Source organism: Enterobacter sp. 22466 (assembly GCF_052044775.1).
Taxonomy (GTDB): Bacteria; Pseudomonadota; Gammaproteobacteria; order Enterobacterales; family Enterobacteriaceae; genus Enterobacter; species Enterobacter dissolvens.
Genome location: NZ_JBQENX010000007.1, coordinates 1 through 115,343 on the forward strand (window position 1 = coordinate 1; position 115,343 = coordinate 115,343).

General features: G+C 54.5%; 98 protein-coding genes, 3 tRNA genes and 2 pseudogenes (1 of these 103 running past the window's edge). 60 read left to right on the forward strand and 43 right to left on the reverse strand.

The genetic code is table 11. From position 1 onward, the window contains the following. Positions 1–151: 151 nt before the first annotated feature. A pseudogene (locus ACTJJI_RS17485) lies at positions 152–421 on the forward strand (type IV secretion protein Rhs); the annotation flags it as partial. 2 nt (positions 422–423) lie between these two features. Further along, positions 424–780 (forward strand): putative T6SS immunity periplasmic lipoprotein, encoded by a 357-nt coding sequence (locus ACTJJI_RS17490; RefSeq protein WP_014833167.1) that lies wholly within the window; start codon positions 424–426, stop codon positions 778–780. A 785-nt stretch (positions 781–1,565) separates the two neighbouring features. Here ACTJJI_RS17490 and ACTJJI_RS17495 read toward each other — a convergent pair. Continuing rightward, positions 1,566–2,378, reverse strand: coding sequence for a LecA/PA-IL family lectin (locus ACTJJI_RS17495; protein ID WP_248062909.1), 813 nt, complete (start codon positions 2,376–2,378; stop codon positions 1,566–1,568). Positions 2,379–2,855: 477 nt separating this feature from the next. Between ACTJJI_RS17495 and ACTJJI_RS17500 the strand changes: the two genes are divergently transcribed. Together ACTJJI_RS17500 and ACTJJI_RS17505 are read left to right on the forward strand one after the other, a co-directional pair. Further along, entirely contained in the window at positions 2,856–3,485 is a 630-nt protein-coding gene (locus tag ACTJJI_RS17500; protein ID WP_014833165.1) for a helix-turn-helix domain-containing protein, read from the forward strand. Between the two features lie 93 nt (positions 3,486–3,578). Next, complete coding sequence (locus ACTJJI_RS17505) at positions 3,579–4,193, forward strand: outer membrane beta-barrel protein (RefSeq protein WP_014833164.1); 615 nt, start codon at positions 3,579–3,581, stop codon at positions 4,191–4,193. A 58-nt stretch (positions 4,194–4,251) separates the two neighbouring features. Here ACTJJI_RS17505 and ACTJJI_RS17510 read toward each other — a convergent pair whose 3' ends face one another. The 6 genes from ACTJJI_RS17510 to ACTJJI_RS17535 all read right to left on the reverse strand — a co-directional run bounded on the left by ACTJJI_RS17510 (position 4,252) and on the right by ACTJJI_RS17535 (position 11,316). Next, positions 4,252–4,650, reverse strand: coding sequence for a hypothetical protein (locus tag ACTJJI_RS17510; protein WP_047361369.1), 399 nt, complete (start codon positions 4,648–4,650; stop codon positions 4,252–4,254). 173 nt (positions 4,651–4,823) lie between these two features. Next, positions 4,824–5,894, reverse strand: coding sequence for an ABC transporter ATP-binding protein (locus ACTJJI_RS17515; protein WP_014833162.1), 1,071 nt, complete (start codon positions 5,892–5,894; stop codon positions 4,824–4,826). After that, positions 5,887–7,656 carry an ABC transporter permease gene (locus ACTJJI_RS17520; RefSeq protein WP_014833161.1) on the reverse strand — a complete coding sequence of 590 codons (1,770 nt, stop codon included), beginning with the start codon at positions 7,654–7,656 and terminating at the stop codon, positions 5,887–5,889. Before ACTJJI_RS17520 ends, ACTJJI_RS17515 begins: the two co-directional genes overlap by 8 nt. A gap of 83 nt (positions 7,657–7,739) precedes the next feature. Next, positions 7,740–8,828, reverse strand: coding sequence for an ABC transporter substrate-binding protein (locus ACTJJI_RS17525; protein ID WP_063426857.1), 1,089 nt, complete (start codon positions 8,826–8,828; stop codon positions 7,740–7,742). 168 nt (positions 8,829–8,996) lie between these two features. Then, positions 8,997–9,692: a response regulator gene (locus ACTJJI_RS17530; protein WP_440654998.1), complete on the reverse strand. Its 696-nt coding sequence runs from the start codon at positions 9,690–9,692 to the stop codon at positions 8,997–8,999. After that, the gene (locus ACTJJI_RS17535) at positions 9,676–11,316 is read right to left on the reverse strand and encodes an ATP-binding protein (RefSeq protein ID WP_440655000.1); all 1,641 of its coding nucleotides are present in this window, start codon (positions 11,314–11,316) and stop codon (positions 9,676–9,678) included. The genes ACTJJI_RS17530 and ACTJJI_RS17535 overlap by 17 nt, the downstream gene beginning before the upstream one ends. A 178-nt stretch (positions 11,317–11,494) precedes the next feature. Here ACTJJI_RS17535 and yjdI point away from each other — a divergent pair, with 178 nt between their 5' ends. After that, the gene (gene yjdI / locus ACTJJI_RS17540; protein ID WP_014833157.1) at positions 11,495–11,725 is read left to right on the forward strand and encodes a 4Fe-4S mono-cluster protein YjdI; all 231 of its coding nucleotides are present in this window, start codon (positions 11,495–11,497) and stop codon (positions 11,723–11,725) included. A 10-nt stretch (positions 11,726–11,735) separates the two neighbouring features. Further along, the gene (locus ACTJJI_RS17545; RefSeq protein ID WP_013098585.1) at positions 11,736–12,008 is read left to right on the forward strand and encodes a GNAT family N-acetyltransferase; all 273 of its coding nucleotides are present in this window, start codon (positions 11,736–11,738) and stop codon (positions 12,006–12,008) included. Positions 12,009–12,036: 28 nt separating this feature from the next. Here ACTJJI_RS17545 and ACTJJI_RS17550 read toward each other — a convergent pair whose 3' ends face one another. Beyond that, positions 12,037–12,648 carry a LysE family translocator gene (locus ACTJJI_RS17550; RefSeq protein ID WP_020687110.1) on the reverse strand — a complete coding sequence of 204 codons (612 nt, stop codon included), beginning with the start codon at positions 12,646–12,648 and terminating at the stop codon, positions 12,037–12,039. Positions 12,649–12,762: 114 nt separating this feature from the next. Here ACTJJI_RS17550 and ACTJJI_RS17555 point away from each other — a divergent pair, with 114 nt between their 5' ends. Further along, positions 12,763–13,215, forward strand: coding sequence for an Lrp/AsnC family transcriptional regulator (locus tag ACTJJI_RS17555; protein WP_013098583.1), 453 nt, complete (start codon positions 12,763–12,765; stop codon positions 13,213–13,215). 39 nt (positions 13,216–13,254) lie between these two features. Here ACTJJI_RS17555 and ACTJJI_RS17560 read toward each other — a convergent pair whose 3' ends face one another. Then, positions 13,255–14,484, reverse strand: coding sequence for an amino acid permease (locus ACTJJI_RS17560; RefSeq protein ID WP_014833155.1), 1,230 nt, complete (start codon positions 14,482–14,484; stop codon positions 13,255–13,257). A gap of 119 nt (positions 14,485–14,603) precedes the next feature. Beyond that, positions 14,604–15,065: a multidrug/biocide efflux PACE transporter gene (locus ACTJJI_RS17565; protein ID WP_014833154.1), complete on the reverse strand. Its 462-nt coding sequence runs from the start codon at positions 15,063–15,065 to the stop codon at positions 14,604–14,606. Between the two features lie 105 nt (positions 15,066–15,170). Between ACTJJI_RS17565 and ACTJJI_RS17570 the strand changes: the two genes are divergently transcribed. From ACTJJI_RS17570 to ACTJJI_RS17580, 3 genes are all read left to right on the forward strand, one after another. Then, positions 15,171–16,037, forward strand: a complete 867-nt coding sequence (locus tag ACTJJI_RS17570; RefSeq protein ID WP_014833153.1) for a LysR family transcriptional regulator — start codon at positions 15,171–15,173, stop codon at positions 16,035–16,037. A gap of 93 nt (positions 16,038–16,130) precedes the next feature. Continuing rightward, positions 16,131–17,309: an acetyl-CoA C-acetyltransferase gene (locus tag ACTJJI_RS17575; protein ID WP_440655005.1), complete on the forward strand. Its 1,179-nt coding sequence runs from the start codon at positions 16,131–16,133 to the stop codon at positions 17,307–17,309. Between the two features lie 241 nt (positions 17,310–17,550). After that, entirely contained in the window at positions 17,551–18,234 is a 684-nt protein-coding gene (locus ACTJJI_RS17580; RefSeq protein ID WP_440655007.1) for a porin, read from the forward strand. 107 nt (positions 18,235–18,341) lie between these two features. On the opposite strand, the gene ACTJJI_RS17585 is transcribed toward ACTJJI_RS17580, so the two are convergent. Next, positions 18,342–19,517 carry an oligogalacturonate lyase family protein gene (locus tag ACTJJI_RS17585; protein WP_440655009.1) on the reverse strand — a complete coding sequence of 392 codons (1,176 nt, stop codon included), beginning with the start codon at positions 19,515–19,517 and terminating at the stop codon, positions 18,342–18,344. A 297-nt stretch (positions 19,518–19,814) separates the two neighbouring features. Between ACTJJI_RS17585 and kduI the strand changes: the two genes are divergently transcribed. From kduI to araE, 3 genes are all read left to right on the forward strand, one after another. Continuing rightward, positions 19,815–20,651 (forward strand): 5-dehydro-4-deoxy-D-glucuronate isomerase, encoded by an 837-nt coding sequence (gene kduI / locus ACTJJI_RS17590; protein WP_014833149.1) that lies wholly within the window; start codon positions 19,815–19,817, stop codon positions 20,649–20,651. A 63-nt stretch (positions 20,652–20,714) separates the two neighbouring features. Further along, entirely contained in the window at positions 20,715–21,476 is a 762-nt protein-coding gene (gene kduD / locus ACTJJI_RS17595) for a 2-dehydro-3-deoxy-D-gluconate 5-dehydrogenase KduD (protein ID WP_163280809.1), read from the forward strand. Positions 21,477–21,770: 294 nt separating this feature from the next. Then, the gene (araE, locus tag ACTJJI_RS17600; protein WP_286012102.1) at positions 21,771–23,204 is read left to right on the forward strand and encodes an arabinose-proton symporter AraE; all 1,434 of its coding nucleotides are present in this window, start codon (positions 21,771–21,773) and stop codon (positions 23,202–23,204) included. Between the two features lie 72 nt (positions 23,205–23,276). Here araE and ACTJJI_RS17605 read toward each other — a convergent pair whose 3' ends face one another. The 4 genes from ACTJJI_RS17605 to ACTJJI_RS17620 are packed head-to-tail and all read right to left on the reverse strand — an operon-like array spanning position 23,277 to position 27,502. Further along, on the reverse strand, positions 23,277–24,563 hold the full coding sequence (locus ACTJJI_RS17605; RefSeq protein ID WP_014833147.1) for an ABC transporter substrate-binding protein: 1,287 nt from the start codon (positions 24,561–24,563) through the stop codon (positions 23,277–23,279). A gap of 13 nt (positions 24,564–24,576) precedes the next feature. Next, a complete protein-coding gene (locus ACTJJI_RS17610) occupies positions 24,577–25,704 on the reverse strand; it encodes an ABC transporter ATP-binding protein (protein WP_440655012.1) in 1,128 nt (375 codons plus the stop codon). 12 nt (positions 25,705–25,716) lie between these two features. Then, complete coding sequence (locus tag ACTJJI_RS17615) at positions 25,717–26,619, reverse strand: carbohydrate ABC transporter permease (protein ID WP_046889800.1); 903 nt, start codon at positions 26,617–26,619, stop codon at positions 25,717–25,719. Then, positions 26,612–27,502 carry a carbohydrate ABC transporter permease gene (locus ACTJJI_RS17620; RefSeq protein ID WP_014833144.1) on the reverse strand — a complete coding sequence of 297 codons (891 nt, stop codon included), beginning with the start codon at positions 27,500–27,502 and terminating at the stop codon, positions 26,612–26,614. The genes ACTJJI_RS17615 and ACTJJI_RS17620 overlap by 8 nt, the downstream gene beginning before the upstream one ends. Before the next feature lie 409 nt (positions 27,503–27,911). Here ACTJJI_RS17620 and wzz(fepE) point away from each other — a divergent pair, with 409 nt between their 5' ends. Then, positions 27,912–29,036 (forward strand): LPS O-antigen length regulator Wzz(fepE), encoded by a 1,125-nt coding sequence (gene wzz(fepE), locus ACTJJI_RS17625; RefSeq protein WP_440655015.1) that lies wholly within the window; start codon positions 27,912–27,914, stop codon positions 29,034–29,036. A gap of 40 nt (positions 29,037–29,076) precedes the next feature. Here the strand turns inward: wzz(fepE) and ACTJJI_RS17630 are convergent, their stop codons facing one another. Beyond that, a complete protein-coding gene (locus ACTJJI_RS17630) occupies positions 29,077–29,400 on the reverse strand; it encodes a cupin domain-containing protein (RefSeq protein WP_046889798.1) in 324 nt (107 codons plus the stop codon). A gap of 135 nt (positions 29,401–29,535) precedes the next feature. On the opposite strand from ACTJJI_RS17630, the gene ACTJJI_RS17635 reads away from it, so the two are divergent. Further along, positions 29,536–30,228: an aspartate/glutamate racemase gene (locus ACTJJI_RS17635; protein WP_194515847.1), complete on the forward strand. Its 693-nt coding sequence runs from the start codon at positions 29,536–29,538 to the stop codon at positions 30,226–30,228. A gap of 36 nt (positions 30,229–30,264) precedes the next feature. Here the strand turns inward: ACTJJI_RS17635 and ACTJJI_RS17640 are convergent, their stop codons facing one another. The 5 genes from ACTJJI_RS17640 to ACTJJI_RS17660 form a co-directional block, all read right to left on the reverse strand. After that, positions 30,265–31,386, reverse strand: a complete 1,122-nt coding sequence (locus ACTJJI_RS17640; RefSeq protein WP_080019577.1) for a CfaE/CblD family pilus tip adhesin — start codon at positions 31,384–31,386, stop codon at positions 30,265–30,267. Next, positions 31,383–34,070: a TcfC E-set like domain-containing protein gene (locus tag ACTJJI_RS17645; RefSeq protein ID WP_440655190.1), complete on the reverse strand. Its 2,688-nt coding sequence runs from the start codon at positions 34,068–34,070 to the stop codon at positions 31,383–31,385. The genes ACTJJI_RS17640 and ACTJJI_RS17645 overlap by 4 nt, the downstream gene beginning before the upstream one ends. Positions 34,071–34,146: 76 nt before the next feature. Then, positions 34,147–34,641, reverse strand: coding sequence for a CS1 type fimbrial major subunit (locus tag ACTJJI_RS17650; protein ID WP_014833137.1), 495 nt, complete (start codon positions 34,639–34,641; stop codon positions 34,147–34,149). A 27-nt stretch (positions 34,642–34,668) separates the two neighbouring features. Further along, positions 34,669–35,376, reverse strand: coding sequence for a fimbria/pilus periplasmic chaperone (locus tag ACTJJI_RS17655; protein WP_014833136.1), 708 nt, complete (start codon positions 35,374–35,376; stop codon positions 34,669–34,671). Between the two features lie 203 nt (positions 35,377–35,579). Beyond that, positions 35,580–36,506 (reverse strand): LysR family transcriptional regulator, encoded by a 927-nt coding sequence (locus ACTJJI_RS17660; RefSeq protein WP_047361385.1) that lies wholly within the window; start codon positions 36,504–36,506, stop codon positions 35,580–35,582. A gap of 122 nt (positions 36,507–36,628) precedes the next feature. Between ACTJJI_RS17660 and lysA the strand changes: the two genes are divergently transcribed. Further along, positions 36,629–37,891, forward strand: a complete 1,263-nt coding sequence (lysA, locus tag ACTJJI_RS17665) for a diaminopimelate decarboxylase (protein WP_014833134.1) — start codon at positions 36,629–36,631, stop codon at positions 37,889–37,891. Here lysA and ACTJJI_RS17670 read toward each other — a convergent pair. Further along, the gene (locus ACTJJI_RS17670; protein WP_050860325.1) at positions 37,861–38,898 is read right to left on the reverse strand and encodes a LacI family DNA-binding transcriptional regulator; all 1,038 of its coding nucleotides are present in this window, start codon (positions 38,896–38,898) and stop codon (positions 37,861–37,863) included. The genes lysA and ACTJJI_RS17670 overlap by 31 nt on opposite strands. A 300-nt stretch (positions 38,899–39,198) precedes the next feature. Here ACTJJI_RS17670 and ACTJJI_RS17675 point away from each other — a divergent pair, with 300 nt between their 5' ends. The 4 genes from ACTJJI_RS17675 (at position 39,199) to ACTJJI_RS17690 (ending at position 43,296) form a co-directional block, all read left to right on the forward strand. Further along, the gene (locus tag ACTJJI_RS17675) at positions 39,199–40,524 is read left to right on the forward strand and encodes a PTS sugar transporter subunit IIC (protein ID WP_440655019.1); all 1,326 of its coding nucleotides are present in this window, start codon (positions 39,199–39,201) and stop codon (positions 40,522–40,524) included. Positions 40,525–40,531: 7 nt separating this feature from the next. After that, positions 40,532–41,959, forward strand: a complete 1,428-nt coding sequence (locus ACTJJI_RS17680) for a glycoside hydrolase family 1 protein (protein WP_440655021.1) — start codon at positions 40,532–40,534, stop codon at positions 41,957–41,959. Positions 41,960–42,049: 90 nt separating this feature from the next. After that, positions 42,050–42,823, forward strand: a complete 774-nt coding sequence (locus ACTJJI_RS17685) for a GntR family transcriptional regulator (RefSeq protein ID WP_013098561.1) — start codon at positions 42,050–42,052, stop codon at positions 42,821–42,823. Beyond that, positions 42,820–43,296 carry a GNAT family N-acetyltransferase gene (locus ACTJJI_RS17690; protein WP_395999721.1) on the forward strand — a complete coding sequence of 159 codons (477 nt, stop codon included), beginning with the start codon at positions 42,820–42,822 and terminating at the stop codon, positions 43,294–43,296. The genes ACTJJI_RS17685 and ACTJJI_RS17690 overlap by 4 nt, the downstream gene beginning before the upstream one ends. Here ACTJJI_RS17690 and galR read toward each other — a convergent pair. Then, positions 43,257–44,273, reverse strand: coding sequence for an HTH-type transcriptional regulator GalR (galR, locus tag ACTJJI_RS17695; protein WP_014833128.1), 1,017 nt, complete (start codon positions 44,271–44,273; stop codon positions 43,257–43,259). The genes ACTJJI_RS17690 and galR overlap by 40 nt on opposite strands. 422 nt (positions 44,274–44,695) lie before the next feature. Here galR and aas point away from each other — a divergent pair, with 422 nt between their 5' ends. Then, on the forward strand, positions 44,696–46,855 hold the full coding sequence (gene aas, locus ACTJJI_RS17700; RefSeq protein WP_262761787.1) for a bifunctional acyl-ACP--phospholipid O-acyltransferase/long-chain-fatty-acid--ACP ligase: 2,160 nt from the start codon (positions 44,696–44,698) through the stop codon (positions 46,853–46,855). Next, on the forward strand, positions 46,848–48,041 hold the full coding sequence (gene lplT / locus ACTJJI_RS17705; RefSeq protein ID WP_038983856.1) for a lysophospholipid transporter LplT: 1,194 nt from the start codon (positions 46,848–46,850) through the stop codon (positions 48,039–48,041). The genes aas and lplT overlap by 8 nt, the downstream gene beginning before the upstream one ends. Positions 48,042–48,131: 90 nt before the next feature. Here the strand turns inward: lplT and ACTJJI_RS17710 are convergent, their stop codons facing one another. From ACTJJI_RS17710 to ACTJJI_RS17725, 4 genes and pseudogenes are all read right to left on the reverse strand, one after another. Continuing rightward, entirely contained in the window at positions 48,132–49,172 is a 1,041-nt protein-coding gene (locus ACTJJI_RS17710) for an NADP(H)-dependent aldo-keto reductase (RefSeq protein WP_046889789.1), read from the reverse strand. A 132-nt stretch (positions 49,173–49,304) separates the two neighbouring features. After that, positions 49,305–49,523 carry a YgdI/YgdR family lipoprotein gene (locus ACTJJI_RS17715; protein WP_013098555.1) on the reverse strand — a complete coding sequence of 73 codons (219 nt, stop codon included), beginning with the start codon at positions 49,521–49,523 and terminating at the stop codon, positions 49,305–49,307. A 128-nt stretch (positions 49,524–49,651) separates the two neighbouring features. Continuing rightward, positions 49,652–50,344, reverse strand: coding sequence for a DNA mismatch repair endonuclease MutH (gene mutH, locus ACTJJI_RS17720; RefSeq protein ID WP_014833124.1), 693 nt, complete (start codon positions 50,342–50,344; stop codon positions 49,652–49,654). A gap of 154 nt (positions 50,345–50,498) precedes the next feature. After that, a pseudogene (locus ACTJJI_RS17725) lies at positions 50,499–50,585 on the reverse strand (hypothetical protein); the annotation flags it as partial. A gap of 442 nt (positions 50,586–51,027) precedes the next feature. Between ACTJJI_RS17725 and rppH the strand changes: the two are divergent. From rppH to thyA, 4 genes are all read left to right on the forward strand, one after another. Next, a complete protein-coding gene (rppH, locus tag ACTJJI_RS17730; protein ID WP_013098553.1) occupies positions 51,028–51,558 on the forward strand; it encodes an RNA pyrophosphohydrolase in 531 nt (176 codons plus the stop codon). A gap of 12 nt (positions 51,559–51,570) precedes the next feature. Then, a complete protein-coding gene (gene ptsP / locus ACTJJI_RS17735) occupies positions 51,571–53,817 on the forward strand; it encodes a phosphoenolpyruvate--protein phosphotransferase (protein ID WP_046889788.1) in 2,247 nt (748 codons plus the stop codon). Between the two features lie 245 nt (positions 53,818–54,062). Further along, positions 54,063–54,938, forward strand: coding sequence for a prolipoprotein diacylglyceryl transferase (gene lgt, locus ACTJJI_RS17740; protein WP_014833123.1), 876 nt, complete (start codon positions 54,063–54,065; stop codon positions 54,936–54,938). A 6-nt stretch (positions 54,939–54,944) separates the two neighbouring features. Next, positions 54,945–55,739 (forward strand): thymidylate synthase, encoded by a 795-nt coding sequence (gene thyA / locus ACTJJI_RS17745; protein ID WP_014171447.1) that lies wholly within the window; start codon positions 54,945–54,947, stop codon positions 55,737–55,739. Between the two features lie 12 nt (positions 55,740–55,751). Here thyA and ACTJJI_RS17750 read toward each other — a convergent pair whose 3' ends face one another. Continuing rightward, on the reverse strand, positions 55,752–55,985 hold the full coding sequence (locus ACTJJI_RS17750) for a hypothetical protein (RefSeq protein ID WP_185948846.1): 234 nt from the start codon (positions 55,983–55,985) through the stop codon (positions 55,752–55,754). On the opposite strand from ACTJJI_RS17750, the gene ACTJJI_RS17755 reads away from it, so the two are divergent. From ACTJJI_RS17755 to recD, 8 genes are all read left to right on the forward strand, one after another. After that, positions 55,924–56,388, forward strand: coding sequence for a prepilin peptidase-dependent protein (locus tag ACTJJI_RS17755; protein WP_440655027.1), 465 nt, complete (start codon positions 55,924–55,926; stop codon positions 56,386–56,388). The two genes, ACTJJI_RS17750 and ACTJJI_RS17755, sit on opposite strands and share 62 nt — an antisense overlap. Then, entirely contained in the window at positions 56,379–56,939 is a 561-nt protein-coding gene (locus ACTJJI_RS17760; RefSeq protein ID WP_232943078.1) for a prepilin peptidase-dependent protein, read from the forward strand. The genes ACTJJI_RS17755 and ACTJJI_RS17760 overlap by 10 nt, the downstream gene beginning before the upstream one ends. Further along, complete coding sequence (locus ACTJJI_RS17765; protein ID WP_046889786.1) at positions 56,936–57,337, forward strand: DUF2509 family protein; 402 nt, start codon at positions 56,936–56,938, stop codon at positions 57,335–57,337. Before ACTJJI_RS17760 ends, ACTJJI_RS17765 begins: the two co-directional genes overlap by 4 nt. Next, entirely contained in the window at positions 57,322–57,645 is a 324-nt protein-coding gene (locus ACTJJI_RS17770; RefSeq protein ID WP_046889785.1) for a prepilin-type N-terminal cleavage/methylation domain-containing protein, read from the forward strand. The genes ACTJJI_RS17765 and ACTJJI_RS17770 overlap by 16 nt, the downstream gene beginning before the upstream one ends. 12 nt (positions 57,646–57,657) lie before the next feature. Further along, positions 57,658–61,032 (forward strand): exodeoxyribonuclease V subunit gamma, encoded by a 3,375-nt coding sequence (gene recC, locus ACTJJI_RS17775; protein ID WP_440655030.1) that lies wholly within the window; start codon positions 57,658–57,660, stop codon positions 61,030–61,032. 140 nt (positions 61,033–61,172) lie between these two features. Continuing rightward, entirely contained in the window at positions 61,173–64,055 is a 2,883-nt protein-coding gene (gene ptrA, locus ACTJJI_RS17780) for a pitrilysin (protein WP_014833117.1), read from the forward strand. Next, a complete protein-coding gene (gene recB, locus ACTJJI_RS17785) occupies positions 64,052–67,594 on the forward strand; it encodes an exodeoxyribonuclease V subunit beta (RefSeq protein ID WP_440655032.1) in 3,543 nt (1,180 codons plus the stop codon). The genes ptrA and recB overlap by 4 nt, the downstream gene beginning before the upstream one ends. Next, the gene (gene recD / locus ACTJJI_RS17790) at positions 67,591–69,411 is read left to right on the forward strand and encodes an exodeoxyribonuclease V subunit alpha (protein WP_014833115.1); all 1,821 of its coding nucleotides are present in this window, start codon (positions 67,591–67,593) and stop codon (positions 69,409–69,411) included. The genes recB and recD overlap by 4 nt, the downstream gene beginning before the upstream one ends. A 54-nt stretch (positions 69,412–69,465) precedes the next feature. Here the strand turns inward: recD and argA are convergent, their stop codons facing one another. Then, positions 69,466–70,797 (reverse strand): amino-acid N-acetyltransferase, encoded by a 1,332-nt coding sequence (argA, locus tag ACTJJI_RS17795; RefSeq protein ID WP_014833114.1) that lies wholly within the window; start codon positions 70,795–70,797, stop codon positions 69,466–69,468. A gap of 227 nt (positions 70,798–71,024) precedes the next feature. Here argA and amiC point away from each other — a divergent pair, with 227 nt between their 5' ends. Further along, entirely contained in the window at positions 71,025–72,278 is a 1,254-nt protein-coding gene (amiC, locus tag ACTJJI_RS17800; protein WP_014833113.1) for an N-acetylmuramoyl-L-alanine amidase AmiC, read from the forward strand. A gap of 88 nt (positions 72,279–72,366) precedes the next feature. Here the strand turns inward: amiC and ACTJJI_RS17805 are convergent. From ACTJJI_RS17805 to ACTJJI_RS17815, 3 genes are all read right to left on the reverse strand, one after another. Beyond that, a tRNA-Met gene (locus tag ACTJJI_RS17805) sits at positions 72,367–72,443 on the reverse strand. Between the two features lie 44 nt (positions 72,444–72,487). Beyond that, a tRNA-Met gene (locus ACTJJI_RS17810) sits at positions 72,488–72,564 on the reverse strand. Positions 72,565–72,608: 44 nt separating this feature from the next. Continuing rightward, positions 72,609–72,685, reverse strand: a tRNA-Met gene (locus ACTJJI_RS17815). 209 nt (positions 72,686–72,894) lie between these two features. Between ACTJJI_RS17815 and mltA the strand changes: the two genes are divergently transcribed. Together mltA and tcdA are read left to right on the forward strand one after the other, a co-directional pair. Then, positions 72,895–73,992: a murein transglycosylase A gene (mltA, locus tag ACTJJI_RS17820; protein ID WP_014833112.1), complete on the forward strand. Its 1,098-nt coding sequence runs from the start codon at positions 72,895–72,897 to the stop codon at positions 73,990–73,992. Between the two features lie 76 nt (positions 73,993–74,068). After that, complete coding sequence (gene tcdA, locus ACTJJI_RS17825) at positions 74,069–74,875, forward strand: tRNA cyclic N6-threonylcarbamoyladenosine(37) synthase TcdA (RefSeq protein WP_046889018.1); 807 nt, start codon at positions 74,069–74,071, stop codon at positions 74,873–74,875. Here tcdA and csdE read toward each other — a convergent pair. Then, on the reverse strand, positions 74,866–75,312 hold the full coding sequence (gene csdE / locus ACTJJI_RS17830; RefSeq protein ID WP_232943083.1) for a cysteine desulfurase sulfur acceptor subunit CsdE: 447 nt from the start codon (positions 75,310–75,312) through the stop codon (positions 74,866–74,868). The genes tcdA and csdE overlap by 10 nt on opposite strands. Beyond that, a complete protein-coding gene (gene csdA / locus ACTJJI_RS17835; protein ID WP_196372753.1) occupies positions 75,312–76,517 on the reverse strand; it encodes a cysteine desulfurase CsdA in 1,206 nt (401 codons plus the stop codon). The genes csdE and csdA overlap by 1 nt, the downstream gene beginning before the upstream one ends. 192 nt (positions 76,518–76,709) lie before the next feature. Between csdA and ACTJJI_RS17840 the strand changes: the two genes are divergently transcribed. The 4 genes from ACTJJI_RS17840 to rlmM all read left to right on the forward strand — a co-directional run bounded on the left by ACTJJI_RS17840 (position 76,710) and on the right by rlmM (position 79,732). After that, positions 76,710–76,937: a YgdI/YgdR family lipoprotein gene (locus ACTJJI_RS17840; protein WP_008499648.1), complete on the forward strand. Its 228-nt coding sequence runs from the start codon at positions 76,710–76,712 to the stop codon at positions 76,935–76,937. A gap of 349 nt (positions 76,938–77,286) precedes the next feature. After that, a complete protein-coding gene (gcvA, locus tag ACTJJI_RS17845) occupies positions 77,287–78,204 on the forward strand; it encodes a glycine cleavage system transcriptional regulator GcvA (RefSeq protein ID WP_014833108.1) in 918 nt (305 codons plus the stop codon). Between the two features lie 39 nt (positions 78,205–78,243). After that, positions 78,244–78,639, forward strand: a complete 396-nt coding sequence (locus ACTJJI_RS17850) for a DUF423 domain-containing protein (protein WP_003862756.1) — start codon at positions 78,244–78,246, stop codon at positions 78,637–78,639. Continuing rightward, entirely contained in the window at positions 78,632–79,732 is a 1,101-nt protein-coding gene (gene rlmM, locus ACTJJI_RS17855; protein WP_047361407.1) for a 23S rRNA (cytidine(2498)-2'-O)-methyltransferase RlmM, read from the forward strand. Before ACTJJI_RS17850 ends, rlmM begins: the two co-directional genes overlap by 8 nt. 42 nt (positions 79,733–79,774) lie before the next feature. Here rlmM and xni read toward each other — a convergent pair whose 3' ends face one another. From xni to queF, 5 genes are all read right to left on the reverse strand, one after another. Continuing rightward, positions 79,775–80,530, reverse strand: a complete 756-nt coding sequence (gene xni / locus ACTJJI_RS17860) for a flap endonuclease Xni (RefSeq protein WP_014833106.1) — start codon at positions 80,528–80,530, stop codon at positions 79,775–79,777. A gap of 112 nt (positions 80,531–80,642) precedes the next feature. After that, complete coding sequence (sdaB, locus tag ACTJJI_RS17865) at positions 80,643–82,010, reverse strand: L-serine ammonia-lyase II (RefSeq protein WP_014833105.1); 1,368 nt, start codon at positions 82,008–82,010, stop codon at positions 80,643–80,645. 63 nt (positions 82,011–82,073) lie between these two features. Next, complete coding sequence (locus ACTJJI_RS17870) at positions 82,074–83,363, reverse strand: HAAAP family serine/threonine permease (protein WP_014833104.1); 1,290 nt, start codon at positions 83,361–83,363, stop codon at positions 82,074–82,076. A 510-nt stretch (positions 83,364–83,873) separates the two neighbouring features. Further along, positions 83,874–85,238 (reverse strand): nucleotide 5'-monophosphate nucleosidase PpnN, encoded by a 1,365-nt coding sequence (ppnN, locus tag ACTJJI_RS17875; protein WP_008499641.1) that lies wholly within the window; start codon positions 85,236–85,238, stop codon positions 83,874–83,876. Between the two features lie 116 nt (positions 85,239–85,354). Then, positions 85,355–86,197 (reverse strand): NADPH-dependent 7-cyano-7-deazaguanine reductase QueF, encoded by an 843-nt coding sequence (queF, locus tag ACTJJI_RS17880; RefSeq protein ID WP_047361409.1) that lies wholly within the window; start codon positions 86,195–86,197, stop codon positions 85,355–85,357. A gap of 69 nt (positions 86,198–86,266) precedes the next feature. On the opposite strand from queF, the gene syd reads away from it, so the two are divergent. The 8 genes from syd (at position 86,267) to ACTJJI_RS17920 (ending at position 94,630) form a co-directional block, all read left to right on the forward strand. Next, positions 86,267–86,812, forward strand: a complete 546-nt coding sequence (gene syd, locus ACTJJI_RS17885; RefSeq protein WP_014833102.1) for a SecY-interacting protein — start codon at positions 86,267–86,269, stop codon at positions 86,810–86,812. Positions 86,813–87,443: 631 nt separating this feature from the next. Further along, positions 87,444–87,773 carry a YqcC family protein gene (locus tag ACTJJI_RS17890; RefSeq protein ID WP_046889057.1) on the forward strand — a complete coding sequence of 110 codons (330 nt, stop codon included), beginning with the start codon at positions 87,444–87,446 and terminating at the stop codon, positions 87,771–87,773. Further along, positions 87,770–88,555, forward strand: a complete 786-nt coding sequence (gene truC / locus ACTJJI_RS17895; protein ID WP_047361410.1) for a tRNA pseudouridine(65) synthase TruC — start codon at positions 87,770–87,772, stop codon at positions 88,553–88,555. Before ACTJJI_RS17890 ends, truC begins: the two co-directional genes overlap by 4 nt. Before the next feature lie 15 nt (positions 88,556–88,570). After that, positions 88,571–89,020, forward strand: a complete 450-nt coding sequence (locus tag ACTJJI_RS17900) for a flavodoxin (protein ID WP_440655042.1) — start codon at positions 88,571–88,573, stop codon at positions 89,018–89,020. Positions 89,021–89,354: 334 nt separating this feature from the next. Next, positions 89,355–90,710, forward strand: coding sequence for a galactarate/glucarate/glycerate transporter GudP (gene gudP / locus ACTJJI_RS17905; protein WP_014833099.1), 1,356 nt, complete (start codon positions 89,355–89,357; stop codon positions 90,708–90,710). After that, the gene (locus tag ACTJJI_RS17910) at positions 90,710–92,050 is read left to right on the forward strand and encodes an enolase C-terminal domain-like protein (protein WP_063426812.1); all 1,341 of its coding nucleotides are present in this window, start codon (positions 90,710–90,712) and stop codon (positions 92,048–92,050) included. Before gudP ends, ACTJJI_RS17910 begins: the two co-directional genes overlap by 1 nt. Before the next feature lie 15 nt (positions 92,051–92,065). Further along, positions 92,066–93,403, forward strand: coding sequence for a glucarate dehydratase (gene gudD / locus ACTJJI_RS17915; protein ID WP_440655045.1), 1,338 nt, complete (start codon positions 92,066–92,068; stop codon positions 93,401–93,403). A gap of 87 nt (positions 93,404–93,490) precedes the next feature. Then, positions 93,491–94,630, forward strand: a complete 1,140-nt coding sequence (locus ACTJJI_RS17920; protein ID WP_050860310.1) for a glycerate kinase — start codon at positions 93,491–93,493, stop codon at positions 94,628–94,630. 75 nt (positions 94,631–94,705) lie between these two features. Here the strand turns inward: ACTJJI_RS17920 and barA are convergent, their stop codons facing one another. Further along, entirely contained in the window at positions 94,706–97,465 is a 2,760-nt protein-coding gene (barA, locus tag ACTJJI_RS17925; RefSeq protein ID WP_047361414.1) for a two-component sensor histidine kinase BarA, read from the reverse strand. 57 nt (positions 97,466–97,522) lie between these two features. On the opposite strand from barA, the gene rlmD reads away from it, so the two are divergent. The 5 genes from rlmD to eno all read left to right on the forward strand — a co-directional run bounded on the left by rlmD (position 97,523) and on the right by eno (position 105,203). Further along, positions 97,523–98,821: a 23S rRNA (uracil(1939)-C(5))-methyltransferase RlmD gene (gene rlmD, locus ACTJJI_RS17930; RefSeq protein ID WP_050860309.1), complete on the forward strand. Its 1,299-nt coding sequence runs from the start codon at positions 97,523–97,525 to the stop codon at positions 98,819–98,821. Positions 98,822–98,872: 51 nt separating this feature from the next. Beyond that, on the forward strand, positions 98,873–101,104 hold the full coding sequence (gene relA, locus ACTJJI_RS17935; RefSeq protein ID WP_013098518.1) for a GTP diphosphokinase: 2,232 nt from the start codon (positions 98,873–98,875) through the stop codon (positions 101,102–101,104). Positions 101,105–101,170: 66 nt separating this feature from the next. Beyond that, on the forward strand, positions 101,171–101,962 hold the full coding sequence (gene mazG / locus ACTJJI_RS17940) for a nucleoside triphosphate pyrophosphohydrolase (RefSeq protein ID WP_440655049.1): 792 nt from the start codon (positions 101,171–101,173) through the stop codon (positions 101,960–101,962). 223 nt (positions 101,963–102,185) lie between these two features. Continuing rightward, on the forward strand, positions 102,186–103,823 hold the full coding sequence (pyrG, locus tag ACTJJI_RS17945; protein WP_013098516.1) for a glutamine hydrolyzing CTP synthase: 1,638 nt from the start codon (positions 102,186–102,188) through the stop codon (positions 103,821–103,823). An 81-nt stretch (positions 103,824–103,904) separates the two neighbouring features. Next, positions 103,905–105,203: a phosphopyruvate hydratase gene (gene eno / locus ACTJJI_RS17950; protein WP_013098515.1), complete on the forward strand. Its 1,299-nt coding sequence runs from the start codon at positions 103,905–103,907 to the stop codon at positions 105,201–105,203. Positions 105,204–105,256: 53 nt separating this feature from the next. On the opposite strand, the gene ACTJJI_RS17955 is transcribed toward eno, so the two are convergent. Together ACTJJI_RS17955 and ACTJJI_RS17960 are read right to left on the reverse strand one after the other, a co-directional pair. Next, complete coding sequence (locus ACTJJI_RS17955; RefSeq protein ID WP_043951689.1) at positions 105,257–106,366, reverse strand: SDR family oxidoreductase; 1,110 nt, start codon at positions 106,364–106,366, stop codon at positions 105,257–105,259. A 347-nt stretch (positions 106,367–106,713) separates the two neighbouring features. Continuing rightward, on the reverse strand, positions 106,714–107,538 hold the full coding sequence (locus tag ACTJJI_RS17960) for a MurR/RpiR family transcriptional regulator (protein ID WP_046889028.1): 825 nt from the start codon (positions 107,536–107,538) through the stop codon (positions 106,714–106,716). A gap of 166 nt (positions 107,539–107,704) precedes the next feature. Here ACTJJI_RS17960 and ACTJJI_RS17965 point away from each other — a divergent pair, with 166 nt between their 5' ends. The 3 genes from ACTJJI_RS17965 to queE are packed head-to-tail and all read left to right on the forward strand — an operon-like array spanning position 107,705 to position 110,697. Beyond that, positions 107,705–109,264 (forward strand): maltose/glucose-specific PTS transporter subunit IIC, encoded by a 1,560-nt coding sequence (locus ACTJJI_RS17965; protein WP_014833090.1) that lies wholly within the window; start codon positions 107,705–107,707, stop codon positions 109,262–109,264. Then, positions 109,264–109,971: an N-acetylmannosamine-6-phosphate 2-epimerase gene (locus ACTJJI_RS17970; RefSeq protein WP_083020719.1), complete on the forward strand. Its 708-nt coding sequence runs from the start codon at positions 109,264–109,266 to the stop codon at positions 109,969–109,971. Before ACTJJI_RS17965 ends, ACTJJI_RS17970 begins: the two co-directional genes overlap by 1 nt. 54 nt (positions 109,972–110,025) lie before the next feature. After that, positions 110,026–110,697, forward strand: coding sequence for a 7-carboxy-7-deazaguanine synthase QueE (gene queE, locus ACTJJI_RS17975; protein WP_014833088.1), 672 nt, complete (start codon positions 110,026–110,028; stop codon positions 110,695–110,697). Positions 110,698–110,784: 87 nt separating this feature from the next. On the opposite strand, the gene queD is transcribed toward queE, so the two are convergent. After that, positions 110,785–111,147 (reverse strand): 6-carboxytetrahydropterin synthase QueD, encoded by a 363-nt coding sequence (gene queD, locus ACTJJI_RS17980; protein WP_010434567.1) that lies wholly within the window; start codon positions 111,145–111,147, stop codon positions 110,785–110,787. A 306-nt stretch (positions 111,148–111,453) separates the two neighbouring features. Between queD and cysJ the strand changes: the two genes are divergently transcribed. The 3 genes in view from cysJ to cysH are tightly spaced (at most 15 nt apart) and all read left to right on the forward strand, a layout consistent with a single transcriptional unit that may run on beyond the window. Further along, positions 111,454–113,259, forward strand: coding sequence for an NADPH-dependent assimilatory sulfite reductase flavoprotein subunit (cysJ, locus tag ACTJJI_RS17985; RefSeq protein WP_440655053.1), 1,806 nt, complete (start codon positions 111,454–111,456; stop codon positions 113,257–113,259). After that, positions 113,259–114,971, forward strand: a complete 1,713-nt coding sequence (cysI, locus tag ACTJJI_RS17990) for an assimilatory sulfite reductase (NADPH) hemoprotein subunit (RefSeq protein WP_014833086.1) — start codon at positions 113,259–113,261, stop codon at positions 114,969–114,971. The genes cysJ and cysI overlap by 1 nt, the downstream gene beginning before the upstream one ends. Before the next feature lie 15 nt (positions 114,972–114,986). Continuing rightward, positions 114,987–115,343: the beginning of a phosphoadenosine phosphosulfate reductase gene (gene cysH, locus ACTJJI_RS17995; RefSeq protein WP_047361421.1), read on the forward strand. It continues 378 nt past the right edge of the window; 357 of the gene's 735 nt are visible here — the first part of the coding sequence; its start codon is at positions 114,987–114,989; the stop codon falls past the right edge of the window.

The following is a 115,343-nucleotide window of genomic DNA, read 5'->3' on the forward strand; positions in this document are numbered from 1 at the left end:
CTGAAGCAGAAACGAAAGGCCGGGGTTATAGCGGAAGCTAATCCTGAGTAAACAAGGTGGATCAATATTAAACCGTTGGTGGTGACGGTTAGTGGATCACTTTTTACCCGTTGTTGACAACAGGAAATGTCTACTGTTGTGGGGTCAGTCCAAACATCAACACGGGCAATGGGTGAGAATGCGGGGAGCTTTTAGCTGGGCTGCTGAATATACCTACAGGCTGGATAAAGAAAAGCTCACTGATTACTCTCTTGAACAGCAAGCCTCTATTTTAGCTGATTACTGGTTACTGCTGGTTTATGGGATCAGTAAGTGGTCTTACTATCAGAGACCAGGGCGCATGGGGATGTACAGGGGCGTAGATTTGTTGCAGGATGTCCCTTCGCTTTACCAGAAAATCGTAACAGGGAAGGGGCGTTAAACATGAAAAACAAAATGTTGCTGGGTGTTGTATTCCTCTTAACGGGATGCCCTGGGCCAGGTGATCGAATGGTAGATCGTGAATCTACAACGGCATTGATCAAAGATAATCAAGTTTGTGTGTTGTCACCACTGGAGCCGCAGGAACGGATCACTGCTATTCAAATCAAAAGCGATAATAGCGACTCTCTTCACAAGATTTTCGATGACAAGCCTGTTTATGTACCGAAGGGGGAGTGTCTTCCTGTATTTGGATTTAAGTTTACGTCTGGGGAGCGGTATAACTTCGCGTATGACGTCCAATCTGATACGTCAGAATCACATTTAGTCACCGCTGAACTTTCTTACCCTAAAGAATAGGGGGCAAACTGCCCCTTTATATTCATTTCAACGCACGTACGTGATCAAGTAAGCGTTTAATGCGCGTATATATCTCTTAATGCATATAGTCTATCACGCTTGCTGAAGCCGCTTAACAACCTGATCGAAGGCTCCCGCTTGTAACTGGCAGAATCCTCAAATATCAGTAAGAAGGGTCAGAAGGTTTTTCGTCGATAGAAGGTGGTTTTGCTGAGAGCCAGCCTGTCTTGAGCCATTGCTGGAGAGCCTCTCATAACGCGTAAGCATTTCCTGTGTACGGCATAATCAGTCAGTACCAACTTTCTCGCTTACCCCTGAATTAACCAGACAGGTCTTGTATCGTTTAACGATATAGCGGCAGTACAATTACGTTGCCTTTTAATTAAACAGGGATGTGCTTTGCTAATTGCAGGTTGTGGCTCTTCCATGGTGCGCTTTTTCAGGCACCATGATCTTTTTAATTACGTGAATATGCAGCCCTGAATGCGTATTCAGAACCGATATTACCCCACTGGTGTTTATTTGGCATGAAATGAGTGTGCTGCTTCCACTCAGGTACCCTAACCGAAAGCGTGCTGTGTTTCTGGATGGCGTTAATCAAGACGCGTCTTGTTTCAAACCGCTGCCGATATTGAGAGGATATACAACATAACAAAGAGTAATGCCGTGTGTGTTTATTGCCTGTTGGTGTAGCGCATATGTTGAACATGTGCGCTACACAATTTTTTGAACATCAAACTGCCATCCAGCATTCTCACAGAATAGCAGACCGACATTTCTGTAGATTAACCCTTTATCCTGAGCTCTTTGATGCGGAAATCATTCCCCATACTCGCTGCAACATGGCTGACTACCGCGAGTTCAGCCTGATTACCCGCGGCTTTGAATTTTCCACTCAGGGTTACCCATTCATTCGCCTGCTTCAGTTCCAGGGGGGCGGAAATGTCTTTACCATCCGCACGGAGTGATATTTTTGGCGCCTCATATTTTCCAATAATGCGTGCCGCTTTCACTGTCCAGGTATATTCATGCCCGGCAGTCAGACCTGTCAGCGTCTTTTTGAGGATTTCGCCGGCATGATTTTTATTGGGGTTGGTAATAAACTCGACGGCCCGCGTGCTGGCGTCAACCAGGTAAAGATCGTGCCCGGCAGGTCCTGCCTGCCAGCTATTCCAGTTATCACGCTCAAAGTTGGTGAAATCTTCAAACGGAGCTGCCGCCGCGGCAGAAATATCCGCCTCGCGATAGACTTCAACGCTGAATTCACCGGCGTTGTCTTTGTACTGGTCTTTGCCGTCGGCAAAAATCAGCGTCAGCGTTCCTTCAGCAGGAACCGACCAGCGGTATTTATGATTACCTACCGGATAATTTTCGTTACCAATGCGTGCCTGAAGCGAAGGATTGCGTAAGGCTAGCGTTTCGCCCTCTCTGGGAATACGTCCCTGTGGTGCGGTAAGGGCAAAATTTTCACTTCCATTCCTGGCCCAACCACTGGCCAGAATGGTAATTATCTCTCCCGCTTTGAGGGATATCCCTGTATTTGTTCCTTCGGCATTTTTAGCGTCAACTTTTCCCGACCAGATTAAATTATCGCTCATGTCTGACTCCTGTGACAGCGTGGCGAATACATTCGCCATTGAAAGATAGTCCTGACGAAATGCGTGATTTTAATCACTCAATTCAGCTAACCGCCTGATAATCAGAATAAATGATCTCATGAGAAGCACACACTTCTCATATTCATTACCCGGTTGTTATCGGCTGGAATGAGAATAGTCAGGTGGTATATACAATTCAAAACGCGAAACGCTTTATTAAGGGTTGCGATTTTGTAATCACTTAAAAATAATAAAAAAATTATTGCCGAAATAGGAATAATCTTAAGGGATGAGGGGATAAATACGTCAGGAAATCTGGCACACTTATCACCTGTTACGCGGGTCAAGTTTAAAAATAAACAAATTATCTTTTTACCCATGCAGTGCCCCCTGATATACCTTCCTTCCCTCATACCGGTCTGAGCATTGACCTCGGTGGTCTATACTGGCCAGTACCCAACGCTAAAAGGTGGTGTCATGCATATATTGCCTCCTGTTCGCCCTGAACATTCCATTGAACGTCTGACGGCGATCCTTGAGCCAGTCGCAGAGAAAGTGAAGCTCGCGCCGCGTAAGCGGATCACCTGGAAACACAAAGGTCGCCAGCAGATGTACCTTTTTCAGGACGGGGAGCTTTCACTGCTGCGGGCATCTGATGGGCTGCTTTTAGTCACCGTATTCGAGCCGCATCTGTTTGGCATTGCCGAGATGATCCAGCCGACGCAAGGACATATTTTACGTGCTGAACGGGAGTCTACGATTCTGCGTGCTGATGCCGATGAAGCCGCCGCCCTATTTCGTGAACAGGGCGTCTGGGAAGATGTTGCCGCCTTACTGTCGTATCACACGGCGTATCTGATTTATCGTGATGCCCAGGTCGTGCAGCAACGTACCTATTCTGTGATTCGCAGCTATCTGCAGGAAATGATATTACTGCCCGATGAAACGCGTATGCGCACGAGCATTCTGGAATATATTCAGGATCGTACGCTTCTTTCACGCAGCAGTATTCTCAACGTATTATCTGCGCTCAAACAAGGGCAATATATAGCGTTTAAACGCGGCGGGTATTTACTGGAAGTAGGGCATTTGCCGGAGTCATTTTAAAATTTAAAATTAAACAGAAAATGATTTCACGTTGTGCGCTTTTGCCGATATCGTTTGCTCACTGAAATATTCAACAGAGTAAACGGGATTCTTATGAAAAAGACACTTGTCGCATTAATTCTGGCTAACGCTTTTACTGCAACCACTGCATTTGCAGCAGCGGATGCCGGCACCTGGTATAGCGGTGCTAAATTCGGCTGGTCACACTATTTTGACGCCAGCACCGGCTCTAAAGCGAGCGATAATAACAGCGGCTCGAACCAGTATAATATCGATCATGATAATGTCGGTGGTGGGGTATACGCGGGTTATCAGATGACTCCGTGGCTTGCACTGGAAGGCGGGTACGATTATTTAGGTAATATGCAGATGAAAGGCCATCACAGTGCGGGCGCACAAATGAAAAGCCAGGGTCTGCAGATGTCTTTAAAAGCCAGCTATGCCGTGACTGACCGCTGGGATATCTATGGACGTGCCGGGGCGATGGCGTATCGCGCTGAGTCTGATGTGAGTGGTCACAATCGTTTTGATACAGGTGTTCGCCCGCTTGCCGCGGTAGGGACGGAGTATGCTTTCAACAAAAATCTGGCGGGCCGCCTCGAATATCAGTGGGTAAGCAATGTGGGTAACGCCAACCAGATTGGCGTCAGCAGTGACGTGAGCTCCGTAACGGCAGGCCTGACATGGCGATTTGGCCAGCACGATTAAACATTATCACCCTTTCAACGAAAAAAGCCCGACTGTTCAGCAGTTGGGCTTTTGGCATTTAACCGGTGACTAAAGGTTGAAGGACAGATTTAATTTTTTGCAGGCCTGTGACATTTTTATCTTTCAGGTATTGCTGATTAATCATGTCCAGCTGTTCCAGTTTTGTCAGCGAGGCGTAGACGGGCTGAACAGCGCTATCTTCAGTAAAAACATCCTTTGCGGTCGCATGCTGTAAATAGTCTGATTTTAGTTGCGTTGTTAATTTGTCAATCTGCGCTTTATTCTCCTGATAAAGTGCAGCAATATGCGATGCCGGAATGACAGGAGATTTTTCTCCCGGTAAAACTAACGGCACCTGCAGATGGTGGATTTGTTCAACCTTATCCGGATGGGAGGTGCTGCAGGCGGTTAATAACGTGAGGCTGAGCAGAGTCAGCAATAATGACCGTTTCTTCATTGGATAACTCAGGGTAAATAAGCGGAACGGACATTATCGTAAACAACAGCAACATCTTCAGATTATACTTGTTTAATTTTAAATATATCCTCGCGCCTGCGTCGTGACAGGAAAAGCATTAACGCCTGCTCACGGTTTAAAAGAAAACAGGCTGCATGACGCAGCCTGTTTGCTTAGCTTTTCGGGAATATCCACACATGCTTCTCAGGCAGTGAGAGATGGCATTGCTGCGGATCCCGAACCTCATGCCCATAGGCACGGATCACAAAATCATCCCCCGCCGTGCGGAACAGATACTCCCAGCGGTCGCCAAGATACATGCTGGTAAGCAGCGGCAACTCAAGCTGGTTTTCCCCCGGTCCGTCAACCACTGCCACGCGCTCAACACGGATCACCGCCGTGGCGTCATCTCCGCTCTGCACCCCTTCACCGGCCTGACCCCACAGCACCCAGCCTTTTCCTTCAATACGCGCTTTGCCGTCGCGCAGTTCAGTAACCTTGCCGTGCAGGCGGTTATTGCTGCCCATAAACTCGGCGGTAAACAGCGTTTTCGGCGAGCCGTACATCTCCTGCGGTGTGCCCTGTTGCTCAATTTTGCCGTTGTTAAGCAGCAGGATACGGTCGGAAATGGACATCGCTTCGTTCTGGTCGTGGGTCACCATCAGCGCGGATAAGCCGAGTTTGATGATCAGCTCGCGCAGGAACACCCGGGCCTCTTCGCGTAATTTGGCGTCGAGGTTAGAGAGGGGCTCATCCAGTAAAATCACCGGCGGGTTGTAGACCAGCGCCCGGCCAATGGCCACGCGCTGCTGCTGTCCACCGGAAAGCTGGTGCGGGTGACGCTTGCCAAGATGGCCCAGCCCCAGCTGATCCAGTACATCCTGCACGCGCTGCTGGATCTCTTTGGCCGGGACTTTACGCAGCTTGAGCGGGTAGGCCACGTTCTCAAACACGGTTTTGTGCGGCCACAGGGCGTAGGACTGGAACACCAGCCCCAGATTACGCTCCTCCGCCGGGACCTCGCTGCGCGGTGTACCGTCGTAAACTTTGTTTTTGCCGATGACAATAGAGCCCTGAGTCGGTTTTTCCAGACCCGCTACCGCGCGCAGCAGGGTGGTTTTGCCGCTGCCGGAGGGGCCCAGCAGGGAGACCACTTCGCCGCGTTTCAGGTTCATGGAGACCCCTTTCAAAACAGGATTGTCGCCGTAGGTTAAGTGCAGATCGTCAACCGCTAATTCAATCATGTATTTTGACTCCGAAACGAAGGGCAATGCCCAGACCTACCACCACCAGCAGGATGTTAATAAAAGAGAGCGCTGCCACAATATCAATGGCACCCGTCGCCCAGAGGGAAACCAGCATCGAGCCGATGGTTTCTGTGCCGGGGGAGAGCAGATACACACCCGTTGAGTATTCGCGTTCAAAGATCAGGAACATCAGCAGCCATGAGCCGATCAGGCCATAGCGGGAGAGCGGGATCGTCACATGGCGGGTGATCTGGCCACGCGTTGCCCCTGTGCTACGCGCGGCCTCTTCAAGTTCCGGTCCCACCTGCAGCAGCGTGGACGAGATCAGCCTCAGCCCGTAGGCCATCCACACGACGGTATAGGCCAGCCAGACGCTGAAAATGGTGCTGCGAAGCGAACGCAGCCAGACGATCAGGTTTTCCCGCATCCAGTCGCTCCAGGTGAACCCGGAAAGCCAGCCCGATTTCAGCGCGTTATCGAGCCACATCGGCAGGAACAGGAACACCCACAGGAAGGCCAGACCCGCCAGCAGGCCAGGCACGGCGCGCGGCACCAGCACGCTGTAATCCAGAAAGCGTGTGGTGTTGTCCGGTTTACGGTGCATGGCAATGCCGACAAACAGGTAGCACGCCACGGCCAGCGCACCGCCAATCACGCCGATGGACATCGAGTTGACGATGGCGCGCAGCAGGTTCGGCTGTGCCCAGATAGTGCGGAACGTGCTGAGTGAAAGCTGGTCCCACACGGAAACGCCCACGCCCCAGTTGGAGATAAACGCGCGCAATACCACGCCAAGCAGTGGAACGCCGATGGTGACGGTGAGCCAGAAGGCGACCACCGCGCCAGCCACCCAGCGCCATTTGCCCAGCGGTAACGCCCGCGCCTGAGAGGCTTTGCCTTTCATGGTCACGAAGCGGTTGGCGGTACGCATCAGGCGACGCTGCAGCATCACCAGCGGGATGGTGATGCAGATCAGCACCACGGCAACCGCGGCCATCAGGTGATAGGACGGGGTGCCCAGTTTGTTGGTCAGCTGGTAGAGATAGGTTGCCAGCACCATGTTCCCTTCCGGATCGCCAAGCACCAGCATCAGACCAAACACTTCCAGCCCGAGGAAGAACAGCAGCACGATGGCGTACAGAATCGACGGGCGCACCATGGGCAGACTGACGGAGGTCATCACCTGCAGGGGAGATGCACCTGCAGTACGCGCGGCCTCTTCCACATCCGACCCCACGCTGCGCAGCGCCGACGAAATATAGAGATAGGCGTGCGGGACATGCGTCAGGCCCGCGATAACCACGATGCTCGACATGTCATAAATATTCCACGGTACAAAGCCAATCAGGGCTTCCACCCAGAGGGATAAAAAGCCCACCGGACCGGCGGCCACCACATAGCCGAACCCCAGCACCATGGGGGAAACGAAGATTGGCACCAGGATCAGCGGCTCAATCAACCGCCGACCGGGGAGATCGGTACGCACCATCAAAAAGGCCAGCACGCCGCCCAGCGGAATGGCGATGATCACCAGCCCGAAAGCGAGGATAAAACCGCTTCTCAATGCCTTGTAGAAATCAGGGTCTGTGAAAATAAAACCAAATGATTCAAGGCTCCACTCTTTTGCCGGAGAAAAGAACGGGGCGGACAGGAAGCTCTGTATCACGATAAACGACAGCGGCGTATAGATAACCAGCGCGGTTATCAACACGACAATACCGCGCGGCAGGCTTTGCCACTTTCTGCGTAATGTATTCATGGGGTATCCCTGGTATTGCAGCCCAGCAAAACGAATTCAGTCAGATGAACAGGCGCACGGCGACCTGCGCCGCGCACACCGTTTTACTTTCCGGCGGCAGCACGCCACTGTTTGATGTACTCCAGACGTTTTTTCGGCTGCAGATATTCCAGCAGGCTTTCATCAACCGGGATCGGCTTCAGCGCATTGCCGAGGACTTTGGTCAGGCCATCGATATCATTTTTGCCTTCGATATCGTTGCGAATGGAGGGGATATCCGCCTGATTAGCCAGGATACTTTGCCCTTTTTCAGACAGGACATAGTCGAGCCACAGCTTCGCGGCATTGCTGTTTTGCGCCTGCTGGCTGATGAAGGACACGCGCGATAACACCAGGGTGTAATCTTTCGGATAAGCGATCCCGAGCGACGGATCGTTCTTCGCGCGGGCTTCCGCGTAGGAGCCGAGGATATTAAAGCCGATCAGGTTTTCGCCGGATGACACCCTCTCCATCATCGTGCCGGTAGACGACTGCACCGCCAGGCCGCCTTTGGCGACATCGGCCAGGGTTTTAAAGTAGTTTGGATCGGCCTTGTGATCCTGCACGGAGAGCATAAAGCCCAGTCCCGATTTTTCGATGTCGTAGGTCGTGACTTTGCTTTTGAATTTGTCCGTCTGGCTGGCAATCAGCTTCGCCAGCGCAACGTGAGAATCCGGCACGTCGCCAGCCGGGATCAGGCGTTTGTTGTAGATAAACACCACCGGCTCATAGGTGGTGCCGTACGCTTTATCTTTCCATACCGCCCATTTCGGCAGCTGGCTTTGCTCGGGCGATTTGTACTCCATGGCGTAGTCAGTGGCGAGCTTCAGCCCGGTGTCCATCGAGGAGCTCCAGACCACATCGCCGCTACCGCCACCGGAGGCCTGCTCGCTGATAAAACGGTTGTACAGCTCCGTGCTGTTCATATCGTTGTATTCAACTTTAATGCCCGGATAGCTCTTTTCGAAACCCTCGATCAGCGGCCCGGCGGCTTTGGTATCGGTGGTGGAATAGATGACGACCTTGCCCTCTTTGGTCGCGGCATCGACAACTTTTTGATAGTCGGCAGGGTAGCCCTTCGGCAGGGCAGACAGTGCAGAAGCAGAGAATAGTACGGTAGCGGTAATCAGAGAAATTCGGAATGTGTTCGACATTATAGTTAACCTTTTAGTTACATTTGAGGAACTAATTGTCAACATAGCGTATAGCACCGCCGCCACAACAGGCGGAAGCGGGCCATGATGCCGAAGTGTGATTGTCGGCGTCGTTTCAGCAATTAACACCATAAAAACCGCGAACGTTAGCAAACGAACGGTTGAGGATTACGCTTTGTCGGCGGCTTTGCGGTATAACCTTCGCGGATGACCAATATTGCCATACAGCATTTCGACGCTGATCAACCCACTCTCCACACAGTATTCCAGATAGCGACGCCCCGTGGTTTTGCTGATCCCGACGTTCTCCACCACCTCTTCAACCGACATGACATTGTCGGGATGTTCTGCGAACAGGCGTTTAATCCGCTCCAGCGTTTGGGGCTCAATGCCCTTTGTCGACGGCGTGAGCGAAGATTCCGCAGCAGGCAGGTTAAACAGGCGATCCAGCGCATGCTGATCGACAACCTTGACCTGCTGCACGGTGTGGATAAAACGCATAAAGCGCTCCAGCGAGGCGTGCAGGCGCTGAAAAAAGACCGGTTTAATCAGATAGTCAAAGGCGCCGCTGCGCATGGCGTGGCTACAGGTTTGCATATCGCTGGCGGCGGTGATGAAGATCACCGAGCATTCGTAGCTTTTCAGCAGCGGGTTATCGATTAACTCCACGCCTTTGCCGTCTGGCAGATAGTTATCCAGCAGAATCAGTCGCGGCTGATGCTGGCGGATCAGGCTGCACGCCTGCTCAATCGACGCGGCAATACCCACCACGCGCAAATGAAAATTCTGCTCAATATACTCGCGATGCAGCTCCGCCAGGTGCGGCTCATCTTCAACTATCACAACATCAAGTGGTCGGGTCATGCTGTTGCCCATTCGGAATAAACACAGAAAAAATAGTGCCTTGTGGCGTGTTATCGGCGATCTCTATGCTGCCGCCCGCTTTCTCGATATAGCCTGCCACCAGAAACAGGCCAATACCGTGCTCTGTACCCACAATGTCGTTCTCGCTCTCGGGTTTGCTGCTGTACCCCTGGCGGAATATATGCGGTTTATGCGTGTCATCCACGCCGCAGCCCCTGTCGGCCACCTCAATCAACAGCTCCTGGTTGCGGTCGGAAATGTAGATCTCCACTGGCGCGTGAACCGACGCCTTCAGGGTGGCGTCCACGGCGTTATCCAGCAAATTGCCGATCACCGACATCAGCTCTGTTTCGTTGATGGAGGCCGGCATGCGGGTGAGCTGGCAGGCGGGATCAAACTGCAGTTCAATGCCTTTTTCCCGTGCGCTGACATATTTCCCTAACAGCAGCCCGCACAGTGCCGGAGAGGCAAAATGGGCCGAGACAAAGTCCAGCACTTTTTGGGCGCCTTCCGACTGCAGTTGGATGTAGCGGATCGCCTCGTCGTAGTGCTTCATTTGCAGCAGTCCCACCAGCGTTGCCGTCCAGTTCAGCTGTTCATGACGCATGATGCGCAGGTTATCCGCATAGCGTTTTATCTGACTTAGCTGGCTGCTGAGGGTGTTAATGTCATTTTTATCGCGAAAACTGTAGACCCAGCCGCTCTCCACACCGGGTTCAACCTCAATCGCCACGCGGTTGACGATCACCTCGCGCTGGTTGAGCACGGCAATCTGGTCGTGACTGCCGCTGCTTATCGACGCATAGCGCTGGGATAAAAAGCCCGGCGAGGTTTGCACAATAGCCTCCAGCGGTTTGCCAATAAGCGCCTCCTCACTCTGGTGAATATCCAGCATCTCACGGGCAGCACGGTTAATTAAAATCAGCTGCTTCTCCGCATTGACGGCAAATACCCCTTCATACATGGCTTCCAGCAGGGCTTTTTGTTGCAACACCAGCTGAGCAATATCTTTCGGCTCCAGACGGAACATCTGCTTTTTAAGGTTATGCGTGAACAACCATGAGAAAATAAACAGCAGCAGTAACAGCCCCATACCGTATAACCCGGACTGCCAGAGAATGCGGGCGTTAATATTGGCAATATACGAGGTCAGATAACCGACAGAGACAATGCCAATCACCTGGTGTTGCGCATTAAAGATGGGCGCTTTGCTGCGTAATGACACGCCAATGCCCCCTTTACGCACGGAAATAATGGTTTTGCCTTTTAACACCTCTGCATTGTCCCCGCCGATCATCGGTAAATTGATGCGCTCCGGGGATTCCGAATGATAAAGGTGTTGCTCCCGGGTATCGCCAATCACGATGTAGCTGGCATCACTTTCCGCGCGCAGCGGCTGGATTAAACGGGCGATACCGGGGATATCTCTGGCGGCGACTTTTTCCGCCAGGCCGGGCATCAGGGCGATTTCACTGGCCTGAACCCTGGCGCGCTGGCCGAGATCGTGATGCAGTTGCCGGTCGATAAAATGAAACAGGATGGTTCCCAGCAGTACTAACAGCAGGCAGGAGAAGCACACCAGCGCTAAAAAAAGCTTAACCTGAAATGAAAGTCTGCGTTTCATTCAACCTGCGCCAGTCATGGAAAAGGGAGACATGGGGGGAGCCTGACATGCGCCAATGGGGGACGCAATCCGGCAACAAAAGAGTTGTGACCTGGCTTTTCGTTTTCAACGTTATAGCTATCAGGATCCCGTAAGGCTATGCTTCATTCAGCAGTAAAATAATTACAGAGGCAATGTCATGGATAAAGAGCTACTGGATGCGGGGTACCGGGCCTATACCGGCGAGAAAATTGACGTTTACTTCAACACCGGGATCTGCAAACACTCCGGTAACTGCGTGCGTGGCAGCGCAAAGCTGTTTAATCTGAAACGTAAACCGTGGATCATTCCCGATGAAGTGGATGTAGATACGGTTGTCCGCGTGATTGATACCTGCCCGAGCGGTGCGCTGAAGTATCGCCAAAAATAAGCGAGGAACCATGGATATTCTGGAAGGCCATAACAAGTTTTACGTGAACGACGCGAACGGCAATCAGGTCGCTGAGATTGTCTTCGTACCCACAGGTGAGCACCTGAGTATTATTGAGCACACCGATGTCGATCCGAGCCTGAAGGGGCAGGGGGTGGGCAAGCAGCTGGTGGCGAAGGTGGTGGAGAAAATGCGCGGTGAGAATCGCAAAATTATCCCGCTTTGCCCGTTTGCGAAGCATGAGTTTGATAACACGCGGGAATATGACGATATTCGGGCGTAAAACACACCGGCGATGGCCGGTGTTTTTTTTATCTCACCTGCTCCAGCAGTAACCCCAGCGCGATCGCCACCATAATCCCTCCGGAGGCCATGCTCACCGCACGTGCCGCCTGCGGACGGGTCGCCAGCACCGCTTTCGAACCATACCCCACCAGCAAATAGACCAGTGTGCAGGTAATAAGATGCATCACACCCAGGGCTGACATCTGCGTGGCAATCGACCAGCTTCCCTTTGGATCGGTAAACTGCGGAAGCAACGCCAGAAACAGCAAGAAGACTTTTGGGTTAAGCCCGCTGATACACAATCCTTTCACCGCCCACTGTTTCCAGTTTCCTGCATGCTGCACAGTGCTTTCCGGCGCGGCAGGATGGCGTAACAGCGTGATGCCGAGCCACAGCAGATAAACCGCCCCCGCAATTGTTAGCCCTGATAATGCCAGCGGATGTTGAGCAATCAACACACCCACCCCCGCCACCACGACGAGGGTGGCGAGCAGATGCCCGGACATCAGCCCCATCACTGCCGGCACTACGCGCCGCCCGTTGATCCCGGCGCTGATCGCATAGGCCCAGTCTGCACCCGGCGTCATGATGAGCAGGAAGGACACCACCCAAAAACCGGCCACAATACTCATTTCCATCGTCTGTGAAACTCCCGTACCTGTATTATCTGGAGAGAAAGAATATCGGTATCGGTACGAAATGAGTTTTCAATGTTATGCTCATAAAACGCTTAAATTGAGAAAATCTTCCACATGGATAGCATTGATCGAAAAATTCTTGCTGAGCTGCAGGCTGATGGCCGTTTATCTCTTACGGAGCTGGCGGAGCGGGTGAACCTGAGCCTCTCTCCGTGTCACCGACGCGTACGTGCGCTGGAGCAGAGCGGAGCCATTACGGGGTATCGCGCCAATCTCGATCCCGCCAAAATGGGGTTTAATTTCCTGGCGATTGTGTTTGCCACCCTGAAAGAGGGCGATAAGAAAGCGGTCAGCGCGTTCGAAGAGGCGGTGGAAGAGATCCCGCAAATCGTGCTGGCCCAGCGCTTATTTGGCGATCCGGACTATCTGATGCATGTTGTTACCCGCGATCTGTCAGCTTTTCAGAAACTGTATGACGAGAAACTTTCTGCCATGCCTGGCGTACAGCATCTTCGCTCTACGCTGGTGATGAAAACGGTCGTGCAGGACAGACCGTTTCCGCTGTAAAAATCAGACGCGCCCGGCAGAAGGCCGGGCACGGTAGGATTAGCCGACAAACATCACCGACACGCACAGGACACCGACAATCAGCGTCAGCAGGCTGCCAATGGAGCGGTACGGCTTCAGGGAGGGGATCAGGTACGTCGACAGCGTCGGCATGATAAACAGGATCATGGCGATAAGCGGACCGCTGATGGCGTAAATCATCGAAATGGCGTTCGGGTTTATGCAGCAGACCGCAAAGGTAATCAGCGACACGCCCAGAATGGAAATCGCACGGTTAAAGGCGCGGCTCTTTTTCACGCCCACCTGATTCAGCGACGATTTCACGATTTCCGTCGCTCCTTCAATCACCCCAAAATAGGTGCCCAGGAACGATTTCGACATGGCAATAATCGCCACAATAATCCCGGAAATGCCGAGCCAGGCCGGAGAAGAGGGCATCATCGACAGCGCTGACAGGATCGTCACCCCTTGCTCTTTTGCGGTCACAATATAGGACGGCGGAATCGACAGCAGGCAACTGAACACGAAGAACAGCACGCTCAGGCAGATAACCAGATACGCCACCTTCATGATTTTTTTGCACTTATCCATGGCAGCGTCACCGAACTTCTCGCGACGATCGACGGCGAACGTCGAGATAATCGGCGTATGGCTGAACGCAAACACCATCACCGGGATTGAGATCCACACCTGATGCAAAGTGTGGCGATCAAACGCCATCTGGCTGGTGAGCAGTGAAGGCTGCCAGCTGCCGGTCAGGTACAGAGAGACAAACAGGAAATAGGCGATCAGCGGGAACACCAGGAAGCCCATCACTTTGATTGTGATATGCCGTCCCATCAGGAAGATCAGATTCAATACCAGCACCACGCCAAAGCTGACCAGCACGCGAATGGCGGTATCCACCGTCATCTTTTTTGCCAGCTGCTCCGTCAGGGAGTTGGTGATGGCCACGGCATAAATCTGCACCACCACGAAGAAGGCGACGAAATAGAGCGTGGTGATCAGATTCCCTATTTTCCTGCCGTAGTAGTGAGAGACCGCGCCGGTGATCCCTTCATTGCCTCGTGTTTTTGACGACAGAATAAATTGCGCCAGTGCTTTATGCGGCCAGTAGGTTAATGGATAGGCCACAAGGGCAGTAATGAACAGGACAATAGCGCCTGCGGAGCCAAGCTGAATGGGCAAGAACAGCGTTCCTGCGCCCACGGCCGTGCCATAGAGAGCGAAACTCCAGAGAGTCTCATCTTTTGACCAAATTTTCGACATTAGAGCAACGTATCAACTATCAAACCATCAGAATGGAGTGCAATTTACCATAGTTATGCGTGGAGAGCGCAGTTGCTTCGACGGAGTTTGGCCGGACCAGTCGTCCGGCCAAGGGGGCGTTAGCCTGCCAGGGCGCGTCGTTGCTGGCGACGCTTAAGGAATTTTTCACGTAAGGTGTCATACGCCCAGTTGTAGAACATGGTGTAGGGCAGGAAGAACAGGAAGAAACCTATTTCCAGCGTGAATGCCTCAAGCAGCGTGACGCCCAGCACCGCGGCCACAATCGACAGACCGATCACGATAAACCCACATTCGAACCCCAGGGCATGCAGCGCACGAACTTTTGCCGTGCGTTTTACGCGCTGAACAGGCCAGAAACGGTCGAAACCGAAGTTATAAATAATGTTCCAGAGCATGGCCGTGGTGGCCAGGACAATGGTTAACCCGCCCATCTCCACCACGGAGCGCTGCATCAGCCACGCCGCTGTCGGGGCGAGAATTGCCGTGGCAATCCCCTCAAAACAGACCGCGTGGAAGATCCGCTCCGGCAGTTTACGTTGGAGTGCATCCTGATGTTGCATAGCTTTCGACCTCATTAACTCGCCAGTATGGGCGTTGATGGAACCTATTTTTATCGCTAAACGTGATATATTAAAGATGGTATCCATCGATAAAATAGATAGGTCATGCGCTACTCACCTGAAGCCCTTACCGCGTTTGTTGAAACCGTGGCGGCAGGCTCCTTTTCTGCCGCCGCTCGTCGGTTACGTAAAAGCCAGTCGACGATCAGCACCGCGATTGCCAACCTCGAAGCCGATCTCGGCTTTGAGCTGTTTGACCGTTCCGCCCGCCAGCCGGTACTCACCGCTCAGGGTGAGCAGGTGCTGGGGTATGTCCAGGCGATCCTCGCCGCCAGCTCGCGGCTGGACGAGTTGGCGGTATCGTTAACCGCGCAAACGGAGGCGCGTCTGACCTTTGTGCTTTCCGATACGCTTAACCCGGACGTGCTGGAAGATCTGATGAACCAGTTTGACCAGCGTTTTCCCCATACGGAATTTGAGTGCCTGATTGGCGAGGAAGAGGACGTCATCGATCTGCTGCAAAAGGAGAGGGCGCAGGTTGGCCTGACGGAGGCACGTGACAGTTACCCGACCGATATCGGCGTTACCCGACTGCCGATACAAACGCGAATGGCAATTTATGTCGCGACCACCCACCCACTTGCCGGACAACATGACGTGCAGGCCGATGAACTGCACGGCTGGCGGGAACTGCGGCTCAGCACCTACCTTGAGCGCGAGGCGACGCTCGCCCGGGGGCCGGTCTGGTCAGCACCGAATTACCTGTTACTCTTGAGTATGGCGGTGCAGGGATTTGGCTGGTGCGTGTTGCCGTGTGCGCTGGTGGATGAATTTGCGCCCGCGAAATCGCTGGTGCCGTTGAATGTCCCTGGCTGGCCCCGGGCGATCGGCATCGATCTGCTGTGGAATAAACGATCCCCTCCCGGCGTCGCCGGAAGCTGGCTGCGACAGTATCTGCAGGACGCACGCTAATCCTTGTGATTAAACTCACTATTTTTAAACAATTAAGATAAATGCCAGTAACAATCCTCTACTATCGTCATGTCCTTTAACACAGAGGTGGTGATGAAAGATGTCGTTATAGTGGGTGCGTTGCGTACAGCTATCGGCTGTTTTCAGGGAGCGCTGGCGCGTCACTCGGCTGTTGATCTGGGGAGCGTGGTGGTTAAAGCGCTGGTGGAGCGCAGCGGGATCGCAGCACATGACGTGGATGAGGTGATCCTCGGACAGGTCCTGACGGCCGGCGCCGGGCAAAACCCTGCCCGTCAGGCGGCGCTAAAAGGCGGTCTGCCCAACACCGTCTCGGCCATCACCATCAACGACGTCTGTGGCTCAGGATTAAAGGCGCTGCATCTTGCCACGCAGGCCATCCAGTGTGGCGAAGCGGATGTGGTCATCGCCGGCGGGCAGGAGAACATGAGCCGTGCGCCGCATGTTCTCACCGACAGCCGCACCGGCGCACAGCTGGGAAATAGCCAGTTGCTCGACAGCCTGGTGCATGACGGGCTGTGGGATGCGTTTAATGATTACCATATGGGCGTGACGGCGGAGAACCTGGCGCGGGAGTATGGCATCAGCCGTGAGCTGCAGGATGCATACGCGTTAAGCTCGCAGCAGAAAGCGCGTGCCGCGATTGATTCCGGGCGTTTTCGCGATGAAATTGTCCCGGTAAGCACCCAGCGCCAGGATGGTCAGATTCTTGTCGTCGACACCGATGAACAGCCGCGTACCGATGCCAGTGCAGAAGGGCTGGCCATGCTCAACCCTGCTTTTGAGACGCAGGGCTCGGTGACGGCGGGAAATGCCTCCTCCATTAACGACGGTGCGGCGGCTGTGATGATGATGAGCGAAAGCAAAGCTCAGGAGCTGGATCTCCCGGTGCTGGCCCGTATCAGGGCCTTTGCCAGCGTGGGCGTTGATCCAGCGTTAATGGGGATCGCGCCAGTGTACGCGACACGTCGCTGCCTGGAGCGCGCGGGCTGGCAGCTCTCCGATGTGGATCTGATTGAAGTCAACGAGGCCTTTGCCGCTCAGGCGATCTCGGTGGGCAAAATGCTGGAGTGGGATCCCCTGCGGGTGAATGTCAACGGTGGCGCGATTGCGCTCGGTCATCCCATCGGCGCTTCTGGCTGCCGCATTCTGGTATCGCTGGTTCACGAGATGAAAAAGCGTAACGCCCGTAAAGGCATTGCCACGCTGTGTATCGGCGGCGGGCAAGGGGTGGCGCTGGCCATCGAACGTTAATGACTTCCTTCGTAAATGAACCTCCCGTCGGGAGGTTTTTTTATGCGTGTTATTCTGCGCTGACGTGATCTCCCTCCGCTAATTTCGCCTAAATACCTCGTGTTTGTTGACGAGTATCACGCCGATTTGTACCGAAAAAAATGAAACAAATAATTACGATCTTGCTCACTAAAATAGCAATTATTAAAAAATAAACTGCTGTTTCATAAAAATGAAACGTTATTTTAGTTGAGGTTTTTTTATGTTTAACAAATCTCTGGTCCTTGCTTCTCTCATTGGTACCTCTTTCGCGGCGCAGGCGGTTACCGTCGATCTGCGTCATGAATATATCGACAATGGCGCGAATGCTGACCGTGTCTCTGTGTCGCATCGCTTTGCCAATGGCGTCGGTTTTTCTGTTGAAGCAAAATGGAAATCGGGCGGCGATAAGGCCGATCAGCCCTTCGAGGATGTGGTGGGGAACGGTCATGAAGATCAAATTAGCTGGCGCTGGAAAGCGACAGAGAATATTGCGCTGACGCCTGCGTTCACGCTTGAGAGTAATGACAGTCGTACCATTTATAAACCCAATCTGCACCTGCAATACAGTTTTGATAATGGCTTTTACGTAGCCGCACGTTACCGCTATGAATATACCCGTTATCCATCAAGCTCAAATAAAGACGATGACAAAGTTAACCGCGGTGATGCCTGGGTCGGCTGGGTAATGGGAGACTGGCGTAGCGAGCTGAATTATGTTTATGCAAAAAGTACGGAAGGGATGGTCCGTAATAATAATAAAGATTATTCCACCGAATATAACGCGAAGCTGGCGTATAAATGGGATAAAAACTGGGCGCCGTATGTTGAGGTGGGTAATGTGGGTGTAAAAGAGAACGATGAACGTCAGACCCGCTTCCGTTTAGGCGTGGCGTATTCCTTCTGATATTTCCCTCCAGGCCCGGTGAGCGCAGCGCCACCGGGCAAAACGTTCAGAACAAAAAAAGCCCTCCGTAAGGAGGGCAAGGCCAGTTACAGAAACACGTATTTAAATCATGCAGACAACATATCCGGTTGCGCGGGGAGTTTCGCGATATAGAGGGCTGGTTTGCCGTCTTTATCGGAACTGAACAGCACCGCTTTCTCGTCCGGTGTAAAGGAGGGATGCGGATGGGTGACCTGGCGGCTATTTTCCACCGTCGCCCAGGAGGTGTCATGGCGGGCGATGCGGAAGTAGCTTTTTTTCGCCACGTCAAACCCGTACAGATAAGGATCGTTGTCGATGGTGTAACCGTGGGTGTCTTTCACATCCACCGGTGTGCCGGAACCGTCGCCCACCAGCAACGTGCCGTCGAAATTACTCATCAAATGCGAGCAGGATGGCATCTGCATCACCGCCTCGTTCACACCTGAATCCGGATTAAAGCGGCAGATGCTGCGGCCCTGCTGGCCTTTCAGATACGAGACATAAACCAGCGCGGAGCCATCCGGGACCCAGAATTCGTGGGTGCAGCTTTCACCCTGTGCATGCGTTTTAACTTTACGTACGTTGGTGCCATCTTCGTTGACCAGCCACATTCGGGCATCGACCAGATCGTGTGGCCCCTCGTGACAAAACGCCACCGTGTGGTCATCAAACGGACGGTAGATGGGATGCCCCAGCCAGTTTTTCTCTTCATGAATGGTTGAGCTCGCGCCGGTTTTCAGATCCACGCGCAGCAGTCGGCAGTGGGGCCCTTTATGGAAGAAGTCGTGGAAAATTTTCCAGTCGTTCAGCGGCGTCCAGTCGCGCTTCGCAATTTCTATGCCCACAAGGCTGGTGCAGTCGCTGTTCGCCACCCAGGTGCCGTAACCGACCCAGTCATCCGGGACGCGGTACACTTCACGCTCCACTCGCGTCTGAAGATCGACCTCAATAAGCGTGCGATCGTTCTTCACATAGTAGAAGGCGCGATCGTCCGGGGAGAGGAATCCGCCAAAGGTGTTATCGCCTGCGCCCTCCGTCAGCTGAACGGCTTCGGCGTTCTGCAGATCCAGCAAGTAATAGTTCCAGTGTCCATCGAACGCCCCCGCGAACAGCAGGTGGCTGCCGTCATTGAAGAAGCACTTCTGGTAAAAGTAGTTGCGATGACAGGTTACTTCAGGCGGGGTCAGGCGAGTGACTTCCACGCCTGTATCCGGATCGCGGCCGATCTCATAGTTCAGCTTGACCCGCATACCTTTAGCCATATTGCGCTCCTTTCGGCGATAAAATCAGAATAAAAACTGGGTGTTAAAATATCAAAACGATGTTTCATTATGTGTGACTTATCACGCAGTTTATCGGTTTTATTGATAAGAATGATGTAGTCCTGCCGTTATCGTGATCGGAACACCATTTCTGATATAAAGAATCATAAAAAATGAAACGATGTTTTAAATGTATTTGAAAACCCCCTTACTGGCGTTTACACTGTGCTTATCCTTAAAACGGAACGTCGTTTCGTTAATTTTCTGCCTTCGGGCACGATCCATCTGGAGGTTATCGTGGACGTCAGACAAAGCATCCACAGTGCGCATGCCAAAACCCTCGACACGCAGGGGCTGCGCAGTGAGTTTTTAGTTGAGCAGGTGTTCGAAGCCGATCGCTACACGATGGTCTACAGCCACATTGACCGCATTATTGTGGGCGGCATTATGCCGGTGGCCAAAACCGTCTCCGTGGGCGGTGAAGTGGGTAAACAACTCGGCGTGAGCTATTTCCTGGAACGGCGTGAACTGGGCGTGATTAACATTGGCGGGCCGGGCACCATTACGGTTGACGGTCAGTGCTACGAGATTGGTCACCGCGACGCGCTGTATGTCGGCAAGGGCGCGAAAGAGGTGGTCTTTGCCAGCGTTGACGGCAGCACGCCAGCGAAGTTTTATTACAACTGCGCCCCGGCTCATACCACCTGTCCTACCAAAAAAGTCACCCCGGCAGACGTAGCCCCGGTGACGCTGGGCGACAACCTCACCAGCAACCGTCGCACCATCAATAAATACTTCGTTCCGGATGTGCTGGAGACCTGCCAGCTCAGCATGGGGCTGACCGAGCTGGCGCCGGGCAACCTGTGGAACACCATGCCGTGCCACACCCATGAGCGTCGCATGGAGGTCTATTTCTACTTCAACATGGATGAGGATGCCTGCGTATTCCACATGATGGGTCAACCGCAGGAAACACGCCATATCGTGATGCATAACGAGCAGGCGGTTATCTCTCCGAGTTGGTCAATTCACTCCGGTGTGGGGACGAAGGCGTACACCTTCATCTGGGGAATGGTCGGTGAAAACCAGGTCTTTGATGACATGGACCACGTCGCGGTAAAAGATCTGCGCTAGTCGCGGGCAGTTAAGCATAAATCTGCCTGTTGCTGACAGGCATCGAAAGAGTAAGGAACAAACATGATTCTGGATGCATTCTCTCTGCAAGGTAAAGTGGCTGTGGTTTCCGGTTGTGACACCGGTCTGGGCCAGGGCATGGCGTTAGGGCTGGCAGAAGCGGGCTGCGATATCGTGGGCATCAACATCGTCGAGCCTACGGAAACCATCGAGCGCGTGACCGCGCTGGGTCGCCGCTTTCTGAGCCTGACGGCGGATCTGCGTAAAATCGACGCCATTCCTGACCTGCTGGATCGCGCGGTGGCGGAATTCGGCCATATCGACATTCTGATCAACAATGCCGGTTTGATCCGCCGTGAAGATGCCATTAACTTCAGCGAGCGCGACTGGGACGACGTGATGAACCTGAATATCAAAAGCGTGTTCTTTATGTCTCAGGCGGCGGCGAAACACTTCATCGCTCAGGGGAACGGCGGCAAGATTATTAATATCGCCTCCATGCTCTCCTTCCAGGGGGGGATCCGGGTGCCGTCTTACACCGCGTCAAAAAGCGCAGTGATGGGGGTCACCCGTCTGCTGGCGAACGAATGGGCGAAGCACAATATCAACGTTAACGCCATTGCCCCGGGATACATGGCGACCAACAACACCCAGCAGCTGCGTGCCGACGAGCAGCGCAGCGCGGAAATCCTTGACCGGATCCCGGCAGGGCGTTGGGGACTGCCGGACGATCTGAAAGGGCCGGTGGTGTTCCTGGCATCGAAGGCATCGGACTACATCAACGGTTATACCGTGGCGGTTGATGGCGGCTGGCTGGCGCGTTAATTCGCCCTGACGATAGAGCCTCTGCCTGCGGGTGGAGGTTTTTTTTGCTCAAAAATTGTCATTATCCATATCGTCAAAGATGAAAAATCCATACCAAAAAAACATAAATGACGCGCATCACAGTTTTATTACTTAAAAATTAATCGATTAGTAAAATATGGCGATATTTCACCGCAAGTTGAAATTGTAATGTCCATCACAGATCGCCATGCCATAGCGAAATAATCCATATCTTCGCGAATTCCGGCCTGACACTTTTCTTCCCTATCTCGTAATTTCACTTAACGAATTTCTCTGTTCAGGCAGGAAACTATGACATCTATAAATGACTCTACCCTCATGCCCGCGGCGCTGCGTGATACTCGCCGTATGAACCAGTTTGTCTCCATTGCGGCGGCAGTGGCAGGCTTATTATTTGGACTGGATATCGGCGTCATTGCTGGCGCATTACCGTTTATTACCGATCACTTTACGCTGAGCAGTCGCCTGCAGGAGTGGGTGGTGAGCAGCATGATGCTCGGCGCGGCCATCGGCGCGCTGTTCAACGGCTGGCTCTCGTTCCGTCTCGGGCGCAAATATAGCCTGATGGTTGGGGCGATCCTGTTTGTGGCAGGCTCCATTGGCTCTGCGTTTGCCACCAACGTGGAAGTGCTGCTGCTCTCCCGCGTATTGCTGGGCGTGGCGGTCGGGATTGCCTCCTACACCGCGCCGCTGTATCTCTCGGAGATGGCGAGCGAGAACGTGCGCGGCAAGATGATCAGTATGTACCAGCTGATGGTCACGCTGGGTATCGTACTGGCGTTTCTGTCGGATACTTACTTCAGCTACAGCGGTAACTGGCGCGCCATGCTGGGCGTACTGGCGCTGCCGGCGCTGTTGCTGATTGTGCTGGTGATATTCCTGCCGAACAGCCCGCGCTGGCTGGCGCAGAAAGGCCGTCACGTGGAAGCAGAAGAGGTGCTGCGCATGCTGCGTGATACCTCAGAGAAAGCGCGTGAAGAGCTGAATGAGATCCGCGAAAGCCTGAAGCTGAAGCAGGGCGGCTGGTCGCTGTTCAAAGCCAACCGCAACGTGCGTCGCGCGGTGTTCCTCGGCATGCTGTTGCAGGCGATGCAGCAGTTCACCGGGATGAACATCATCATGTATTACGCGCCGCGTATCTTCAAAATGGCCGGATTCACCACCACCGAACAGCAGATGATTGCAACCCTGGTGGTCGGGCTGACCTTTATGTTTGCCACGTTTATCGCGGTATTTACCGTGGATAAAGCCGGTCGTAAACCGGCGCTGAAGATTGGCTTTAGCGTAATGGCGCTCGGTACGCTGATCCTCGGTTACTGTCTGATGCAGTTTGATAACGGCACCGCCTCAAGCGGTCTCTCCTGGCTCTCTGTCGGGATGACCATGATGTGTATCGCCGGGTATGCCATGAGCGCCGCACCGGTGGTGTGGATCCTGTGCTCTGAAATACAGCCGCTGAAATGCCGCGATTTTGGTATCACCTGTTCCACCACCACCAACTGGGTGTCGAACATGATCATCGGCGCAACCTTCCTGACGCTGCTGGATGCTATTGGCGCAGCAGGAACGTTCTGGCTCTACACGGTACTGAACGTGGTGTTTATCGGTGTGACCTTCTGGCTTATTCCTGAAACCAAAGGCGTGACGCTGGAACATATTGAACGCAAGCTGATGAGCGGGGAGAAACTACGTAATATTGGCGTGTGATTTATCCCCTTACCCAAAGGAGAGGGAATGGTTTGCGCCCTCTCCCTTTAAGGGAGAGGGCCGGGGTGAGGGTTAACGCATCGCCCGCTTCAGAATACGCTCTGCCTGACGCTGGAAGTCCGCCGCTGTCTCTTCCACCGATTTCTGACCGTAGTCGATATACTGCAGCGAGGTGCCGAACTGCGCCACTATCTGCGGATCGTCAAAGTAAGGTGAGACGGAGAGTTTTGACGGCAGAGACTGCGCCAGACGCAGGCCCGCAACCGACGGGTCGTTTTCCTTAATGGTCCCGGCTTCAGTCAGGTACTGAACCGCCACTTTGCTCAACGGTACGCCACGCTCCAGTCCCAGCGTATCCACGCCCTCTTTACTGTTCAGCAGGAAGTTAATCAGCTTCGCCGCCGCTTCCGGGTTTTTGGTCGATTTACCAATCGAGAGCATCTGCGCCGGTTTGAAGAACAGGCCCGCATCCGTGGCGCCCGGCAGCATGGGGTAACTGCCCAGCACCAGTTTTGCCGGTGGTTTGAGGTTATCGGAGTATTTATTGATGGTGGAGTTCCACATATAGGTGCCGCCCCATTCCCCCTGGATCCACGGCTTCATTTCATACATGTTGCTCTTGCCAAACGACGCATAGTATTTGGTGTCTGGCATTACGTGGCTATCAATCAGTTTTTTATAGGTCTGGAAGAACTCCACCCACTGCGCTTTGCTGTAGGTGAACTTTTTGGTTTTCTCGTCCACGGCCGGGATGTTGTATTTCTGAATCATGTAAGAATTCAGCAGCGCCAGCGTGTCCTGGTGTTCCAGAATGACAGGGTAATATTGCTTACCGAGTTTGCTTTCGAACGTTTTACCGGCGGCCATCAGCTCGTCCCAGGTTTTCGGGTAGTCGATGCCCGCTTTTTTCCAGGTCTCGTCATTAAAGTAGAACACACGCGCGGTCACGGAGATTGGGATCCCGTTTAGCTTGCCGTTGACGGTCGTGGACTGAAGCTCTTTGGCATCGAACTGGCTTAAGTCGATCACGTCTTTCATTTTATTCAGATCGTAAAAACCGTCGCCGGTTTTCGAGAAGATCGGCAGCCAGTTCCAGTTGGTTTGCATCACATCCGGCTCTGTGCCGCCTGCGATCTGGGTGGTCAGACGGGAAAGATGGCCATCCCAGCCAGTGTATTCCGCCTTAACGTTAATGTCAGGGTTCTGTTTATGGAACTCTTCTAACGCTTTCAGCGTCACCTGGTGACGGCCATTACCGCCCCACCAGGACATACGTAAATCGGTATTTTGCGCCATCGATGGCAACGCGGTAAGGCCCAGGGTCGCGGAGATTGCTGCGCTTAAAAGCACATTTTTCATTTTTATCACTCCATCAGAGAGAGAGGTTCAGTTCAGTTTTTGCGTCAAAAATATGGCACTTATTCATGTCAAAGCGGAAATAGACTTTACGGTTAAGACCTTTATCAATCATTGGCTTAGCGTCATCCGAAGGGATTCTGGCGGTCAGTTCATAGTCCGCTACCTTCAGGTACACGAAGAATTCGTGGCCCATGTTCTCCACGCGCACCATTTCGCCGCTGCAGCCACCGCCGGGGAAGGGGGCGTCAGAGAGCGACACAAATTCCGGGCGCACGCCGTAGAACACGTCCTGGCCGGCGTAAGCGGCGACTTTCTCCTGCGTTTGTGGGGTTAACGGCATGGTTTCACTGCCGATGGTAATGTGCAGTTGCCCGGCCTGTTCCACCAGCTGGCTTTTACGAATGTTCATCTCCGGTGCGCCGATAAAGCCCGCGACGAACATGTTTTTGGGCTTGTGGTAGAGATTGTCCGGGGTATCGACCTGCATGATATGGCCCAGCTTCATCACACAGATACGGTCGCCCATGGTCATCGCTTCGGTCTGGTCATGCGTGACGTAGACGGTGGTGGCCGGTTTACCGGACTGCTTCAGCTGCTTATGCAGATCTGAAATACGAATACGCATCGAGGCACGGAGCTTGGCATCAAGGTTTGACAGCGGTTCATCAAACAGAAACACGTCTGGCTTTTTCACAATCGCGCGGCCAACCGCTACACGCTGGGCCTGTCCACCGGAAAGCTGACGCGGCAGGCGGTCAAGCAACGCTTCCAGTTCCAGGATTTTGGCCGCTTCGTTCACCTGCGACTCAATTTGCTCTTTCGGCAGTTTGCTCAGCTTAAGACCAAAGGCCAGATTTTCGCGCACCGTCATGTGCGGGTAGAGCGCGTAGTTCTGGAACACCATCGCAATACCACGCTCCTTCGGGGCGAGGTTGTTCACGATCTTATCGCCGATCCGCACTTCACCGCCGCTGATGGTTTCCAGGCCGGCCAGCATGCGAAGGGTGGTGGACTTGGCGCACCCGGATGGACCGACGATCACCATAAATTCCCCTTCGGCGATTTTCAGGTCGATAGCATGTACCGCCTTGAAGCCATTGGAGTAGACCTTTTCCAGTTTGTTGAAGATAACTTCAGCCATGATATTTCCCTCTTAACCTTTAATTCCGCTGCTGGTGACGCCCTGTACGAAGTAGCGCTGTGCCAGGAAGAAGACAATGATGGATGGCAGAATGGAGATGCTCGCCATTGCCAGAATTTCGTTCCATGGCGCACCTTCGGTAACGTCGATGGACATTTTCAGCGCCAGTGCAATCGGGTATTTATCCACGCTGTAGACGTAAATCAGCGGTCCAATGAAATCGTTCATTGACCACATAAACTGGAACAGGGCGACGGAGATAATGGCCGGTTTCAGGATCGGCACCACCACGTACCACAGCACCTGGATGGAGTTGCAGCCGTCGATTTGCGCCGCCTCTTCCATGTCACGCGGTACGCCGCGCAGGAACTGGATCAGCATGAAGACGAAGAACCCCTGGGTGGCAAAGGCCAGCGGCAGGTACAACGGCATGTAGCTGTTCAGCATGCCCATTTCACGGAACATCAGGTATTGCGGGATCAACAGCACGGTGCTCGGCAGCAGCATGGTGGTGATGAGCGTGGCGAACCAGAATTTCTTCCATGGGATCTCAAAGCGTGCAAAACCATACGCCACGATGGTGGAGGAGATAATGGTCAGGATCACTTTGGGGATCACATACTTAAAGGTGTTCAGCATGTAATGGCCGAAGGTGTACTCGGTACCGGTCTTCCAGCCGTTCACAAACCCGTCCCAGGTGGCATGCGCAGGCCACAGGCTCAGGGTGGTGAAGATCTCGTGGTTCGGTTTGAACGATGCAGAGAACATCCACACCAGCGGGTAGAGCATCAGCAGGCCGACAAACAGCAGGATGACATAGCGCACGGTGGCGTTGATTTTCTCTCTGCGCTGCGTACGGGCAACCTCGCGTTCGGCGACGCTTCTTGCCGTGGAAAGGTGTTGAATATCAGCCATTTTTGCCTCCTTTATCGGCGGAGTAGAACACCCAGTATTTCGAAGACTTAAAGGCGATACCGGCAAAGACGGCCACCACCAGGAACAGGATCCAGGCCAGCGCCGCGCCGTAACCCATATCGAAGTATTTGAACGCCGTGTCGTAGATGTAGAGCGAGAACAGATAGGTCGAATAGGTTGGCCCGCCGCCGGTAATGACGTACGGCCCGGTAAATTCCTGGAACGCCTGGGTGGTTTGCATGATGAAGTTAAAGAAAATCACCGGCGTAATCAGCGGGACGGTCACTTTCGTGAACATCTGCCACCTGGAGGCGCCGTCGATCATCGCTGCCTCATATTGCGATTGCGGTACGTTTTGCAGTGCCGCCAGGAAGATGACCATCGCAGAACCGAACTGCCAGACCCGCAGCAGGGTGACGGACATCAGCGCCAGCGATGGCTCACCAAGCCAGTTCACCGGGTCGAAACCAAACACCCCAATAAAACTGTTCAGCAGACCATCAATCGCAAATAACGCGCGCCACAAAACGGCAATTGCCACGGAGCTGCCGAGGATCGACGGAATATAGTAGGCGGTACGGAAAAAGCCGATCCCCCGTAATTTGAAGTTCAGAACAAACGCGATCCCTAATGCAAAGGCGAGCTTCAGCGGAATGGTCAAAAATACATACGCAAACGTGACACCCATTGATGTCCAGAAGAGCGTGTCTTCGGTAAACATGTAGCGATAATTTTCGATGCCGTTAAACACCGGCGGGCTCATCAAATCGTAATCCGTAAAACTGAGGAAAAACGATGAGACGAAGGGGAAAGCCGTAAAGAGTATCAACCCAATTATGTAGGGTGATATCCATGCGAGCCCCAACAGCTTGTTTTCATTCATACATACCTACCTGGCAATCAAGGGAGTTAAATGACGGTATGAGTTTCAGGTCATGAGAACCGGTGTTCTTAAATAATAAAACAGTGTTTTATTTTATATTATGGTTATTTAGGCCCGCGTCATTCGCGCAATGATGGAAATGTGATCGGTGTCGAAACGCTGTTTCAATAAAGTGATGAGGGTGGCATTTTGACGCTAATTCAGGCAATCAGGGCAGGCCGTCAGCGAAGGGAGCAGGTAAAGCGAATGATTAATAACAATAATACCGGGAAGGTACTAACTACTAACTTTGATAGCCAGTATACAGATAGATCAATATCGCGTTCAGATTATTCTTACTTTCTTGTATCATCGGACCACCTGAACTCACCAGGCAGAAATTAACTGCACTCTTAACAGAAGAACGGCTATGTCAGCGATGGATTTCAAAAAAAACACGGACCTCGATTTTCCTTCTTATGCCACCCCGGCAGTCAGCACTAAAGAGATCGACCTTCTGGGACTGTTAGACGTACTGCTTGCCGCTAAAAAACGCATCGTCGCCATTACGTTCGCGTTTGCGCTGGCAGGCCTGGCGATTGCGTTTTTACTGCCGCAGAAATGGACCAGTAAAGCGGTGATCACGCCAGCCGAACAGACGCAGTGGAACCCGCTGCGCCAGATGATGGTTGCATTGCAGGTGCTGGACGTGGACGTGAAAGTGTCCCGTGATGAAGTCTTTGGGCTGTTTATCAAAAAGTTTCAGTCGCAGTCCTTGCTTGAAGAGTATATGAAATCCTCCCCTTACGTTATGTCTCAGCTTGAGGGGACAAACGTGGATCCGCTTGAGCTGCATCGTGCGGTGGTCAATATCTCTGAGAAGATGAAAGCGATTGATAACACCCGGGTGAAAGATGCCGATAAAGCGCCTTACGTCTCCTGGACGCTCAGCTTCACCGCCCCCACGGCGGGAGATGCGCAAACCGTTCTGGAAGGGTATATCAAGTATATTGCCGCGATTGTTGAGCAAGAGATCATGCTGAATATCCGTAACCAGCTCGCCCTGAAAACGAAGGTGGTAGAGCAGCAGCTGGACCTGGATCGGGTGCGTCTGACCAATATTCACAACACCAACCTGCAGCGTCTTAACTATTCCCTGGAAGTGGCTAACGCGGCGGGCATTAAGAAACCTGTCTACAGCAACGGACAGGCCGTAAAAGACGATCCGGATTACTCCGTGGCGCTCGGCGCTGACGGTATTGCGCAGAAACTGCAGATTGAAAAGAACCTCAAGGACGTGGCTGAGCTGAATGCCGATTTCCAGAACCGGGAATATTATCTGGCGCAGCTGAAAAAGCTGTCCGTTGAAGATGTTGTACTTGAACCCTTTAAGTATCAACTTTCACCTTCTATGCCGGTGAAAAAAGATGGTCCGGGGAAAGCGCTGATTGTTCTGCTGGCGGGGATCCTCGGTGGGCTGTTTGCCTGTGGTAGCGTTCTGCTGCGTGAAGCGATGCTTAGCCGCAATCCGCTGCCAGAGCCGATAACAGAATAAATGATGCAGATGAAAAGGGCGCTGAAATCAGCGCCCTTTTTTATTGCAGAAAATCTTCCCGTATAGGGGTAAAGGTATCCAGCAGCGTGCCGGGTTTGAGGCAGACGCAGCCGTGCATCACATGCGGTGCTTTGTAGAGTGTATCCCCGGCCGTGACGACATGCCTCTCTTCACCAATGGTGAATTCGAACTCGCCGGACAACACATAGGTTAACTGCTCATGCGGGTGGTTGTGCATCGGGCCGATTGCGCCCTGCTCAAAATTCACTTCAACCGCCATCATCTTACCGTTATGCGCCAGGATCCGACGCGTCACGCCGTTACCCAAATCGTCAAGTGTGGTCTCGCGGTGGAAAATAAACATCGCTTCCCTCATCATTAAATGAAATATCGTTTCATTTAATTTATATCACGTAGCGTGAAAAAGAAACGGTGTGACAAAGAACTGGAAACACGATCACAAGTTTGCTTCACTGGGATCAACAGATAAGGAGGGATAATGAAAACAATCGGCCTGCTGGGTGGCATGAGCTGGGAATCGACGATTCCCTACTATCGTTTGATTAATGAAGGGGTGAAGCAACGCCTGGGGGGACTGCATTCGGCCAGCCTGCTGCTGCACAGCGTCGATTTTCATGAGATCGAAGCGTGTCAGTCGAGCGGTGAATGGGATAAAGCCGGGGAAATACTGGCGCAGGCGGCACTTGGGCTCCAGCGTGCCGGTGCCGAAGGGATTTTGCTCTGCACCAACACCATGCATAAGGTGGCTTCGCACATAGAAACACGCTGTTCGCTGCCGTTTTTGCATATTGCGGATGCGACCGGACGCGCGATCGGCGCGGCAGGGATGCGACGAGTGGCGCTACTGGGAACGCGTTACACCATGGAGCAGGATTTTTATCGTGGTCGGTTAAGCAGTGAGTTTGGTATCGAAAGCCTGATCCCGGATGAGGCCGACCGGGCGCGCATTAATCAGATTATTTTTGATGAGCTTTGCCTCGGCATCTTCAGCGAGTCTTCCCGGGCCTGTTACGTCAGCGTAATTGAAAAGCTCGCCCGGCAGGGGGCTGAAGGGGTGATCTTCGGTTGTACCGAGATCGGCCTGCTGGTGCCGGTTGAGCGAAGCCCGATCCCGGTATTCGACACTGCCGCCATTCACGCTGCCGATGCGGTAGAGTTTATGCTGTCATAACGCGCAGTGCCGGGCGGTAAGCGCCGCCCGGAGGCGTTAAATACTGTTCAGGCTGGGGGAGAAATAGACCTGTAGAGTCCCTTTGTAGTAACCCGCTGTTTTGTCGGTAACCCTGAATTTATCCACAATCAGTCGTAGTGGGGCTGGCGCGCACAGAACAGGATAACTGATCGAGGGCAGGTGCACCGGGCGAACCTGATCCTGGCCGTTAACGCCAGCAGAGATGTCATACCCCTGGCCATTATCGACCCTCATCCAGCTTTTAGTATGAGGATTAAACATTTCAAGACGATAGTCGATGCGCTCATTTTCGCCTGTCCCAGCGGTACCCGTGTTGTAGATGGAATAGTAACCATTTTTACGCGATGCCCCGCCTTTATTCTCATCGGCGAAGGAGAGCTTCATGCTGTCGCTGTTAGAGTTGTAACCATCATACAGGCACATATCCAGCGTGGTAACATCTTCAGCAAAGCTGTTTCCGGTGATCGCGCCTGTAGGATGAAGATCGAGTTGGACCAGCGGATTGGCGTTATTAAACTCCGGGAAAAAAATATCCTGCTTGCCAGTGGCTTTGCCTTTCAGGGTGATATTGGCGACAAAATTCACGGGGGTTCTCCCGGCCGCATTATATTGCAACTTAAGAGCACCCTCCCACACACCACCGACTGGAAGATTATTCATTTCGCTCTGTGGTATCCAGGCTGTAAGAACCCTGGCGTTGTCAACAATACTCCATGAACTTGTCGAGCAACTTAAATAGGTTTGGTTATTGAGTGCGTATCGTGCGTTGCAACTTTCAGACTGGCTGGGGTCAGCGTTGTTATATTTTATTCCGGTCATGTAGGCTTGTAGTTTAAGCGAATGTGTCATGCCACTTCGCTTTTCTTTTAAAACGATAGTGATCGTTGAACGCCCGCTTTGATGGCTGCAGGTTTGCTGCACATCTGAATAGGCGCATTTATAGGTGCCAACAGCATCGTAATACCCTGAAGTACCGGGATAATCCTCTTTCCATAAATATACGTCAGCGGGTGCTCCAGAAGGGAGTTCATATTCTTGTTGAGTAGAGACATTAGGCGTTGGACCATAGTACATCTTTGCTTGTACATTGATAGCCGCCAATAACCCGCATACTATTAACCCTGCTTTTAATCTCATTGCACATTCTCCCTTTGTGCCGTTTCCAGCGCCTGCTTACGCAGGGACTGCTTCAGCTGTGCCTGCACCTGAATCTGGGGCGGAAGCTGGTTGTAGGTTATGGTGGCGCAGTTGACTTCCCCGGCGTAACGAATGCTGGCGCGTTTTTTCAATACTTTAAGGGGGCATTTCAGGAATGACTGTCCGGCCAGCACGTATAAATCGCGCGAAGCCCCAGGCATTTCAAGCGTGAAGCCGCCATCTTTCGCCAGCAGTAACATTGAACTGTTCAGGCCAATTACCGGGAAGCGTTTGACCGTCTCCGGCAGGATCAGGCGGCCAATATAGTTATAGCTAAATGATGCAGACACTTCGCGATAGCGCAGCTTGCCCGGCAGAAGCATCAGGTTTTGCTTGCCTGAACCGGCAATCAGGTTGGTGGTCCCGCTCTGGTGTTTACGCGCGCTGTCGCTGACCTCTATATAGCCCATTTCATAGCCCGTATACGGGAAGAGTACCGAGCCATTTCCCGTGAGGCTGGCTTTGCTGCCGTTAGCTGAGGCATCAACGGAGAGCTGTTCAGCCGATTCGTCATCAATATTATTGACCGCTACGAGCACCGCCGCAGACGGTTCACCATATCCTGCACGACCAAGCTGAACGCCGTGGCGGCTGATTGCCAGCGTTGAACTGTAGCTCCCCGTGAAAGCGGTGAAATGTTCTTGATTCTGACGATCGTAACTGTCCGTCAGGTTGGCGCTCAGATTGCCATACAGACCATCAATACGGCCATTAATCCCGGAGTCCAGCGTGTCGGTGTTGATTCCGCCAAGATTGATGCCCACTTCACGGTGGTTAACGTTGTCGTCATACCAGGTGCGGGACAGATTCCAGGAGGTCTGATCCTGTGATTCCTTGCTGGTACGGTAATCAGCGCTAATCGTCGTGGTGCGACTGCGTGCGTTAGCATCCATGTGCGGCGTTTCGCTGAACGTCAACATGATGTAGGCACCACGATCGTTATTGCTGTTGCTGTCGTCGCGAGTGAACAGCCCCAGGTTGGTATTCACCATCCAGTTATTCAGGCTAAACGCGCGGGTGGCACTCAACTGAACACTGTCGGTGGTGGTGTTAGCGTCGGTCTGGTTAAAGAAATTATCAGTAAAGCTGTCGCTGTTGTTCCAGCGGGTATGATAATCCGCATGATTACGGGTTCTGTTCCAGTTCAACGCAATATTCCAGTTCAACACGTTTTGAGATGCGCTCGTGCTGATACTTTCAAAACAGCTCAGATCGTAGTCGTTCGCGTCTGTGTCACCTGAGCATTGCCCGCCGCTGGTGTCTTTGCGGTAGACGCTCAATGAAGGCCATCCATCAGCGTGCCAGCTCAGCTGCTGCATATTGCCGCGCCCGCCCTGGTCGTTATAGTAGACTCCGCCCTGCAGATCAGCATTGCCGAATGCGCCAAGTGCGGGAGTCAGGTGTCCACCCAATTCAGCGGAAAAGTCGTTATCCACACTGGCGACACCAAGCGTAGCCTCGCTTTGTGCGGTTACTGGTACTCTGATCCCTGCCTGAGCGGTAGAGGCATTTTTATTGTCGGCATAAGATGAGCTGTCATCCACCAGCTGTCCCATCTGAATAAACCACTGAATGTGACCATCCCCAATGCTACCGGTCTTTGTAAACGGCACCACTTCTGTTCGGGAAAGCTGGTTGCTTTCGTAGATTTTCAGTTGAAGGGTATAGCTACCGGCCGGAAACGACGAGGTATCCAGCGACTGGTTTCCGCCTGCCAGGTAGAAGGAACCGAGAAGCTGGTTATCACGATACACATCCACGCGTGAGCTGCGCGAAAGCAGCACGTTGACCGGTGTACCTTGATTCATCTGCTCCCGGTTGAGATAGCTTAAGGTCGTACCCGCCCGCACGCCATCGAATGTGTTCAGGGGCAGGAAGGAAAAGTTAAAGTTTCCGCCGTCCAGGCTAAACAGGCTTCGGCTATCCATGCGACCACCCTGAATATAAAAGCGGCTCAGATAGTCGTAACGATAAAAGAGTTCGCTGACGTCAGCGCTGGTTTCAGTTTCACCGTCGTTTTCATTACCGTTAAAGTTCCAGTAAGCGCCGAGGTAGCTGTTTTCAGTTACACCCAGCGCGCCCGTTCCCTGGAGATAAACGGATTTAAAGTCTTCCTGCGCCGCGACATTAATATCCTGCTGATGAATAAATGCGTTCACCACATCATCATCACTGTTTGGCTTCAGGTATAAGGCGTTGTGGCGATCGTCCGGGTACCACCGATCGTTAAGAAAAAGGTTAACGGCATTTTTTTCGTCGTTATAAATCAGCGCCACATCGTCGGTTTTCAGGTAATCGCAGCCCGCGCTGGTATTAATCGCGGTACAGGCTAATTCTCCGTGCCGTTCCAGAGGCTGGCTCAGTTTTGCCGTAATTTTCTTTTTGATACCGGTGTCGGCATCCAACGCCATCGCGTCAATAATTTGATTGGGGCGCTCAAATTTCACGGTATCGAGGTTAACAGTGGCGTAAAACTTTCCAAGATTACGTCCGGCTAACCAGACATCGACATACTCTTTCTGACCCAGAACGATGAGTTCAAATCCTGGCGGGATCTTCTCATTGCGCGCATTTGCACTATTAAGCAGGCTAAAAATCAAGAGGCCCAGAATCGTCTTTTTCATAGTCATTCATCGTTCCCTGATGAGAAAAAATGAATCGAAGGTTTCCCCTTCGATTCATTACCTTACGTAACGGCGATTACTGATACAGATAGATGCTCAGCACACCCTGGTAAGTACCGGTTTCCAGTGCTTCTTGTGTGGCCTGGGAGATCAGCAGCGTTTTTGCGACGGAGCCGGTTTTCAGGGCAGTGGTGGTGTTAGGGAACAGGTCGGTTGCTTTCAGGGTCGCATCGGTCGTGGTCAGCGCCTGAGTACCCCATTTCACGGTCATGGGTACGGTTGCGCCACCCAGGTTATTCACCAGGGAGAAATCGCTAGCCAGCTTCATTTTCACGTCTTTCGTGACATCGTTCGCCCAGATTTTAGTCTGGAGAGAAGCCGGAGACAGACCGGTGCCTGGGAAATATTGCATGTCGATATTCTTCGGCAGTGCAGAACCGTCAGCCTGGGTCATGTCGAGGGCAGCATCAACGGTTGCGGTAACAGTAATATCTTTCTGAACAGCAATCGCAGAACCCATTACAGAAACCATGGCCAGTGCGAGCAAGGATTTGGTCATAATACGTTTCATTTACTAATATTCCATGTAAGTAATTAATTAATGAATTGCAAAGTCTTTTTTATTTGTCGACTTGCTAATCCAATCCCAATACTGAACAACGATGCGATCGTAATTCAATATATTCTTTGGCGTGTAGCTGGCTCGAGGGTAGATGTTTTCGTTTACCTCATGCCATGTACACGCTTTTTCGCTCTGTGCTTTTTTACACAGACCGACTTTAAGTATTTTAAAACGCTGATTACCGTCGTTTTTAATTTTACCGCCGGTTTGCAAACTCATATTCAACCGCGGATGTTCAGGAGGGACGCTGACCAGAACGCCCCAAATCAGATTCAGTGTCAGTTGCGTTTTGACGCCTTTATTGGCAATCGATTCGTCATCAAGTTGCGGCACGGCTTCAAACTTCACGCGCCAGGTTGTTTCTTCCTGCACGGGCGCCATCGAAACCAGGCGAACCATTTTGCTGGAACCCGCAGGCAGCGCGAATTTGGGAGGCATGACAACGAGGCCACTGTCGCCACCGACAGACACTTCGGTCTCTTTTTCCTGTGGGGTGTTACGTCCGGAAACGCTGAGGACAGTCGTTTTGATATACTGAACATCGTTAGTGCGGGAGATAACACGGACGCTGCCTTCTCCCTGATCGTTCATATCAACGGCCATTGGGTAAACAGACATATTGGCCTGACAAACAGGAGTGATGCTGATAAACAGAGCACTCCACAAAAATGGTGTGATTTTCATATTAATAACATCCTGTCAATGTCAATCAAACCTCATTCAATTCCGTAATGAATAAGGCTGGGGGTGCTGATATTAATTAAGTGAATTAACTGAGGGGAAGTATAGCGATGGCAGAGAACGGCAGGAAATCATAAATATTAAAAATAATTTTTAATATTTCTAAGGGGAAGGGCTGAGATGTTTATTTTACCAATAATAAACATTTAATTGCGTAATTTGAATGTTGATAACTGGATTTTCAGTGCAGGTATTCCTTCGATAAGGTGTTGAGAAAACGCGTCTACCAGCGCTGATGCCGGGCGGTGCAGGGGACGGATCAGGCTCACGGTAAACGGAACGGACACGCTAAATGGACGGATGATAATCCCGTTCTCAGCATAGTCCAGTGCCGTCAGCGGGTTGACCACGGCAACGCCGACGCCCGCCCGTACCATCGCGCAAATCGATGCGGCGCTGTGGGTCTCGACCACCATTCTGCGTTTCACCTGATGCTCGGAAAACAGCGTATCCAGCAGCTGGCGATAGCTGTCGGTCTGCGACAAACTGATGTAGTTTTCCCCATGGAAATCGGCAGGGGTGAGCACCGCTTTACTGGCAAGCCGGTGTCCGGCGGGCAAAACGCAAACTTCATCTAAAGAGAATAGCTCTGTGCGCTCCGTGCCTGCGGGGGTGGCGAGTGTTTCGGTCAGTCCCAGATCGTGACGCTGTGCTGAAAGCCACTCTTCCAGCAGCGGAGATTCCTGCGGCACGATAGTAAGGCTGACCTCCGGATAACGGGCCAGAAAGGGCTGGAGCAGCGTCGGCAAAAAGGACTGTGAAAAGACGGGCAGGCAGACAATTGACAGCTCGCCCTGACGAAACTCGCGCAGACTTTCCGCCGCACTGACAATTCTGTCCAGCCCATACCACGAGCGCTGAACTTCCTCGAACAGACGCAGCCCTTGCACCGTCGGGTGCAGCCGGCCCCGGGTGCGTTCAAACAGCTTCAGTCCCAGCACTTTCTCGAACCGTGCCAGCTCGCGGCTGACCGTAGGCTGTGAGGTATGCAGCATCTGCGCGGCTTCGGTGAGGTTGCCGGCGGTCATCACGGCGTGAAAAATCTCGATATGGCGTAAGTTGACGGCGGGCATAGGGCACCTGAAAGCAGAGAACTGTCCATATCATTTTTGCATAGACTCGCGATAAAACGATATTTTTTATTCTCTTTCCGCTGTGGCGTAATCATAAAAAATGTGACGACCCGGAGATGACCATGCCACGCCCGCTTAATCAGACTGATACCGATTTGAATGCCGACAACCTGCTGCGCCTGCCTGCCGAGTTTGGCTGCCCGGTATGGGTCTACGACGCGCAGATCGTTCGCGAGAAGATTGCCGCACTGCATCAGTTTGACGTGGTGCGTTTTGCCCAGAAAGCATGCTCCAATATCCATATCCTGCGCCTGATGCGCGAGCAGGGCGTGAAGGTTGACTCCGTGTCGCTGGGTGAGATCGAGCGCGCGCTGGCGGCTGGTTTTGATCCTAAAACCGATCCTGATGCAATTGTCTTTACTGCGGATCTGATCGACGACGCGACGCTTGCCCGCGTGCATGAACTGCAGATCCCGGTTAACGCAGGGTCTGTTGATATGCTGGAACAGCTTGGACAGGTTTCTCCCGGCCACCGCGTCTGGCTCCGTGTGAACCCCGGCTTTGGCCATGGTCACAGCCAGAAAACCAACACTGGCGGTGAAAACAGTAAACACGGCATCTGGTATGCCGATATGCCAGCGGCGCTGGAGGTATTGCAGCGTTACGACCTGAAGCTGGTGGGCATTCATATGCACATTGGCTCGGGGGTGGATTATGGCCACCTGGAGCAGGTGTGTGGTGCGATGGTGCGTCAGGTTATCGACTTCGGACAAGATCTGGAGGCGATCTCCGCCGGCGGTGGCCTCTCCATTCCTTACCGTGAAGGGGAAGAGGCGATCGATACCGATCACTATTACGGCCTGTGGAGTGCCGCACGCGACAACGTTGCCGCGCATTTAGGGCATCCGGTGAAACTCGAAATTGAGCCGGGTCGTTTCCTGGTGGCGGAATCCGGCGTGCTGGTCGCCCAGGTGCGTAGCGTGAAAGAGATGGGATCGCGCCACTTCGTGCTGATTGATGCCGGCTTCAATGACCTGATGCGTCCGTCCATGTATGGCAGCTATCACCATATTTCAGCGCTCGCCGCCGATGGCCGCGATTTAACCAACGCTCCACGTATTGATACGGTCGTTGCAGGCCCGCTGTGTGAATCGGGCGATGTCTTCACCCAGCAGGAAGGCGGTAAAGTGGAAACCCGCGCGCTGCCGGACGTCAAACCTGGGGATTATCTGGTGCTGCATGATACCGGGGCTTACGGCGCGTCGATGTCTTCTAACTACAACAGCCGCCCGCTGCTGCCTGAAGTGCTGTTTGATAATGGCAAGGCGCGACTGATCCGTCGCCGCCAGACCATTCAGGAGCTGCTGGCTCTGGAACTCGTTTGAGAGAAGTACGGCCCCGTGGTCACCGAGTCACGTAATACCAGCGTGCCGGTAAACGGCGGGATCGCCTCCACCGGCTGGTTTTTGGCCAGCCGGATCGCCTGATCGATGGCCGTGACAATCATATTGTCTATCGGCAGATAGACCGATGAGAGCGCCGGCTCCAGCCATTTTGCGCTGGGCGCATCGTCAAAACCAAACAGCGAAATATCCTGCGGGATCTTCAGCCCTGCCTGGTGCAATGCTTTGGACGCCCCCAGCGCCATATCATCGTTACAGGCAAACAGGGCGCTAAACGGCACACCGTCGGCAATCAGCTCCTTGCACAGTTCATACCCCCGCGTCATACCCGCATCGCCGTACTTTATCCGACGCTCATCCAGACGAATGCCGTGCTTTTCCAGCGCTTTACGGTAGCCCATCAGGCGGGCTTTCCCGGTGGGCGTGTGGATGGGGACGGTAATACAGGCGATCTCCCGGTGGCCCTGATTTATCAGGTAATCCACGGCCTTAAAGGCGGCATCCTGCTGTTCGAAGAAGACGCAGCGATCGGGAGCCTGACTGACTTCCCGGTTAATGACCACCAGCGGGGTTTGCACAGAGTGGATCAGCTTCATGATCGCTTTTTCGCTCATGTAGCGCGTGTAAAGCACAATGGCATCGCACTTACGATCGGCCAGCATTTGCACCGCCTGTTCTTCCAGCTCCGGCGCGTCGTGACCATCGGTAACAATCAGTTGCTTCCCGTGCGTTTCGGTCTGCCGGGAGGCCTGCTGAAGGAGGCGACCAAAGTAAAAACCATCGAAGGTCGAGACCACCAGACCAATGCTGTTGCTGGTCTGGTTAGCAAGCGAACGCGCGAGAAAATTCGGGCGATACCCTAACTCTTCCATTGCCGCGAACACCAGCTGACGGGTGCTCTCTTTCACCTGACCTGTGCCGTTCAGCACGCGCGATACCGTGGCTTTCGACACACCCGCGCGCAGTGAGACATCCAGCATTGTTGCCATTAGACATTCCTGATTCCACGTAACGATCTGCAGTTTAACACAGACCATCCGGCGCATAAGCGACGCGGGAAGGACAAAACGCCCATCACGATCACGCTTTTTGGTAACGATCCGTCGGCACGGAATAATCGGCTAAAATTGGTATGCCAAATAGGTCATAAATCACAATCTGGAATACCGCTAGTGGTCTTGAGAGCTTAATCACAGAACCATTACCCTCATAAAGCTATTTTTGGTATGCCAATAGTATCCGGCTGTACACCTTATTCAATAAAAGCCCTTTTACTGAGGTAATACCCTATGGCATTGCAGGAAAAACTGATCGACGCTCTGGGCAGTTTCGCCACTAAATTCAACAGTTATCGCTATATTATGGCGATCAAGTCAGCCTTCATTACCTTAATGCCGGTGATCATCGTCGGGGCGTTCTCTGTGCTGATCTCCAATATGGTGCTGGATCCAAAAAATGGCCTGGCGAGCTTCTCGTCGTTGTCGTTTCTCGCCACGCTAAAACCGATCACCAGCGCGCTGAATTACGCCACCCTGAACTTCCTCAACATTGGGGCGGTATTCCTGATTGGCATTGAGCTGGGGCGCATCAACGGCATCAAATCCCTTTTCCCGGGCTTGCTGGCGGTGATCTGCTTTATTTGTGTGACGCCAACCACCGTGGAGATGCTGGTGGATGGCGAAATGCACGTGGTGAAAGATGTGCTGCTGCGCCAGTTCTCGGATACCCGCAGCCTGTTCCTGGGCATGTTTATCGCCATTCTGTCCGTTGAAATCTACTGCTGGCTGGAGAACCGCCAGGAGCTGAAGATCCGAATGCCTGACACCGTGCCGCCTAACGTGGCTGCATCGTTCTCCGCGCTGATCCCGGCGATTATCACCACCACCGCCATTGCCACGCTGGGGTTTGTTTTTCATCAAATCACCGGGATGTATCTCTACGACGCGGTGTATCAGGTGGTGCAACAGCCGCTGGAGCGGGTGGTGCAAAGTCTGCCGGGGATCCTGCTGCTGATGTTCGTTGCACAGCTGTTCTGGGTGATTGGTATCCACGGCAACCAGATGATCAAGCCGATCCGCGAGCCGCTGCTGCTGGGGGCGATCACCGTCAACATGAGCGCGTTTGAGCAGGGTAAAGAGGTGCCGAACATTATCACCATGCCGTTCTGGGATGTGTATATGAGCATCGGCGGTTCGGGCCTGACTATCGGCCTGCTGATCGCGGTGATGATTGCCACCAAACGCAAAGAGATGAAAGAGATCGCCAAGCTTTCGATCGGCCCGGGGATTTTTAATATCAACGAGCCGGTGATCTTCGGTATGCCAATCATGCTTAACCCGATCCTCGCCATTCCCTTCATTATCACTCCACTGGTGACGGGCTCCATCGGCTTCTTCGCCACCTTGACCGGGTTTGCCGGTAAAGCGGTGGTGATGGTGCCGTGGACGACGCCGCCGCTGATCAACGCCTGGCTCTCTACGGCGGGTTCGATGGGGGCGGTGATCACCCAGCTTATCTGCATTGTGACTGCCGTCATTATCTATCTGCCGTTTGTGAAAATCGCTTCACGCCGCGCAGAGCAGGCCGCGCTGCAGCAGGCCACTGACAACCCGTGAGGATGCGATGAGTACAAAACAGATAACCCTGCCGCAGGATTTTATTCTCGGCGCAGCCGCATCGGCCTGGCAGACCGAAGGCTGGAGCGGTAAAAAGCCGGGACAGGATTCATGGATCGATCTCTGGTACAAGAACGACCGTCACGTCTGGCACAACGGCTATGGCCCGGCGGTGGCGACCGATTTTATCAACCGTTTTCGCGAAGATGTGGCGCTGATGAAGCAGGCGGGGCTGACGCACTACCGTACCTCGATCAACTGGTCACGCTTTTTAACCGATTATGAAAACGCGACGGTGGATGAAGAGTACGCAGCGTATTACGACGCACTTTTCAATGAGATGCACCGTCAGGGCATTGAGCCGATGATCTGCCTCGAGCATTACGAACTGCCGGGTGTGCTGCTGGAAAGCTACGGCGGCTGGGCGTCAAAGCATGTGGTTGAGCTGTTTGTCCGCTATGCGGAAAAGGTATTTGCACGCTATCACGGCAAAGTGACCCGCTGGTTTACCTTCAATGAGCCGATTGTCGTGCAGACCCGTGTGTATCTGGACGCGCTGCGTTGGCCGTATGAGCAGAATACCGGCACGTGGATGCAGTGGAATCACCATAAGGTGCTGGCGACAGCAAAGGTGGTGAAGCTGTTTCGTGAGAAAGGCTATCGCGGTTCTGTGGGCTGCATTCTCAACCCGGAGGTGACCTATCCCCGCTCTCGCGCCCCGCATGACCTGCGGGCTGCTGAGATGTACGACCTGTTCTACAACCGTGTCTTCCTCGACCCGCTGGTACACGGGCGCTATCCCGCTGAGCTCTTTACCCTGCTGGAGCAGCATCAGGTTGAGTGGGATTATACCGCGGACGAGCTGGCGCTGATTGCGGATAACACCGTCGACGAACTGGGGATTAACCTCTACTACCCGCACCGTGTGAAGGCACCTTCCCGCGCCTGGCACCCGGACACGCCATTCCACCCGGCATACTACTACGAGCCGTTTGAACTGCCGGGGCGGCGAATGAACCGCTCCCGCGGATGGGAGATCTACCCGCGCATTATTTACGACATGGCGATGCGGATTAAAAATGACTATCGCAATATCGACTGGTTCGTGGCGGAAAGCGGGATGGGCGTGGAAAACGAAGCGCAATTTCGCAATGGCGATGGGATTATCGACGACACTTACCGCATCGATTTCATCAGCGAGCACCTCTACTACACGCTGCTGGCGCGGGAGGAGGGGGCGAACTGCCATGGCTATATGCTGTGGGCATTTACCGACAACGTCTCGCCGATGAACGCGTTTAAAAACCGCTACGGGTTGATTGAGATCGATCTGGATAACCAGCGTGCCAGACGTGCAAAAAAATCAGCCTCCTGGTTCCGGCAACTACGCGATACGCGGGTGCTCACGCTTCAGGTGGATGATGAATGGAAGTAGGCGAAAAGCATGCTGGTTCTGGTAAAATAGCGCACAAACTGGCCGGGAGGACGCCCGGTCTGCGCATTAACTGAAAAAACAGGTGAAAACGTGGATAAGGCTGTCATCCTGCCGGAAAAAAAACAGTACCAGGAAATTGGCGAGGATTTACGGGCGCAGATTATCCAGGGGCACTATCCCGTTGGTTCGCGTCTTCCTCCTGAGCGCAATATTGCCGAGAAGTACGGCGTAAGCCGCACCATCGTACGCGAGGCCTTACTGATGCTGGAGTTGCAGGGCACGGTGGATATCCGCCAGGGCTCCGGTGTTTATGTGATGCGCATCCCCGAAGAACACGAGAACGAAGAAGAGCGTTTTCTCAATAGCGACGTAGGGCCGTTTGAGATTTTACAGGCCCGCCAACTGCTCGAAAGCAATATTGCCGCGTTTGCCGCCAAAATGGCGACCCGTGCAGACATCGACAATCTGCGCCGTATTATCGAGCAGGAGCAACGCGCGATTGCCGCCGACGATAATAGCCAGGACAACAATAAGATGTTCCATCTGGTGCTGGCTGGCGCGACGCAAAATCAGATGCTGCTGGCGACGGTAGAAAGTATCTGGCATCACATGGACAGCAGTCCGCTGTGGCAGCAATTTAATGGTCATATCGCCAGTCGCGCGTACCGCCTGAAATGGCTGGGGGACCGGCAAACCATCCTGGCTGCGCTGCGCCGCCGTGACGTTATGGGCGCCTGGCAGGCAATGTTCCAGCATCTTGAAAACGTGAAAAAAAGTTTACTTGAACTCTCTGACGAAGATGCCCCGGATTTTGACGGCTATCTCTTCGAATCCGTGCCCATTTTCCAGGGGAAACTGGTATGACTATTCTGCCTCTTTACGCCGCACCGCAGTATGCGGAGCAGGTGACCGACTGGATCTGGCAGGCCTTTGGCGACGGGTTATCCCGGGAATTTTTCAACAGTATTGTTGAGCACAGCCAGACACCGGGCGCATTACCGCTGACCTTTATTGCCGTAGAGAACGAACAACTTATGGGCACCGTGGGGCTTTGGCGCTGCGATCTGATCACCCGACAGGATCTTTGCCCCTGGCTGGCTGCCCTGTATGTTGATGACGCGGCGCGAGGCAAAGGGCTGGCGGGGCTGCTGCAACAGCATGTTATCCAGTATGCCGCCCAGGCCGGGTATGAGACGCTGCATCTCTGGTCTGCCTGCCGTGACTTCTATGAGCGTTACGGCTGGCAGTATATTGGCGATGCGCTGGAGTATCCCGATAAAACGGTACATCTCTATCGCTATTCGTCCGGGGCCTCGGCGGGTGAACCCACAGAGTGACGGCGCACTAAGGTTGGACTAAACAGATGAGTGATATCCGGCGGCTGGCGCTGCTCGGCCAGCGCTAACGCCAGCTCGGCGGCCTGCGTGGCCATTGTGATAATCGGGTAGCGGACGGTGGTCAGGCGAGGGCGTACGTAGCGGGAGACCAGCACATCATCGAAGCCAATGAGGGAAATTTCTCCCGGCACCTCAATCCCGTTGTCATTTAACACTCCCATTGCACCGGCTGCCATTGAGTCGTTATAGCTGGCGACCGCCGTGAAATTCCTTCCACGTCCTAACAGCTCGGTCATCGCCTGTTCGCCGCCGCTTTCGTCGGGTTCACCGTAGGCCACCAGCCGGTCATTGCACGGCAGGCCGTTTTCACGCAGGGCATCGTAATACCCCTGCAGGCGATCTTCAGCGTCGGAAATCGGGTGGTTTGAGCAGAGATAACCAATGCGGGTGTGACCCTGTTGAATCAGATGGCGGGTGGCAAGCCAGGCACCGTAACGGTCGTCGAGCGCCACGCAGCGTTTCTCAAACCCGGGAATGATGCGGTTGATGATCACCATACCGGGGATCTGCTTCATCAGATGAATGAGTTCGGCGTCGGGGATCATTTTGGCATGGACAACCAGTGCCGCGCAGCGGTGGCGGATCAGTTGCTCAATAGCCTGGCGTTCTTTTTGTTCATTGTGATAGCCATTGCCGATCAGCAAAAAATTCCCGGTCTGATAAGAAACCTGCTCAACCGCTTTCACCATGGCGCCGAAAAAAGGATCAGAGACATCACCCACAACCAGCCCGATGGTTTCAGTTGACTGTTGGGCAAGCGCACGGGCGTTAGCGTTAGGATGGTAGTTCAGGGATTCCATGGCGTTTTGCACCGCCTGGCGTGATGCGTCACTGGCTTTTGGAGAGTCGTTGATCACGCGCGATACGGTCGCGACGGAAACACCTGCCAGACGGGCCACATCCTTTATTGTCGCCATTAATTACCTTCTTAGTGGGGGTAAGCGTTTACACGCCAATAAGTGTTGCGGAAAAGCGCCGCGCATTCAAGGGGAGCGGGTTCTCCCTCTCCACAAACGTGATGCAGAACAACCCCGGCGGTGTAATCGTTACACGGACAGACATGTCGGAATAATGTCAATCTGAACCTTTAGTTACACTTTGCCTCAGGCTGTTGCGATTGTCCGATAGCGGGGAAGATGGCGACGTTGCTAAAGTTGAGATCCCAGAGGTATTGATTGGTGAGATTTCTTAGTACGGTTTCGTACTCATCTCTTGCACCAACCTGCGCGGATGCGCAGGTTTTTTTTCGCCTCCATATTTGCTGTCGCTCCTGTACCACTTCTCGTGTAATCTGCCACCATTTACTAACCCTTCACACTGGCTGGCAAAGGGAGTTGAGATGCTTTTTGGGTTCTTCCGCACACTTTTCCGTATCCTCTTTCGCATCCGTTTAACGGGCGATGCAACGGCGCTTCGTGGCGAACGGGTGCTCATTACACCAAACCATGTTTCCTTTATCGACGGCATCCTGCTGGCGCTGTTTCTGCCCGTGCGTCCGGTGTTTGCGGTGTATACCTCGATCAGCCAGCAGTGGTACATGCGCTGGCTCACTCCGCTGATTGACTTTGTGCCGCTCGACCCAACAAAACCGATGATGATTAAACATCTGGTACGTCTGGTTGAGCAGGGACGTCCGGTGGTGATTTTCCCGGAAGGGCGGATCTCGGTCACCGGCTCGCTGATGAAAATCTACGACGGGGCAGGGTTTGTGGCGGCGAAGTCAAAAGCGACCGTTGTGCCACTGCGGATTGAAGGGGCAGAGCTTACCCATTTCAGTCGCCTGAAAGGGCTGGTGAAGCAGCGTCTGTTCCCGAAAATCACCCTGCATATTCTGCCGCCAACCTCTTTACCGATGCCCGACGCGCCGCGTGCGCGTGATCGCCGTAAAATCGCCGGTGAAATGCTGCACCAGATCATGATGGAAGCGCGCATGGCCGTTCGCCCGCGTGAAACGCTGTATGAGTCTCTGCTGTCGGCGCAGTACCGCTATGGCGCGAAGAAAAACTGTATCGAAGACATTAATTTCACACCGGACACCTACCGCAAGCTGCTGACCAAGACATTGTTCGTGGGACGTATCCTTGAAAAATACAGTAAGAAAGGCGAAAAGATAGGCCTGATGCTGCCTAACGCGGGGATCAGCGCGGCGGTGATTTTTGGTGCGGTTTCCCGGGGCCGTATTCCGGCGATGATGAACTACACGGCAGGCGTAAAAGGACTGACCAGCGCCATCACCGCGGCTCAAATCAATACCGTCTTTACCTCGCGCCAGTTCCTCGACAAAGGCAAACTGTGGCACCTGCCGGAGCAACTGACTCAGGTGCGCTGGGTCTTCCTGGAAGATCTGAAAGCGGACGTGACGACGGGTGACAAGCTGTGGATTTTCGCTCACCTGCTGATGCCGAGTCTGGCCCAGGTCAAACAGCAGCCGGAAGATGACGCCATGATCCTCTTTACCTCTGGCTCAGAGGGAAACCCGAAAGGGGTGGTGCACAGTCACAAGAGCATTCTGGCAAACGTGGAGCAGATTAAAAGCATTGCTGACTTTACCGCCAATGACCGGTTCATGTCGGCGCTGCCGCTGTTCCACTCCTTTGGCCTGACGGTGGGGCTTTTTACCCCGCTGTTGACCGGTGCCGAAGTGTTCCTCTATCCAAGCCCGCTCCATTATCGCATTGTGCCGGAGCTGGTGTATGACCGTAACTGCACCGTATTGTTTGGCACGTCTACCTTCCTCGGTAATTACGCGCGCTTTGCCAATCCGTATGACTTTTACCGCGTGCGCTATGTGGTGGCCGGGGCGGAAAAGCTGCAGGAGAGCACGCGCCAGATTTGGCAGGACAAGTTTGGTCTGCGTATCCTGGAAGGCTATGGCGTCACCGAGTGTGCGCCGGTAGTCTCGATCAACGTGCCGATGGCGGCGAAACCGGGGACGGTAGGCCGTATTTTGCCGGGGATGGATGCGCGTCTGCTGGCGGTACCTGGCATCGAGGACGGTGGCCGTCTGCAGCTCAAGGGGCCAAACGTGATGAACGGTTATCTGCGTGTGGAAAACCCAGGCCAGCTGGAAGCGCCGACGGCGGAAAACGTCAATGGCGAGATGGAGACCGGCTGGTATGACACCGGGGATATTGTCCGTTTCGATGAACAGGGCTTCGTACAGATCCAGGGGCGGGCGAAACGCTTCGCCAAAATTGCGGGTGAGATGGTCTCGCTGGAGATGGTTGAGCAACTGGCGACAGCGGTATCCGCTGACAAGCTGCATGCTACGGTTGTGAAGAGCGATGCCAGCAAAGGCGAGGCACTGGTGTTGTTCACCACCGACAGCGAACTGAAACGCGACCGGTTGCTACAGCATGCGCGTGAACATGGCATTCCTGAGCTGGCGGTACCGCGCGATATTCGTTACCTGAAGCAGCTTCCGGTGCTGGGTAGCGGTAAGCCCGATTTCGTGACCCTGAAGGGTATGGTTGACGAGGCGGAACAGCAAAATGCGTGAGTCAGTACACACTAACACCTCACTCTGGTCGAAGGGCATGATGGCGGTTATTGCCGCCCAGTTTCTCTCTGCCTTCGGTGACAATGCGTTACTGTTTGCCACCCTGGCATTGCTGAAGGCCGAGTTTTATCCGGACTGGAGCCAGCCCATCCTGCAGATGGTGTTTGTGGGTGCTTACATTATTTTTGCTCCGTTTGTTGGGCAGGTGGCGGACAGCTTCCCGAAAGGCCGGGTGATGATGTTTGCGAACGGCCTGAAACTGCTGGGCGCCGCCAGTATTTGTTTTGGTATCAACCCGTTTATCGGCTACACGCTGGTGGGCATTGGCGCAGCGGCGTACTCCCCGGCGAAGTATGGCATCCTGGGGGAACTCACGACCGGCGATAAGCTGGTGAAAGCCAACGGGCTAATGGAGTCTTCCACTATTGCGGCGATCCTGCTCGGCTCTGTCGCGGGGGGCGTACTCGCTGACTGGCACGTGCTGGCGGCGCTGAGCGTGTGTGCGGTGGTGTATGGCGGGGCGGTGGTAGCCAACCTGTTTATCCCAAAACTGCCGGTGGCTCGCCCGGGGCAATCCTGGCGCTTTACGCCTATGACAGGCAGTTTCTTCAACGCCTGCCGCGTGCTGTGGCGTAACGGTGAAACGCGCTTCTCCCTGATGGGCACCAGCATGTTCTGGGGCGCAGGCGTCACGCTGCGTTTCCTGCTGGTACTATGGGTGCCGGTGGCGCTGGGGATTACTGACAATGCGACACCGACTTATCTTAACGCAATGGTGGCGATTGGGATTGTCGTTGGGGCTGGCGCGGCGGCGAAGCTGGTGACGCTTGAGACCGTTGCGCGCTGCATGCCTGCGGGGATCCTGATTGGCGTGGTGGTGCTTATCTTCTCGCTGCAGCACGCCTTGCTACCCGCCTACGCGCTGCTTGTCCTGATTGGTATTCTGGGGGGCTTCTTTGTGGTGCCGCTTAATGCGTTGCTGCAGGAGCGCGGCAAGCAGACCGTCGGCGCAGGGAATGCCATTGCGGTGCAAAACCTCGGTGAAAACCTGGCGATGCTGTTAATGCTGGGGCTCTATTCGCTGGCGGTTAAAGTCGGTGTGCCGGTCGTGGGGATTGGCGTAGGATTCGGCGCGCTGTTTGCGCTGGCGATTGCCGGATTATGGCTCTGGCAGCGTCGCCGTTGATAAGTGCGGCCTGACGCCCTCACCCCATCCCTCTCCCACGGGAGAGGGCGCAAACATTAAAAACGGCAACCAGGTTGCCGTTGGCTTTTATTACGGTGCCGGGTAGGTGTATACCTGATGCACCGCTTCAATCTCTGCTAATACCTCTTCACTCAGATTCAGATGGAAACTCTCGATATTCGTTTTCAGCTGTTCCATGGTCGTTGCGCCCAGCAGAGTGCTGGCAACAAACGGCTGACGACGCACGAAGGCCAGGGCCATCTGAGCTGGATCAAGACCGTGACGTTTCGCGATATCCACATAGGCCGCCACGGCTTTTTGTGTCTGCTCACCGCTGTAGCGGGTAAAGCGGCTGAACAAGGTGTTACGCGCCCCGGCAGGTTTCGCGCCGTTAAGGTATTTTCCTGTCAACGTACCAAAGCCCAGACATGAATAGGCGAGCAATTCCACCTCTTCGTATTGCGTCACTTCGGCCAGACCCACTTCATAGCTGCGGTTGAGCAGGCTGTATGGGTTCTGGATGGTGACAATGCGCGGCAGGTCATGTTTGTCCGCCAGATGCAGATAGCGCATCACGCCAAAGGCCGTTTCGTTAGAGACACCGATGTAGCGGATTTTTCCCGCTCGCTGGCATTCGGCCAGGGCTTCCAGCGTTTCCAGTAACGTAACGACCGGGGCGCTCTCATTCCAGCTATAGCCCAGCTTTCCAAAGCAGTTAGTGGGACGCTGCGGCCAGTGAACCTGATAGAGATCGAGATAGTCGGTTTGCAGGCGCTTCAGGCTGGCATCCAGCGCGGCGCGGATATTTTTGCGATCGAGGATCTGGTTTGGACGGATCCCGGCATCGTTGTTGCGTGCGGGGCCGCTGACTTTTGACGCAACAATCAGCTTTTCGCGATTGCCGCGTTTGGCGAGCCAGTTGCCGACGTAGGTTTCGGTAAGGCCCTGCGTTTCCGGACGTGGAGGAACAGGGTACATCTCTGCAACATCAATCAGGTTAATGCCCTGGCTGACGGCATAATCGAGTTGTGCATGGGCATCGGCTTCGCTGTTTTGTTCACCAAATGTCATCGTGCCCAACCCCAGTTGGCTTATCTCCAGAGCGCTGTGGGGGATACGGTGATAATGCATAGCCGGCTTCCTTCATTAGAAATACAGACCGCGTCAGGAATCTCCCGACAAAGGAATATAAACATGGCAGAGGGAAAGCAAAAGGGGAAGGAAAAAATCAAAAAGGCCAGCAAGCCACTGACCTTTATCGGTTTATCGCTCGATAATCTGCGAAACCTCGTCGCGATTGATCTGCATTTTATTGCCCTGCTGGTCATGGTAGCTGACCAGACCGGTATCATCGTCGACTTCAGGTTTACCGTCGGTCAGGATCATCCGGCCATCTTTCGTCGCCATAACGTAATCGCTGCTACAGCCCGATACCGCAAACGCTAAACCCACTGCTGAAATCAACACTGCCCATTTTTTCATCGTTATCGTCCTCACCTGGCTCGTATCAAATCATAGTGTAGTATTAACCTGATATATCGAAAGGAGAAAGGGGGAAAATCTTAAATAGCAGACGATTATGTTTGATAGTTCGCAAAATGAGTAAAAAACTATGTTTTTAGTAAGAAATGACGAGCCAGAAGTGCACCGGTAAAATTCTTTTTGAGATAAAAGCCGCGCGGCAACGTCAGTATCGGTTCGCCCTGAGCACCGATAGCCTCAGTGAGGGCTTTGCTGTTGGCCGCTTTCGGGCGCAGCTGTAAAACTTCTCCGTGTCGGGCCGTGATGCGTTCTACCTGTCCGAGGACGATCATATCCATCAACTCTTCCCAGTCCAGCCGTAGCTGTCTCTCTTCGTCTTCATCCGGGCTCCAGAGCAGCGGTGCCCCTACGCGGCGTTCAGCCAGCGGGATCTGGCGTTCACCCTCAACCGGTACCCACAGCACGCGTTTCAGTTTATGGCGAACATGGCTGGTTTCCCACGTTACGCCGGTATTACCGGTTAACGGTGCCACGCAGACAAAAGTGGTTTCGAGGGGTTTTCCCAGACGGTCTATGGGGATCGTCTTCAGTTCGACGCCCAGGGCTGCAAAATCCTGCTCGGGTTTACTCCCCGCGCTCGCCCCCAGCCACAGTTCAAGCAACATGCCGATCCAGCCCTTATCCCGCTTCAGATCCTTTGGGATCGGCAAGCCAGCCATCGCTGCCAGCTCACCAAGCGAAAAGCCCGCCAGGCGCTGCGCCTGCTCAAGCAACTGGGCTTCGCTTGTTGGCGGTGAAAGCATGGGTGAGAGCGCAAGCATGGTGGTAACCTTTTGATTAAAAAATAAACTAAGAAATTGTCCCCTGTGGATAGAGTTTAACTTTTTCTGTACGAATATTCCATGTATATGATTTATCTGTTATTTTATTAATCGTCTGGCGTTCTGTCTGAGCTGAAAAACAGGTTGTTCAATTCTGGTCACTGACAATAAACAGGATCTTACACCATGTTATCCACAGAAAAGTGGGATAACTGGGAATAACCCTGACTACTGTTTCAATTTACAGCCTTGACGTGCGACGAAAATCCAATTTTCACACAAATTGTGCCTAAGTTATTGGCACAATCTGTGGATAAAACCGACGCTGTTCGATCTTTCATCAGCATGATGATCATGGGTGTGACGATCGTCACGTTATTCCTTCCTGCAACGCCAAAAACAGAGCTAACTTTATGAAAATATTATTGTTGTTTTCTGGCGGGGGAGTGGCGTGGCGCAAGGCGTTTCAGGTTGTTCATCGGTAATTCCATACTTCTTCACAACTATATCCACAGAAAAGGTGAATAAAATTGCCCTTGTTGCCGCATATCTGTTTATAACTCTGCGCATATTTGTGAGTTATTCAAATGTTATTAGGTTGCAGGCCTGTAAGAGAGTGGTTTACCGCCTCCCTGTAGTGTGAAACAATCATTCATATATAAGGTTTAGTTTGGGGTAGTCCGGTGATTGATGACGATGGCTACCGCCCGAACGTAGGAATAGTAATTTGTAATCGTCAGGGCCAGGTAATGTGGGCCCGGCGATATGGTCAGCACTCCTGGCAGTTCCCGCAAGGCGGGATCAACCCAGGGGAGTCCCCAGAACAAGCGATGTACCGGGAGCTGTTTGAAGAGGTTGGTTTAAGCCGAAAAGATGTTCGCATCCTGGCTTCGACCCGCAACTGGTTGCGTTACAAGTTACCGAAACGTTTGGTGCGTTGGGACACAAAGCCGGTTTGTATCGGCCAGAAACAGAAGTGGTTTCTGTTGCAGTTGGTGGGCAACGATTCAGATATCAATATGCAAACCAGCAGTACGCCGGAGTTTGATGGCTGGCGCTGGGTGAGTTACTGGTATCCTGTTCGTCAGGTCGTGTCATTTAAGCGCGATGTTTACCGAAGGGTGATGAAAGAATTCGCAAGTGTTGTCATGCAGCTTCAGGAGATTCCGCCTAAGCCGCAGAGCGCACCTGCCTGGCGACGTAAAAGAGGTTAAGCTACGCAAATCATGCTCACCCGCTTGCGAGAAATAGTCGAGAAAGTGGCCAGTGCGCCTCGTCTGAACGAGGCGCTGAATATACTGGTCACTGACATCTGTCTTGCGATGGAGACCGAAGTCTGTTCGGTATATCTGGCCGACCATGACCGGCGCTGCTATTACCTGATGGCAACCCGTGGTTTAAAAAAACCACGCGGTCGTACCGTTACGCTCGCCTTTGATGAAGGTATCGTAGGCCTGGTGGGGCGACTGGCTGAGCCCATCAACCTTGCCGACGCGCAAAAACACCCCAGCTTTAAATACATTCCCTCCGTCAAAGAAGAGCGTTTCCGCGCTTTCCTGGGCGTACCGATCATCCAGCGTCGTCAACTGCTTGGCGTCCTGGTGGTGCAGCAGCGCGAACTGCGTCAGTATGACGAAAGCGAAGAGTCTTTCCTCGTGACGCTAGCCACGCAGATGGCTGCGATCCTCTCCCAGTCTCAGCTTGCCGCCCTGTTTGGTCAGTATCGTCATACCCGTATTCGCGCGCTGCCGGCGTCGCCGGGCGTGGCGATCGCTGAAGGCTGGATGGATGCCACCCTGCCGCTGATGGAGCAGGTTTACGAAGCCTCAACCCTTGATGAAGCGCTTGAGCGCGAGCGCCTCACCGCAGCGCTGGAAGAGGCGGCTAACGAATTTCGGCGTTACAGCAAACGCTTTGCCGCCGGGGCGCAAAAAGAGACGGCGGCCATTTTTGACCTCTATTCGCACCTGCTCTCCGATGCGCGTCTGCGCCGCGAGCTTTTTGCCGAGGTTGATAAAGGCTTCGTTGCGGAATGGGCCGTTAAAAAGGTCATCGAAAAATTTGCTGAGCAATTTGCCGCACTGACAGACGGTTACCTGAAAGAGCGTGCGGGAGATTTACGTACACTCGGTCAGCGACTGCTGTTCCACCTTGATGACACGATCCAGGGGCCGAATGCCTGGCCAAAACGGTTTGTGCTGGTTGCCGATGAACTGTCCGCGACGACGCTGGCGGAGCTGCCGCAGGACAGGCTGGCAGGGGTGGTGGTTCGCGATGGCGCCGCCAACTCCCATGCGGCCATTATGGTACGTGCCCTGGGTATCCCCACCGTTATGGGGGCAGACATTCAGCCCTCGGTGCTGCACCGACGCACGCTGGTGGTGGATGGCTATCGCGGTGAGCTCCTGGTCGATCCTGAGCCGGTTCTGCTCCAGGAATACCAGCGTCTTATCAGTGAAGAGAACGAATTAAGCAAGCTGGCGGAAGATGACGTTAATCTGCCTGCGCAGCTCAAAAGCGGTGAGCGGATCAAAGTCATGCTCAACGCGGGTTTAAGCCCCGAGCATGAAGAGAAGCTCGGTAGCCGCATTGATGGCATCGGTTTATATCGCACCGAAATCCCGTTTATGCTGCAAAGCGGCTTCCCCTCCGAAGAGGAGCAGGTCGCGCAGTATCAGGGCATGTTGCAGATGTTTAACGATAAACCGGTCACACTGCGTACCCTGGATGTTGGGGCGGATAAACAGCTGCCGTATATGCCGATCAGTGAAGAAAACCCGTGCCTGGGCTGGCGCGGGATCCGCATTACGCTCGATCAGCCTGAGATCTTCCTGATCCAGGTGCGCGCCATGTTGCGCGCGAATGCGGCGACCGGGAACCTCAGCATTTTATTGCCTATGGTCACCAGCATCGATGAGATCGACGAAGCACGACGGTTGATCGAACGTGCAGGCCGCGAAGTTGAAGAGATGATCGGCTATGCGATCCCCAAACCGCGGATCGGGGTGATGCTCGAAGTGCCTTCCATGGTCTTTATGCTGCCGCAGCTGGCAAACCGGGTCGATTTCATCTCTGTCGGGACCAACGATCTGACGCAGTATATTCTGGCCGTCGATCGTAACAACACGCGTGTCGCCAGTATCTATGACAGCCTGCATCCGGCCATCATTCGGGCGTTAGCGATGATTGCCCGCGAAGCGGAGCAGTACGGTATCGATTTGCGTTTGTGTGGTGAAATGGCCGGAGATTCAATGTGCGTTGCGATCCTCATTGGCCTGGGGTACCGACATCTGTCGATGAACGGTCGCGCTGTCGCACGTGTGAAGTACCTGCTACGCCATATCGACATCGGAGATGCCCGTGAGCTGGCCGAGCGCAGTCTTGAAGCGCAGCTGGCAACAGAGGTTCGTCATCAGGTCGCCGCGTTTATGGAACGACGTGGCATGGGCGGTCTGATCCGCGGTGGCCGCTGAAGCCTTTATCTCTCTCCCTGGAGGAGAGGGAGCCGTTCGTGCGCACTTTTTCTGTGGGGATCCCTCAGCCCCGTGGGAGAGGGCAACAACCCGCACCATCCTCTATACACATCTTTTACATCTCTGACGCATCCTCTGCCTCTGCCTTATGCTATGATTCGCAACTTTGGAGCCTCTGCTGACAGCCGGGGCGCATCTCTGCCGCTGTCCACTTTCAGCGGAATAACAACATCTTGTGGTGACAGATGAACAGTGGTTATCTGCATTTTCCGGAATTTGATCCGGTCATTTTCTCAGTAGGACCTGTTTCGCTTCACTGGTACGGTCTGATGTACCTGGTGGGCTTCATTTTTGCGATGTGGCTTGCCGGCCGTCGCGCCAGTCGTCCTGGCAGCGGCTGGACCAAAAACGAAGTCGAAAACCTGCTTTATGCGGGCTTCCTTGGTGTGTTCCTGGGGGGCCGTATTGGTTATGTCCTGTTTTATAACCTCCCGGTGTTCCTCAACGATCCGCTCTATCTGTTCCGCGTCTGGGATGGCGGCATGTCCTTCCACGGCGGCCTGATTGGTGTGATCCTGGTGATGGTGATTTTTGCCAAACGCACCAAACGCAATTTCTTCCAGGTATCAGATTTTATCGCGCCACTGATCCCGTTTGGTCTGGGGGCTGGCCGTCTGGGCAACTTCATCAACGGCGAACTGTGGGGACGTGTCGACCCGAGCGTTTCCTTTACCATGCTGTTCCCGGGCTCGCGTGCGGAAGACATGGCGCTGCTGCCGTCGCATCCAGAGTGGCAATCCATTTTCGATACGTACGGCGTTCTGCCGCGCCATATGTCCCAGCTCTATGAGCTGGCGCTGGAAGGCGTGGTGCTGTTTATCATCCTGAATTTGTTTATCCGCAAACCGCGCCCGATGGGGGCTGTCTCCGGCCTGTTCCTGATTGGCTACGGTGCGTTCCGTATCATCGTTGAGTTCTTCCGCCAGCCGGATGCACAGTTCACCGGCGAGTGGGTACAGTACATCAGCATGGGGCAGATCCTCTCCATTCCGATGATCGTAGCGGGTGCCATTATGATGATTTGGGCGTATCGTCGTCGTCCACAGCAACAACTTTCCTGAGGAACCATGAAACAGTATCTTGAATTGATGAAAAAAGTGCTCGACGAGGGCACGCCGAAAAATGACCGTACCGGTACCGGCACGCTCTCCATTTTTGGCCACCAGATGCGCTTCAACCTGCAAGAAGGTTTCCCCCTGGTGACGACAAAGCGCTGCCACCTGCGCTCGATCATTCATGAACTGCTCTGGTTCCTGCAAGGCGATACCAACGTTGCGTATCTGCACGAAAATAACGTCTCTATCTGGGACGAATGGGCAGATGAAAACGGCAACCTGGGTCCGGTTTACGGCAAGCAGTGGCGTGCATGGCCAACGCCTGATGGCCGCCATATTGACCAGATCACAACCGTGATGAACCAGCTGAAAAACGACCCGGACTCGCGCCGTATCATCGTTTCTGCCTGGAACGTGGGTGAGCTGGATAAAATGGCGCTGGCACCGTGCCATGCGTTCTTCCAGTTCTATGTGGCGGATGGCAAACTCTCCTGCCAGCTTTACCAGCGCTCTTGCGACGTCTTCCTCGGCCTGCCGTTTAACATCGCCAGCTATGCGCTGTTAGTGCATATGATGGCCCAACAGTGCGATCTGGACGTCGGTGATTTTGTCTGGACCGGTGGGGATACTCACCTCTACAGCAACCACATGGAACAGACGCATCTGCAGTTGACCCGCGAGCCGCGTGCGCTGCCGAAGCTGATTATCAAACGCAAACCGGAATCGATCTTCGATTATCGCTTTGATGACTTCGAGATTGAGGGATACGACCCGCATCCTGGCATCAAAGCCCCTGTCGCTATCTGATACGGCAAATCGTTACACAACCGGCGCACTTACGCGCCGGTTTTTTTTCGTCTTCACTCTGTTTTCCGAGGCGTTGTCCAGCCAGCGTGCAACACGCTGCAACGGATGACATTCTCTGGATAACGCCTCGTAAAACCTCGAATTGTCGCTCGTCACGTTCACGGCGTTTCGCCACACTCCCGGCATGAAAAAAGAGAACGGCTTTACGCTTATCGAAACGCTGGTTGCCATCTCGCTGGTCATCATCCTGAGTGCCACAGGGCTATACGGCTGGGACAACTGGCAGCAGCGGCAGAGGTTGTGGCAGGTCGCCTGTCAGGTCCGCGATTACCTCGTGTTTCTGCGAAACGATGCCAATCGTTACAACCGTGACCACGTGATTATGCTTCAGCAGGATGGAAAAGGAGCCTGCCTGGCGAGCTCTGTCATACAGGGATGTGAGAATCACAATCCGCTTGTCCTCAGACCCCTGTGGCCTGAGGTCGTGCTAAGCGAAGTTACGCCTTCATTAGGATTCTACGGATTAAGAGATACGGCGTGGGCTGGGCGGATACGGGTACAAAGTGGTGCAGGGGAGTGGTTGATCGTCGTGTCAAATGGAGGACGTATCAGGATCTGTAGTTTTGCAGGGGAAAATTCATGCCAATGAAGCAGCACGGTTTCTCACTCACGGAGGTGCTGATTGCGATGGCGATCAGCAGCATTTTGTTACTGAGCACGTCGCGTTTTTTACCGGGGCTGCAACGGGCTGTTTTGTTGCAATCCCGGGCGCTGGAACGTGAAGAAGAGATCTGGCAACGGCTGTTCGCCATTGGCAAGCAGTTACAGCGCGCGGGGTATTGCGCGGGAGACTGCCAGGGGCAGAGCCTGACCATCGGCAGGGACGGAAGCTGCGTGATTGCCAGATGGGATGCCAACAGTAACGGCGTCTGGGATACCTCGGCTTCCGAAAATGAAAGTACGGGGTTTCGTCTGGAGTCTGGCGCGCTGGAAACCCTGCGTGGGGCTGCGACATGTGAAGGAAAAGGATGGGAGAAGCTGACAGACCCGGACAGGCTGGTGATCCACACCTTTGTGGTGCGTAAACATGAACATCCGGGGTTTGCGCCTGCGTTATATATAGATCTGACCGCTACGGATAACGATAAGCTGGCCGTCCCTTATCAGGCACACCATGCCGTTATGGGATTTAACTTGTGAACCGCGAGAGTGGGGTCGCATCGCTGGCGCTGGTTCTGCTGTTACTGGTGCTGGGCACGCTAATCCTCACCGGTCTCAACCAGCAGCTGACAACGTTTAGCATACTGGTGGGCGGTGAGAGCCGTTCGATCCAGCAGCAGGCAGCGGTGCAGTCGGCGCTGGAGTGGGGGCGCGTTCAGCGCTGGTCGTTGCAGCCTGATGTGCAGTGCAAACAGAGACAAACGCAACGTGTATGTTTGCGTGTTCTGAATGAGACCCGGGTGTTACTTATCGCCGGGGAAGGCGAACAGTTGCTCTGGCGTGGCGGGGAGATTACCGACGGGCGCATACGCTTTTTACCTCATGGCTGGAGTGATTTTTGTCCTCTCAAGGAGAGCGCGTTATGCCAACTGCCATGAAGAAAGAAAAAGGGTTCAGCATGGTTGAAGTGCTGCTGTCGATAATGTTACTGGTGGTGATGGTGACAGCACTGTCTGGTTATCACCGGGCGCTGGCCTCCCGGTTTACACTGTTTAGTCAGTATCGCCAGCTCTGGCATATCGCCTGGACGCAGTCGCAGCGGGACGCCAGTGCGCTGCCCGCAGGCTGGCAGATAAACCGGGTGCAGACAACACAGTCCGGATGTGTCAGCATCACGGTTACACTTATTTCTCCTCTGGGGCGGCGCGGTGAGATGACGCGTTTGCATTGCCCGGTTAGCCAGTAGTCGGGAGCGTCTATGTTAAGGGTCTACCACTCAAATCGTCTGGATGTGCTGGAAGCGCTGATGGAATTTATCGTTGAGCGCGAGCGGCTTGACGATCCTTTTGAGCCTGAAATGGTGCTGGTGCAGAGCACCGGTATGGCACAGTGGCTGCAGATGTCACTTTCCCGTAAATTTGGCATCGCGGCGAATATCGATTTTCCGCTTCCCGCGAGCTTTATCTGGGAGATGTTTGTCCGCGTGTTGCCTGACATCCCCGAGCAGAGCGCGTTCAACAAACAAAGCATGAGCTGGAAGCTGATGGCGCTTTTGCCAGAAATGCTCACGCATGATGAGTTTGCCATGCTGCGCCACTATCTGAATGACGATACCGACAAACGCAAGTTGTTCCAGCTGGCATCGCGTACCGCGGATCTCTATGACCAGTATTTAGTGTATCGTCCGGAATGGCTGACTCGCTGGGAAGCGGGTGAGCAGGTGGAAGGCCTGCCGGAGGCACAGGTCTGGCAAGCACCGCTGTGGAAAGCGCTGGTGGAGCATACCGAAAAACTTGGTCAACCTAAGTGGCATCGTGCGAACCTCTACCAACGGTTCATCTCCATACTGGAAAACAGCGCTGAACGACCGGCCCGCTTGCCTTCCCGCGTGTTCATCTGTGGTATTTCAGCCCTGCCACCCGTCTACCTGGATGCGCTGAAGGCGCTCGGTAAACACACCGACATCCATATTCTCTTCACCAATCCATGCCGCCACTACTGGGGCGACATTCAGGATGACCGGTGGCTTTCACGGCTCGTGACGCGCCAGCGGCGACGCCTCTTTGAAGAGCGTACCGTACCGTTGTTTAAAGACAGCGCCTCTGCCGCGCAGCTTTTTGATGAACAGGGCATTCAGAACCTGCCAAACCCGCTCCTCGCCTCATGGGGCAAGCTGGGCCGCGACTACATTCATATGCTCTCTGATATCACCTCGTCAGGCGAAGGCGACGTGGATGCGTTTGTTGAAATCACGCCGGACAGCCTGCTGCACAATATCCAGTCCGATATTCTGGATCTGGAAAATCGCGCGGTGATGGGCGTGACGGCCGAAGAATTTGAACGCAGCGACACGAAGCGGAGACTGGATCCAGAAGATCGCAGTATCACCGTGCATGTTTGCCACAGTGCGCAGCGTGAAGTCGAAGTCCTGCACGATCAGTTGCTCGCCATGCTGCAGGACGATCCGGAACTGACACCGCGTGATATCGTGGTGATGGTGGCGGATATCGACAGCTACAGTCCCTTTATTCAGGCTGTTTTCGGCAGTGCGACGGGAGAGCGCTACCTGCCTTACGCTATCTCTGACCGCCGGGCTCGCCAGTCTCACCCGGCCTTGCAGGCATTTGTCACCCTGCTGTCACTGCCTGATAGTCGCTTCATTTCCGAAGATGTACTGGCATTGCTCGATGTCCCTGTGCTGGCCGCACGTTTCAACATTAACGAAGAGGGGCTGCGCTACCTCCGTCAGTGGGTGAACGAATCTGGCGTCCGTTGGGGGATAGATGATGACAACGTACAGGAGTTCGAGCTTCCCCCTACCGGACAGCACACCTGGCAGTTTGGTCTGACGCGTATGCTGCTGGGGTACGCCATGGAAAGCAGCCTGGGCGAATGGAATGAGGTCCTGCCGTACGATGAGTCCAGCGGGTTAATCGCAGAGCTGGTGGGGCATTTAGCCTCATTGCTGATGCAGCTTAACCGCTGGCGACGTGCGTTGATGAAGCCGCGTCCGCTGGAGGAATGGCTGCCGGTTTGCCGGGAAGTGCTCAATGATTTCTTCCTGCCGGACAGTGACACGGAAGCCGCGATGGCGCTGATCGAAACGCAGTGGCAGGCGATAGTCGATGAGGGGGTAAACTCCCACTATAACGAAGCGATCCCGCTGTCGCTTCTGCGTGATGAATTGACCCAGCGTCTCGATCAGGAGCGTATCAGCCAGCGCTTCCTTGCCGGCCCAATCAATATCTGCACCCTGATGCCCATGCGTTCCATCCCCTTCAAAGTGGTGTGTCTGCTTGGCATGAATGACGGTATTTATCCACGCGCCCTGCCGCCGCTGGGCTTTGATCTCATGAGCCCAGCACCGAAGCGGGGCGACCGTAGCCGTCGTGATGATGACCGCTACCTCTTCCTTGAGGCGCTGATTTCCGCGCAGAACAAGCTCTACATCAGCTATATCGGTCGGTCGATTCAGGACAACAGCGAGCGTTTCCCCTCCGTTCTGGTGCAGGAACTGGTGGACTATATCGGACAGAGCCACTACCTGCCGGGGGATGAAGAACGTAACTGCGATGAGAGCGGCCTGCGGGTGAAAGCGCATATCACCTGTTGTCACAGCCGAATGCCGTTTGACCCGATGAACTACGTCGCCAGCGAATATCAGAGCTATGCCCAGGAGTGGCTGCCCGCGGCGAAGAAAGAGGGGAGAGCGCACAGCGATTTCATTCAGGAGCTCGACCCACGGCCCATTGAAACCCTGACCTTCGAACAACTGCAGCGGTTTTGGGCGCATCCGGTACGCGCCTTTTTCCAGCAGCGTTTGCAGGTTAACTTCCGCTCTGAAGAGAGCGAAATCCCTGATGCAGAACCGTTTACGCTGGACGGCCTGGAGCGCTATCAGTTAAACCTCCAGTTGCTGAATGCGCTGGTGGAGCAGGAAGACGCTGACAAACTGTTCCGCCGCTATCGCGCTGCGGGACAATTACCGTATGGTGCGTTCGGGGAGATCGTCTGGGAGGCGCAGTGTACAGAGATGAAGGCGCTTGCTGAGCGTGTTATCGAATGCCGACAGCCGGGCACGAGTCTTGAAATCGACCTCAACTGCAACGGTATCCAGTTAACGGGATGGCTGACCCAGGTTCAGCCGGACGGGCTGCTGCGCTGGCGGCCTTCCATGCTGAGCGTTTCGCAGGGTTTGCAACTCTGGCTCGAACATCTTGTCTACAGTGCTGGCGGTAATCAAGGTGAAAGCCGGATGTTTGTACGCAAGGAGGGCGAGTGGCGCTTCCCGCCGATGGACCCGGAGCAGGCGTTACATTACTTGTCCCTGTACATTGAAGGTTACCGTCAGGGGATGAACAAACCGCTGCTGTTACTGCCTGAAAGTGGCGGGGCGTGGATAAAAGCCTGTTATGATGCGCAGAATGATGCGATGTTAACGGATGACGCTTCACTGCAGAAAGCGCGGAGTAAATTTGTTCAGGCCTGGGAAGGTAACATGATGGTCCGTGGTGAAGGTGATGATGTCTGGTATCAACGTTTATGGCGAACGCTTGAGCCAGAATACTTTGAGACTATCACGGAAGAGGCACAACGTTACCTGTTACCGTTGTTCAAATTTAATCAGTCCTGACTGCTGTATAAAAATTGCGCAGTAAAGGGTGTTCATTTATGATGCACCTGCTATCACGGACTGATGTACCGAAAGAAAGAGATGCTGGCGTGTCCAGCACGCAGTTTGTTAATGATGTAGCCGTGATAAAGAGGTCGTTAATGCCAGGCAGCACCTTGTTCAAAGCGTTTGTTTTGTTTGTCGCCCTTTGGGCTCCCATCACTCAGGCAGGCTCCGGTTGGCAACCCGTTCAGGAAACTATCCGTAAGAGCGAAAAAGATACCCGTCAGTATCAGGCTGTACGCCTTGATAACGGGATGACCGTGCTGCTGGTTTCCGACCCGCAGGCGGTGAAATCCCTTTCAGCGTTAGTGGTGCCTGTGGGGTCGCTGGAAGATCCCGAAGCGCACCCGGGTCTTGCTCACTATCTGGAACATATGACGCTGATGGGTTCAAAAAAATACCCCCAGCCGGATAGCCTCTCCGAATTTCTGAAAATGCATGGCGGCAGCCACAACGCCAGTACGGCACCGTATCGGACGGCATTTTATCTTGAAGTTGAAAATGATGCCCTGGAAGGGGCTGTGGACCGCCTCGCTGATGCCATTGCCGCGCCGTTGCTGGATAAAAAATATGCTGACCGCGAACGCAACGCCGTTAACGCTGAATTGACTCTGGCCCGCACGCGTGACGGTATGCGCATGGCGCAAGTGAGCGCCGAAACCATCAACCCGGCGCACCCTGGCTCCCGTTTTTCCGGGGGGAATCTTGAGACGCTGAGTGACAAACCAAACAGCCCGGTGCTTGATGCGCTGCATGCGTTTCGCGATAAATATTACTCCGCTAACCTGATGAAAGCGGTTATCTACAGCAACAAACCGTTGCCGGAGCTGGCTGCCATGGCGGCGCAGACCTTTGGACGGGTACCAAATAAAAACATCGACCTGCCGCAGATAAACGTACCGGTTGTTACCGACGCGCAGAAAGGGATCGTGATCCACTACGTGCCTGCACTGCCGCGCAAGGTGTTACGCGTTGAGTTCCGCATTGATAACAATACGGCACAGTTCCGCAGTAAAACGGATGAACTGGTCACCTATCTTATTGGTAACCGTAGTCCGGGTACGCTTTCTGACTGGCTGCAAAAGCAGGGGCTGGTGGAAGGGATCCGTGCCGATTCCGATCCTGTGGTGAACGGCAACAGCGGTGTGCTGGCCATCTCCGCCACCCTGACCGACAAAGGGCTGGCGCACCGTGATGAGGTGGTGGCGGCTATCTTCAGCTATCTCTCGTTGCTGCGCGATAAAGGCGTTGATAAACGCTACTTTGACGAACTGGCACACGTGCTGGACCTCGATTTCCGTTATCCGTCCATTACCCGCGACATGGACTACGTTGAGTGGCTGGCGGACACCATGATCCGCGTGCCGGTGGAACATACGCTGGACGCGGTCAACATTGCCGACCGGTACGACGCTGAGGCGATAAAAGCGCGCCTGGCGATGATGACCCCGCAGAATGCCCGTATCTGGTACATCAGCCCGAACGAGCCGCATAACAAAACGGCCTATTTTGTGGATGCCCCTTATCAGGTGGATAAAATCAGTGCGCAAACCTTCGCCGACTGGCAGAAAAAGGCCGGAGAGATCGCCCTGAAGCTGCCGGAATTGAATCCCTATATCCCGGATGATTTCTCCCTGATTAAAACCACGAAAGCGTATCCACATCCGCAGCTTATTGTTGATGAGCCGACGTTGCGCGTGGTGTACACCCCAAGCCACTATTTTGCCAGTGAGCCAAAAGCCGATGTCAGCGTTGTCCTTCGCAACCCGAAAGCGATGGATAGCGCCAAAAATCAGGTGATGTTTGCGCTCAATGACTATCTGGCCGGTATCGCGCTTGACCAGCTCAGCAACCAGGCCGCCGTGGGTGGGATCAGCTTCTCTACCAACGCCAATAACGGTCTGATGGTCAATGCAAACGGCTATACCCAGCGTCTGCCTCAGCTGTTCCAGGCGTTGCTGGAGGGCTATTTCAGCTACACGCCAACGGAAGAACAGTTTGAGCAGGCTAAGTCCTGGTATGCGCAGATGATGGATTCTGCTGAGAAAGGCAAAGCGTACGATCAGGCGATCATGCCGGCGCAAATGCTGTCGCAAATCCCCTATTTCCAGCGTGAAGATCGCCGGGCGCTGCTGCCATCCCTCTCTTTAAAAGAGGTGCTGGCTTATCGCGACGCGCTGAAAACGAACACGCGTCCGGAGTTTCTTATCGTCGGCAATATGAGTGAGGAGCAGGCCAAAACGCTGGCAGAGAACGTACGTCAGCAGCTCGGTTCAAAAGGCGACGAGTGGTGCCGCAACCAGGATGTGCTGGTTGAGAAAAAACAGAATGTGATTTTCGAAAAAGCAGGCAACAGCACGGATTCCGCGCTGGCCGCCGTGTTTGTGCCTACGGGCTATGATGAATTCACCAGTTCTGCGCAGAGTGCCGTTCTGGGACAAATTATTCAGCCGTGGTTCTACAATCAACTGCGCACAGAAGAGCAGCTTGGTTACGCGGTCTTTGCGTTCTCCATGAACGTCGGCCGTCAGTGGGGGCTGGGTTTCCTGCTGCAGAGCAGCGATAAACAACCCGCTTATCTCTGGCAGCGTTACCAGGCATTCTTCCCGCAAGCGGAAGCCAGACTGCGAGCCATGAAGCCGGAAGAGTTCGCCCAGATCCAGCAGGCCGTGATTGCGCAGGTGATGCAACCGCCGCAGACGCTGGGTGAAGAAGCATCCCAGCTGAGCAAAGATTTTGATCGCGGTAATCTGAAATTTGATTCGCGTGATAAAGTAGTGGCCGAGATAAAACAGCTGACGCCTCAGAAGGTTGCTGACTTCTTCCATCAGGCGGTGGTTAAACCGCAGGGAATGGCCATTCTGTCTCAGGTTTCTGGTAGCCAGAGCGGGAAAACGGACTACGTTAACCCGAAAGGCTGGAAAATCTGGAAGAGCGTCAGCGCCCTGCAGCAATCTATGCCCTGGAGTAAGAAAGAATGACCGATACCGCTGAGCCTCTTGATCCCTTACGTTTACCTCTACAGGGTGAACGATTGATTGAAGCCTCAGCGGGAACGGGAAAAACATTCACCATTGCCGCACTGTATCTGCGCCTGTTGCTGGGGCTGGGCGGTCATGCCGCTTTTCCACGTCCACTAAGCGTGGAGGAGCTGCTGGTGGTGACCTTCACCGAGGCCGCCACCGCTGAGCTGCGCGGCCGTATCCGTGTCAATATTCATGAACTGCGCATCGCCTGTTTGCGCGAAAGCACGGATAACCCGCTCTACGCGAGCATGCTGGAAGAGATTGCCGATAAACAGCAGGCCGCACAGTGGCTGCTTCTGGCTGAACGGCAAATGGATGAGGCCTCCGTCTTCACCATTCACGGTTTTTGCCAGCGCATGCTGAGCCTGAATGCGTTTGAATCCGGCATGCTGTTTGAACAGCAGCTTATTGAAGATGAATCTGAGCTTCGCTATCAGGCCTGTGCAGATTTCTGGCGTCGCCACTGCTATCCCTTACAGCGAGATATCGCAGAAGCGGTACATGCGTTGTGGAAAGGGCCTGAGGAGCTTCTGCGTGCCATTGACCGCTACCTCCAGGGGGAAGCCCCGGTCATTAAATCCCCACCGCCTGCAGATGAAACGCTGGCCTCGCGCCATGAAAAAATTGTCGCGAAGATTGCCGCCCTGAAGCAAAAATGGCTCGAGTCTGTCAGCGAGATTGACGCTATTATCGAAAATTCCGGCATCGACAGGCGCAAGTTTAACCGTGGCAATCAGGGGAAATGGATCGACAGGATCACTGCCTGGGCGCAGGAAGAGACACGCGGTTATCAGCTTCCGGACGCGCTGGAAAAATTTTCCCGGCGTTTTCTGGTTGAGCGCACCAAAGCCGATGGCATAGTTCCGGAGCACCCGCTGTTTGTTGAGATCGAAACCCTGCTGGCAGAGCCGTTAACCCTCAACGACCTGATGATCACCCGCGCTATGACGGAGATCCGTGAAGCGGTCTCGCGTGAGAAACGCCGCCGGGGGGAGCTGGGTTTTGACGATATGCTAAGTCGCCTGGACGCGGCGTTGTGCAGTGAAAACGGCGAGGCGCTTGCCGCCGCCATCCGCACGCGCTTTCCGGTGGCGATGATTGACGAATTTCAGGATACCGATCCCCAGCAGTACCGCATTTTCCGCCGTATCTGGCGACAGCAGCCCGACACCGCGCTGTTGCTGATTGGCGATCCAAAGCAGGCCATTTATGCCTTCCGTGGGGCGGATATTTTCACCTACATGAAAGCCCGTAGCGAGGTGGCGGCGCACTACACCCTGGACACCAACTGGCGTTCCTCACCGGGGATGGTGGAGAGCGTCAACGCGCTTTTCAGCCGCATGGAGTCGGCGTTTATGTTCCGGGAAATTCCCTTTCAACCGGTAAAATTCGCTGCCAGAAATGCCGCGTTACGCTTTGAATTCAACGGCGTGACCCAACCCGCGATGAATTTCTGGCTGCTGGACGGCGAGGGGTGTGGCGTTGCGGACTATCAACATGCCATGGCTCAGTACTGTGCCGCGCAGATCCGGGACTGGCTCAGCGCAGGCACGCGCGGTGAGGCGTTGCTGTGGAAGGGGGATAAATCCACCCCGGTAAAGGCATCCGATATTACGGTGCTGGTGCGCAGTCGTCAGGAGGCGGCGCTGATCCGTGATGCGCTGACGTCACTGAATATCCCGTCTGTGTATCTCTCTAACCGCGATAGTGTCTTTGAAACGCTGGAAGCGCAGGAGATGCTGTGGTTGCTGCAGGCCGTGCTGGTGCCGGAGCGGGAAAGCACCCTTCGCAGCGCGCTGGCAAGCAGCATGCTGGGACTGAACGCGCGCGATATTGATGCTCTAAATAACGACGAAGCCGCCTGGGATGCGGTGGTCGAAGAGTTTGTGCATTACCGCGAGCGCTGGCAAAAACGCGGCGTGATGCCGATGCTGCGTGAACTGATGAGGCAGCGTCACATTGCTGAGAATATGCTCGCCACGGCAGGCGGCGAGCGCCGTCTGACCGATATTTTGCATATCAGCGAACTGTTGCAGGAGGCGGGCACGCAGTTGGAAAGTGAGCATGCCCTGGTGCGCTGGCTCGCGCAGCAAATTGCCGATCCGAACAGTAACTCGTCGAGCCAGCAGATGCGTCTCGAGAGTGATAAACACCTGGTGCAAATCGTCACCATTCACAAGTCGAAAGGCCTGGAGTATCCGCTGGTCTGGCTGCCGTTTATCGCCAATTACCGGGTGCAGGACCAGGCCTTTTACCACGATCGTGAGTCCTTCGAAGCGGTGCTCGATCTCAGTAAAGCAGAGTCCAGCGTTGAACTGGCCGAGGCCGAGCGCCTGGCCGAAGATTTACGCTTGCTCTATGTGGCACTGACCCGCTCGGTCTGGCACTGTAGTCTGGGTGTCGCGCCGCTATTCCGCCGCCGTGGCGAAAAGACAGGTGAGACCGATTTTCATCTGAGCGCGCTGGGCAGGCTGATTCAGCTCGGCGAGCCCAAAGATGCGGCAGGGTTGCGTCTGTGTATCGACTCACTCTGCGGGGAACATATTGCCCTGCATATTCCGTCGCAACCCGATAATAGCCGCTGGCAACTGCCAGAGCAGCAGGCGTCTGAGCTGCATGCCCGGCAGATTACGCGAACCGTTGCAGACGACTGGCGTGTGACCAGCTACTCCGGTTTACAGCAGCACGGGCAGAGCATTGCGCAGGATCTGATGCCTAAGCTTGACGTGGATGCCGCAGGAACCGGAAGTGTGCCGGATGAACCGGTGCTGACTCCTCATCAATTTCCGCGCGGCGCGTCACCGGGCACATTTTTACACAGCCTGTTTGAAGAGCTGGATTTCACCCAACCTGTCTCTGAGGAGTGGGTACTGAAAATGTTGCAAAGTGGGGGCTACGACGCACAATGGCAGCCGGTGCTCACCGAATGGATCAGTGCAATCCTTCACGCCCCGCTGACGGCACAGGGTATATCGCTCAGCCAGTTGACGGCTAAAGATAAGCAGGTGGAGATGGAGTTTTATCTTCCCATCGCCAGCCCGCTAAAGGCCGAGGCGCTGGATGCGCTGATCCGCGAGTATGACCCGTTATCCGCCGGTTGCCCGCCACTTAACTTCCGTCAGGTTCAGGGGATGCTGAAGGGCTTTATCGACCTGGTGTTCCGCCATGAAGGGCGTTACTACCTGCTGGATTACAAATCGAACTGGTTGGGTGAAAACAGCGAAGCCTACACTCAACAGGCGATGGCCTCTGCCATGCAGATGCATCGTTACGATCTGCAATACCAGTTATATACCCTGGCGCTGCATCGCTATCTGCGTCATCGCATTGCAAATTACCGCTACGAAGACCATTTTGGCGGGGTGATTTACCTCTTCCTGCGCGGGGTGGATGCCGCCGATCCGCGCTCGGGGATCTTCTGTACGCGCCCGGACGAGGCACTGATTGAAAAAATGGACAGCTTGTTTGCCGCAGGCACGGAGGAGGTGGCATGACGATGCAGGAATTACTGCTGGAAGCCGTAGAACAACGACTGCTGCGCCATCTAGATGTGCAGTTCGCCATGATGGTGGCTGGCGAGCAGCCGGCCGTGATGCTCGCTGCCGCTATCCTGAGCAAAGATGCGGGGGAAGGGCATGTCTGTCTGCCGCTTTCGCGTCTGGCGATTGATGAAAAAATGCCTGTGGCCCTTCAGTCCTGTTTTGCCCTGCTGGGCGAATCCGTGGACTGGCAGACCGTTTTGCTGAGCTCTCCAGCTGTCAGCAGAGCCGATACCCAGACGCCCATGATCCTTATCGGCGAGCGGTTGTACCTTAACCGGCTGTGGCGTAATGAACTGACGGTAGCGCGCTTTTTCAGCGAGACAAACGCGCCGCTTCCCTGTGAAGAAGCGCAGCTCCGGCAAACGCTGGATGCCCTGTTTACCTCAGATGAGGCGACAGACTGGCAGAAAGTGGCGGCGGCCGTCGCCTTAACGCGGCGGATCTCGGTGATCTCGGGCGGACCGGGCACGGGTAAAACCACCACCGTGGCCAAACTGCTTGCCGCACTGATTCAGCTGTCGGGTGAGCAAAAATGCCGTATTCGCCTGGCAGCACCCACCGGCAAAGCGGCGGCCAGGCTGACGGAGTCGTTAGGTGGCGCGCTGCAAAAACTGCCGCTCACCCGGGAACAGCTTGCGCTTTTCCCCAATGAAGCCAGCACCCTGCACCGGCTACTGGGTGCCCAGCCGGGCAGCCAGCGCCTGCGTTACCATGCCGGAAACCCGCTGCATCTCGATGTGCTGGTCGTGGATGAAGCGTCGATGATCGACCTGACGATGATGTCGCGGCTGATTGACGCCTTACCTCCCCACGCGCGCGTGATTTTCCTTGGCGATCGTGACCAGCTTGCCTCGGTGGAAGCCGGTGCCGTGCTGGGCGATATCTGCACCTATGCGAGTCTTGGGTATACCGCGGAACGTGCTGAAGAGTTAGCCCGCCTCACCGGCTGTTCGCTCGCAGCTGAAAGCCACTCTCTCGCGGCAGCGCTGCGCGACAGCCTCTGTCTGCTGCAAAAAAGCTACCGTTTCGGGAGTGATTCCGGCATTGGCCAACTGGCGGCGGCCGTGAACAGAGGGGATCGGCATGCGACCAGTGCTGTTTTTGACGGCAGCTTCAATGATATTGAGAAGAAATCGCTGCAAACCGGGGAAGAGTATCAGGCGATGCTGGATGATGCCCTGCTGGGCTATCAGCACTTCCTGACGAGCGTGCAGCAGCAACATACGCCTGCGCAGGTCATTGCCGCGTTTGGCGAATATCAGTTGCTGTGTGCGCTGAGGGAAGGGCCTTTTGGCGTCAGCGGCCTTAACGACAGGCTTGAGCAATTGCTTGCGCAAAAGCGCAAAATCACCCGCACGCCGCATTCACGCTGGTATGAAGGTCGGCCAGTCATGATCTCCCGCAACGATAGCGCGCTGGGGTTGTTCAACGGGGATATTGGCATTGCGCTTGATCGTGGACAGGGGCTTCGCGTCTGGTTCCTGATGCCGGATGGTAGCGTGAAGTCCGTACAGCCCAGCCGCTTGCCTGAACATGAAACAGCATGGGCGATGACGGTACACAAATCTCAGGGATCCGAGTTCAACCATGCGGCGCTGATCCTGCCCACCCAGCTCTCACCCGTCATTACCCGCGAGCTGATCTACACCGCCATCACCCGTGCGCGTCAGCGCTTGTCGCTCTATACCGATGAGCGTGTGCTGGTGCAGGCGATTGCCACCCGTACGGAACGGCGAAGCGGCCTGAGCGCGATATTTGAGTCCCTCTGAAGGACGTCAGAAATGTAAGCCGGGTGAGCGCAGCGCCACCCGGCGAAGGTTGAATTATCCCAGGTCGGCCATCAGCACCTTCGAGCGGCGTTGATAGTTGTACATCTCTTTTTTACTTTCAGGCAGCAAATCAATATCTACAGGCGTAAAACCGCGCTCCTGGAACCAGTGAATGCTGCGCGTGGTCAGGACGAACAGCTTGCTCAGGCCCATCTGGCGCGCCTGGGCCGCCACGCGCTCAAGCAGCATCTCGCCGCGTGAAGAGCTGCGGTAGTCTGGATGGACGGCGACGCAGGCCATTTCGCCGATCTTCTCTTCCGGGAACGGATAGAGCGCGGCGCAGGCGATTGTCAGGTTATCGCGCTGGATAATCGTGAATTTGTCGATCTCCATTTCCAGCTGTTCGCGGGAACGGCGCACCAGGATCCCTTGCTGCTCCAGCGGGCGAATTAACTCCAGAATGCCGCCAATATCGTTAATGGTGGCGCGGCGGATTTGCTCCGCACTCTCCATTACGATCTGGGTGCCGATACCGTCGCGGGAGAATAGCTCCTGCAGCAGGGCACCGTCTTCCTGATAGCTGATCAGGTGGCTACGACGCACGCCGCTGCGGCAGGCTTTCACCGCACCGCGCAGAAAACGGACGGTACCAGAATGATAATCCCCTTCGGCTTCCAGCGCTTCGACGCGGGCCTGAGCCTCATTAGGGAAGAGTTCTGGCACAATCACGCCCTCATCGTTGACGACGCCCTGGGAAGAGCAAAACCCAATCATTTTTTCTGCTTTCAGTTTGATCGCCAGCTGGGTGGCAATCTCTTCAGACGTGAGGTTAAAGCTCTCGCCGGTGACGGAAACGGCCACCGGCCCCATCAGTACGATGGCGCCGCTATCCAGTTGACGGTGAATGGCTTCCTCATCAATACGACGAATACGTCCGCTGTGGCAATAGTCCACACCGTCGTCCACGCCCAGAGGCTGAGCAATGATGAAGTTACCGCTGACGACGTTGATATGCGCCCCCTGCAGCGGCGTGTTGTTCAGGCTCATGGACAGGCGCGCGGTGATATCCAGCTGCAGCAGACCCGCGGCCTGTTTCACCAGCTCCAGGGTTTTGGCATCCGTAACGCGGGTATGCTTGTGATAAATCGGCTCGTGATGGTGCGCGGCCAGGTTCGCATCGATTTGTGGACGCGCGCCATACACCACCACCAGGCGGATGCCGAGGCTGTGCAGCAGGCCGATGTCATTGACGATGCTGGAAAAGTTTTCATGCTCAATGGCTTCGCCGCCGAGCATGATGACAAACGTTTTTCCCCGATGGGCGTTGATATAGGGAACAGAATGGCGGAATCCCTGGACCAGTTCGGTTCTACGTTCCTTCACCATGGCACAACCCTTAATGAATGTTTATTCGTAATTTCTGTATTTTTATTCGATTGTGGTCGCATGTGCAAGCCTAAATTTTCTGCGACCCACAGAAATTAATAAGTAATCCGTGCGTTAACGTATGATTGTTTACCCTTTTATAGATGACAGTTTATGCGTCATTCGTTAAAGTTTTCGGTCAATTTTGATGTTTTGTCTGTCAATCAGATTTCTTGCTCGGGAGAAGCATGTCGGGATCCAATTCAGCAATAAGCCGCCGCCGTTTGTTAAAAGGGGCCGGGGCGATGTGGCTGCTCAGCGTCAGCCAGGTGGGTCTTGCCGCCACAAGTCAGGTGGTGGCGGTGCGCGTCTGGCCGTCGTCAACCTATACGCGCGTCACGGTGGAATCCAATCGGGTGCTGAAATATAAGCAGTTTGCCCTCAGCAACCCTGAGCGTGTGGTGGTGGATCTCGAAGGTGTTAACCTGAACTCCGTTCTGAAGGGGATGGCGGCGCAGATCCGAGGCGATGATCCGTTTATCAAATCGGCGCGCGTAGGGCAGTTTGATCCGCAAACCGTGCGCATGGTGTTTGAACTGAAGCAGAATGTGAAACCGCAGCTGTTTGCCCTTGCGCCTGTTGCGACGTTCAAAGAACGTCTGGTGATGGATCTCTATCCGGCAAATGCAACGGACATTCAGGATCCCCTTCTGGCATTACTGGAAGACTACAACCAGGGCAATCTTGAGAAACAGGTTCCACCTGCGCAAAGTGGCCCGCAGCCCGGGAAAGCAGGGCGCGATCGCCCGATTGTGATCATGCTCGATCCTGGCCATGGAGGCGAAGACTCAGGCGCGATAGGCAAATACCGGACGCGGGAAAAAGATGTGGTGTTGCAGATTGCCCGCCGTCTTAAAGCGTTAATCGATAAAGAGGGCAACATGCGCGCCTATATGACGCGCAATGAAGATGTCTTTATTCCGCTGAAAGTGCGTGTGGCAAAAGCCCAGAAGCAGCGTGCGGATCTCTTTGTCTCTATCCACGCTGATGCGTTTACCAGCCGTCAGCCAAGTGGATCGTCAGTATTTGCCCTCTCAACCAAAGGGGCGACCAGTACCGCGGCGCGTTACCTCGCGGACACGCAGAACGCCTCGGATCTCATCGGTGGTGTGAGCAAAAGCGGCGACCGCTATGTGGATCACACCATGTTCGATATGGTGCAATCGCTGACCATTACCGACAGCCTGAAGTTTGGTAAAGCGGTGCTGGGTAAGCTTGGCAATATCAACAAGCTGCACAAAAACAGCGTTGAGCAGGCCGGGTTTGCGGTACTGAAAGCGCCAGATATCCCATCTATCCTGGTCGAAACGGCGTTTATCAGTAACGTGGAAGAGGAGCGGAAGCTCAAGACGGCTAAATTCCAGCAGGAAGTGGCGGAGTCGATTCTGGCAGGGATCAGGGCGTATTTCTCTGACGGGGCGACGCTGGCAAGACGTGGATAATGCTGCCCGCCGGGTTAACGCCCGGCAAATTCACAAACGACAGATACAAAAAAACACCCTTAAGGGTGTTGATTGTTTTTAGAAGTATTGGTTGCGGGGGCCGGATTTGAACCGACGACCTTCGGGTTATGAGCCCGACGAGCTACCAGGCTGCTCCACCCCGCGTCCGTCTTTCTACTTGTGTAGAAACTTACTTCTTCAAATTTGATTGGTTGCGGGGGCCGGATTTGAACCGACGACCTTCGGGTTATGAGCCCGACGAGCTACCAGGCTGCTCCACCCCGCGTCCGTCTTTCTACTCTCGTAGAAGATACTTCATCAAATTTTAATTGGTTGCGGGGGCCGGATTTGAACCGACGACCTTCGGGTTATGAGCCCGACGAGCTACCAGGCTGCTCCACCCCGCGTCCGTGGATGCGCACTATACTCGGTTAGGTTTGTGATGCAACCCCTTTTTCACATAATTCATTAATTTTGTATGTAAATTGAACGGCATCGAAACCTTTGGACTATTTTTTGCTCAGAATTTGCCAAAGGGCATGTGATTCCGTTTCTTTAGAACAGTGGGTTTGTTATCTTCATCACGCGGAAATGGGCAACTTAAAGACGAGATATAATGAAAGGACGTTGGGCAAAGTATCTGATCACGGGCGCAATGGTAGCGATTCTTGCCGCCTGTTCTTCTAAACCGACCGATCGCGGTCAACAGTATAAAGACGGGAAATTATCCCAGCCTTTCTCTTTAGTTAACCAGCCGGATGCTGTCGGCGCACCGATCAACGCCGGTGATTTCTCCGAGCAGGTTTACCAGATCCGCAATGCGTCGCCGCGCCTGTATGGCTCACAGAGTAGCGTTTATAACGCCGTGCAGGACTGGCTGCGTGCGGGCGGTGATACGCGCAACATGCGCCAGTTTGGTATCGACGCCTGGCAGATGGAAGGGGCGGACAACTACGGCAACGTGCAGTTTACCGGCTATTACACTCCGGTTATCCAGGCGCGCCATACGCGTCAGGGCGAATTCCAGTATCCCATTTATCGTATGCCGCCAAAACGTGGCCGCCTGCCGTCCCGCGCGGAGATCTACGCCGGTGCGCTTAGCGAAAACTACGTCCTGGCTTACAGCAACTCCCTGATGGACAACTTCATCATGGATGTTCAGGGCAGTGGCTACATCGATTTTGGTGACGGTTCTCCGCTGAACTTCTTTAGCTACGCCGGCAAAAACGGCCATGCCTACCGCAGCATTGGTAAAGTGCTGATCGACCGGGGCGAAGTGAAAAAAGAAGATATGTCGATGCAGGCGATCCGCGAGTGGGGCGAAAAACACAGTGAAGCCGAGGTGCGTGAGCTGCTGGAGCAGAACCCGTCATTCGTCTTCTTTAAACCGCAAAACTTTGCGCCGGTGAAAGGGGCGAGCGCCGTGCCGCTGATTGGCCGTGCGTCGGTGGCATCGGATCGTTCCATCATTCCTGCGGGTACCACGCTGCTGGCAGAAGTGCCGCTGCTGGACAATAACGGTAAATTTAACGGTCAGTACGAGTTACGTCTGATGGTGGCGCTGGATGTCGGTGGGGCAATCAAAGGCCAGCACTTTGATATTTATCAGGGGATTGGCCCGGACGCCGGCCACCGTGCAGGCTGGTATAACCACTATGGCCGCGTATGGGTGCTGAAGACAGCGCCTGGCGCCGGAAACGTATTCAGCGGCTGATTGTGGTATTCTGAGCGGAATACGGATTACTGTTCAGGGTGAGGAAAAACCTCACCCTTTTTACATCTGAGGTTTTATGTCTGTGGTAATCAGCGACGCGTGGCGCCAGCGTTTTGGCGGTACGGCACGTCTCTATGGTGAAAAAGCCCTGCAGCTGTTTGCGGATGCGCATGTCTGCGTCGTGGGCATTGGTGGTGTGGGCTCGTGGGCGGCAGAAGCGCTGGCGAGAACCGGTATTGGCGCAATCACGCTGATTGATATGGATGACGTGTGCGTCACCAACACCAACCGTCAAATCCATGCCCTGCGTGACAACGTCGGCCTGGCAAAATCTGAGGTCATGGCAGAGCGTATCCGCCTGATCAACCCGGAATGTCGGGTCACGGTGATTGATGATTTTGTGACGGCAGATAATGTCGCTGACTACATGAGCAGAGGCTACAGCTACGTGATTGACGCGATTGATAGCGTGCGTCCAAAAGCGGCGCTTATTGCGTACTGTCGTCGTTACAAGGTGCCACTGGTGACCACCGGTGGCGCGGGCGGACAAATTGATCCCACGCAGATCCAGGTGGCCGATCTGGCGAAAACCATTCAGGATCCGTTGGCGGCCAAACTGCGTGAACGGCTGAAAAGCGACTTCAACGTGGTGAAAAACAGCAAAGGTAAGCTGGGCGTCGACTGCGTTTTCTCGACTGAAGCGCTGGTTTATCCGCAGGCTGACGGCTCGGTCTGTGCCATGAAAAGCACGGCGGAAGGGCCTAAAAGGATGGATTGCGCCTCAGGATTTGGTGCGGCCACCATGGTGACCGCCTCCTTTGGCTTTGTGGCGGTATCTCACGCCCTGAAGAAGATGATGGCGAAGGCGGAACGTCAGGCCTGAGCCTGACGGGCGGCGTCCTGTACCGCTTCACTAAGGGCGACCAGGCCCTGGCCGCGCGAGGCGCTCAGCTGCGCGCGCAAACCCAGTTCATCGAACAGAGCCAGCGGCGAGTGCGCCAGTAGCGTCGCCGCGCTTTTACCCTCGACGGCGGTTAACAGCACCGCCAGCAGCCCGCGAACGATGCGTCCTTCGCTGTCGCCAAAGAAATGCAGTTTCTCTCCGGATACGCTGAACCCAAGCCAGACGCGGTTTTCGCACCCCGCGATCTCCTTTGCCTGTGCTTTAAGATCGTCAGAAAGGGCCGGAAGCTGCTTACCCAGCAGGATCAGTTGACGATATTTATCTTCCCATTGCGTGAGCGGCGCAAAGGTCTGTTTTAACGTTTCTTCTGTGATCACTGTGCCAAACGGGTGTCCGGCTAAAGCAGAGCTAGTCATTAATCCACCAGGAGTTCAAGGGCGCGGTCAACCGCGGAAATCAGTGCGTCGACATCGCTTTGGGTATTGTAAGGCGCAAACGAGGCGCGCAGTGTACCACTCACGCCAAGTGCCGCCAGCAGCGGCTGGGCGCAATGCTGTCCGGCACGCAGGGCAATGCCATATCCGGCCAACAGCGTCACCATGTCGCTATGGTGTACGCCTGCAAAATCAAAAGCTAACAGGCTAGAGTCCTGCACGCGGAACGAACGAAAGCCAGGACGTTTTTTAAGCTCTTCTTCAGCCAGCGTCGCCAGACCCCGGCTCCAGCTTTCAGCCTGGACAATGTCCGTTTCAGCGAGCCATTCGAGGGCGGCGCTCAGGCCAATGACGCCCGCCACGTTCGGCGTTCCTGCTTCCAGACGGTAAGGAACGTCCTGCGTTTTAAAGCCCTCGAAAGAGACTTCTGTGATCATCTTGCCGCCACCGAGCCACGGCGTCATTTGCGCCAGCAACTCAGGCTTACCGTACAACGCCCCAATACCGGTTGGTCCGTAAAGCTTATGTCCTGAGAAGGCATAAAAATCGATATCCAGTTTTTGTACATCGGCCGGGAAATGGACCACACCCTGCGCACCGTCGATCATCACCACCATGCCGCTGGCATGCGCGATGCGGATAGCCTGTGCCAAATCCGGGCAGCCACCGGTGACGTTCGACATCTGTCCAAGCGCCAGAATGCGGCTGCGCGGTGTAATCAGCTCCGGTAAACGTGCCACGTCCGGCAGATAATCTGCCCCCAGCGGGAGTTTCACCACCCGTGCCCCGGTTTGTTCTGCCACCATCAGCCAGGGTACCAGGTTGGCGTGATGTTCCGCCTCACTGACGATGATTTCGTCTCCTGGCTGGAGCAGGGGGCGGGCATAGCACTGGGCCACCATGTTAATGGCTTCAGTGGTGCCTCGTGTCCAGACGATGTTTTTTCCGCTGTCGGCATTGATCAGGCGTGCAACCTGATCGCGTGCGGCTTCATAGCGAGCGGTTAAGCGCCGGGCCTCGGCAAACTGGCTACGATGCACATTGCCTGCGCTCAGGCTATAGAACTGCTGCGTTGCCTCAATCACCGCCTGTGGCTTTAAGGCGGTGGCAGCGCTATCAAGATAAATACCGGCATCGGCCAGCGCCGGAAACTGTGCGCGAAACTGCGCAGGACTGAAAGCGTTCATGGAATTCCTCATCTCATTACAGAGATCGTCGCGCAATTTCCGCGCCACGGCAAGGCGGATGATCTCTATCGGAATAGTCTGCTTATCACTATGCCCCTGAAAAAGCAGGTTATGCTAAATAGTGTTAGGCGGATGTTTTAGCCTGTTATAAATCGAGGTTTGAATAGCATTAATTGCTAAAGGAGAAGAATCATGAATAAGACAGCTGCAATCATTTCTGCCTGTGCGTTTACTTTTGCCCTGAGCGCCTGTTCTGGTAACAACTACGTCATGCACACTAACGATGGTCGTTCCATTGTTTCGGAAGGGAAACCGACAACCGATAACGATACCGGGATGATTTCATATAAAGATGCTAACGGGAACAAGCAGCAGATCAACCGCACGGACGTGAAAGAGATGAAAGAGATCGAGCATTAACAGATCGATAAGCAAAAAAAAGCACCGCAAATTGGCGGTGCTACATTAATCACTATGGACAGACAGGGTAAATGTACAGGAAGTGAAAAATTGGTAGCGTTGCTACCGTGGTCTGAATCGCAGACCAATTGCAAACACAACAACACAACATCACAACCGTAAGCCAAAAGCCCTTCAGAACACGCATTCCAAAAAAAGCTTCTCGTTCCGGCTCAGGAAGTGCCGCCACTATAGGTATTTGCTGGTAGTTCCTCAACGGACAAATTATAATGGCTCAGATAAAAAAAACTAATAGGTTAAACGTTGTTTCCTATTTGTTAAATCTCGTTAACATCTAAGCCAGATAACCATGTCCAAGCGATTGCCACCCCTTAATGCATTACGCGTTTTTGATGCAGCAGCACGTCACCTGAGCTTCACCCGTGCAGCAGATGAGCTTTTTGTGACACAGGCCGCAGTAAGTCACCAAATCAAGTCCCTGGAGGATTTTCTGGGCCTCAAGCTGTTCCGCCGGCGCAACCGTTCACTGTTGTTGACGGAAGAGGGGCAGAGCTATTTTCAGGATATTAAAGAGATTTTTTCCCAGCTCACGGAAGCCACGCGTAAGCTGCAGGCGAGGAGTGCAAAAGGCGCACTAACGGTAAGTTTATTGCCCAGTTTTGCCATTCAATGGCTGGTACCCAGACTCTCAAGCTTTAACTCAGCTTATCCGGGAATTGACGTTCGAATCCAGGCCGTGGATCGTCAGGAAGACAAACTGGCGGACGATGTGGATGTCGCCATTTTTTATGGTCGCGGTAACTGGCCAGGCTTGCGTGTCGAGAAATTATACGCAGAATATCTGCTACCGGTCTGTTCGCCGCTGCTTTTAACAGGTGATAAAGCGTTAAAGTCGCCCGCCGATCTGGCACAACATACGCTATTACACGATGCTTCTCGCCGCGACTGGCAAACTTATACCCGTCAATTAGGTCTTAATCATATAAACGTGCAGCAGGGGCCCATTTTTAGCCACAGTGCGATGGTGCTACAGGCTGCCATTCACGGACAGGGCGTGGCGCTGGCGAACAACGTCATGGCGCAGTCCGAAATTGAGGCTGGCCGTCTGGTTTGCCCTTTTAATGATGTACTGGTCAGCAAGAATGCGTTTTATCTGGTTTGTCATGACAGTCAGGCAGAACTGGGTAAAATAGCCGCTTTCCGGCAGTGGATACTGGCGAAAGCGGCGAGCGAGCAAGAAAAATTCCGCTTCAGGTATGAACAATAACTTTTGTGTGCCGGGCACGCATTACTTTAGGACTGAAACATGACCAGCCGATTCATGCTGATTTTTGCCGCGGTGAGTGGCTTTATTTTTGTTGCACTGGGCGCCTTTGGCGCACATGTCTTAAGCAAGTCTTTGGGCGTCGTTGAGATGGGCTGGATCCAGACCGGCCTTGAATATCAGGCGTTCCATACCCTGGCTATTTTTGGGCTGGCGGTGGCGATGCAGCGCCGGATCAGCATCTGGTTTTACTGGAGCAGTGTATTCCTGGCGCTGGGCACGGTGCTGTTCAGCGGCAGCCTTTACTGCCTTGCACTCTCGCATTTGCGCCTGTGGGCGTTTGTTACACCTGTCGGCGGCGTCAGCTTCCTGGCAGGGTGGGTATTAATGTTTATCGGAGCTATCCGTCTGAAACGCAAGGGCGTTGTTCATGAATAAGGTTGTTTTATATTGTCGCCCGGGGTTTGAGAAAGAGTGCGCCGCGGAAATTACGGATAAAGCGGCGAAGCGAGAAGTCTTCGGTTTTGCGCGCGTTAAGGATAATGCGGGCTATGTGGTGTTCGAATGCTACCAGCCTGACGATGCGGATAAGCTGGCACGCGAGCTGCCGTTCAGCTCACTGATCTTTGCGCGCCAGATGTTTGTCGCGGGTGAGTTGTTGAAAGATCTTCCGCCAGAAGATCGCATCACCCCGATTGTGGGCATGCTGCAGGGCGTGGTCGAGAAGGGCGGTGATTTGCGCGTTGAGGTGGCCGACACCAACGAAAGCAAAGAACTGATGAAGTTCTGCCGTAAGTTCACCGTACCGCTGCGCGCGGCGCTGCGTGATGCCGGCGTGCTGACAAATTACGAAACGCCAAAGCGTCCGGTGGTGCATATCTTCTTTATTGCCCCGGGCTGCTGCTACACCGGTTACTCTTACACCAACAACAACTCTCCGTTCTTTATGGGGATCCCACGTCTGAAGTTCCCGGCTGATGCGCCGAGCCGTTCAACCCTGAAGCTGGAGGAGGCGTTTCACGTCTTTATTCCAGCGGATGAGTGGGATGAGCGTCTGGCCAACGGCATGTACGCGGTCGATCTCGGGGCATGCCCCGGGGGCTGGACCTATCAGCTGGTGAAACGCAACATGTGGGTGTCGTCTGTTGATAACGGCCCGATGGCGCAAAGCCTGATGGACACCGGGCAGGTCACCTGGCTGCGTGAAGACGGTTTCCGCTATCGTCCAACCCGCAATAACATCTCCTGGATGGTGTGCGATATGGTGGAAAAACCAGCGAAAGTGGCGGCACTGATGGCCTCCTGGCTGGTGAACGGCTGGTGCCGTGAGACGATTTTTAACCTCAAGCTGCCAATGAAAAAGCGCTATGAGGAGGTCTCTCAGAACCTGGCCTATATTCAGCAGCAACTGGATGAACACGGCATTAACGTGGAGATCCAGGCGCGTCAGCTGTATCACGATCGCGAAGAGGTGACGGTGCATATTCGTCGCTGGTGGGCGGCCGTGGGTGGGCGTCGCGACGAGCGATAGGCCCCTCACCCGAACCCTCTCCCCAACGGGGAGAGGGGACTCTTAACGCTCTAACCTCAACTGCTGTAAATTCCCGTCCAGCTGTAAATCCGTCTGTAACGTCGCCACATCCCGGCAGATAAAGGCCATCTCTTTATGTGCCTCCAGCTTCTTGCGCCATTTTTCCGGGACCTCATCGAGCCGGGCGTAAATCCCTTCCAGATCCTGAAAATCCGTCAGGAGTTGTGCGGCACTCTTGGGTCCAATACCGGCAACGCCCGGCACCTTAGAACTGCTGATCCCCGCCAGCCCCCAGTAGTCAGGAAGCTGTTCAGGCGAGACGCCAAATTCACTGGCAATAAACGGGGCGTCGAGCCAGCGTTTCTGGAAGTAATCACGAATGCGGATAGTGGGAGAGAGCAGCTGACAGTAGCCTTTATCCGTCGATACAATGGTTGCCTGATGCCCGGCGCTGGCCACTTTGACCGCAAGCGTCGCCGCCAGATCGTCGGCTTCATTGCCCTGGGCGCCCCAGCAGGGCACGCCGCGCTGTTCAAATGCCGTGCGAATCATCGGCATTTCTGAATGCAAATCGTCCGGCATCGGGGCGCGTCCGGCTTTATAGTCCGGCAAACGCTGATGTCGCCAGCCGGAATTACGCGCCTCATCATCAAACACGGCCACGACATGCGTCGGTTCGCTGTGGCGAATAAGTTGCTCCAGCGCGTGCAGACAGGTGTCCTTACAGGGCGTACCTTGCACTGCATGGATCCGGCGAATCAGGTTGAGCGCGTCGACGATAAGCAAATGAACAGCCACAGATATTCTCCCTTAACTCTCATGGCTAAAGGGTATCACTGTCGGCAGGATGAAACGAATAGCGTGAGGAAAAACAGGAAGAAGCCTCGCAAAACGAGGCTTCCTGAGCGGCTTAATCGCAGGTGACGATCTTCATTGCCAGACCACCGCGAGAGGTTTCACGGTATTTGGCGTTCATATCTTTACCGGTTTCGTACATGGTTTCGATAACCTTATCGAGGCAGACGCGTGGCTCGCTGGTGCGGCGCAGCGCCATACGTGCGGCGTTCACTGCCTTGACGGAGGCGATCGCGTTACGCTCGATACACGGCACCTGAACCTGTCCGGCAACCGGGTCACAGGTCAGCCCCAGGTTATGCTCCATGCCGATTTCGGCGGCAATGCATACCTGCGCCGGGCTTGCACCCAACAACTCTGCCAGACCCGCTGCGGCCATGGAACAGGCCACGCCGACTTCACCCTGACAGCCCACTTCCGCGCCGGAAATGGAGGCGTTCATCTTGTACAGTGACCCAATCGCACTGGCGACCAGCATATAGCGCGCCAGCGAGTTCGCATTCACTTCACGGATAAACTTGTCGTAGTACGCCAGCACCGCCGGAACAATACCGCAGGCTCCGTTGGTTGGCGCGGTGACCACGCGGCCACCCGCGGCGTTCTCTTCATTTACCGCCAGGGCGAACATGTTGATCCAGTCCACCACCGCCATCGGGTCGGTTGTCGTTTTGTCGGTGCTCACCAGCATACGGCGCAAGGCGGCTGCACGGCGCGGTACGCGAAGCTTACCGGGCAGAACGCCTTCGGTGGTGATACCGCGTTCAATCCCGCCGCGCATCACCTCCCAGACGTTAGCAAAGTGCTGTTCCAGCTCCGCTTTACTGTGCAGGGCCAGTTCGTTTTTCATCATCAGGCCAGAGAGGGAGAGGCCCGTCTCCTGGCAGTGACGCTGTAAATCCGCCGCCGTTTTGTACGGATACGGCACCTCGACAGAAGCGGTATTGGTTTGACCAAAGTGGTCTTCGTCGACGATAAACCCGCCGCCGATAGAGTAGTACGTCTGGCTGTAAACCGCGGTGTCACCTGCCAGGGCGGTAATACGCATACCGTTTTCGTGCAGTGACAGGTTGTCGGCATGGAAATTCATGCAGCGATCAACCGGGAATTCCACTTCGTGTTCGCCATTTGCCAGCAGCAGGCGACCGTGGGTATTAACGTCCTGGATGAAACCAGGGATCGCATCAATATCTACGGTATCCGGCAGGTTACCCGCCAGGCCCATGATAATGGCGATATCGGTATGGTGGCCTTTACCGGTGAGGGAAAGGGAACCGTATACATCGACAACCACGCGGGTAACGTCGTGCAAAATACCGCGTGCAATCAAGTCATCCGTGAACTGTTTACCGGCTTTCATTGGTCCGACAGTGTGAGAGCTGGAAGGACCAATACCGATTTTGAAAATATCGAATACGCTAATCATGATGCGTCCATTGCTTTCAGTCAGAGAGGAGAAGTGCGCCGCCCGAAGACGGCGCTGGAGGTATTAGCTGAACAGTGAGTAGAAAATGGCAGAGATGGCAATCAGACCCATAACCACAACGAACACGTTGCTGATATGGCCGCTGTATTTACGCATCGCAGGGACTTTCTGAATCGCGTACATCGGCATCAGGAACAGAATCATTGCGATAACCGGGCCGCCCAGGGTTTCAATCATGCCCAGGATGCTTGGGTTGAGCGTTGCAACGGCCCAGGTGGTCAGCAGCATAAACAGCGCAGTGATTTTGTTCAGTTTGCTGATTTCAATGCTCTTGCCTTTACCACGCAGAGATTTAATCACCATACCGTTGAAGCCTTCACGTGCGCCCAGATAGTGGCCCAGGAAGGATTTGGTGATAGCGATAATCGCGATGATTGGCGCCATCCAGGCAATCAGCGGAGCGTTAAAGTGGTTTGCCAGGTAAGACAGAATAGAGATGTTCTGCTCTTTCGCTGCCGCCAGGTCCGCCGGGGAGAGGCTCAGTACGCAGCTGAAGACAAAGAACATCACAGTCAGCACCATCATGATGTGTGCACGTGCCAGGATGCTGGAACACTTCTTCTCTGCGCCTGCACCGTACTCTTCACGTTTCGCCACGGCGAAGGAAGAGATGATCGGGGAGTGGTTAAAGGAGAAGACCATCACCGGAATCGCCAGCCACAGGGTCATCATCAGACCATTACCGGTCGCAGATGCGCTGCTCAGGGACAGGGTTTCCAGCGCTGCACCGTTCCACTGTGGGATCAGGTAGCAGGCCAGCACCATCAGGGCGGCAACAAACGGGAACACCAGAACGCTCATCGCTTTCACGATCATCTGCTCGCCGAAGCGCACGATGGTCATCATACCGACGATCAGGATCAGAGACAGAATGGCACGCGGTGGCGGCGTCATCTGCAGCTGGTGCGTCATGAAGCTTTCAACGGTGTTGGTGATCGCCACGCTGTAAACCAGCAGAATCGGGTAAATCGCGAAGAAGTAGAGCAGGGTAATCAGTTTACCTGCGCCGATACCAAAGTGTTCTTCAACCACTTCAGTAATGTCTTCGCCCGGGTTTTTACCAGACAACACAAAGCGGGTCAGACCGCGGTGTGCGAAGAAGGTCATCGGGAACGCGATGATGGCCATGATGATCAGCGGGATCAGACCGCCGACACCTGCGTTGATAGGAAGGAACAGTACACCAGCGCCGATTGCTGTGCCGTAAAGGCCAAGCATCCACATGGTATCCGTTTTGCGCCAACCACTTCGGGATTCAATCGAAGCAACGGTGCTGGTTTGAGTGGTTTCCATCTGTATCTCCTGGAGGAAGCAAATTGTCAGGTTTGTAGTCAAATCCGATGAAAAAATGCCTGACGGTAATATGAAATTCGTTCAGTGACGGTTTTTTAATAATTTTCACCCGTAACTATTGGCGGGCGGAAAGATACATTCTACTTATGAATGTATCAGTGATCGCGATCCCAAATGCAATAATCCACTCATGATGTGGGTATATTTAGACCATTTCTCTGTTAAAAAAACATCAAAGAGAATTTACGGGCGCGAAGGCTACCATTAACAACATGTGGCCTGAAAGAGTGGCCCCTAAGATAGGTGTCTTACGCTGTAAAGACGGTGGGTTTTAGGATTTTCTGATAAGTAATTTGCTTTAAAGCTGATAATTTATGGTTTCAAAATCCAGGTAATCGTTTGCGTTCGCTGCCTGTTTGTAAATCGTATAAGCGATGGCTATGAATTGATGCGAAAAAAAGCCGGGTAGCGACAGAACGCGACCCGGCCCTCAGATGTACGATTGAAACGTTATGTACAGATTTCGTAGCAAGGAATGTAAGCTGAGCCCGGCAGCTTCATGCGGTGTTGGGCGACAAAGCCCTGCAGCATGTCATCCATGCGGCGCATCATCTCCGGGTCACCGTGGATCTTATACGGGCCATACTGCTCAATGGCGCGGATCCCCACCTCTTTCACGTTACCCGCCACAATGCCGGAGAAGGCGCGTCGCAGGTCGGCGGCCAGCACTTCCACCGGCTGGTCCGGATAGAGTTTCAGGTTCGCCATATTCTCATGCGAAGGCTCGAATGGGATCTGCAGATCCGGCGCGATACGGATTGACCAGTTAAAGCTGTAAGCATCTCCGGTATCACGACGGTTCTCTTTCACCAGCGGCATCGCCTTTTTCATCTGACGCGCCACTTCTGCGGCATCGTCAATGATAATGCGATAGTGACGACGTGCGGCTTCACCCAGCGTATGAACGATAAACTCGTCCAGCACACGGAAGTAGTCGGCACTCTCTTTCGGCCCGGTCAGGATTAACGGCAGAACCTGATCTTTGTTGGCCGGGTTCATCAGGATCCCCAGCAGGTAGAGCAGCTCTTCCGCCGTTCCTACCCCGCCCGGGAAGATGATAATGCCGTGGGCGATACGGACAAACGCTTCAAGACGTTTTTCGATATCCGGCATGATAATGAGTTCGTTAACCAGCGGGTTAGGTGGCTCAGCGGCGATGATTGACGGCTCGGTCATGCCGATAAAGCGCCCCTCTTTGTATCGCTGCTGGGCATGACCCACGGCGGCACCTTTCATTGGCGCTTCCATCGCGCCTGGACCACAGCCGGTGCAGATATTCAGCTCGCGCAGACCAAGCTGGGTTCCCACCCGACGGGCGTAGAGATATTCGGTTTCGTTAATCGAGTGACCGCCCCAGCAGACGACCATATTCGGTGCTTCGCCAACGTGGAGGGCACGGGCGTTACGCAGAATAGAAAACACCAGGTTGGTGATATGAACCGAGCTTTCCAGGTCAAGATGCTGGAAGCGGCCCGCGTTGTGGATCTGCCCGTTAACAAACAGGATGTCACGCAGCACGGCAAACAGGTTGGCCTGCAGGGAACGAATAATCCGCCCGTCGACGAAGGCCTCTTCCGGCGGGTTAATGACTTCAAGTTTCACACCGCGCTCGCGGCGCAGCACGTTGATATCAAAGCTTTCGAAGCGGGATAACAGTTCTTTACTGTTGTCTGTCAGGCTTCCGGAGTTCAGTACGGCAAGTGAACAGTTACGAAACAGTTGATAAAGATCGCTGCTGGCCGTGCGTTTAAGCATGTCCACTTCCAGCTGCGACAACATATCCATTGAGCCAAGCGGGCTAATATGTGTAATCAAGTGAGCTCCTTATGGGACGATTATCGTCATTCCCTGTTGATTACAATAGCCCTGGCGTGTGACGTTTCACAACCTAAAGCGCGTCATTACTCGCCCATATTGTGAAAATATTTATATTACTGACGTACCAGTCGACCGGTTGCAGGCACAAAATCGGTATTGGTGCGCCACGGGTTAATATCCAGCCCACCACGACGGGTATAGCGCGCGTACACGCTCAATGTCTCTGGCTGACAGAAGCGCTGGATATCGTTAAAAATGCGCTCCACGCACTGCTCGTGAAATTCATTGTGGTGACGGAACGACACCAGATAGCGCAGCAGCTTTTCCCGGTCAATTTTCGGGCCGCGATACTGGATCTGCACGGATCCCCAGTCCGGCTGGTGGGTAATCAGGCAGTTGGACTTCAGCAGATGGCTGACCAGCGTCTCCTCCACGATCTTCCCGCTCGCCGCAGTTTCGAGGTACTCCGTGCTGAATTCGTAGTTATCCACCTCGATATCCTGATCGTCGATGCAGGTGCCGTTAAAGTGGGCGATGGGCTGTCCCTCCAGCTCATTCAGGCGATACAGCGCAACGCTCACGTCGCCCTGGGCGCAGGCGCGTAAATCACGCTCCAGCGTGCGCTGGACCTCTTCCAGACTGGTGAATTTTGTCTGATTAAAACTGTTGAGGTACAGCTTAAAGCTTTTGGATTCCACCAGGTTCTGGCTGGCGTGGTCCAGCTCAACCTGGCCCACCGCCACCTGCGGCAGACCGCGAGCATTAAGCCAGGAGAGTTCATACAGCGTCCAGATATCACCGCCGACAAACGGCAGCGCGTCTGCACGTAATCCTAAAGGATCGCGGTTGAGGCTGCGTGGAACACCCTGCAGCAGGCTGGCATCGTAGGTGTCGCGGTAATCGGTCGATTTGCCCAGCGTTAAGCCGGTTAACGCCTGATGATTTTCGTAAGACATGTTTCATAGTCACTTTACAGGTACACTTATGGGCTGAGTTTATCCTGTCTTACCAGAAGAGAGAAATCGGTGGATATCGAAACTGCAAATGCCCTTAAGACCTTCACGACCCGCTACTGCGACGCCTGGCATGATGCGCGCGAAACGTGGCCGCAAAGTGCTGATTTATATGGTGTGCCGTCGCCCTGCATTATCTCTTCGGTGGATGACTACGTTATCTGGCAACCGCAGCCCTGGAGTGGCGAGCAAAATGTAAATGCGGTTGAACGCGCAATGGACCTTGTGGTACAACCAGCGATTCACGCGTTTTACACCACGCAGTTTGCAGGGGATATGCCTGCCCGCTTTGGTGATGTGGCGCTGACGCTGTTGCAGACCTGGAGCGAAGACGATCTGCAGCGTGTTCAGGAAAACCTGATTGGTCATCTGGTCACGCAAAAACGCCTTAAGCTTTCTCCGACACTCTTTATTGGCACTCTGGACAGTGAACTGGATGTTATCTCCGTCTGCAACTTGTCCGGTGAGGTGATCAAAGAGACTATCGGCACCCGCAATCGCGAGACGCTCGCCCCCTCTCTTGCGGATTTCCTTACCCGTCTTGAGCCGCTTCTGTAATCCTTCATGCTACAGCGCGTGTGAGAGATCTCTTACACGGTTTGTGAGAGATCGCCGCAACATTCAGTATTACCTTACGGAATTAAGAATAATATTATTATAACTATCAAGGTATTAGTCTGTTTCTGACTCATCATCCCTGCGATCCTTAAGCTTACGACCCTCACAGGGTGGGTTGTAAGACGAAGCGGAATAGCGGATTCTATCTCTGTCGACAGGATGCCGACACGAGAAACGAACATCAGGATGATGGCGTTACTCAAACTGGACACGTCAGGATGGCGCTGCAGGAAGGCTTCAGGATGAAGCAAAAGGATAACGCAGGATGCGTAAGGGACACCTCCAGGAAGGAGAACGAGAGCCGGTCAGGAAGAACGGTGGGTCAGGATGGCCAGGACGTTTCAGGATGAAACAGACACATCAGGACGATGTGCGCGGGATGCAAAAGGTTTACGGATGACCAGGCCTTCGGGCTTCAGGAAAAGTTGTCACGGATGAGCAGGGAGCATGAATTGTAGCTGGAATGCTGCGAAACGAACCGGGAGCACTGTTTTTACAGTGCTCCCTTTTTTTATTTCTGCTGCCTGCAATGCTATGCTGCGCACCGTTCTTTTTTTCAGTTGAGGTTACTATGACGCAACACGATAGCGTTCGTGCCCGGTTGCACGCCATCGAAGCTCTTTTGCGCCAACATCAGCTGTGGCAGGAGACCGCGCCGCAGCCAGAAGCGTTCGCAAGCACCCAGCCGTTCTGCCTGGATACGCTGGCGCCGTTTGAGTGGCTCCAGTGGGTGTTAATTCCCCGTATGCATGCGCTGCTGGAAGGGGGACACCCGCTGCCGCAGGCGTTTGCTGTCTCGCCTTACTATGAAATGGCGCTGGAGGTCACCCACCCGGCGCGTGCTGTCATACTGGCTGAGCTGGAAAAGCTGGATGCGCTGTTTGCCGGTGATGACGCATGACGCTTGAGATCCTCTATCAGGATGAGTGGCTGGTGGCAGTGAACAAACCGTCGGGATGGCTGGTGCACCGCAGCTGGCTGGATCGTGACGAGAAGGTGGTCGTGATGCAGACCGTGCGCGACCAGATTGGTCAGCATGTGTTTACCGCCCATCGCCTGGACCGACCCACTTCCGGTGTACTGCTGATGGGATTGTCCAGCGAAGCCGGTCGTCTGCTGGCGCAGCAGTTTGAGCAGCATCAGATCCAGAAACGCTACCATGCGATTGTGCGTGGCTGGCTGACAGAAGCCGCGACGCTTGACTATCCTCTGGTGGAAGAGCTGGACAAAATCGCCGATAAATTTGCCCGCGATGACAAAGGCCCGCAGCCCGCGGTGACCGGGTATCGCGGTATGGCGACCACCGAAATGCCGGTGGCAACCAGCAAATTTCCCACCACCCGCTACAGCCTGGTTGAGCTTTTGCCCAAAACCGGGCGTAAACACCAGCTTCGCCGACACCTGAAGCATTTACGACATCCGATTATCGGCGACAGCAAGCATGGCGATCTGCGGCAGAACCGCAGCGCGGCCGAACATTTTGGTTGCGATCGTCTGATGCTGCACGCAAGCGAACTGAGCCTGACGCACCCGTTTACCGGTGAACCGCTGACGATCCATGCGGGTCTGGATGATGTCTGGATGCAGGCGCTGTCACAGTTTGGCTGGCGGGGGCAACTCCCCAAAAATGAAAGGGTTGAGTTTGTCTCAGGCAACGTTCAGGATGAACAGCAAGCGCAATAATTAAGGGAACACATCATGGCTGAAGTAGGCATTTTTGTCGGCACAATGTACGGCAACTCGCTGCTGGTAGCGGAAGAGGCTGAAGCGATACTCGCAAGCCACGGGCATAAAGCCACGGTTTATGAAGACCCGGAACTGGCAGACTGGGAAGAGTATCAAGATAAATACATTCTGGTGGTGACCTCCACGACCGGGCAGGGCGATCTGCCGGACAGCATCGTGCCGCTGTTCCAGGGCATTAAAGACCGGCTTGGCTATCAGCCGAACGTGCACTACGGCATCATCGCCCTGGGCGACAGTTCTTACGCCAATTTCTGCGGCGGCGGTAAGCAGTTCGACGCACTCCTTCAGGAACAGAGCGCCCAGCGCGTGGGCGAGATGCTGCTGATTGACGCCGGTGAACACCCGGAACCCGAAAGCGAGTCAAACCCGTGGGTTGAGAACTGGGCCACACTTCTCAAATAACATCCTGCCCGGCGGCGCTTCGCTTGCGCGGGCCTACGGGTGTTCCAGGCCGGGTCAGGCGGTGCCGCCACCCGGCGATAACGTCCGCCCTAAACGCCAATTCCGTGAACCATCTTCCACTCTCTTAGGCTTTTGCCACAAACAACCGTTCTCATGCCCCTCAATGTTGTGTTTTTGCACGGTGAGAGAACGTGTCACTCCTTCATATACTTTCCCGGTCACAATAAAACGGCTTCAGGCCGTACCAAAACGACAAACACCAATCTCATTCTGATTACCCTACCGGTGCTGTACAGAGTGAACCAGGCGAAAGCTATGTTTCAGGAGTGCAACAATGAGTACATTAAGCCACGCGGCGAGCAGCGCGGAGAAGCGCACTAATGCTCGCTACTGGATAGTGGTGATGCTGTTTATCGTCACGTCCTTTAACTATGGTGACCGCGCCACGCTGTCGATTGCCGGCTCTGAAATGGCGAAAGATATAGGGCTTGATCCGGTTGGCATGGGGTATGTTTTCTCCGCATTTTCATGGGCCTATGTTATCGGTCAGATCCCGGGAGGCTGGCTGCTCGATCGTTTTGGATCCAAGCGCGTCTACTTCTGGTCCATCTTTATCTGGTCGATGTTTACCCTGTTGCAGGGCTTCGTCGATATCTTCAGCGGCTTCGGCATTATCATTGCGCTCTTTACCCTCCGTTTTCTGGTGGGGTTAGCGGAAGCGCCTTCATTCCCCGGTAATAGCCGCATCGTGGCCGCCTGGTTCCCGGCACAGGAGCGAGGAACGGCGGTGGCGATTTTTAACTCTGCCCAGTATTTCGCGACGGTGATCTTTGCGCCGATTATGGGCTGGCTGACGCATGAAGTGGGCTGGTCACACGTCTTCTTCTTCATGGGGGGACTGGGGATCGTCATCAGCTTTATCTGGCTGAAAGTGATCCACGAGCCGAACCAACATCCGGGCGTAAACAAGAAAGAGCTGGAGTACATTGCGGAAGGCGGGGCGCTGATCAACATGGATCAGAAAACCCAAAAAGCAAAAGTCCCGTTCAGCCAGAAATGGGCGCAGATCAAGCAGCTTGTCGGTTCACGCATGATGATCGGCATCTACCTGGGACAGTACTGCATCAACGCCTTAACCTACTTCTTCATCACCTGGTTCCCGGTATATCTGGTGCAGGCGCGCGGTATGTCGATTCTGAAAGCGGGCTTTGTCGCCTCTGTACCGGCTATCTGCGGCTTTGTCGGGGGCGTGCTGGGCGGGGTGATTTCCGACTGGCTGATGCGTCGTACCGGTTCGCTGAACATCGCCCGTAAAACGCCAATTGTGCTCGGCATGTTGCTTTCGATGACCATGGTGTTCTGTAACTACGTCAGCGCGGAGTGGATGATCATCGGCTTTATGGCGATGGCCTTCTTCGGGAAAGGCATTGGTGCCCTGGGCTGGGCGGTCATGGCGGATACCGCGCCAAAAGAGATCAGCGGCCTGAGCGGTGGGCTGTTCAACATGTTCGGCAACATCTCCGGTATTGTCACCCCGATTGCCATTGGCTACATCGTCGGGACCACGGGCTCATTCAACGGTGCGCTGATTTATGTGGGTGTGCACGCCCTGGTGGCGGTCCTGAGCTATCTGGTGCTGGTGGGTGATATCAAACGTATTGAACTCAAACCTGTAGGGGAGCGTGGCTGATGACAACACAATCGAGCCCGGTCGTCACCGATATGCAGGTCATCCCGGTGGCCGGACAGGACAGTATGCTGCTTAACATTGGCGGCGCGCATAACGCCTGGTTTACCCGCAATATCGTGGTGCTGACCGACAGCGCAGGGAACACCGGCGTTGGAGAAGCGCCGGGCGGTGAGGTGATTTTCCAGACGTTGTCAGATGCCATCCCACAGGTAGTCGGCCAGGAGGTCGCCCGTCTGAATAAAGTGGTTCAGCGTGTCCACAAAGGCAACCAGTCGGCGGACTTTGATACCTTCGGCAAAGGCGCCTGGACGTTTGAACTGCGCGTCAATGCGGTCGCCGCGCTGGAGGCCGCGCTGCTCGATTTACTCGGAAAGGCGCTGAACGTTCCGGTCTGCGAACTGCTGGGACCGGGCAAACAGCGTGATGCGGTGACGGTACTGGGTTATCTGTTCTACGTTGGCGATCGCCACAAAACCGATCTGCCTTATCTGGCGCGCTCACCGGGTCACCATGAGTGGTATCACCTGCGTCACCAGGAGGCGCTCTCCAGTGACGCGGTGGTTCGGCTGGCCGAGGCGGCACAGGACCGCTACGGTTTTAAAGACTTCAAGCTCAAAGGCGGCGTATTACCTGGCGAGCAGGAGATTGAAACCGCGCGTGCCCTTAAGAGACGTTTTCCGGATGCCCGCATCACCGTTGACCCTAACGGCGCATGGTTGCTGGACGAAGCGATCGCCCTGTGCAAAGGGCTGGGGGATGTCCTGACCTATGCGGAAGACCCGGTTGGGGCTGAACAAGGCTTCTCGGGTCGCGAAGTGATGGCGGAATTCCGACGCGCCACCGGCTTGCCGGTCGCCACGAACATGATCGCCACCAACTGGCGCGAAATGGGCCATGCGGTCATGCTGAACGCGGTCGATATTCCGCTGGCAGACCCGCACTTCTGGACGCTTTCAGGCGCCGTGCGTGTGGCGCAGCTCTGTGATGACTGGGGGCTCACCTGGGGTTGTCACTCCAATAACCATTTCGATATTTCGCTGGCGATGTTTACCCACGTTGGCGCGGCGGCACCGGGTCACCCAACCGCTATCGACACACACTGGATTTGGCAGGAGGGTGAGGCCCGCCTGACGAAAAATCCCCTGGAAATTAAAAACGGCACCATTGCCGTACCGGATGCGCCAGGGCTGGGCGTGGAGCTTGACTGGGATCAGGTCCACAAGGCTCATGAAGCGTATAAAAAACTGCCGGGCGGCGCGCGTAATGATGCCGGGCCGATGCAGTACCTGATCCCCGGCTGGACATTTGACCGTAAGCGCCCTGTTTTTGGACGTCACTGATAAAAGGATTGCACCATGAGCACGTTGACCACCCCTGTTGTTACTTCCATGCAGATCATTCCGGTTGCCGGTCATGACAGCATGCTGATGAACCTGAGCGGGGCGCATGCACCGTTCTTCACCCGCAATATTGTCATTATCAAAGATAATGCCGGGCATACCGGCGTGGGGGAAATCCCGGGCGGTGAGAAAATCCGCAAAACGCTTGAAGACGCCATCCCGCTGGTGGTGGGAAAAACGCTGGGCGAATATAAAAACGTCTTAAATAGCGTGCGGAATACCTTTGCCGATCGCGATGCGGGTGGCCGCGGGCTGCAAACGTTCGATCTGCGCACCACCATCCACGTGGTGACCGGCATCGAAGCCGCCATGCTGGATCTGTTAGGCCAACATCTGGGGGTTAACGTTGCTTCCCTGCTGGGTGAGGGGCAGCAACGCAGTGAAGTGGAAATGTTGGGCTATCTGTTCTTTGTGGGTGACCGCAATCTGACGCCGTTGCCGTACCAGAGCCAGCCGGACGAGAAATGTGACTGGTACCGGCTCCGCCACGATGAAGCGATGACGCCGGATGCGGTGGTGCGCCTGGCGGAAGCCGCGTATGAAAAGTATGGTTTTAATGATTTCAAACTGAAGGGTGGGGTGCTGGCCGGGGAAGAAGAGGCGGAAGCTATCTCCGCCCTGGCTAAACGTTTCCCGCAGGCGCGCGTGACGCTGGATCCGAACGGGGCCTGGTCGCTTGATGAAGCGATCGCCATCGGCAAGCAGCTGAAAGGCGTGCTGGCCTACGCGGAGGATCCGTGCGGGGCTGAACAAGGCTTCTCGGGTCGTGAAGTGATGGCGGAGTTCCGCCGCGCCACCGGTTTGCCTACCGCGACCAATATGATCGCCACCGACTGGCGTCAGATGGGGCACACCTTGTCCCTGCAGTCCGTGGATATCCCGCTGGCTGACCCGCATTTCTGGACGATGCAGGGTTCAGTACGCGTGGCGCAGATGTGTCATGAGTTTGGCCTGACCTGGGGCTCGCACTCCAACAACCACTTCGATATCTCGCTGGCGATGTTCACCCACGTGGCAGCCGCCGCGCCGGGCACGATTACCGCGATCGATACCCACTGGATCTGGCAGGAAGGCAATCAGCGCCTGACAAAAGAGCCGTTTGAAATCAAAGGGGGCATGGTGCAGGTTCCGTCGACACCGGGTCTGGGCGTAGAGCTGGATATGGATCAGGTGATGAAAGCCCACGAGCTGTACCAGAAACACGGGCTGGGTGCGCGCGATGACGCGATGGCGATGCAATACTTAATTCCGGAATGGACCTTTAACAACAAACGCCCCTGCATGGTGCGTTAAGCGACGTGCCGGTTCCTGCGGGAGTCGGCATTTTCGGGAGCCCGGTGGGTGTATGCTTAAAGTAGTGAATTTGCGTAAGGATGGCTTATGAAAATTGTTATCGCACCGGACTCGTATAAGGAAAGTTTGAGTGCACTTGAGGTCGCGACGGCCATAGAGCGTGGTTTTCGCGAGATCTTTCCCGAGGCGACTTACGTCAAACTACCGGTCGCGGATGGTGGGGAGGGGACCGTAGAAGCCATGGTCGCCGCAACACAAGGGCGAATCGTGCATGTCCCGGTGACCGGCCCGTTGGGCGAGCGTGTGGAAGGATTTTATGGGCTATCCGGTGATGAGCAGAGCGCATTTATTGAAATGGCGGCCGCAAGCGGCCTGGAACTGGTCGTCCCTTCGCAACGCAATCCTCTGAAAACCACCTCCTGGGGAACCGGAGAACTGATCCGCCATGCGCTGGATGCCGGGGTTAAACACATCATTATTGGCATTGGCGGCAGCGCGACCAACGACGGCGGTGCGGGCATGGTGCAGGCGCTGGGGGCAAAACTGCTGGATGCCAGTGGACAACCCCTTGGACAGGGCGGGAGCGAGCTGGGGAAACTTGCCCGTATCGACCTTGGCGGGCTGGACAAACGTCTGGCGGAGTGCCGGATAGAAGTCGCGTGTGATGTGACGAATCCGCTCACCGGAAAGGATGGCGCATCAGCCGTATTTGGTCCGCAAAAGGGGGCTACCTCCGAGATGATCGTTACCCTGGACAACGCGCTTGCACAGTATGCGAGAGTGATTGCCCGGGATCTGGATATCGATGTGCTGAACCTTGCTGGCGGCGGCGCGGCGGGTGGCATGGGGGCCGCGCTGTACGCCTTTTGCGGCGCGCAGTTGCGCCAGGGCATTGAGATCGTGACCGATGCGCTACACCTGGCCGACCAGGTGGCCGATGCGGATTTGGTGATCACGGGAGAAGGTCGCATCGACAGCCAGACGATCCACGGTAAAGTCCCGGTGGGCGTGGCGAAAGTAGCGAAACGCTTTAACAAACCCGTCATCGGCATTGCAGGTAGCCTGACGGCGGACGTTGGCGTGGTACACGATCATGGTATTGATGCGGTGTTTAGCGTGATTTACACCATCTGCTCGCTGGAAGATGCGCTGGAAAATGCCAGCGAGAACGTCAGGATGACCGCAAGGAATATCGCGGCGGTGCTGAAAGTCGGGCAGGGGATGTAGTTCTCCCTCTCCCTGTGGGAGACGGGCGGGGTGAGGGTGCAGGCCCGGTAAGCGTAGCGCAACCGGGCTTATACCTCAGTTTCCTAACACTTTCATCGCTTCCCGCGTTACGTTATCCATCTCATCCAGCAATTCCAGGAACTCCGGTTCCAGTTCAGATTCTGAAGTCCCTGCGCGTAGCTGCTGTTCCAGCAGCTGGCAGAGATTTTTGAGCCGTGGCACGCCGCTGTAACCGCAGCTACCGTGCAGCTTATGGATAGCCTCCAGCAGATCCTCCGGGTTTTCACCCACCAGCTGTTCTTCAACCTTATTACGAATTTCCGGCAGGAATGCGACCAGCATCTGGAGCATTTCACGGGCTAAATCGGGCTTACCCGCCGCCTGGCGTAACGCCAGCTGCCAGTCGAAGGTGGCGTTCTGATTCACACTTATCTCAACCGGCTCGGCTGATAAGGTGTACGTTCCGCCGATATGTCCCGGTTTGTAGCGCAACAGCAGGTTATGCAGTTTCTCTTCGTCGATAGGTTTCGCCAGATAATCGTTCATTCCGGCGCTGAGCAGCTTCTCTTTCTGACCGGCCATGGCGTGCGCTGTCACGGCAATGACAGGCGTTTGCTGCTGATGAGGAAGCTGACGGATTAACTCGCAGGCGCGAATGCCATCCATCCCGGGCATCTGGATATCCATCAGGATTAAATCGAACTGCATCTGTTTAGCCTGTTCAACCGCCTCAGCACCGTTGGTGCACAGCTCAACATGCTGGACCTGATCCTCAAGCAGCACGCCAATCAGCTTCAGGTTTGCCGGGTTATCATCCACCGCCATGACGCTCATCGGCAGCCTCTGTTCATCATTCTCCAGCGCCACGGCATGTTGATTCAGGCGGCAATATGCCGTCAGTGCGGGTAGCAGACGTGTGGCGGTGAGGGGTTTAAGCAGACAGGCAGCCGCCCCGTCATTTTTCAACTCTTCGGCATTGATCTGGGCATGGCACGGCAGCGCCAGCAGCAGGTAATCGGTCATCGACGCGGCTTTCGCCAGCCGTTCCTGCTGCATCGTGAGTTCGCCGGTAAACGTCACCGGGATCCCCATCAGCAGGATGTCGTAATGCTCAACGGTCAATGCAGAGAAGGTCGGGCTGTAGACCACCTCCAGCGGCGTGGTGCTTAAGATATCCAGCGTGCACTGGGCTGCCGCGGCATTTGGCTCCACGTAAGCGAGGCGCTTGCCTTTCAGGCAATCCGTCACCGGACCGTCCGTCAGCACGTTCGGGTTGAGATCCAGGTTGATATGGAACCAGAACGTCGACCCCCGGTTTGGCTGGCTGTGGAAAGAGATATCACCGCCCATCTCTTTAACCAGTTTTTGCGTGATAACCAGGCCCAGGCCCGTACCACCGTGACGCCGTGAAATACTCGCATCCGCCTGACGAAACGCCTGGAACAGACGGGATTGATCCCGCTCGGGAATGCCGATGCCGGTATCGCGGATCTGTACTTCAATCTGGACCTTGTTATTACTGATGGAGCGTTTTTCCACCAGAATGTCGATATTGCCGCTTTCGGTAAATTTGATGGCATTACCGACAAGATTGGTGATGACCTGCTGCAGGCGCAGCGGATCGCCGATGACGTTATCCGGCACGTCGTTTTTAATGTTCAGCGTCAGCTCAAGCCCTTTGTCATGCGACGAGTGCGCCAGCAGCGTGACCACCTCATCAAGCGTACTGCGCAGCGGGAACGGAATACTCTCCAGAATCAGCTTGCCGGCTTCCAGCTTGGAGAAGTCCAGCACATCATTAATGATAGCCAGCAGATTGTTGGCCGAGCGTTCAATGGTGTGCAGGTGATCGCGCTGGGTGGGGTTAAGCTCGCTTTTCAGCGTCAGACGGGTAAAGCCAATCACGCCATTGAGGGGCGTACGCAGCTCGTGCGACATATTGGCAAGGAACTCCGATTTAATTCGCGCCGCTTCCTGGGCCCGCTTTTTCGCCAGATCCAGCTCGACGTTCTGGATCTCCATCTGCTCCAGCGTTTCGCGCAGATCCGAGGTGGCCTGATCCACGTTATGCTGCATCTCTTCGTGATAGGCCGCCAGCGACATCGCCATCGAGTTAATGCCGTTTTTCAGCATGTCCAGCTCGCCCAGCATAAACCCTTCCACGCGGCTATCGAGCTGGCCCCGGCGGATGCGGTCAACGGTGTTGACCATGTTGCGGATGGGCCCGGTCACATCGCGCATCAGGCGCCAGCCAAAGATAAGCGCAATACCGATACAGAACAGCATCATCACGCCGGAGATAAAAATTTCTTTGTACTGCTGCAGCCGCACCGACTTGAGATCCAGCTCCAGCGCCACATATCCGAGCATATTGCTGCTGGACTTGGCGTCGGATTGCGCGGACTCATCCGGCGAATAACTCTCCGAAATAATCGGCGTGCGCAGGATCATAATATCGCCGCGTCGCATCACCGTGAGGTGGCGCGGGAATGGCGTACCGTCAGGAATTTTTAATGCTGCCGGGTCAAGATGAAAATTAGAGGTGACGAACAGGCGGTTATGCTCGTCATAGACGGAGATCGCACGCACAATATCCGAGTGGCGGCGATGCAACACACTGATTAACTGACCAATCGATTCGCGGTTTTGCAGGTTCATCCCGTATTCGCTGGACACGGCCAGCGGTTCGATGATGCTGGCTCCGGCATCTTCCAGCTGTCGCTGCAGGTCGTTATAGCGGTGCACAACGAAGAAGATACTCAGCAGCAAACCGATGAGAACGGTGGGGGCGAGGATCAAAATCATCATGCGCGCGCGCAGGCTGTAGTTGGTCATGGCGTTCCGTTATGGGACAATTAAGATAATTATGTATATTTGAGAAAATTCCCGGCGATGGCGCAATTCTACTCTGCAAAGCGACGCGTGACGACGCGTCAGATCATTACTGTCGAAGCCACGGACCTTGATCCTTTTGGTCAGGGAGTGGCGCGCCACAATGGTAAGACACTGTTTATAACAGGTTTGCTGCCCACAGAACGAGCAGAAATTACGCTGACGGAAGATAAACGCCAGTACGCACGCGGGAAAGTATCGCGCCGTCTGACCACCAGCCCGGAGCGCACAGAGCCCCGGTGCCCGCATTTTGGCGTCTGCGGAGGCTGCCAGCAACAACATGCCAGCGTAGTTTTACAGCAAAAAAGTAAGAGTCACGCCCTGGCACGCCTGCTCAGGCATGACGTTGACGACATCATTGACGACCAACCCTGGGGCTATCGTCGTCGCGCGCGGCTGAGTCTCAGCTATCAGCCCAAAAACGAGCGGCTGGAGATGGGATTTCGCAAAGCGGGCTCCAGCGATATCGTCGATATCAGGCAGTGCCCCATTTTGGTGCCCCGTCTTGAGGCGTTGCTCCCGGCGGTGCACGCATGTCTGTCCGGGCTGGACAATGTTCGCCACCTCGGTCACGTGGAACTGGTCCTGGCAAACAATGGTCCGCTGATGGTGCTGCGCCACACCGCGCCGCTGTCAAAAAAAGACCGCGAAAAACTGGAACGCTTTTCGCATTCCCACGAGCTGGCGCTTTTTCTCGCCCCACAAAGCGAGATACTGGAGCAGGTTACAGGTGAAGCGCCCTGGTATGCGTCAAACGGACTACGCTTAACGTTCAGTCCGCGGGATTTCATCCAGGTTAATGACGGCGTCAATCAGCAGATGATCGAAACCGCGCTGACGTGGCTGGATGTCCAGCCGACCGACCGCGTGCTTGATCTCTTCTGCGGCATGGGCAATTTCACGCTGCCGCTGGCCCGTAAAGCGGCAAGTGTGGTGGGGGTGGAAGGCGTCGAGGCGCTGGTGACAAAAGGCCAGGAGAACGCGCAACAGAACGGCTTGCAAAATGTGACATTCTTTCATCAAAATCTGGAGGAAGATGTCACGCAGCAGCCCTGGGCGAAACAGGGCTTTGACAAAATTCTGCTCGACCCTGCACGCGCAGGCGCACCGGGCGTGATGCAGCATATAATTAAACTCGCCCCGAAACGCGTGGTCTACGTTTCCTGTAACCCGGCAACGCTTGCCCGGGATAGTGAGGCATTACTCAGCGCGGGTTACCAGATTCAGCGTCTGGCAATGCTGGACATGTTCCCGCACACTGGGCATCTGGAATCGATGGTGTTGTTCGAGCACATCTAATTTGTTTGGCTTGTCGACTTCGACAGGCCCTGGTCCCTAAAGGAGAGGACGATGGTTGCGGTAAGAAGTGCACATCTTAATAAAGCTGGTGAGTTTGACCCTCAAAAATGGATCGCAAGTCTGGGAATTTCCAGCCAGCAGTCGTGTGAACGCTTAACCGAAACCTGGGCCTATTGTCAGCGCACCACGCTGGGGCATCCGGACGCCGAACTGCTGCTGTGGCGCGGCGTGGAGATGGTCGAAATCTTATCCATGCTCAATATGGATATCGAAACGTTGCAGGCCGCGCTTCTGTTCCCGCTTGCCGATGCGGACGTCGTCACGGAAGACGTGCTGCGCGAAAGCGTCGGAAAATCGGTCGTGGCGCTGATCCACGGCGTACGCGATATGGCGGCCATTCGTCAGCTCAAAGCGGCGCATACCGATTCCGTCTCCTCTGAACAGGTCGATAACGTTCGCCGCATGCTGTTGGCCATGGTGGATGATTTCCGCTGCGTGGTGATCAAGCTTGCCGAGCGTATCGCTCACCTGCGAGAAGTGAAGGACGCGCCAGAAGACGAACGCGTACTCGCCGCCAAAGAGTGTACTAACATCTATGCGCCGCTGGCGAACCGCTTAGGGATTGGTCAGCTCAAATGGGAGCTGGAAGACTACTGCTTCCGTTACCTGCACCCGGCGGAATATAAGCGCATTGCGAAACTGCTGCATGAACGCCGTATCGACCGCGAACACTATATTGAAGAATTTGTCAGCGGGTTGCGCCAGTCGATGAAGGAAGAGAACGTCCGCGCCGAAGTGTACGGTCGGCCAAAGCATATCTATAGCATCTGGCGCAAAATGCAGAAGAAACACCTCGCCTTTGACGAGCTGTTCGACGTGCGTGCCGTGCGTATTGTGGCGGAGCGTCTGCAGGACTGCTACGCCGCACTGGGGATCGTGCACACGCACTTCCGCCATCTGCCGGATGAGTTCGATGACTATGTCGCCAACCCGAAACCTAACGGCTACCAGTCTATTCATACCGTGGTGCTGGGCCCCGGCGGCAAAACGGTTGAAATCCAGATCCGTACCAAACAGATGCACGAAGACGCCGAGCTGGGTGTCGCCGCGCACTGGAAATACAAAGAAGGGACCTCGGGCGGAGCGCGCACCGGTCACGAAGACCGCATTGCCTGGCTGCGTAAGCTGATTGCGTGGCAGGAAGAGATGGCCGACTCCGGCGAGATGCTCGACGAAGTGCGCAGCCAGGTCTTCGACGACCGGGTGTACGTCTTTACCCCGAAAGGGGACGTGGTGGACCTGCCGGCCGGGTCAACGCCGCTCGACTTTGCCTATCACATCCACAGCGATGTCGGGCACCGCTGCATTGGCGCGAAAATCGGCGGGCGCATTGTACCGTTCACCTACCAGCTGCAGATGGGCGATCAGATCGAAATCATCACCCAGAAGCAGCCAAACCCGAGCCGCGACTGGCTGAACCCGAACCTCGGGTATGTCACCACCAGCCGCGGACGCTCCAAAATTCACGCCTGGTTCCGTAAACAGGATCGTGACAAGAACATCCTTGCTGGTCGCCAGATCCTGGATGATGAGCTGGAGCATATTGGCATCAGCCTGAAAGAGGCGGAGAAGTTCCTGCTGCCGCGCTACAACTTTAACGAGCTCGATGAGCTGTTAGCGGCGATTGGCGGCGGCGATATTCGTCTGAATCAGATGGTGAATTTCCTGCAGGCGCAGTTCAACAAACCAAGTGCGGCGGAGCAGGATGCGGCGGCGCTGAAACAGCTGCAGCAAAAAACCTACGCCCCGCAGCAGCGCAGCAAAGACAATGGCCGCGTGGTGGTGGAAGGCGTCGGCAATCTGATGCACCACATTGCCCGTTGCTGCCAGCCTATCCCGGGCGACGATATCGTTGGCTTTATCACCCAGGGGCGCGGGATTTCGATTCACCGCTCCGACTGTGACCAGCTCGCTGAGCTGCAGTCGCATGCGCCGGAACGTATCGTTGAAGCGGTCTGGGGTGAAAGCTACTCTGCCGGCTACTCGCTGGTGGTGCGCGTCACCGCCAACGATCGCAGTGGACTGCTGCGCGACATTACGACCATTCTTGCCAATGAGAAGGTCAACGTGCTGGGCGTCGCCAGCCGCAGCGATACCCGCGAGCAGCTTGCCACTATCGATATGACCATCGAAATCTACAACCTGCAGGTGCTGGGCCGCGTGCTTGGCAAACTGAACCAGGTCCCGGATGTGATTGACGCGCGTCGTCTCCACGGCGGTTAAACATCCTCTTCTGTAAGCCGGGTAAGGCAACGCCGCCACCCGGCATTTTTTCATCAGGACAGTACTATGACTCAAATCGACCGCCTGCTCGGCATCATGAAACGCCTGCGCGACCCGGAAAACGGCTGCCCGTGGGATAAAGAGCAGACCTTCGCGACCATCGCCCCGTACACCCTCGAAGAGACTTACGAAGTGCTGGACGCCATTTCACGTGAGGACTTCGACGACCTGCGCGGCGAACTCGGTGACCTGCTGTTCCAGGTGGTGTTCTACGCGCAGATGGCGCAGGAAGAGGGGAGCTTTAATTTTGACGATATCTGCGCCGCTATTAGCGACAAGCTTGAGCGTCGTCACCCGCATATCTTTGGCGATGCCACAGCGGGCAACAGCGCGGAGGTACTGGCGCGCTGGGAGCAGATTAAAAGCGCCGAGCGGGCTGAGAAATCCCAGCACTCTGCGCTGGATGACATCCCGCTGAGCCTGCCCGCCCTGATGCGTGCCCATAAGATCCAGAAACGCTGCTCGGCAGTGGGGTTTGACTGGCACTCGCTTGGTCCGGTACTGGATAAAGTCCACGAAGAAATTGACGAAGTGATGCACGAAGCGCAGCAGGCCGTGGTGGATGAAGCAAAGCTTGAAGAAGAGGTGGGCGATCTGCTGTTTGCCACCGTCAACCTTTCGCGCCACCTGGGTGTAAAAGCGGAAACGGCCCTGCAAAAAGCCAACCTTAAGTTCGAGCGACGCTTTCGCGAAGTCGAGCGCATTGTGGCCTCGCGCGGCCTGGAAATGACCGGAATTGACCTCGATGTAATGGAAGAAGTCTGGCAGGAAGTAAAACGCCAGGAATCTGATCTCTAACGGAATTTTGCGATCAAGCGCAATTTGTGTGATTTTTTAAATGACAAGCGCTTGATTTGCGTCAAAAACATTTACCCAAAAGGGGCTATTTTCTCACTCCTTATGTTTGTCATGGCCTGGAATGGAGACGGAGAATGAAAGTTTGTGGCGCTCGCCGTGTTCGGGTATACTACTTTCCCGTCCTGGTTATTCCATCGTTTCACCCTAACTTCTCAGGTTCAGCATGACAACGAACTATATTTTTGTGACCGGCGGGGTCGTATCCTCTCTGGGTAAAGGCATTGCCGCAGCCTCCCTCGCAGCCATTCTTGAAGCCCGTGGCCTCAATGTGACCATGATGAAACTGGATCCGTACATCAACGTCGATCCGGGCACCATGAGCCCAATCCAACACGGGGAAGTGTTCGTTACTGAAGACGGCGCTGAAACCGATCTGGATCTTGGCCACTACGAGCGTTTCATTCGCACCAAAATGACCCGTCGTAACAACTTCACGACTGGCCGTATCTACTCCGACGTTCTGCGTAAAGAGCGCCGTGGTGATTATCTGGGTGCGACCGTTCAGGTTATCCCGCACATCACTAACGCTATCAAAGAACGCATCATTGCGGGTGGCGAAGGCCACGACGTGGTGCTGGTTGAAATCGGCGGTACCGTGGGTGATATCGAATCCCTGCCGTTCCTGGAAGCGATTCGCCAGCTGGCGGTTGATATCGGTCGTGAACACGCGCTGTTCATGCACCTGACGCTGGTGCCTTACATGGCAGCCGCTGGTGAAGTGAAAACCAAACCGACTCAGCACTCCGTGAAAGAGCTGCTCTCCATCGGTATTCAGCCTGACATTCTGGTTTGCCGCTCCGATCGCGCGGTTCCGGCGAACGAACGTGCGAAAATTGCATTGTTCTGTAACGTGCCGGAAAAAGCCGTTATTTCAATGAAAGATGTCGATTCCATTTATAAAATCCCGGGCCTGTTGAAATCACAGGGCCTGGACGATTATATTTGTAAACGATTCAGCTTGAACTGTCCGGAAGCTAACCTGTCTGAATGGGAACAGGTTATTTATGAAGAAGCCAATCCGGCAGGTGAAGTGACTATCGGTATGGTCGGCAAGTACATCGAACTGCCGGATGCCTATAAGTCCGTTATCGAAGCGCTGAAACACGGTGGTCTGAAGAACCGCGTCTCCGTGAACATCAAGCTGATTGATTCGCAGGATGTTGAAACACGTGGCGTCGAAATTCTGAAAGATCTGGATGCGATTCTCATCCCTGGCGGCTTCGGCTACCGTGGTGTAGAAGGCAAGATCGCCACTGCACGCTATGCGCGTGAAAACAATATTCCATACCTCGGCATCTGCCTGGGTATGCAGGTTGCGCTGATCGAATTTGCGCGCAACGTAGCGGGAATGGAAAACGCGAACTCTACGGAATTTGTGCCAGACTGTAAGTACCCTGTAGTGGCGCTTATCACTGAATGGCGCGACGAAGACGGTAACGTCGAAGTCCGTACCGAGAAGAGCGATCTGGGTGGCACTATGCGTCTTGGCGCACAGGCCTGCCAGCTGTCTGACGATAGCGTGGTTCGTAAGCTGTACGGCGAACCGGTCATCACCGAGCGTCATCGTCACCGCTATGAAGTCAACAACATGTTGTTGAAACAAATTGAAGCTGCGGGTCTGCGTGTTGCGGGCCGCTCCGGGGATGATCAGTTAGTCGAGATCATCGAAGTGCCAAACCACCCGTGGTTTGTCGCCTGCCAATTCCACCCGGAATTTACTTCAACGCCACGTGACGGGCATCCGCTGTTTGCAGGTTTCGTAAAAGCCGCCAGCGAGTATCAGAAGCGTCAGGCGAAGTAAAAAAGTTAGAACGGCAACGCGTACCCTCGGTACGCGTTGTTTGTCTGGAGTTTTAGTTTAACTTGTACTGAGGAAAATCTAATGTCCAAAATCGTTAAAGTCATCGGTCGTGAAATCATCGACTCCCGTGGTAACCCGACCGTTGAAGCCGAAGTTCATCTGGAAGGTGGTTTCGTCGGTATGGCAGCTGCTCCATCAGGTGCTTCTACTGGTTCCCGCGAAGCGCTGGAACTGCGCGATGGCGACAAATCCCGTTTCATGGGCAAAGGCGTACTGAAAGCTGTTGGCGCTGTAAACGGTCCTATTGCTCAGGCAATCATTGGCAAAGACGCTAAAGACCAGGCTGGCATCGACAAGATCATGATCGATCTGGACGGTACTGAAAACAAATCTAACTTCGGTGCGAACGCAATCCTGGCGGTTTCCCTGGCGAACGCCAAAGCCGCTGCGGCAGCGAAAGGTATGCCACTGTTCGAGCACATCGCTGAACTGAACGGCACCCCAGGCAAATACTCCATGCCTGTACCAATGATGAACATCATCAACGGTGGTGAGCACGCAGACAACAACGTTGATATTCAGGAATTCATGATTCAGCCAGTTGGCGCGAAAACCCTGAAAGAAGCAGTACGTATGGGTTCTGAAGTGTTCCACAACCTGGCTAAAGTGTTGAAAGCGAAAGGTATGAACACGGCTGTGGGTGACGAAGGTGGCTACGCGCCAAACCTGGGTTCTAACGCAGAAGCACTGGCTGTTATCGCTGAAGCAGTAAAAGCCGCTGGCTATGAGCTGGGCAAAGACATCACGCTTGCGATGGACTGTGCAGCATCTGAATTCTACAAAGACGGTAAATACGTTCTGGCTGGCGAAGGCAACAAAGCGTTCACCTCTGAAGAGTTCACTCACTTCCTGGAAGACCTGACCAAACAGTACCCAATCGTTTCTATCGAAGACGGTCTGGACGAGTCTGACTGGGATGGTTTCGCATACCAGACTAAAGTACTGGGCGACAAAATCCAGCTGGTTGGTGACGATCTGTTCGTAACCAACACCAAGATCCTGAAAGAAGGCATCGAGAAAGGCATCGTTAACTCCATCCTGATCAAATTCAACCAGATCGGTTCTCTGACCGAAACTCTGGCAGCGATCAAAATGGCGAAAGACGCTGGCTACACCGCTGTTATCTCTCACCGTTCTGGCGAAACTGAAGACGCTACCATCGCTGACCTGGCTGTTGGTACCGCTGCTGGCCAGATCAAAACCGGTTCTATGAGCCGTTCTGACCGTGTTGCTAAATACAACCAGCTGATTCGTATCGAAGAAGCGCTGGGCGAAAAAGCACCATACAACGGTCGTAAAGAGATCAAAGGCCAGGCATAATTGCTTAAGCCTTAAAATAAACATGCCAGTCGAAAGACTGGCATTTTTTTTGGTTATTTGAAATCAACCGCCATTTGCTCCGGGATGCTTAGCCCCCGGGTAGTTTGTACGCAGCGGGCAATATAGTCCGTAAAACGCGGCGGTTTAGGCATGCCCATACTGAGCAGCTTGTCGTTGCTGAAACGTACATTCAGCGTGGCAAAGGCCCCGTACAAGCGCATTGCTCTCAGCATCAGACGTTCATTGCAGGGGCCAAAAATATCCTTCAACTCACGGCGCATTCTGACCAGCGTTTCGTAGCTTACCTGGGCATACTTATCACCGACCGGGGCTTTCTCCAGCGCCTGTGCCATCGCATTATCGATATCCGCAAAGCGCACGCTGTTTTCTTCTCCGGCAGAAATATGTACCACTTCTCCCGGCTGCGCAGCGCTGTTAAGCAGCATCAGCAGCGCATCGGCGCAGTAATCCACCGGGACAACATCTATTTTGTCTTCCATTGAACACATGAATTTTTGCAGCATCAGCCCCATGCTGAAGACCCAGAAAATACTGCTCGACGGCGTACAGCCATGACGGGTATGGCCGACCACGATGGACGGACGGGCGATGAGCAGCGGCAGGTCGGGGCAGTGCTGGCGCATCAGTTGTTCAATGGTGGATTTCGAATACGTGTATTCCACCAGATGCTCAGCGTTCTCTCTGAACTCCGCGCTTTCGGCGACCAGCGAATCCTGCTCCGGCGTGCACGACATGGCTGTTCCCACATGCAGAAAGCGCTGCAAACCGGCAACCTGATTCATGCGTCTGGCGAGCGCCAGCGTCCCCTCCACATTCACTTTCCAGATCAGGGGATTGTTACCAAATGACGCGACGGCTGCGCAGTTAAGAACATGCGTCACCTGTTCCAGACGCGGGTCGTTCAGGAACCCCTCCGGCTGGCTGAGATCGCCGATAAGGATATTCTCCTCGCTCAACGCGGCCAGCGTCTCCTCTGCAACCTTGAATTTACGCATGTTGTCCCGCACGCGTTCCAGCCCCTGTTGCGGGTCACTGGCGCGCGCAAGCAGCAGTAATTTTACTGAACTATTGCTGGTAAGTATTTTTTCAAGTACCGCACCGCCCAGAAAACCAGTTACGCCTGTAATAAATAACATATTAATCTATACCGTCTCATAATGATTGATGAGGCGGATTGTAGGCAGGGAAAAGTAAACGGCATTTAAATAGAAAAATGGCAACGCTGACGGCGTCTTAAGCTTATTTTAAGGTAAGGAAATCAGGTGGAGATATTGGACATTGCCCCAATGGATAAAATTCAATTTTAAAATAAATTTATTTTAACGTTTTGATTTTAATGTTTATTTTTCATGTTTCCATGCTAATTCAAAATGTAATAAATAAAATAATTTGTTACACCATCATTCTTCATCATTAATAACGCCCTGCGTGCTTAAGTAAAATCAACCTTACTCAGACGCAGGCTATTTTTTATAACCTGCGCAGGGTTTTACAGTAATAAGGGAAGGGTTGCGCTCGCGGTTTGCTGGCTAACGTCACTGTAGTGAGCATCAATTGCAATCAGGGAAGTGGTAAGCAACTCGACCAGTAACATTACGCCAACTTTAGCATTGAGCGCACCCGCGCTGAGGGGGCCTTCCGGTTTTGCGGCAACCAGCTGTATATCGCTAAGCGAAGCCAGCGGGCTGCGGGGCGTATTGCTGAGCGCTAACACCTTAACGCCGCGTTTGCGTGCAAGTTTTACGACGTGGAGTAAATCCCGCGTTGAACCTGAACTGGAGATGGCGACCACCAGCGTTTGTGCAGAAAGCGTTGTCGCATTCATGGCAGCACGATGCATATCGCTAAACAGCTGCGCGGGTTTGCCGAGCCGCAACAGCTTGTAATGCAAATACTCACCGAGGATCGCGCTGGCCGCCACGCCATAAATTTGCACGGCGTGTGCCTGATGCAGCGCCTGAGCGGCCTGTTCCAGCAGCGCTCTGTCGAGCAGCCTGGCGGTGTCCTGCAACGCCTGAACAGACTCATCGACCACGTTATCAATATCGTCTCCGGCCGCGCGTGCAGGCTGGCCCTGCTGGATATCCAGCGCCAGTGCCATCTTGAATTCGTTATAGCCTTTGCAGCCGAGCGTCCGGCAAAGACGCGTCACGCTGGCTTCACTGGTGTGGCTCTCCCGTGCCAGTTCGGTGATCGTCAGGTAGAGCACCCGGGCAGGATCGTTGAGCACAAACTCTCCCAGTTTTTTTTGCGTGGGGCTGTACCCGGAGGCCTCCTGGCGCAGCTTCAGCAGCAGGTTTTCATGGTCTGACATGCTAGATCCTTAATGCGTTTCTCTGCGTCCTAGTGTGGCGGAAAGCGGGGCAGGGATGCCAGTCATTTCGAAAAAGTATGATCGTCCTCCTGGTTTTTGGTGGTAATTTTCACTAAAAACAATAATTATGGTAAAAATTTTCATCGTTAACAGAGAGGATGAAAAAATGATGCAAATGTTCAGTGGTGCTTCGTCCGGCGGATGGTTTGAAAAAGCGCAGCGCTTTGGCAAATCCTTTATGTTGCCCATCGCCGTGTTGCCTGCGGCGGGTCTGCTGCTGGGGATTGGCGGCGCGTTATCGAATCCCAATACGCTTACGGCATATCCGTTTTTAGATGTGGGCTGGTTACAGGCTATTTTCACCATCATGAGCAGTGCCGGTTCGATTGTATTCGCGAATCTGTCGGTGCTGTTTGCCGTTGGGGTCGCCGTCGGGCTGGCAAAAAATGATAAAGGTACGGCAGGGCTGGCGGCGTTACTCGCGTTTCTGGTCATGAATGCCACTATTAACGCACTGCTGATCCTCACCGGAAAACTGGCGCACGAGAATCCGGGGGCGGTCGGGCAAGGCATGACGCTGGGGATCCAGACGCTGGAGACCGGCGTATTTGGTGGGGTGGTCATTGGTCTTGTGACCTGCGCGCTGCATCATCGGTTTAATAAAATTGCGCTGCCACAATTCCTGGGATTCTTTGGCGGCTCACGCTTTGTGCCGATTATCAGCTCCCTGGCTGCGATCCTGGTCGGAGCCTTAATGACCGTAGTCTGGCCACATTTCCAGAAGCTGATCTTTGGTCTGGGCGGGCTGGTGGATGCGACCGGTTATCTGGGAACACTGCTGTACGGCTTCATTTTGCGCATGCTGGGCCCGTTCGGTTTACACCATATCTTCTATCTTCCGTTCTGGACCACCGCGCTTGGCGGCAGCGAGATCGTCAACGGGCAACTGGTTGAAGGCACGCAGCGGATCTTCTTTGCCCAGCTGGCCGATCCCTCGACGCGCCAGTTTTATGAAGGGACGTCGCGTTTCATGTCCGGGCGCTTTATCACAATGATGTTTGGTTTGCTCGGGGCCTGCCTTGCGATGTATCACACGGCTAAACCGGAGAACAAAAAACGCGTCGCGGGCTTGCTGCTTTCAGCGGCATTAACCTCCTTCCTTACGGGGATCACCGAGCCCATCGAGTTCTCCTTCCTGTTTGTCGCGCCGGTGCTGTACGTCATTCACGCGATTTTCGACGGGCTGGCGTTTATGCTCGCGCATATTTTACACATCACCATTGGGCAGACCTTCTCCGGTGGTTTTATCGACTTCGTGCTGTTCGGCATTTTGCAGGGGGAGGCCAAAACCCACTGGATGTTAGTGCCGCTGGTGGGCGTACCGTGGTTCTTCCTCTACTACTTCACGTTCCGCTATCTGATTAATCGCTTTGATTTTGCCACGCCGGGTCGGGAAAAAGAGCCGATGGCCAATGAAGCGACCTTTGCGCAGAGCGAGCGCGCAGCGGCAGTGATCGCGGGACTGGGCGGAAAAGGCAATCTGGAAGAAGTGGACTGCTGCGCCACGCGTCTGCGCGTCACGGTCAAAGACGGCAGCAAAGTGAATGACGCGGCGCTGAAAGCCACCGGCGCGCGCGGCGTGATTGTGCGCGGGAACGGCGTTCAGGTCATTTATGGCCCGCATGTCACGATTATCAAAAACGAAGTGGAAGAGATCTTATCGTAATGAAAACTGTACTGGATACCCTGAAGGGAAAACTGGTCGTCTCCTGTCAGGCGCTGGAGAATGAACCGCTGCATAGCCCGTTTATTATGTCGCGGATGGCGCTGGCCGCACAGCAAGGAGGGGCCGCGGCCATCCGTGCCAACAGCGTGGTGGATATCGAGGCGATAAAAGAGCAGGTCACGCTGCCGGTTATCGGCATCATCAAGCGGGAGTATCCCGGCAGCGCGGTGTTTATCACCGCGACGATGAAAGAGGTGGATGAACTGATGACCGTCTCCCCGGAAATCATTGCGCTTGATGCGACCAACAGGGCGCGGCCTGGCGGGGAGTCTCTGGCAACGCTGGTATCGCGCATTCGGACCCGTTACCCCTCGGTGCTGCTTATGGCTGATATAGCCACTGTTGATGAGGCCGTCACTGCGCAGGCGCTGGGATTTGATTGTGTCGGGACCACGCTTTACGGCTATACCGCGCAGACCGCCGGACACGCCTTACCCGAGGATGACTGTCAGTTTCTGAAAGCGGTACTGGCAGCCGTCACGGTACCGGTGGTGGCCGAAGGTAACGTGGACACCCCGGAACGCGCCGCCAGATGTCTGGCGTTGGGGGCGCACATGGTGGTGGTGGGTGGGGCAATCACCCGCCCGCAGCAGATTACCGGGCGTTTTATGGCGGCAATTGACGCGCAAAGCACCGATCGAGCATGACCATCTCACGGGGATCTGCGATACTTATCGTTTATCCCCTTAACTGAGATGACTATGCAGTACCCGATTAACGAGATGTTCCAGACCCTGCAAGGCGAGGGTTACTTTACCGGCGTTCCCGCTATTTTTATTCGTTTACAGGGATGCCCGGTTGGCTGTGCCTGGTGTGATACCAAACATACGTGGGATAAACTCGCAGATCGGGAAGTGTCACTGTTCAGTGTTCTGGCGAAAACCAAAGAGAGCGATAAGTGGGGCGCAGCCAGTGCGGAAGATCTGCTGGCCATTATTGGTCGCCAGGGCTGGACGGCGCGCCACGTGGTGATCACCGGGGGCGAACCCTGCATCCACGATCTGACGCCGCTGACCGAACTGCTCGAAAAGAACGGCTACAGCTGCCAGATTGAGACCAGCGGCACCCATGAAGTGCGCTGCTCCCACACCACCTGGGTGACGGTATCGCCTAAAGTGAACATGCGCGGCGGCTACGACGTCCTTTCTCAGGCGCTGGAACGTGCTGATGAGATTAAACACCCGGTAGGGCGAGTGCGGGATATCGAAGCGCTGGATGAACTGCTGGCCACGCTGACCGATGAAAAACAGCGCGTGATTGCGCTGCAGCCGATTAGCCAGAAAGAAGACGCCACGCGCCTGTGCATTGAAACCTGTATCGCGCGTAACTGGCGCCTGTCGATGCAGACGCACAAATACCTGAATATTGCCTGAAAAAAGCCCGGTGGCGCTCGCGCTTACCGGGCCTACGGTTCGAGGCTTTTGTCAGCCGGGTAAGGCGAAGCCGACACCCGGCAAGCATTACTCGCCGCGATACACGCAGCCTGCCGTGCAGGTCTCTTTGATCATCACTGCGCTCAGCAGTGGCACCAGCGGTTTCATCTGATCCCAAATCCATTTTGCCAGCACTTCGCTGGTCGGGTTTTCAAGTCCCGGGATATCGTTCAGGTAATAGTGATCCAGACGATCGTACGTTGGCTTAAATGCTGCCTTCAGCTCAGCAAAGTCCATGATCCAACCGGTATGCGGATCAACTTCACCGGTGATCTCAAGACGCACCATAAACGAATGCCCGTGCAGACGGCCGCATTTATGCCCCTCAGGAACATGCGGAAGGTGGTGGGCGGCTTCGAAGGTGAAATCTTTAAACAGTGTGGTGGACATGATCGCTCTCAGTAATGCGGAAAAAACCGCCGCATAGTACCGGAAAGCACAATTTTTAGCATTAACTAAAACGGCCTTTACCTTCACTCCGGCAAAAATGGCGCGTTGATGCCGTTTTTATCTTTAGATTACAGTGGCTTAATTTATCGCTTTTACCGTTAAGAACGATAACTAAAACAGGTTAGTCCATTTGGTTATTTATTATTTCCATCCCTTCTTTAATTGTTATTATCCTCGCCGTTAACCTTATCTTCAGTTTGGATTTATTCGCTTAAAGTCCGCTTGGCTACTGGAACATAACGACGCATGACAACACAGGCCCCACCTTCAAATTTGCTTCCCCTGAACCCGGAGCAACTGGCGCGCCTTCAGGCTGCCACCTCTGATTTTTCTCCCACCCAGCTTGCCTGGGTCTCCGGCTATTTCTGGGGAATGCTCAACCAGCAGCCTGGCGCTGTGGCTGCGGCTCCGGCAACGGCGGTAGAAATTCCTGCCATTACGCTTATCTCCGCTTCCCAGACGGGCAATGCCCGCCGCGTGGCAGAAGCGCTGCGTGACGACCTGCTGGCCGCCAAACTGAACGTGAACCTGATGAACGCCGGGGATTATAAATTCAAACAGATCGCGTCAGAAAAACTGCTGGTGGTTGTGGCCTCAACACAGGGCGAGGGTGAACCCGCTGAAGAGGCGGTCGCGCTGCATAAATTCCTGTTCTCGAAAAAAGCGCCCAGACTCGATGGCACTGCGTTTGCCGTGTTCGGCCTGGGCGATACCTCTTATGAATTCTTCTGCCAGTCCGGTAAAGATTTCGACAGCAAACTGGCGGAGCTGGGCGCAGAGCGTCTGCTGGACCGCGTTGATGCGGATGTGGAATACCAGACTGCCGCTGCCGAATGGCGTGCGCGCATTGTTGACGTGCTGAAAGCACGCGTACCGAAAGAGACGCCAGCGCAGGCTGCGATCACCGCGACCGGCGTGGTCAACGAGATCCACACCAGCCCGTACACCAAAGAGGCACCGCTGGCAGCAAGCCTGTCGGTTAATCAAAAAATTACCGGCCGCGACTCTGAAAAAGATGTACGCCATATCGAAATCGATCTGGGCGACTCCGGTCTGCGCTATCAGCCGGGCGATGCGTTAGGTGTCTGGTATCAAAACGATCCGGCGCTGGTCAAGGAGCTGGTTGAACTGCTGTGGCTGAAAGGCGACGAGCCTGTCACCGTCGAAGGCAAAACGCAGCCGCTCTCTGAAGCGCTGCAGTGGCACTTCGAGCTGACGGTGAATACCGCCAATATCGTTGAGAACTATGCCACCTTAACGCGTAGCGAATCGCTGCTGCCGTTAGTTGGTGATAAGGCGAAGCTGCAGCATTACGCGGCAACCACGCCAATTGTCGATATGGTGCGTTTCTCTCCGGCACAGCTGGATGCTGATGCGCTGATCGGCCTGCTGCGTCCGCTGACGCCGCGCCTGTACTCCATTGCGTCGTCGCAGGCTGAAGTCGAGAGCGAAGTCCATATCACCGTGGGGGTGGTGCGCTACGACATCGAAGGCCGCCCGCGTACGGGTGGTGCGTCAGGTTTCCTGGCTGACCGCGTGGAGGAAGAGGGTGAAGTGCGCGTCTTTATCGAGCACAACGACAACTTCCGTCTGCCGGCGAACCTGGAAACACCGGTGATTATGATTGGTCCGGGCACCGGCATTGCGCCGTTCCGCGCCTTTATGCAGCAGCGTGCGGCGGACGAGGCTCCGGGCAAAAACTGGCTGTTCTTCGGCAACCCGCACTTTACCGAAGATTTCCTCTACCAGGTTGAGTGGCAGCGCTACGTGAAAGAAGGGGTGCTGACCCGCATCGATCTGGCCTGGTCGCGCGATCAGAAAGAAAAAGTATACGTACAAGACAAACTGCGCGAACAGGGCGCAGAGCTGTGGCGCTGGATCAATGACGGTGCCCACATTTATGTCTGCGGCGACGCCAATCGCATGGCGAAAGACGTTGAGCAGACATTGCTGGAAGTGATTGCCGAATTCGGCGGTATGGATGCCGAAGCGGCGGATGAATTTTTAAGTGAGCTGCGCGTTGAGCGCCGTTATCAGCGAGATGTCTACTAATGAGCGAAAAACATCCAGGACCCCTGGTGGTCGAAGGTAAACTGACCGACGCCGAGCGCATGAAGCTGGAAAGCAACTATCTGCGCGGCACCATTGCTGAAGATCTGAATGACGGTCTCACCGGCGGTTTCAAAGGCGACAACTTTCTGCTGATCCGTTTCCACGGTATGTATCAGCAGGACGATCGCGATATCCGCGCCGAGCGTGCTGAACAGAAGCTGGAGCCGCGTCACGCGATGCTGCTGCGCTGCCGCCTGCCGGGCGGGGTGATCACCACCAAACAGTGGCAGGCGATTGATAAATTTGCCGGCGAAAACACGATTTACGGCAGCATCCGTCTGACCAACCGTCAGACCTTCCAGTTCCACGGTATTCTGAAGAAGAACGTGAAGCCGGTACACCAGATGCTCCACTCCGTCGGGCTGGACGCGCTGGCGACGGCCAACGACATGAACCGTAACGTGCTCTGCACCTCTAACCCGTATGAGTCTGAGCTGCACGCTGAAGCCTATGAGTGGGCGAAGAAGATCTCTGAGCACCTGCTGCCGCGTACCCGCGCCTATGCGGAGATCTGGCTCGATCAGGAAAAAGTGGCCACCACGGATGAAGAGCCGATCCTCGGTCAGACCTATCTGCCGCGTAAGTTCAAAACCACGGTAGTGATCCCACCGCAGAACGACATCGATCTGCACGCCAACGACATGAACTTTGTGGCGATTGCCGAAAACGGCAAGCTGGTGGGCTTTAACCTGCTGGTGGGTGGCGGTCTGTCCATTGAACACGGTAACAAGAAGACCTATGCCCGCACCGCGAGCGAGTTCGGATTCCTGCCGCTGGAGCACACGCTGGCCGTGGCGGAAGCGGTGGTTACCACCCAGCGCGACTGGGGCAACCGTACCGACCGTAAAAACGCGAAAACTAAATACACCCTGGAGCGCGTGGGCGTTGACACGTTCAAAGAGGAAGTGGAGCGTCGCGCGGGGATCAAATTTGAGCCGATCCGTCCTTATGAATTCACCGGTCGCGGCGATCGTATCGGCTGGGTCAAAGGCATCGACAATAAATGGCACCTGACGCTGTTTATTGAAAACGGGCGTATTCTGGATTATCCGGGGCGTCCGCTGAAAACCGGTCTGCTGGAAATCGCGAAGATCCATAAAGGTGAGTTCCGCATTACCGCCAACCAGAACCTGATTATTGCCGGCGTGCCGGAGAGCCAGAAGGCGAAGATCGAGAAACTGGCGCGTGACCATGGGCTGATGAATGCGGTGAAGCCGCAGCGTGAAAACTCCATGGCCTGCGTGTCGTTCCCGACCTGTCCGCTGGCGATGGCGGAAGCGGAACGTTTCCTGCCGTCCTTCACCGATAAGGTGGAAGCGATCCTGGAAAAACATGGCATTCCGGACGAGCATATTGTTATGCGTGTTACCGGTTGTCCGAACGGCTGCGGCCGCGCGATGCTGGCCGAACTGGGACTGGTGGGGAAAGCGCCGGGTCGCTATAACCTGCATCTGGGCGGCAACCGTATCGGTACACGTATTCCGCGTATGTTCCGCGAGAACATCACTGAGCCAGAAATTCTCGATTCCATCGACGAGCTTGTCGGGCGCTGGGCGAAAGAGCGCGAAGCGGGTGAAGGCTTCGGCGACTTTACGGTGCGTGCGGGCATTATTCGCCCGGTGCTCGATCCCGCAAGGGATTTCTGGGAGTAACCACGAGAGGTAATTATGTCCGTACTCGATCTAAACGCGCTTAACGCATTGCCAAAAGTCGAACGTATTCTGGCGCTCGCAGAAACTAACGCCCGGCTGGAAAAGCTCGACGCCGAAGGGCGCGTGGCGTGGGCGCTGGAAAATCTGCCGGGTGACTACGTGCTCTCGTCGAGCTTTGGCATTCAGGCGGCGGTCAGTTTGCATCTGGTGAATCAGGTCCGCCCGGATATTCCGGTGATCCTCACCGATACCGGCTATCTGTTCCCGGAAACCTACCAGTTTATCGATGAGCTGACGGACAAGCTTAAGCTGAACCTGAAAGTGTATCGCGCAGAGCAGAGCGCGGCCTGGCAGGAGGCGCGCTACGGCAAA

Bases quoted from the DNA above. Each gene is read 5' to 3' on its own strand.
- ACTJJI_RS17900 (WP_440655042.1), top strand. From the start codon at position 88,571: ATGGCTGAAGTAGGCATTTTTGTCGGCACAATGTACGGCAACTCGCTG.
- ACTJJI_RS17585 (WP_440655009.1), bottom strand. From the start codon at position 19,517: ATGGCTAAAGGTATGCGGGTCAAGCTGAACTATGAGATCGGCCGCGAT.
- ACTJJI_RS17680 (WP_440655021.1), top strand. From the start codon at position 40,532: ATGAGTACAAAACAGATAACCCTGCCGCAGGATTTTATTCTCGGCGCA.
- kduD (WP_163280809.1), top strand. From the start codon at position 20,715: ATGATTCTGGATGCATTCTCTCTGCAAGGTAAAGTGGCTGTGGTTTCC.
- lysA (WP_014833134.1), top strand. From the start codon at position 36,629: ATGCCACGCCCGCTTAATCAGACTGATACCGATTTGAATGCCGACAAC.
- ACTJJI_RS17620 (WP_014833144.1), bottom strand. From the start codon at position 27,502: ATGAATGAAAACAAGCTGTTGGGGCTCGCATGGATATCACCCTACATA.
- ACTJJI_RS17690 (WP_395999721.1), top strand. From the start codon at position 42,820: ATGACTATTCTGCCTCTTTACGCCGCACCGCAGTATGCGGAGCAGGTG.
- ACTJJI_RS17495 (WP_248062909.1), bottom strand. From the start codon at position 2,378: ATGAGCGATAATTTAATCTGGTCGGGAAAAGTTGACGCTAAAAATGCC.
- ACTJJI_RS17525 (WP_063426857.1), bottom strand. From the start codon at position 8,828: ATGTCGAACACATTCCGAATTTCTCTGATTACCGCTACCGTACTATTC.
- ACTJJI_RS17750 (WP_185948846.1), bottom strand. From the start codon at position 55,985: ATGATGACCAGCGAGATGGCAACCAGCGTTTCGATAAGCGTAAAGCCG.
- amiC (WP_014833113.1), top strand. From the start codon at position 71,025: ATGTCGGGATCCAATTCAGCAATAAGCCGCCGCCGTTTGTTAAAAGGG.
- galR (WP_014833128.1), bottom strand. From the start codon at position 44,273: ATGGCGACAATAAAGGATGTGGCCCGTCTGGCAGGTGTTTCCGTCGCG.
- ACTJJI_RS17715 (WP_013098555.1), bottom strand. From the start codon at position 49,523: ATGAAAAAATGGGCAGTGTTGATTTCAGCAGTGGGTTTAGCGTTTGCG.
- ACTJJI_RS17605 (WP_014833147.1), bottom strand. From the start codon at position 24,563: ATGAAAAATGTGCTTTTAAGCGCAGCAATCTCCGCGACCCTGGGCCTT.
- ACTJJI_RS17570 (WP_014833153.1), top strand. From the start codon at position 15,171: ATGCGCTACTCACCTGAAGCCCTTACCGCGTTTGTTGAAACCGTGGCG.
- ACTJJI_RS17630 (WP_046889798.1), bottom strand. From the start codon at position 29,400: ATGTTTATTTTCCACCGCGAGACCACACTTGACGATTTGGGTAACGGC.
- ACTJJI_RS17755 (WP_440655027.1), top strand. From the start codon at position 55,924: ATGAAAAAAGAGAACGGCTTTACGCTTATCGAAACGCTGGTTGCCATC.
- ACTJJI_RS17565 (WP_014833154.1), bottom strand. From the start codon at position 15,065: ATGCAACATCAGGATGCACTCCAACGTAAACTGCCGGAGCGGATCTTC.
- ACTJJI_RS17890 (WP_046889057.1), top strand. From the start codon at position 87,444: ATGACGCAACACGATAGCGTTCGTGCCCGGTTGCACGCCATCGAAGCT.
- ACTJJI_RS17520 (WP_014833161.1), bottom strand. From the start codon at position 7,656: ATGAATACATTACGCAGAAAGTGGCAAAGCCTGCCGCGCGGTATTGTC.
- yjdI (WP_014833157.1), top strand. From the start codon at position 11,495: ATGGATAAAGAGCTACTGGATGCGGGGTACCGGGCCTATACCGGCGAG.
- ACTJJI_RS17530 (WP_440654998.1), bottom strand. From the start codon at position 9,692: ATGACCCGACCACTTGATGTTGTGATAGTTGAAGATGAGCCGCACCTG.
- mutH (WP_014833124.1), bottom strand. From the start codon at position 50,344: ATGCTTGCGCTCTCACCCATGCTTTCACCGCCAACAAGCGAAGCCCAG.
- queE (WP_014833088.1), top strand. From the start codon at position 110,026: ATGCAGTACCCGATTAACGAGATGTTCCAGACCCTGCAAGGCGAGGGT.
- gudP (WP_014833099.1), top strand. From the start codon at position 89,355: ATGAGTACATTAAGCCACGCGGCGAGCAGCGCGGAGAAGCGCACTAAT.
- ACTJJI_RS17500 (WP_014833165.1), top strand. From the start codon at position 2,856: ATGCATATATTGCCTCCTGTTCGCCCTGAACATTCCATTGAACGTCTG.
- ptrA (WP_014833117.1), top strand. From the start codon at position 61,173: ATGCCAGGCAGCACCTTGTTCAAAGCGTTTGTTTTGTTTGTCGCCCTT.
- ACTJJI_RS17920 (WP_050860310.1), top strand. From the start codon at position 93,491: ATGAAAATTGTTATCGCACCGGACTCGTATAAGGAAAGTTTGAGTGCA.
- ACTJJI_RS17870 (WP_014833104.1), bottom strand. From the start codon at position 83,363: ATGGAAACCACTCAAACCAGCACCGTTGCTTCGATTGAATCCCGAAGT.
- csdE (WP_232943083.1), bottom strand. From the start codon at position 75,312: ATGACTAGCTCTGCTTTAGCCGGACACCCGTTTGGCACAGTGATCACA.
- gudD (WP_440655045.1), top strand. From the start codon at position 92,066: ATGAGCACGTTGACCACCCCTGTTGTTACTTCCATGCAGATCATTCCG.
- ACTJJI_RS17550 (WP_020687110.1), bottom strand. From the start codon at position 12,648: ATGGAAATGAGTATTGTGGCCGGTTTTTGGGTGGTGTCCTTCCTGCTC.
- ACTJJI_RS17675 (WP_440655019.1), top strand. From the start codon at position 39,199: ATGGCATTGCAGGAAAAACTGATCGACGCTCTGGGCAGTTTCGCCACT.
- cysI (WP_014833086.1), top strand. From the start codon at position 113,259: ATGAGCGAAAAACATCCAGGACCCCTGGTGGTCGAAGGTAAACTGACC.
- queD (WP_010434567.1), bottom strand. From the start codon at position 111,147: ATGTCCACCACACTGTTTAAAGATTTCACCTTCGAAGCCGCCCACCAC.
- recC (WP_440655030.1), top strand. From the start codon at position 57,658: ATGTTAAGGGTCTACCACTCAAATCGTCTGGATGTGCTGGAAGCGCTG.
- argA (WP_014833114.1), bottom strand. From the start codon at position 70,797: ATGGTGAAGGAACGTAGAACCGAACTGGTCCAGGGATTCCGCCATTCT.
- ACTJJI_RS17640 (WP_080019577.1), bottom strand. From the start codon at position 31,386: ATGAGATTAAAAGCAGGGTTAATAGTATGCGGGTTATTGGCGGCTATC.
- lgt (WP_014833123.1), top strand. From the start codon at position 54,063: ATGAACAGTGGTTATCTGCATTTTCCGGAATTTGATCCGGTCATTTTC.
- ACTJJI_RS17560 (WP_014833155.1), bottom strand. From the start codon at position 14,484: ATGTCGAAAATTTGGTCAAAAGATGAGACTCTCTGGAGTTTCGCTCTC.
- sdaB (WP_014833105.1), bottom strand. From the start codon at position 82,010: ATGATTAGCGTATTCGATATTTTCAAAATCGGTATTGGTCCTTCCAGC.
- ACTJJI_RS17910 (WP_063426812.1), top strand. From the start codon at position 90,710: ATGACAACACAATCGAGCCCGGTCGTCACCGATATGCAGGTCATCCCG.
- mazG (WP_440655049.1), top strand. From the start codon at position 101,171: ATGACTCAAATCGACCGCCTGCTCGGCATCATGAAACGCCTGCGCGAC.
- ACTJJI_RS17635 (WP_194515847.1), top strand. From the start codon at position 29,536: ATGAAAACAATCGGCCTGCTGGGTGGCATGAGCTGGGAATCGACGATT.
- relA (WP_013098518.1), top strand. From the start codon at position 98,873: ATGGTTGCGGTAAGAAGTGCACATCTTAATAAAGCTGGTGAGTTTGAC.
- ACTJJI_RS17615 (WP_046889800.1), bottom strand. From the start codon at position 26,619: ATGGCTGATATTCAACACCTTTCCACGGCAAGAAGCGTCGCCGAACGC.
- ACTJJI_RS17840 (WP_008499648.1), top strand. From the start codon at position 76,710: ATGAATAAGACAGCTGCAATCATTTCTGCCTGTGCGTTTACTTTTGCC.
- ACTJJI_RS17610 (WP_440655012.1), bottom strand. From the start codon at position 25,704: ATGGCTGAAGTTATCTTCAACAAACTGGAAAAGGTCTACTCCAATGGC.
- ACTJJI_RS17645 (WP_440655190.1), bottom strand. From the start codon at position 34,070: ATGAAAAAGACGATTCTGGGCCTCTTGATTTTTAGCCTGCTTAATAGT.
- ACTJJI_RS17970 (WP_083020719.1), top strand. From the start codon at position 109,264: ATGAAAACTGTACTGGATACCCTGAAGGGAAAACTGGTCGTCTCCTGT.
- gcvA (WP_014833108.1), top strand. From the start codon at position 77,287: ATGTCCAAGCGATTGCCACCCCTTAATGCATTACGCGTTTTTGATGCA.
- truC (WP_047361410.1), top strand. From the start codon at position 87,770: ATGACGCTTGAGATCCTCTATCAGGATGAGTGGCTGGTGGCAGTGAAC.
- rlmM (WP_047361407.1), top strand. From the start codon at position 78,632: ATGAATAAGGTTGTTTTATATTGTCGCCCGGGGTTTGAGAAAGAGTGC.
- recD (WP_014833115.1), top strand. From the start codon at position 67,591: ATGACGATGCAGGAATTACTGCTGGAAGCCGTAGAACAACGACTGCTG.
- ACTJJI_RS17760 (WP_232943078.1), top strand. From the start codon at position 56,379: ATGCCAATGAAGCAGCACGGTTTCTCACTCACGGAGGTGCTGATTGCG.
- ACTJJI_RS17670 (WP_050860325.1), bottom strand. From the start codon at position 38,898: ATGGCAACAATGCTGGATGTCTCACTGCGCGCGGGTGTGTCGAAAGCC.
- queF (WP_047361409.1), bottom strand. From the start codon at position 86,197: ATGTCTTACGAAAATCATCAGGCGTTAACCGGCTTAACGCTGGGCAAA.
- pyrG (WP_013098516.1), top strand. From the start codon at position 102,186: ATGACAACGAACTATATTTTTGTGACCGGCGGGGTCGTATCCTCTCTG.
- ACTJJI_RS17660 (WP_047361385.1), bottom strand. From the start codon at position 36,506: ATGCCCGCCGTCAACTTACGCCATATCGAGATTTTTCACGCCGTGATG.
- ACTJJI_RS17850 (WP_003862756.1), top strand. From the start codon at position 78,244: ATGACCAGCCGATTCATGCTGATTTTTGCCGCGGTGAGTGGCTTTATT.
- ACTJJI_RS17710 (WP_046889789.1), bottom strand. From the start codon at position 49,172: ATGCATTATCACCGTATCCCCCACAGCGCTCTGGAGATAAGCCAACTG.
- ACTJJI_RS17575 (WP_440655005.1), top strand. From the start codon at position 16,131: ATGAAAGATGTCGTTATAGTGGGTGCGTTGCGTACAGCTATCGGCTGT.
- ACTJJI_RS17490 (WP_014833167.1), top strand. From the start codon at position 424: ATGAAAAACAAAATGTTGCTGGGTGTTGTATTCCTCTTAACGGGATGC.
- ACTJJI_RS17510 (WP_047361369.1), bottom strand. From the start codon at position 4,650: ATGAAGAAACGGTCATTATTGCTGACTCTGCTCAGCCTCACGTTATTA.
- rlmD (WP_050860309.1), top strand. From the start codon at position 97,523: ATGGCGCAATTCTACTCTGCAAAGCGACGCGTGACGACGCGTCAGATC.
- ptsP (WP_046889788.1), top strand. From the start codon at position 51,571: ATGCTCACCCGCTTGCGAGAAATAGTCGAGAAAGTGGCCAGTGCGCCT.
- ACTJJI_RS17580 (WP_440655007.1), top strand. From the start codon at position 17,551: ATGTTTAACAAATCTCTGGTCCTTGCTTCTCTCATTGGTACCTCTTTC.
- thyA (WP_014171447.1), top strand. From the start codon at position 54,945: ATGAAACAGTATCTTGAATTGATGAAAAAAGTGCTCGACGAGGGCACG.
- barA (WP_047361414.1), bottom strand. From the start codon at position 97,465: ATGACCAACTACAGCCTGCGCGCGCGCATGATGATTTTGATCCTCGCC.
- lplT (WP_038983856.1), top strand. From the start codon at position 46,848: ATGCGTGAGTCAGTACACACTAACACCTCACTCTGGTCGAAGGGCATG.
- ACTJJI_RS17545 (WP_013098585.1), top strand. From the start codon at position 11,736: ATGGATATTCTGGAAGGCCATAACAAGTTTTACGTGAACGACGCGAAC.
- mltA (WP_014833112.1), top strand. From the start codon at position 72,895: ATGAAAGGACGTTGGGCAAAGTATCTGATCACGGGCGCAATGGTAGCG.
- ACTJJI_RS17655 (WP_014833136.1), bottom strand. From the start codon at position 35,376: ATGAAAATCACACCATTTTTGTGGAGTGCTCTGTTTATCAGCATCACT.
- ACTJJI_RS17770 (WP_046889785.1), top strand. From the start codon at position 57,322: ATGCCAACTGCCATGAAGAAAGAAAAAGGGTTCAGCATGGTTGAAGTG.
- ACTJJI_RS17505 (WP_014833164.1), top strand. From the start codon at position 3,579: ATGAAAAAGACACTTGTCGCATTAATTCTGGCTAACGCTTTTACTGCA.
- eno (WP_013098515.1), top strand. From the start codon at position 103,905: ATGTCCAAAATCGTTAAAGTCATCGGTCGTGAAATCATCGACTCCCGT.
- ACTJJI_RS17650 (WP_014833137.1), bottom strand. From the start codon at position 34,641: ATGAAACGTATTATGACCAAATCCTTGCTCGCACTGGCCATGGTTTCT.
- tcdA (WP_046889018.1), top strand. From the start codon at position 74,069: ATGTCTGTGGTAATCAGCGACGCGTGGCGCCAGCGTTTTGGCGGTACG.
- ACTJJI_RS17960 (WP_046889028.1), bottom strand. From the start codon at position 107,538: ATGTCAGACCATGAAAACCTGCTGCTGAAGCTGCGCCAGGAGGCCTCC.
- cysJ (WP_440655053.1), top strand. From the start codon at position 111,454: ATGACAACACAGGCCCCACCTTCAAATTTGCTTCCCCTGAACCCGGAG.
- ACTJJI_RS17535 (WP_440655000.1), bottom strand. From the start codon at position 11,316: ATGAAACGCAGACTTTCATTTCAGGTTAAGCTTTTTTTAGCGCTGGTG.
- recB (WP_440655032.1), top strand. From the start codon at position 64,052: ATGACCGATACCGCTGAGCCTCTTGATCCCTTACGTTTACCTCTACAG.
- ACTJJI_RS17555 (WP_013098583.1), top strand. From the start codon at position 12,763: ATGGATAGCATTGATCGAAAAATTCTTGCTGAGCTGCAGGCTGATGGC.
- ACTJJI_RS17965 (WP_014833090.1), top strand. From the start codon at position 107,705: ATGATGCAAATGTTCAGTGGTGCTTCGTCCGGCGGATGGTTTGAAAAA.
- csdA (WP_196372753.1), bottom strand. From the start codon at position 76,517: ATGAACGCTTTCAGTCCTGCGCAGTTTCGCGCACAGTTTCCGGCGCTG.
- ACTJJI_RS17515 (WP_014833162.1), bottom strand. From the start codon at position 5,894: ATGATTGAATTAGCGGTTGACGATCTGCACTTAACCTACGGCGACAAT.
- aas (WP_262761787.1), top strand. From the start codon at position 44,696: ATGCTTTTTGGGTTCTTCCGCACACTTTTCCGTATCCTCTTTCGCATC.